Annotated in this window: 99 protein-coding genes, 1 pseudogene and 1 riboswitch (2 of these 101 running past the window's edge); of the genes and pseudogenes, 52 read left to right on the top strand and 48 right to left on the bottom strand. The window is 66.9% G+C overall.

What is annotated here, in order from left to right; genetic code table 11:
• The 4 genes from LQ564_RS20085 to LQ564_RS20100 all read left to right on the top strand — a co-directional run.
• Positions 1-502, top strand: the 3' portion of a protein-coding gene (locus LQ564_RS20085) for a DMT family transporter (protein ID WP_231059887.1). 401 nt of this gene lie to the left of the window's left edge; 502 of the gene's 903 nt are visible here — the last part of the coding sequence; its start codon lies beyond the left edge, outside the window; its stop codon occupies positions 500-502.
• Between the two features lie 64 nt (positions 503-566).
• The gene (locus LQ564_RS20090) at positions 567-1,028 is read left to right on the top strand and encodes a RidA family protein (RefSeq protein ID WP_231059888.1); all 462 of its coding nucleotides are present in this window, start codon (positions 567-569) and stop codon (positions 1,026-1,028) included.
• A gap of 147 nt (positions 1,029-1,175) precedes the next feature.
• Positions 1,176-2,369 carry an aminotransferase-like domain-containing protein gene (locus LQ564_RS20095; protein ID WP_231059889.1) on the top strand — a complete coding sequence of 398 codons (1,194 nt, stop codon included), beginning with the start codon at positions 1,176-1,178 and terminating at the stop codon, positions 2,367-2,369.
• A gap of 154 nt (positions 2,370-2,523) precedes the next feature.
• Positions 2,524-3,891, top strand: a complete 1,368-nt coding sequence (locus LQ564_RS20100) for a diguanylate cyclase (RefSeq protein WP_231059890.1) — start codon at positions 2,524-2,526, stop codon at positions 3,889-3,891.
• A 156-nt stretch (positions 3,892-4,047) separates the two neighbouring features.
• Here LQ564_RS20100 and LQ564_RS20105 read toward each other — a convergent pair whose 3' ends face one another.
• From LQ564_RS20105 to LQ564_RS20115, 3 genes are read right to left on the bottom strand one after another with little or no spacing between them, the layout of a single operon-like run.
• Positions 4,048-5,610 carry an FGGY-family carbohydrate kinase gene (locus LQ564_RS20105; RefSeq protein WP_231059891.1) on the bottom strand — a complete coding sequence of 521 codons (1,563 nt, stop codon included), beginning with the start codon at positions 5,608-5,610 and terminating at the stop codon, positions 4,048-4,050.
• A complete protein-coding gene (locus tag LQ564_RS20110; protein WP_231059892.1) occupies positions 5,607-7,139 on the bottom strand; it encodes a glycerol-3-phosphate dehydrogenase/oxidase in 1,533 nt (510 codons plus the stop codon). The genes LQ564_RS20105 and LQ564_RS20110 overlap by 4 nt, the downstream gene beginning before the upstream one ends.
• Positions 7,136-8,731, bottom strand: a complete 1,596-nt coding sequence (locus LQ564_RS20115; protein WP_231059893.1) for an FAD-binding oxidoreductase — start codon at positions 8,729-8,731, stop codon at positions 7,136-7,138. Before LQ564_RS20115 ends, LQ564_RS20110 begins: the two co-directional genes overlap by 4 nt.
• A 76-nt stretch (positions 8,732-8,807) precedes the next feature.
• Here LQ564_RS20115 and LQ564_RS20120 point away from each other — a divergent pair, with 76 nt between their 5' ends.
• From LQ564_RS20120 to gudD, 6 genes are all read left to right on the top strand, one after another.
• Positions 8,808-9,842, top strand: a complete 1,035-nt coding sequence (locus LQ564_RS20120) for an AraC family transcriptional regulator (protein WP_231059894.1) — start codon at positions 8,808-8,810, stop codon at positions 9,840-9,842.
• Positions 9,843-9,948: 106 nt separating this feature from the next.
• Positions 9,949-11,160 (top strand): succinyldiaminopimelate transaminase, encoded by a 1,212-nt coding sequence (gene dapC / locus LQ564_RS20125; protein ID WP_231060054.1) that lies wholly within the window; start codon positions 9,949-9,951, stop codon positions 11,158-11,160.
• 39 nt (positions 11,161-11,199) lie between these two features.
• Complete coding sequence (gene dapD / locus LQ564_RS20130) at positions 11,200-12,027, top strand: 2,3,4,5-tetrahydropyridine-2,6-dicarboxylate N-succinyltransferase (RefSeq protein ID WP_231059895.1); 828 nt, start codon at positions 11,200-11,202, stop codon at positions 12,025-12,027.
• A gap of 85 nt (positions 12,028-12,112) precedes the next feature.
• A complete protein-coding gene (locus LQ564_RS20135) occupies positions 12,113-13,258 on the top strand; it encodes a PilT/PilU family type 4a pilus ATPase (RefSeq protein WP_231059896.1) in 1,146 nt (381 codons plus the stop codon).
• The gene (locus LQ564_RS20140) at positions 13,258-14,142 is read left to right on the top strand and encodes a LysR substrate-binding domain-containing protein (RefSeq protein ID WP_231059897.1); all 885 of its coding nucleotides are present in this window, start codon (positions 13,258-13,260) and stop codon (positions 14,140-14,142) included. The genes LQ564_RS20135 and LQ564_RS20140 overlap by 1 nt, the downstream gene beginning before the upstream one ends.
• A gap of 91 nt (positions 14,143-14,233) precedes the next feature.
• Positions 14,234-15,577: a glucarate dehydratase gene (gene gudD / locus LQ564_RS20145; RefSeq protein WP_231059898.1), complete on the top strand. Its 1,344-nt coding sequence runs from the start codon at positions 14,234-14,236 to the stop codon at positions 15,575-15,577.
• 52 nt (positions 15,578-15,629) lie between these two features.
• Here gudD and LQ564_RS20150 read toward each other — a convergent pair whose 3' ends face one another.
• Entirely contained in the window at positions 15,630-16,220 is a 591-nt protein-coding gene (locus LQ564_RS20150) for a PEP-CTERM sorting domain-containing protein (protein ID WP_231059899.1), read from the bottom strand.
• A gap of 346 nt (positions 16,221-16,566) precedes the next feature.
• On the opposite strand from LQ564_RS20150, the gene LQ564_RS20155 reads away from it, so the two are divergent.
• The 6 genes from LQ564_RS20155 (at position 16,567) to LQ564_RS20180 (ending at position 23,251) form a co-directional block, all read left to right on the top strand.
• Positions 16,567-16,929, top strand: a complete 363-nt coding sequence (locus LQ564_RS20155) for an ArsC family reductase (RefSeq protein WP_231059900.1) — start codon at positions 16,567-16,569, stop codon at positions 16,927-16,929.
• Positions 16,926-18,065 (top strand): succinyl-diaminopimelate desuccinylase, encoded by a 1,140-nt coding sequence (gene dapE / locus LQ564_RS20160; RefSeq protein WP_231059901.1) that lies wholly within the window; start codon positions 16,926-16,928, stop codon positions 18,063-18,065. The genes LQ564_RS20155 and dapE overlap by 4 nt, the downstream gene beginning before the upstream one ends.
• Before the next feature lie 20 nt (positions 18,066-18,085).
• Positions 18,086-18,976 (top strand): 50S ribosomal protein L3 N(5)-glutamine methyltransferase, encoded by an 891-nt coding sequence (prmB, locus tag LQ564_RS20165; RefSeq protein ID WP_231059902.1) that lies wholly within the window; start codon positions 18,086-18,088, stop codon positions 18,974-18,976.
• Between the two features lie 47 nt (positions 18,977-19,023).
• Complete coding sequence (locus tag LQ564_RS20170) at positions 19,024-21,003, top strand: ATP-binding cassette domain-containing protein (RefSeq protein WP_231059903.1); 1,980 nt, start codon at positions 19,024-19,026, stop codon at positions 21,001-21,003.
• A gap of 19 nt (positions 21,004-21,022) precedes the next feature.
• Complete coding sequence (locus LQ564_RS20175) at positions 21,023-21,940, top strand: LysR family transcriptional regulator (RefSeq protein WP_231059904.1); 918 nt, start codon at positions 21,023-21,025, stop codon at positions 21,938-21,940.
• A gap of 114 nt (positions 21,941-22,054) precedes the next feature.
• On the top strand, positions 22,055-23,251 hold the full coding sequence (locus LQ564_RS20180; RefSeq protein ID WP_231059905.1) for a DUF418 domain-containing protein: 1,197 nt from the start codon (positions 22,055-22,057) through the stop codon (positions 23,249-23,251).
• Here the strand turns inward: LQ564_RS20180 and LQ564_RS20185 are convergent.
• From LQ564_RS20185 to LQ564_RS20205, 5 genes are all read right to left on the bottom strand, one after another.
• Complete coding sequence (locus LQ564_RS20185) at positions 23,248-23,709, bottom strand: chemotaxis protein CheW (RefSeq protein WP_231059906.1); 462 nt, start codon at positions 23,707-23,709, stop codon at positions 23,248-23,250. The two genes, LQ564_RS20180 and LQ564_RS20185, sit on opposite strands and share 4 nt — an antisense overlap.
• A 99-nt stretch (positions 23,710-23,808) precedes the next feature.
• Positions 23,809-24,252, bottom strand: a complete 444-nt coding sequence (locus LQ564_RS20190) for an SRPBCC family protein (protein ID WP_231059907.1) — start codon at positions 24,250-24,252, stop codon at positions 23,809-23,811.
• A gap of 85 nt (positions 24,253-24,337) precedes the next feature.
• Positions 24,338-24,718 (bottom strand): hypothetical protein, encoded by a 381-nt coding sequence (locus LQ564_RS20195; RefSeq protein ID WP_231059908.1) that lies wholly within the window; start codon positions 24,716-24,718, stop codon positions 24,338-24,340.
• Positions 24,715-25,368 (bottom strand): NUDIX hydrolase, encoded by a 654-nt coding sequence (locus tag LQ564_RS20200; protein ID WP_231059909.1) that lies wholly within the window; start codon positions 25,366-25,368, stop codon positions 24,715-24,717. Before LQ564_RS20200 ends, LQ564_RS20195 begins: the two co-directional genes overlap by 4 nt.
• 9 nt (positions 25,369-25,377) lie before the next feature.
• Positions 25,378-28,281, bottom strand: coding sequence for a hybrid sensor histidine kinase/response regulator (locus tag LQ564_RS20205; protein ID WP_231059910.1), 2,904 nt, complete (start codon positions 28,279-28,281; stop codon positions 25,378-25,380).
• A 182-nt stretch (positions 28,282-28,463) separates the two neighbouring features.
• Between LQ564_RS20205 and LQ564_RS20210 the strand changes: the two genes are divergently transcribed.
• Together LQ564_RS20210 and LQ564_RS20215 are read left to right on the top strand one after the other, a co-directional pair.
• Positions 28,464-29,306: a DUF817 domain-containing protein gene (locus LQ564_RS20210; RefSeq protein ID WP_231060055.1), complete on the top strand. Its 843-nt coding sequence runs from the start codon at positions 28,464-28,466 to the stop codon at positions 29,304-29,306.
• A gap of 25 nt (positions 29,307-29,331) precedes the next feature.
• Entirely contained in the window at positions 29,332-29,838 is a 507-nt protein-coding gene (locus LQ564_RS20215; RefSeq protein WP_231059911.1) for a nuclear transport factor 2 family protein, read from the top strand.
• Between the two features lie 9 nt (positions 29,839-29,847).
• Here LQ564_RS20215 and LQ564_RS25930 read toward each other — a convergent pair whose 3' ends face one another.
• The 3 genes from LQ564_RS25930 to LQ564_RS20230 form a co-directional block, all read right to left on the bottom strand.
• Complete coding sequence (locus tag LQ564_RS25930) at positions 29,848-30,321, bottom strand: type II secretion system protein (protein WP_272492138.1); 474 nt, start codon at positions 30,319-30,321, stop codon at positions 29,848-29,850.
• A gap of 167 nt (positions 30,322-30,488) precedes the next feature.
• Positions 30,489-32,369, bottom strand: a complete 1,881-nt coding sequence (locus LQ564_RS20225) for a flagellar assembly protein A (RefSeq protein ID WP_231059912.1) — start codon at positions 32,367-32,369, stop codon at positions 30,489-30,491.
• Between the two features lie 160 nt (positions 32,370-32,529).
• The gene (locus tag LQ564_RS20230) at positions 32,530-32,898 is read right to left on the bottom strand and encodes a hypothetical protein (protein WP_231059913.1); all 369 of its coding nucleotides are present in this window, start codon (positions 32,896-32,898) and stop codon (positions 32,530-32,532) included.
• 268 nt (positions 32,899-33,166) lie between these two features.
• Here LQ564_RS20230 and ompR point away from each other — a divergent pair, with 268 nt between their 5' ends.
• The 3 genes from ompR to LQ564_RS20245 all read left to right on the top strand — a co-directional run bounded on the left by ompR (position 33,167) and on the right by LQ564_RS20245 (position 36,125).
• Positions 33,167-33,868, top strand: coding sequence for an osmolarity response regulator transcription factor OmpR (gene ompR / locus LQ564_RS20235; protein WP_051306146.1), 702 nt, complete (start codon positions 33,167-33,169; stop codon positions 33,866-33,868).
• The gene (locus LQ564_RS20240) at positions 33,868-35,241 is read left to right on the top strand and encodes an ATP-binding protein (RefSeq protein WP_231059914.1); all 1,374 of its coding nucleotides are present in this window, start codon (positions 33,868-33,870) and stop codon (positions 35,239-35,241) included. Before ompR ends, LQ564_RS20240 begins: the two co-directional genes overlap by 1 nt.
• A gap of 236 nt (positions 35,242-35,477) precedes the next feature.
• The gene (locus LQ564_RS20245) at positions 35,478-36,125 is read left to right on the top strand and encodes an exopolysaccharide biosynthesis protein (protein ID WP_231059915.1); all 648 of its coding nucleotides are present in this window, start codon (positions 35,478-35,480) and stop codon (positions 36,123-36,125) included.
• Here LQ564_RS20245 and LQ564_RS20250 read toward each other — a convergent pair.
• Both LQ564_RS20250 and LQ564_RS20255 read right to left on the bottom strand, forming a co-directional pair.
• Positions 36,122-36,985: a hypothetical protein gene (locus LQ564_RS20250; protein WP_231059916.1), complete on the bottom strand. Its 864-nt coding sequence runs from the start codon at positions 36,983-36,985 to the stop codon at positions 36,122-36,124. The two genes, LQ564_RS20245 and LQ564_RS20250, sit on opposite strands and share 4 nt — an antisense overlap.
• Positions 36,975-37,325: a PadR family transcriptional regulator gene (locus LQ564_RS20255; protein WP_231059917.1), complete on the bottom strand. Its 351-nt coding sequence runs from the start codon at positions 37,323-37,325 to the stop codon at positions 36,975-36,977. Before LQ564_RS20255 ends, LQ564_RS20250 begins: the two co-directional genes overlap by 11 nt.
• A 95-nt stretch (positions 37,326-37,420) precedes the next feature.
• Between LQ564_RS20255 and LQ564_RS20260 the strand changes: the two genes are divergently transcribed.
• From LQ564_RS20260 to LQ564_RS20270, 3 genes are all read left to right on the top strand, one after another.
• Positions 37,421-38,407: a threo-3-hydroxy-L-aspartate ammonia-lyase gene (locus tag LQ564_RS20260; protein ID WP_231059918.1), complete on the top strand. Its 987-nt coding sequence runs from the start codon at positions 37,421-37,423 to the stop codon at positions 38,405-38,407.
• The gene (locus LQ564_RS20265) at positions 38,407-38,781 is read left to right on the top strand and encodes a RidA family protein (RefSeq protein WP_231059919.1); all 375 of its coding nucleotides are present in this window, start codon (positions 38,407-38,409) and stop codon (positions 38,779-38,781) included. Before LQ564_RS20260 ends, LQ564_RS20265 begins: the two co-directional genes overlap by 1 nt.
• A 95-nt stretch (positions 38,782-38,876) precedes the next feature.
• Complete coding sequence (locus LQ564_RS20270; RefSeq protein WP_231059920.1) at positions 38,877-39,248, top strand: DUF4124 domain-containing protein; 372 nt, start codon at positions 38,877-38,879, stop codon at positions 39,246-39,248.
• Between the two features lie 63 nt (positions 39,249-39,311).
• On the opposite strand, the gene LQ564_RS20275 is transcribed toward LQ564_RS20270, so the two are convergent.
• The 3 genes from LQ564_RS20275 to LQ564_RS20285 form a co-directional block, all read right to left on the bottom strand.
• Complete coding sequence (locus LQ564_RS20275; protein ID WP_231059921.1) at positions 39,312-42,194, bottom strand: putative bifunctional diguanylate cyclase/phosphodiesterase; 2,883 nt, start codon at positions 42,192-42,194, stop codon at positions 39,312-39,314.
• Positions 42,195-42,358: 164 nt separating this feature from the next.
• On the bottom strand, positions 42,359-43,156 hold the full coding sequence (locus LQ564_RS20280; RefSeq protein WP_231059922.1) for an N-acyl amino acid synthase FeeM domain-containing protein: 798 nt from the start codon (positions 43,154-43,156) through the stop codon (positions 42,359-42,361).
• A gap of 225 nt (positions 43,157-43,381) precedes the next feature.
• Positions 43,382-44,242 (bottom strand): PhzF family phenazine biosynthesis protein, encoded by an 861-nt coding sequence (locus LQ564_RS20285; RefSeq protein WP_231059923.1) that lies wholly within the window; start codon positions 44,240-44,242, stop codon positions 43,382-43,384.
• 124 nt (positions 44,243-44,366) lie between these two features.
• On the opposite strand from LQ564_RS20285, the gene LQ564_RS20290 reads away from it, so the two are divergent.
• Both LQ564_RS20290 and LQ564_RS20295 read left to right on the top strand, forming a co-directional pair.
• Positions 44,367-44,654 carry an autorepressor SdpR family transcription factor gene (locus tag LQ564_RS20290; protein ID WP_231059924.1) on the top strand — a complete coding sequence of 96 codons (288 nt, stop codon included), beginning with the start codon at positions 44,367-44,369 and terminating at the stop codon, positions 44,652-44,654.
• The gene (locus LQ564_RS20295) at positions 44,651-45,292 is read left to right on the top strand and encodes an SdpI family protein (protein ID WP_231059925.1); all 642 of its coding nucleotides are present in this window, start codon (positions 44,651-44,653) and stop codon (positions 45,290-45,292) included. Before LQ564_RS20290 ends, LQ564_RS20295 begins: the two co-directional genes overlap by 4 nt.
• A gap of 121 nt (positions 45,293-45,413) precedes the next feature.
• On the opposite strand, the gene LQ564_RS20300 is transcribed toward LQ564_RS20295, so the two are convergent.
• Positions 45,414-46,307, bottom strand: coding sequence for a LysR family transcriptional regulator (locus LQ564_RS20300; protein WP_231059926.1), 894 nt, complete (start codon positions 46,305-46,307; stop codon positions 45,414-45,416).
• A gap of 108 nt (positions 46,308-46,415) precedes the next feature.
• Here LQ564_RS20300 and LQ564_RS20305 point away from each other — a divergent pair, with 108 nt between their 5' ends.
• Positions 46,416-47,621: an MFS transporter gene (locus LQ564_RS20305; protein ID WP_231059927.1), complete on the top strand. Its 1,206-nt coding sequence runs from the start codon at positions 46,416-46,418 to the stop codon at positions 47,619-47,621.
• 21 nt (positions 47,622-47,642) lie between these two features.
• The gene (gene dkgB, locus LQ564_RS20310; RefSeq protein ID WP_231059928.1) at positions 47,643-48,443 is read left to right on the top strand and encodes a 2,5-didehydrogluconate reductase DkgB; all 801 of its coding nucleotides are present in this window, start codon (positions 47,643-47,645) and stop codon (positions 48,441-48,443) included.
• Positions 48,444-48,446: 3 nt separating this feature from the next.
• On the opposite strand, the gene LQ564_RS20315 is transcribed toward dkgB, so the two are convergent.
• Positions 48,447-49,154 carry a glutathione S-transferase gene (locus LQ564_RS20315; RefSeq protein ID WP_231059929.1) on the bottom strand — a complete coding sequence of 236 codons (708 nt, stop codon included), beginning with the start codon at positions 49,152-49,154 and terminating at the stop codon, positions 48,447-48,449.
• 329 nt (positions 49,155-49,483) lie between these two features.
• On the opposite strand from LQ564_RS20315, the gene LQ564_RS20320 reads away from it, so the two are divergent.
• Together LQ564_RS20320 and LQ564_RS20325 are read left to right on the top strand one after the other, a co-directional pair.
• A complete protein-coding gene (locus tag LQ564_RS20320; RefSeq protein WP_231059930.1) occupies positions 49,484-50,455 on the top strand; it encodes a DUF535 family protein in 972 nt (323 codons plus the stop codon).
• Between the two features lie 39 nt (positions 50,456-50,494).
• Positions 50,495-50,917: a GNAT family N-acetyltransferase gene (locus LQ564_RS20325; RefSeq protein WP_231059931.1), complete on the top strand. Its 423-nt coding sequence runs from the start codon at positions 50,495-50,497 to the stop codon at positions 50,915-50,917.
• A gap of 44 nt (positions 50,918-50,961) precedes the next feature.
• Here LQ564_RS20325 and LQ564_RS20330 read toward each other — a convergent pair whose 3' ends face one another.
• Positions 50,962-52,557 (bottom strand): methyl-accepting chemotaxis protein, encoded by a 1,596-nt coding sequence (locus tag LQ564_RS20330; protein WP_231059932.1) that lies wholly within the window; start codon positions 52,555-52,557, stop codon positions 50,962-50,964.
• Positions 52,558-52,764: 207 nt separating this feature from the next.
• A riboswitch (TPP riboswitch) is annotated at positions 52,765-52,873 on the top strand.
• A 103-nt stretch (positions 52,874-52,976) separates the two neighbouring features.
• Between LQ564_RS20330 and LQ564_RS20335 the strand changes: the two genes are divergently transcribed.
• Complete coding sequence (locus LQ564_RS20335) at positions 52,977-55,109, top strand: TonB-dependent siderophore receptor (RefSeq protein WP_231059933.1); 2,133 nt, start codon at positions 52,977-52,979, stop codon at positions 55,107-55,109.
• 40 nt (positions 55,110-55,149) lie between these two features.
• Here LQ564_RS20335 and LQ564_RS20340 read toward each other — a convergent pair whose 3' ends face one another.
• A complete protein-coding gene (locus LQ564_RS20340; RefSeq protein WP_231059934.1) occupies positions 55,150-56,112 on the bottom strand; it encodes an HDOD domain-containing protein in 963 nt (320 codons plus the stop codon).
• Positions 56,113-56,358: 246 nt separating this feature from the next.
• On the opposite strand from LQ564_RS20340, the gene LQ564_RS20345 reads away from it, so the two are divergent.
• Together LQ564_RS20345 and LQ564_RS20350 are read left to right on the top strand one after the other, a co-directional pair.
• Positions 56,359-58,632: a TonB-dependent receptor domain-containing protein gene (locus LQ564_RS20345; protein ID WP_231059935.1), complete on the top strand. Its 2,274-nt coding sequence runs from the start codon at positions 56,359-56,361 to the stop codon at positions 58,630-58,632.
• A 14-nt stretch (positions 58,633-58,646) separates the two neighbouring features.
• On the top strand, positions 58,647-59,792 hold the full coding sequence (locus LQ564_RS20350) for a hemin-degrading factor (RefSeq protein WP_231059936.1): 1,146 nt from the start codon (positions 58,647-58,649) through the stop codon (positions 59,790-59,792).
• Positions 59,793-59,851: 59 nt separating this feature from the next.
• Here the strand turns inward: LQ564_RS20350 and LQ564_RS20355 are convergent, their stop codons facing one another.
• Both LQ564_RS20355 and pnuC read right to left on the bottom strand, forming a co-directional pair.
• A complete protein-coding gene (locus tag LQ564_RS20355) occupies positions 59,852-60,367 on the bottom strand; it encodes an AAA family ATPase (protein ID WP_231059937.1) in 516 nt (171 codons plus the stop codon).
• Positions 60,364-60,957: a nicotinamide riboside transporter PnuC gene (pnuC, locus tag LQ564_RS20360; protein ID WP_231059938.1), complete on the bottom strand. Its 594-nt coding sequence runs from the start codon at positions 60,955-60,957 to the stop codon at positions 60,364-60,366. Before pnuC ends, LQ564_RS20355 begins: the two co-directional genes overlap by 4 nt.
• A 201-nt stretch (positions 60,958-61,158) precedes the next feature.
• Here pnuC and LQ564_RS20365 point away from each other — a divergent pair, with 201 nt between their 5' ends.
• The 6 genes from LQ564_RS20365 to LQ564_RS20390 all read left to right on the top strand — a co-directional run bounded on the left by LQ564_RS20365 (position 61,159) and on the right by LQ564_RS20390 (position 68,520).
• Positions 61,159-62,406, top strand: coding sequence for an efflux RND transporter periplasmic adaptor subunit (locus LQ564_RS20365; protein WP_231059939.1), 1,248 nt, complete (start codon positions 61,159-61,161; stop codon positions 62,404-62,406).
• 40 nt (positions 62,407-62,446) lie between these two features.
• Positions 62,447-63,109, top strand: a complete 663-nt coding sequence (locus LQ564_RS20370) for an ABC transporter ATP-binding protein (protein ID WP_231059940.1) — start codon at positions 62,447-62,449, stop codon at positions 63,107-63,109.
• 18 nt (positions 63,110-63,127) lie between these two features.
• On the top strand, positions 63,128-64,396 hold the full coding sequence (locus LQ564_RS20375) for an ABC transporter permease (protein WP_231059941.1): 1,269 nt from the start codon (positions 63,128-63,130) through the stop codon (positions 64,394-64,396).
• Positions 64,393-65,604 carry an ABC transporter permease gene (locus tag LQ564_RS20380; protein ID WP_231059942.1) on the top strand — a complete coding sequence of 404 codons (1,212 nt, stop codon included), beginning with the start codon at positions 64,393-64,395 and terminating at the stop codon, positions 65,602-65,604. Before LQ564_RS20375 ends, LQ564_RS20380 begins: the two co-directional genes overlap by 4 nt.
• Positions 65,605-65,782: 178 nt before the next feature.
• Entirely contained in the window at positions 65,783-67,171 is a 1,389-nt protein-coding gene (locus tag LQ564_RS20385; protein ID WP_231059943.1) for a sigma-54-dependent transcriptional regulator, read from the top strand.
• Positions 67,168-68,520: a sensor histidine kinase gene (locus LQ564_RS20390; protein ID WP_231059944.1), complete on the top strand. Its 1,353-nt coding sequence runs from the start codon at positions 67,168-67,170 to the stop codon at positions 68,518-68,520. Before LQ564_RS20385 ends, LQ564_RS20390 begins: the two co-directional genes overlap by 4 nt.
• A gap of 47 nt (positions 68,521-68,567) precedes the next feature.
• Here LQ564_RS20390 and LQ564_RS20395 read toward each other — a convergent pair whose 3' ends face one another.
• The 14 genes from LQ564_RS20395 to LQ564_RS20460 all read right to left on the bottom strand — a co-directional run bounded on the left by LQ564_RS20395 (position 68,568) and on the right by LQ564_RS20460 (position 93,375).
• Entirely contained in the window at positions 68,568-70,709 is a 2,142-nt protein-coding gene (locus tag LQ564_RS20395) for a S46 family peptidase (protein WP_371873521.1), read from the bottom strand.
• A 119-nt stretch (positions 70,710-70,828) separates the two neighbouring features.
• Positions 70,829-71,656: a PEP-CTERM sorting domain-containing protein gene (locus LQ564_RS20400; protein ID WP_231059945.1), complete on the bottom strand. Its 828-nt coding sequence runs from the start codon at positions 71,654-71,656 to the stop codon at positions 70,829-70,831.
• Between the two features lie 146 nt (positions 71,657-71,802).
• Positions 71,803-73,194: an efflux transporter outer membrane subunit gene (locus LQ564_RS20405; protein WP_231059946.1), complete on the bottom strand. Its 1,392-nt coding sequence runs from the start codon at positions 73,192-73,194 to the stop codon at positions 71,803-71,805.
• A gap of 8 nt (positions 73,195-73,202) precedes the next feature.
• Positions 73,203-76,526 carry an efflux RND transporter permease subunit gene (locus tag LQ564_RS20410; protein WP_231059947.1) on the bottom strand — a complete coding sequence of 1,108 codons (3,324 nt, stop codon included), beginning with the start codon at positions 76,524-76,526 and terminating at the stop codon, positions 73,203-73,205.
• Positions 76,523-79,621, bottom strand: a complete 3,099-nt coding sequence (locus LQ564_RS20415) for an efflux RND transporter permease subunit (RefSeq protein ID WP_231059948.1) — start codon at positions 79,619-79,621, stop codon at positions 76,523-76,525. The genes LQ564_RS20410 and LQ564_RS20415 overlap by 4 nt, the downstream gene beginning before the upstream one ends.
• A 112-nt stretch (positions 79,622-79,733) precedes the next feature.
• Positions 79,734-81,056, bottom strand: coding sequence for an efflux RND transporter periplasmic adaptor subunit (locus LQ564_RS20420; protein ID WP_231059949.1), 1,323 nt, complete (start codon positions 81,054-81,056; stop codon positions 79,734-79,736).
• A 267-nt stretch (positions 81,057-81,323) separates the two neighbouring features.
• Positions 81,324-83,180 (bottom strand): signal peptide peptidase SppA, encoded by a 1,857-nt coding sequence (gene sppA / locus LQ564_RS20425; RefSeq protein ID WP_231059950.1) that lies wholly within the window; start codon positions 83,178-83,180, stop codon positions 81,324-81,326.
• A gap of 30 nt (positions 83,181-83,210) precedes the next feature.
• Positions 83,211-84,680: a sodium:solute symporter gene (locus LQ564_RS20430; protein WP_231059951.1), complete on the bottom strand. Its 1,470-nt coding sequence runs from the start codon at positions 84,678-84,680 to the stop codon at positions 83,211-83,213.
• A gap of 127 nt (positions 84,681-84,807) precedes the next feature.
• Positions 84,808-85,074 (bottom strand): PAAR domain-containing protein, encoded by a 267-nt coding sequence (locus LQ564_RS20435; protein WP_231059952.1) that lies wholly within the window; start codon positions 85,072-85,074, stop codon positions 84,808-84,810.
• 3 nt (positions 85,075-85,077) lie between these two features.
• On the bottom strand, positions 85,078-86,574 hold the full coding sequence (locus tag LQ564_RS20440) for a T6SS immunity protein Tli4 family protein (protein WP_231059953.1): 1,497 nt from the start codon (positions 86,572-86,574) through the stop codon (positions 85,078-85,080).
• 5 nt (positions 86,575-86,579) lie between these two features.
• On the bottom strand, positions 86,580-88,331 hold the full coding sequence (locus LQ564_RS20445; protein WP_231059954.1) for an esterase/lipase family protein: 1,752 nt from the start codon (positions 88,329-88,331) through the stop codon (positions 86,580-86,582).
• 18 nt (positions 88,332-88,349) lie between these two features.
• On the bottom strand, positions 88,350-91,100 hold the full coding sequence (locus LQ564_RS20450) for a type VI secretion system Vgr family protein (RefSeq protein ID WP_231059955.1): 2,751 nt from the start codon (positions 91,098-91,100) through the stop codon (positions 88,350-88,352).
• A gap of 247 nt (positions 91,101-91,347) precedes the next feature.
• Positions 91,348-91,794, bottom strand: a complete 447-nt coding sequence (locus LQ564_RS20455; RefSeq protein ID WP_231059956.1) for a hypothetical protein — start codon at positions 91,792-91,794, stop codon at positions 91,348-91,350.
• Positions 91,795-91,932: 138 nt separating this feature from the next.
• Positions 91,933-93,375: an NYN domain-containing protein gene (locus LQ564_RS20460; RefSeq protein ID WP_231059957.1), complete on the bottom strand. Its 1,443-nt coding sequence runs from the start codon at positions 93,373-93,375 to the stop codon at positions 91,933-91,935.
• 163 nt (positions 93,376-93,538) lie between these two features.
• Between LQ564_RS20460 and LQ564_RS20465 the strand changes: the two genes are divergently transcribed.
• The 3 genes and pseudogenes from LQ564_RS20465 to LQ564_RS20475 all read left to right on the top strand — a co-directional run bounded on the left by LQ564_RS20465 (position 93,539) and on the right by LQ564_RS20475 (position 95,448).
• Complete coding sequence (locus tag LQ564_RS20465) at positions 93,539-94,189, top strand: PAS domain-containing protein (protein WP_231059958.1); 651 nt, start codon at positions 93,539-93,541, stop codon at positions 94,187-94,189.
• Positions 94,190-94,204: 15 nt separating this feature from the next.
• Positions 94,205-94,966 (top strand): annotated as a pseudogene (locus LQ564_RS20470) (sensor histidine kinase); the annotation flags it as partial.
• A gap of 176 nt (positions 94,967-95,142) precedes the next feature.
• Positions 95,143-95,448, top strand: a complete 306-nt coding sequence (locus LQ564_RS20475; protein ID WP_231060057.1) for a response regulator — start codon at positions 95,143-95,145, stop codon at positions 95,446-95,448.
• 109 nt (positions 95,449-95,557) lie between these two features.
• Here the strand turns inward: LQ564_RS20475 and LQ564_RS20480 are convergent, their stop codons facing one another.
• Positions 95,558-95,977, bottom strand: coding sequence for a DUF1810 domain-containing protein (locus tag LQ564_RS20480; RefSeq protein ID WP_231059959.1), 420 nt, complete (start codon positions 95,975-95,977; stop codon positions 95,558-95,560).
• A 63-nt stretch (positions 95,978-96,040) separates the two neighbouring features.
• Here LQ564_RS20480 and LQ564_RS20485 point away from each other — a divergent pair, with 63 nt between their 5' ends.
• The 4 genes from LQ564_RS20485 to LQ564_RS20500 all read left to right on the top strand — a co-directional run bounded on the left by LQ564_RS20485 (position 96,041) and on the right by LQ564_RS20500 (position 98,310).
• Positions 96,041-96,262 (top strand): DUF3820 family protein, encoded by a 222-nt coding sequence (locus tag LQ564_RS20485; RefSeq protein ID WP_231059960.1) that lies wholly within the window; start codon positions 96,041-96,043, stop codon positions 96,260-96,262.
• 82 nt (positions 96,263-96,344) lie between these two features.
• Positions 96,345-97,307, top strand: a complete 963-nt coding sequence (locus tag LQ564_RS20490) for an alpha/beta fold hydrolase (RefSeq protein ID WP_231059961.1) — start codon at positions 96,345-96,347, stop codon at positions 97,305-97,307.
• Positions 97,308-97,472: 165 nt separating this feature from the next.
• Positions 97,473-97,916 (top strand): GAF domain-containing protein, encoded by a 444-nt coding sequence (locus LQ564_RS20495; protein WP_307729996.1) that lies wholly within the window; start codon positions 97,473-97,475, stop codon positions 97,914-97,916.
• On the top strand, positions 97,909-98,310 hold the full coding sequence (locus tag LQ564_RS20500; RefSeq protein WP_231059962.1) for an ANTAR domain-containing protein: 402 nt from the start codon (positions 97,909-97,911) through the stop codon (positions 98,308-98,310). The genes LQ564_RS20495 and LQ564_RS20500 overlap by 8 nt, the downstream gene beginning before the upstream one ends.
• A gap of 4 nt (positions 98,311-98,314) precedes the next feature.
• On the opposite strand, the gene LQ564_RS20505 is transcribed toward LQ564_RS20500, so the two are convergent.
• Positions 98,315-100,387, bottom strand: coding sequence for an ATP-binding protein (locus LQ564_RS20505; protein ID WP_231059963.1), 2,073 nt, complete (start codon positions 100,385-100,387; stop codon positions 98,315-98,317).
• A 127-nt stretch (positions 100,388-100,514) separates the two neighbouring features.
• Between LQ564_RS20505 and ribA the strand changes: the two genes are divergently transcribed.
• The 5 genes from ribA to LQ564_RS20530 all read left to right on the top strand — a co-directional run bounded on the left by ribA (position 100,515) and on the right by LQ564_RS20530 (position 105,726).
• Positions 100,515-101,216, top strand: coding sequence for a GTP cyclohydrolase II (gene ribA / locus LQ564_RS20510; protein WP_231059964.1), 702 nt, complete (start codon positions 100,515-100,517; stop codon positions 101,214-101,216).
• Between the two features lie 252 nt (positions 101,217-101,468).
• Positions 101,469-102,923: a S1 family peptidase gene (locus LQ564_RS20515; RefSeq protein WP_231059965.1), complete on the top strand. Its 1,455-nt coding sequence runs from the start codon at positions 101,469-101,471 to the stop codon at positions 102,921-102,923.
• Positions 102,920-103,870, top strand: coding sequence for an FHA domain-containing protein (locus LQ564_RS20520; protein WP_231059966.1), 951 nt, complete (start codon positions 102,920-102,922; stop codon positions 103,868-103,870). Before LQ564_RS20515 ends, LQ564_RS20520 begins: the two co-directional genes overlap by 4 nt.
• A gap of 84 nt (positions 103,871-103,954) precedes the next feature.
• Positions 103,955-105,022, top strand: a complete 1,068-nt coding sequence (locus LQ564_RS20525; RefSeq protein WP_231059967.1) for a sensor histidine kinase — start codon at positions 103,955-103,957, stop codon at positions 105,020-105,022.
• Entirely contained in the window at positions 105,010-105,726 is a 717-nt protein-coding gene (locus tag LQ564_RS20530; protein WP_231059968.1) for a LytR/AlgR family response regulator transcription factor, read from the top strand. Before LQ564_RS20525 ends, LQ564_RS20530 begins: the two co-directional genes overlap by 13 nt.
• A gap of 36 nt (positions 105,727-105,762) precedes the next feature.
• Here LQ564_RS20530 and LQ564_RS20535 read toward each other — a convergent pair whose 3' ends face one another.
• Positions 105,763-106,104: a hypothetical protein gene (locus LQ564_RS20535; protein WP_231059969.1), complete on the bottom strand. Its 342-nt coding sequence runs from the start codon at positions 106,102-106,104 to the stop codon at positions 105,763-105,765.
• Between the two features lie 288 nt (positions 106,105-106,392).
• Here LQ564_RS20535 and LQ564_RS20540 point away from each other — a divergent pair, with 288 nt between their 5' ends.
• A complete protein-coding gene (locus tag LQ564_RS20540) occupies positions 106,393-107,595 on the top strand; it encodes an acyltransferase family protein (RefSeq protein ID WP_231059970.1) in 1,203 nt (400 codons plus the stop codon).
• Positions 107,596-107,665: 70 nt separating this feature from the next.
• Here the strand turns inward: LQ564_RS20540 and phaP are convergent, their stop codons facing one another.
• From phaP to ispD, 8 genes are all read right to left on the bottom strand, one after another.
• A complete protein-coding gene (phaP, locus tag LQ564_RS20545) occupies positions 107,666-108,196 on the bottom strand; it encodes a TIGR01841 family phasin (protein WP_231059971.1) in 531 nt (176 codons plus the stop codon).
• Between the two features lie 187 nt (positions 108,197-108,383).
• Positions 108,384-109,274 carry an ion transporter gene (locus LQ564_RS20550; protein WP_231059972.1) on the bottom strand — a complete coding sequence of 297 codons (891 nt, stop codon included), beginning with the start codon at positions 109,272-109,274 and terminating at the stop codon, positions 108,384-108,386.
• Positions 109,271-109,702, bottom strand: coding sequence for a VOC family protein (locus tag LQ564_RS20555; RefSeq protein ID WP_231059973.1), 432 nt, complete (start codon positions 109,700-109,702; stop codon positions 109,271-109,273). Before LQ564_RS20555 ends, LQ564_RS20550 begins: the two co-directional genes overlap by 4 nt.
• Positions 109,692-110,246 carry an NADPH-dependent FMN reductase gene (locus tag LQ564_RS20560; protein ID WP_231059974.1) on the bottom strand — a complete coding sequence of 185 codons (555 nt, stop codon included), beginning with the start codon at positions 110,244-110,246 and terminating at the stop codon, positions 109,692-109,694. Before LQ564_RS20560 ends, LQ564_RS20555 begins: the two co-directional genes overlap by 11 nt.
• 68 nt (positions 110,247-110,314) lie before the next feature.
• On the bottom strand, positions 110,315-110,623 hold the full coding sequence (locus tag LQ564_RS20565) for a hypothetical protein (protein ID WP_231059975.1): 309 nt from the start codon (positions 110,621-110,623) through the stop codon (positions 110,315-110,317).
• A gap of 4 nt (positions 110,624-110,627) precedes the next feature.
• Positions 110,628-111,890 (bottom strand): MFS transporter, encoded by a 1,263-nt coding sequence (locus tag LQ564_RS20570; RefSeq protein ID WP_231059976.1) that lies wholly within the window; start codon positions 111,888-111,890, stop codon positions 110,628-110,630.
• 180 nt (positions 111,891-112,070) lie between these two features.
• The gene (ispF, locus tag LQ564_RS20575) at positions 112,071-112,583 is read right to left on the bottom strand and encodes a 2-C-methyl-D-erythritol 2,4-cyclodiphosphate synthase (RefSeq protein ID WP_231059977.1); all 513 of its coding nucleotides are present in this window, start codon (positions 112,581-112,583) and stop codon (positions 112,071-112,073) included.
• Positions 112,584-112,587: 4 nt separating this feature from the next.
• Positions 112,588-113,058 carry the 3' portion of a 2-C-methyl-D-erythritol 4-phosphate cytidylyltransferase gene (gene ispD, locus LQ564_RS20580; protein WP_231059978.1) on the bottom strand. Its footprint extends 249 nt past the window's final position, so the window shows 471 of its 720 coding nt (coding positions 250-720); its start codon lies off the right edge, out of view; it ends in the stop codon at positions 112,588-112,590.

Below are 113,058 nucleotides of genomic sequence, written 5' to 3' on the forward strand. Positions count from 1 at the left end.
CTGGGCCATGGCCGCCGTGGGCTCCGGCCTGGTGGCGCTGTTTGCCCTGGTGGAGGGGGGCGGCGGACTGCACGCCGCCGACCTCCTGATGTTCGCCGCCGTCCTGCTGGCCGCCATGGGCTATGCCGAAGGAGGCCGCCTGTCGCGCACCCTCGGCGGGCCGCAGACGATCTGCTGGGCCCTGCTGCTGGCTGCGCCCGTGCTGCTCCCGATCCTGCTCTGGCAGGGGCTGCCGCCGGCCGACGTGAGCGCGCGTTCCTGGTTCGCCTTCGGCTATGTGACGGTGATGTCGACGATGGTGGGTTTTTTCCTGTGGTACCGCGCCCTGGCGCTGGGCGGCGTGGCGCGGGTCGGCCAGGTGCAGCTGTTGCAGCCCTTCCTCAGCCTGCTCGGCGCCGCCGTGTTGCTGGGAGAGGCGCTCACCCTCGGCAACTGCCTGTTCGCCCTGGCCGTGGCTGCCGTCGTGTTCGCGAGGCGCCAAATGGCGGTGCATCGACAGTAAAACGTGTCGCGAGAGGCTGGCTGGACTTACAATATCGGCTTCCATCAACACAAGGTCAACAATCATGTCCGTCTACGACAAACTCAAAGAACTCAACATCACCCTGGCCGCGCCGGCCACCCCGGCCGCCGCCTACGTCATGTACGTACAGACCGGCAACCTCGTGTTCATCTCCGGCCACATCGCCAAGAACGCCGACGGTTCGCCGAACGCCGGCATCCTGGGCCGTGACAAGACCACGCTAGAGGGCCAGGCCGCCGCGCGCTCGGTCGCCATCGACCTGATCGGCACCCTGCAGGAAGCCGTGGGCGGCGACCTGAACCGCGTGAAGCGCATCGTCAAGGTGATGAGCCTGGTCGCCTCGACCCCGGAATACAACGAGCAGCACCTGGTCACCAACGGCTGCTCCGAGCTGATCGGCGAAGTCTTCGGCGAGGCCGGCAAGCATGCGCGCTCGGCCTTCGGCGTGGCGTCGCTGCCGCGCGGCACCTGTGTCGAGATCGAAATGATCGCCGAAGTCGGCTGAACATTAGTTTATATTCACACGACATTTGTTTAGCCGCTTGCGGGCTGGGCCTACCCGGCCCGGTCCATCCCCGAAGCCGCTACCCGCGTGCTTTATAATGGCCCGGCACTACCCATGCGGTCCCTTCCTGTGAGAGTCTGAGAGACTATGAAAATCGAGAATCCAAACCCCATCCAGTGGCAGTTTTCAGAGCGCGCGCAGCAGCTGCAAAGCTCGTTCATCCGCGAAATCCTGAAGATCACCCAGCGTCCGGAGATCATCTCCTTCGCCGGCGGCCTGCCATCGCCAGCCACCTTCCCGGTCGACGTCATGAAGGCGGCCTACGACAAGGTGCTGTCGCAAACCGGCAAGGTAGCGCTGCAATACGGCCCGACCGACGGCTACGGCCCGCTGCGGGAATGGATCGCGAATTCGCTCTCCACCGAGGGTTCCCGCATCCTGCCGGAACAGATCCTGATGACCTCGGGCTCCCAGCAGGCGCTGGACCTGCTGGGTAAAGTCCTGATCGACGAAGGCAGCCGCGTACTGGTCGAGACCCCCAGCTACCTGGGCGCCCTGCAGGCCTTCTCGGTCTACCGCCCCGAATTCGCCTCGGTCGAGACCGACGAGCACGGCCTAGTGCCGTCCTCGATCGACGCCATCGCGCATGGAGCCCGCCTGCTGTACGCGCTGCCGAACTTCCAGAACCCGACCGGCCGCTCGCTGTCGCTCGAGCGCCGCCAGGAACTGGTGGAAACCTGCGCCCGCCTGGGCCTGCCGCTGATCGAAGACGATCCTTACGGCACCCTGTCCTACCGCGGCGAGCCGATGCCGAAGATGGTCGCGATGAACCCGGACGGCGTGATCTACATGGGTTCCTTCTCGAAGGTGCTGACCCCGGGCATCCGCCTCGGCTACGTCTGCGCCCCGCTGCCGCTGGTGCGCCGCCTCGAGCTGGCCAAGCAGGCCGCCGACCTGCACACCGCCCAGCTGACCCAGATGGTCGTGCACGAAGTGGTCAAGGACGGCTTCCTGGACCAGCACATCCCGACCATCCGCAAGCTCTACGGCGACCAGTGCCAGGTGATGCTGGACGCGATGACCGAACACTTCCCGTCCGGCGTGACCTGGACCAGGCCGGAGGGCGGCATGTTCATCTGGGTGACGCTGCCGAAGAGCGTCGACGCGATGAAACTGCTGGATCAGTCGCTGGCGGCACGCGTGGCCTTCGTGCCGGGCGCGCCGTTCTACGCCAACGAGCCGGAAACCAACACCCTGCGCCTGTCGTTCGTCACCGTGCCGCCGGAACGCATCCGCGAAGGCATTGCCATCCTCGGCAAGCTGATCAAGGACATGCTGTAACAGCAACATCGACCGCCGGCCCACGCCGGCGGTTTACCGTTCGTACCGGTAAAACATTTGCAGGTTTAGTGGATTTCTAGCAACATACGTTGCCGCAAGCGATCGTGAACGGAGTATGATCTTCGCGTCACACTCAGCCAACTCCAGCGACCGCATGAATTCCCCCACTTTCGCGATCCCGGCGCCCGCGCGCCAGGCCGCGATCCTCATCGTGGACGACGCACCCGCCAGCCTCGGGCTGCTGCACGACCTGCTCCGTGCCCAGGGTTACCGCACCTTCGTCGCCACCTCCGGCGAACGCGCATTGGACCTGGCCGAGCGCGTCCAGCCCGACCTGATCCTGCTCGACGTGATGCTGCCCGGCCTGGACGGCCTGGAGACCTGCCGCCGTTTGAAATCGGAGCCGGCCACCGCCGACATCCCCGTCATTTTCGTCAGCGCCTGCTCCAGCACCGAGGACATCGTCGCCGGCTTCGACTGCGGCGCCGCCGACTACATCGCCAAGCCGCTGCGCCCGCCCGAGGTCTGCGCCCGCGTGCGCGCCCAGCTGCGCTTCCGCTCCGCCAGCCAGGTCGACACCCACCAGGCGCGCCACCTGCGCATGATCGTCGAAGGCATGGACGAGGGCCTGATGCTGCTCGGCCTCGACGGCCGCATCCAGTACGCCAACCCGGCCAGCGAACGCTGCCTGGGCTACAGCGGCAGCGAACTCACCGGCCGCCAGCTGGCCGCCCTGCTGGCCGAGCCGGCCGCCAACGACTACGCCGCTTTCTTCGCGCTGCGCGCCAACGGCCGCGGCGAGGATGCGATCCAGGAGCGCTGCCGCGGCACCCGCGAAGTGCGCCTGCTGCGCCCCGACGGCAGCGTACGCGCGATGGACCTGAGCCTGTCGCCGATGGCTTCCGGCGAACACCTGTTCGTCGCCCTGCTGCACGACATCGCCCACCACAAGCGCTCCGAGGACGCGCTGCAGCGCGCCGCCCTGGCCGACCCGCTCACCGGCATCGCCAACCGCCGCCACCTCGACGCCTGCCTCGAACGCGAATGGCAGCGCGCGATGCGCAACGGCCAGCCGATCTCGCTGGTGGTGCTCGACGTCGACCACTTCAAGCGCTACAACGATTTACTCGGACACGCCGCCGGCGACCAGTGCCTGCAGGCGGTGGCCAGCACCGTGCGTTCTCAGGCCCTGCGCGCGGCCGATCTCGCCGCCCGCTACGGCGGCGAGGAGTTCGTGCTGCTGCTGCCCGAGACCCCCTACGAAGGCGCATCCCGCCTGGCCGACGCCCTGCGCGCCGACATCGAACGCCTGCGCGTGCCGCATCCGGGGGCCGAGGGCGGCTACGTCACCGCCAGCGTGGGGGCGGCGACCATCGTGCCGACGCAGTTCGATGATTTGGGGTCGCTGTTCGTGGCGGCGGATCGGGCGATGTATGAGGCGAAGGCGGATGGGCGGAATCGGGCGCGGGCAGTGCGGGCAGGCTATGCCTGGGAGTCGGTACAGCACGCACTGGCCCGATGATTGATTTGTTAGCCTGAAGACCGTCATGCGCGCCACTGGCGCCCATGACTCCCGGCGCAGGCCGGAATCCAAGTTTGCACGCATATCGACTGCACATGCAAAATTGGGCACCGGCCTGCGCCGGTGCGACGGTCTTGGGGTCAGCGGTACTAAAATTTAAAACTGCTTCGGATAGCCCGTAATCCGCGCAATATCGCAATACATCGGCTGCAGGCGCCGATACATCTTCACATACACCTCGCGATACAAGCGCTCGTAGATACGCCGGTTGCCGGCATTCGGCACGAACATTCTCCCCACCCGCGTCATCCCCCCAATCGCCGTCTCAAACGTCGGATACAACCCCAACCCAACAGCCGCATCGATCGCCGCCCCCAGCCCCGACGTCTCATACACATGCGGCCGCGCCGTCGGCAGCCCGAAGATGTCCGCCGTGAGCTGCATCGCCGCATCGCTCTGCGAGCCGCCGCCCGACACGCGCAGTTCCGTGATCCGCACGCCGCCGCGCCGCTCGATGCGCTCCTTCCCCTCGCGCAGCGCGTACGCCAGCCCTTCCAGGATCGCCCGGTACACGTGGGCCCGCGTGTGCACGTCGCCGAAGCCGATGATCGCCCCCTTCGCCTCCCTCCCCGGCACCCGGATGCCCGGCGTCCAGTACGGCTGCAGCATCAGCCCCATCGCCCCCGGCGGCACCGCATTGGCCAGTTCGTCGAACAGCCGCTCCGGCGCCACGTCTTCCAGCAGCGCGCGCGATTGTTCGTGGTGGCCGAACTGCTCCTTGAACCAGTTGACCATCCAGTAGCCGCGGAACACCTGGACCTCGGTGCTGTAGGCGCCGGGGATCGCGGCCGGATACGGCGGCACGAAGGGCGTCACCTCGACGTAGCGCGTGGTCGTCGTGTTGATGGTGGCGGTGGTGCCGTAGCTCAGGCAGCCGACGTGCGGCGCGCTGCAGCCGGCGCCGATCACCTCGCAGGCTTTATCGGCAGCCGCCGCCAGCAGCGGCAGGCCCTGCGGAATGCCGGTCTGGCGTGCGGCCTCCTCGCTGATCTCGCCCAGGCGCGCGCCCGGCTCGACCAGCTCCGGCAGCATGCGCGGCAGCACGGCCAGCGCCTGCCACTTCCAGTCGCGCTTCCCGGCCCATCTGCGGCGCCGGTAATCGAAGGGCAGATACGCCACCTGCGAGCCGGAGGAATCGGCGAAACGTCCGCACAGCCGGTAGTTCAGCCAACCCGATAGCAGGAGCAGCTTGTGCGTCGCCTCCCACACCTGCGGCTGGTGCGCGCGGATCCAGTTGATCTCGGCCTCGCCGCGGAAGTAATCGATGGTGCCGCTCACCCGCGCCAGCCTGAACGCGCTGCGCCACAGCGGCCCGATCGGCGGCACGGTGTCGGTGCGGCGCTGGTCGAGCCAGGTGATGGCCGGGCGCAGCGGCTGGCCTTGCGCATCGACGTTGATGACGGTGCCGCGCTGGGTAGTCACCGCCACGCCCGCGGTGCGCGCCCGGTCGGCGCCCGGCCTGGTCCACAATTCCCGGCAAGCCGCGCACAGCGCCTGCCAGAAGCCTTCGGCGTCGTGCTCGGCCCAGCCGGGCTCCGGGCTGCGGTAATCCAGCAGCGGCACTTGGGACTTGGCGACGATCTCCCCGCGCAGGTCGAACAACAGCGCGCGCACGCTTTGGGTGCCGTTGTCGATGGCGAGGATCAGCGGGTCGTTCATGGCAGGCCGTAATGCGAGCGCCACAGGGCGAGATAGGCCGCCTGCTCGGCTTCCCAGTGCGCGTCGCTCCAGCCCAGCTCCGGCTGGCAGATGGCGCGGATGCGCTCCAGGTGTTCGGCGCCGCCCGCGCGCAGCAGGATGCCGAGCCGCGTGCGGCGCAGCAGCAGGTCTTCCAGCCGGTGGACGTCTTCCGCACGCGCAGCCCAGCGCAGCTCGGCCCAGGGCGTCAGGGTGCCCGGGACGAATTCCAGTTCCCCTTCCTGCGCGCCGTCGACCAGGTCCTGGGCGTGACGGCCATGGCGGCCGGCGAGGCGCAGCAAGAGCGCGGCCGGCACGCCACGCGGCCCACGCGGCAGGAAGCCGGGCGCGAACACCGGCTGCGGCGACAAGTCCGGCCGCCACGCCGGCATCTGGCGCGCCACGTGGGCCAGCACGTCGAGGGCGATGGCGCGGAAGGTGGTCAGCTTGCCGCCGGTGACGCCCACCAGGCCCGGCTCGTCCCACACCAGATGCTCGCGCGTCTCCTTCGACGGCGCGCCGTGGCTGCCGCTGTCGAGCACGGGACGCACGCCGGCGTAGGTCGCCAGCACGTCGGCATCCTCCAGGTGCAGCTGCGGGAACTGCGCGCGCAGGGCGTTCAACAGGTAGTCGAATTCGGCGCGGGTCACGCGCGCCTCGCCGGCCAGGTCGTCGGCATGGTCGACGTCGGTGGTGCCGACCAGGGTCGCGCCCTCCCAGGGGAAGGCGAACACCGGACGGCCATCCTCGGGATGCATCAGGCTCACCGCCTGCGCCAGCGGCAGGCGCCAGGCCGGCAGGACCAGGTGGCTGCCGCGCAGGGGCCGCAGTCTCGGTGCGCTGCCCTGCCCGGCCAGTGCGCCGGCCCAGGCGCCGGTGGCGTTCACCACGAGCGGGGCACGTACCTCGTGAATGCTGCCGGTACGCGCATCGCGCAGCCGCGCCCCGATCACGCGTCCGTCGCTGCGCAAGAGCGAATCGACCGCCACGTAATTGCGCGCCTGGGCGCCGTGCTCGCGCGCCTCGTCCAGCACCCGCAATACCAGCCGCGCGTCATCGGTCTTGGCGTCCATGTAGCGGATGCCGCCCTGCAGGCCGGCCTGCTCGATGTTCGGCGCCAGCATCGCGAATCCGCCGGCGTCGACCCAGTGGCGCTCGCGCCGCCCGGCCAGGAAATCGTAGATCGCCAGGCCCGCCAGGAAGCTGCGCCGCTTGCGCCGGCTGGCGCCGTAGTCGGCAAAGGCGAAGCCCTGCGGCTCGACCAGGCCGGGCGCATCGCGCAGCAGGGCTTCGCGCTCGCGCACCGATTCGCGCGTCAGGCGCAGCCGGCCTTCGGCCAGGTAGCGCAGGCCGCCGTGCACCAGCTTCGACGAGCGGCTCGACGTCCCCCAGGCGAAGTCGCGCTGCTCGACCAGCAGGGCTTTCAGGCCGCGCCGCGACGCCTCCAGCAGCACGCCGGCGCCGGTGATGCCGCCGCCGATCACGAGCAGGTCCCAGTCGCCGTCCGTCATGGCGCCAGCAGCTTGCCCGGATTCATGCGGCCATCCGGATCGAACTGGCGGAACAGCGCCGCCATCGCCTTCATCCCGAGTTCCCCCTTCTCCTCCGCGAGCCAGGGCGCGTGGTCGACGCCGACGCCGTGCTGGTGGCTGATGGTGCCGCCGGCCGCCACGATGGCTTCCGACACCCTGTCCTTCAACTGGCGCCAGCGCAGCATGTCGGCCTCGAACTCGCCCGTCAGGCGGAACACGAAGGTCGAATACACGCTGGCCCCCTGCGGGTACAGGTGCGACAGGTGGGTGTAGGCGTGCACCTTTTCGCCCTGCGCCTGCAGCGCCTGCGCGGCGGCGCGCTCGATCCCTTCCATCGCATGGGTCACGCGCGGCCAGTCGACCGCCGTCTCGACGGTGTCGATCGCATAACCGTGCGCCCACGCCGCGTTGCGCAGGTAGACGCTGCGGAAGCGGTTGCGGCGCCAGCGCTCGCCGAGACCCCGGCCCACGTGCACGCCCCTATGGCGGCGCGCCAGCGCCAGGGCGGCCTTTATCGCCGGCACCGCCTGCGCTTTTTCTCCGCTGGCGCCGATCATCAGCATGCACTTGCCGTTGCCGCTGCCGCGCAAGGCGAGCCAGCCTTCCAGCAGCCGCACCACCCGCGGGTGGCCGGCCAGCGTCAGCATGGTGGTCGTCTCGACCGCGTTCGACAGGCGCAGCATCGACAGCGCCAGCTTCGCCTGCGCCAGTTCGCGCACCGCGGCCACCGCCCGTTCCCAGTCGGGGAAGAACACCGCATGGAAGGCTTCGTGCTGCGGCAGGCGGCTGATGCGCACCGTCGCGTGGGTCAGGATGCCGAGGCGTCCTTCGGAGCCGAGCACCATCTCGCGCACGTCCACGCCGGCGCTCGAGGCCGGAAAGGTCGGGATCTCGAGCGTGCCCGCCGGCGTCTCGACCCGTCCGCCCGCGAACAGCCCCTCGATGCGCCCGTAGCGCAGCGACTGCTGGCCGGACGAACGCGTCACCACCCAGCCGCCCAGGGTCGAGTATTCGAAGGATTGCGGGAAGTGGCCGAGGGTGTAGCCGTGGGCGCGCAGCTGGGCTTCCAGGTCGGGGCCGGCCACGCCCGCGCAGAAGGTGGCCAGCTGCGCTTCGCGGTCGAGCGAGATCATGGCGCGCATGCGGCGCATGTCGATGCTCAGGGTCGGCCGGGATGGGTCATGCACGCCGAGGTGGCCGGCCACGCTGGTGCCGCCGCCGTAGGGGATGACGTCGGCGCCGTTGGCGGCGGCGTAGGCGAGCAGCGTGCGCACCTGCTCGGAACACTCCGGATAGCCGACGCCGTCCGGCGCCGCATGCACGCGGCCGTGGCGCAGGCGCAGCCAGTCGGGCAGGCTCTGGCCGAGGGCGTGCAGCAGCCGCGTCGGCGCGCTGGCGTCGACCAGCGGGTGCGGCGGCAGGCGGCCGGGCGGCAGCGCGGCGCAGGCGGCGTCGAAAGTGGCGTCGCGCGGCGCCGTGCCCGGTCCGATCCGCTCGCCCAGGAAGCCAAGCGCCTCCGGCCCCAGGGGCACATCGATCGTATCGTCACCCCAGCCGTTCCACCGCCGCATGCCATCCCTCTTATATACTATTGACGATCTATCACGGCAGAGTAAGCATTCGTACCTTCAACCGTCTTGCGCTTTCATGACACAGCCTTGCTCCATTGCGTCATCCCCGGATGGCGGCCGGGTCACCGGCGCCTACCTGCAGCCGCTCATCGAGACGGCGGCGGCGCGCGGCGTCTCTGCTCCCCGCCTCGCCGCGGCGGCCGGCCTGCCGGCGCACGCCTTGAGTCCCCTGCCCGATTCGCTCGCGGCGCGCGACTACATCGCCCTGCTGGAGGCCGGCGCCAGGCGGTGCGAAGACCCGCACTTCGGCCTGCACGTGGGCGAACGGGTGCGGCCCGGCACCTTCACGGTCTACGGCCTGGTCCTGATGGCCTGCCGCGACTTCGGCCATGCGCTGGAACAGACGCAGCGCTACGAAGTGCTGGCCCATGACCTGGGACGCACGCGGCTCGACGTCGAGGGCGCGGACGCGCTGTACGCCTGGATCAGCCACTACCCCGCCGCCTCGCGGCATCTGGTGGAAAGCGTGTTCGCCGGCATTCGCGTGTTCGGCAGCTGGCTGGCCGGCCGCCCGCTCGGCCCGCGCCAGGTCGCATTCGTCCATCACAGCGACGCCGCGCTCGACGAGTACGAACGCGTGCTCGGCGTGCGCCCGCAATTCGGCGCTGCTGGAAACGTGGCGCGCTTCGACGCCGCCATCCTCGCCATGCCGGTGCCGGACGCCGACCCGAGCCTCTACCCGGTGCTGCGCCAGCACGCCGAGCGCGTCCTCGGCGCGCGCAATGCCGCCGGCGACGGCATCCTGGCCCAGGTCCGTTCGCTGCTCGTCCAGCAGCTCGCCCACGGCGGCGCGCGCCTGCCGGCGATCGCCGCGGCGCTCGGGATGTCGCCGCGCACCCTGCAGCGCAAGCTGGCCGACGCCGGCGCCAGCTTCCAGGAACTGCTCGACGGCGCCCGCTACGAACTGGCGCGCGACTACCTGCGCCAGCGCGAGCTCGGCCTGGTCGATATCGCCTTCCTGCTCGGCTACCAGGAACAGAGCGCGTTCACCCATGCGTTCCGCGAGTGGTCGGGGATGAATCCCGGCGCCTGGCGCGAGCGTGGCCGCTGACACCGGTTTTGCGGCTTATGGCGCGGCCTGAGCAGCCGTCCATCGCCACGTCGTGCAAGGGCTATAATTGACGGAATAGCGAATGCGCCCCTTACCGGTTACCGACGTGAATCCCCATCTCGACCAGCTCCACCCTTACCCCTTCGAACAGCTGCGCCAGCTCTTCAGCGGTGTGACCCCGAACGCCGCCTACAGCCCGATCAGCCTGGGCATCGGCGAACCCAAGCACCCGACCCCGGCCTTCATCGAGAAAGCGCTGATGCATGCGATGTCCGGCCTGTCGAGCTACCCGAGCACCCACGGCAACGACCCGTTGCGCGCGGCGATCGCGGGCTGGCTGGAGAGGCGCTACGGCATCCCGGCGATCGACCCGGCCACCATGGTGCTGCCGGTGAACGGTTCGCGCGAGGCGCTGTTCGCGTTTGCCCAGTGCGTCGTCGACTCTTCAAAGGGCGACGCGCTGGTGATGAGCCCGAACCCGTTTTATCAGATCTACGAGGGCGCGGCGCTGTTGTGCGGCGCCCGGCCGTATTACGTGAATTCGGAACCGGGCCGCAACTTCGCGCCCGACTTCGGCAGCGTGCCGGATGAGGTCTGGTCGCGCGTGCAGCTGCTGTACGTCTGCTCGCCCGGCAATCCGACCGGCGCCGTGCTGACCCAGGACGACTGGCAGCAGCTGTTCGCGCTGTCCGACCGCCACGGTTTCGTGATCGCCTCGGACGAGTGCTATTCCGAGATCTACTTCGGTACCACGCCGCCGCTGGGCGCGCTGGAAGCGGCGCACGGGCTGGGCCGCAGCGGCGGCGAGCGTCCATATAAGAACCTGGTGGTGTTCTCGAGCCTGTCGAAGCGTTCCAACGTGCCGGGCATGCGCTCGGGTTTCGTCGCGGGCGACCCGCAGCTCATGAAGAAATTCCTGCTCTACCGTACCTACAGCGGCGGCGCCATGCCGCCGCCGGTGCAGGCGGCGTCCGTCGCGGCCTGGAACGATGAGCACCACGTGCAGGACAACCGCGCGCTCTACCGCGAGAAGTTCAACCTCATCACGCCGCTGTTGAAAGGGGTGATGGACGTCGAGCTGCCCGACGCCGGCTTCTACCTGTGGGCCGACGTGCGCCGTAGCGGCCTGTCGGACACCGAGTTCGCACGCCGCCTGTACGCCGAATATAATGTGACGGTTTTGCCGGGCTCTTACCTCGCGCGCGAAGCGCACGGCGTGAATCCGGGCCGCAACCGGATCCGCATGGCGCTGGTCGCCGGCGTGGACGAGGGACTCGAGGCGGCCAACCGCATCAATGAGTTCTGCAAGGGCCTGTAAGCGGCAGCACAACGAATCAACCCAACCATAGAAGCAATCATGACCCAACAACTCCAGAACATCATCGACACCGCGTGGGAACAGCGCGCGGAGATCAGCCCGACCAGCGCCAGCGCCGAGGTGCGCGACGCGGTCGCCCACGTGCTCGCCGGCCTGGATGCCGGCACCCTGCGCGTGGCGCAAAAGGACACCGGCAGCTGGGTCGTGAACCAGTGGATCAAGAAGGCGGTCCTGCTGTCGTTCCGCCTCGAGAACAACGTGCCGGTGCCTGCGGGCGGCGGCATGCAGTTCTACGACAAGGTGCCGACCAAGTTCGCCGACTACAGCGCCGAGGACTTCGCCAAGGGGGGCTTTCGCGTGGTGCCGCCGGCCGTCGCGCGCCGCGGCAGCTTCATCGGCAAGAACGTGGTCTTGATGCCGTCCTACGTCAACATCGGCGCCTACGTCGATGAAGGCGCGATGGTCGACACCTGGGCCACCGTCGGCTCCTGCGCCCAGATCGGCAAGAACGTCCACCTGTCCGGCGGCGTCGGCATCGGCGGCGTGCTGGAACCGATGCAGGCGAATCCGACCATCATCGAAGACAACTGTTTCATCGGCGCGCGTTCGGAGATCGTCGAAGGCGTGATCGTGGAAGAGAACTCGGTGATTTCGATGGGCGTGTACATCGGGCAGTCGACCAAGATTTATAACCGTGAAACCGGCGAAGTGACGTATGGCCGTGTGCCGTCGGGCTCCGTGGTGGTGTCGGGTTCGCTGCCGTCAGCCGATGGCAAGTACAGCCTGTATTGTGCGGTGATCGTCAAGCGGGTGGATGCGCAGACGCGTTCCAAGACCGGCATCAACGAGCTGCTGCGCGGCGACTAAGCTGCTGCTTGAACGCGCGGTCGGGGGACCCGACCACCCTGCGACTGCGTGTTCGACACGATTCGATATTACCGGGGAGACGACGATGGCCATGGACCGCCTGTTCCAGCTGATGAAGGAGAAGAACGCTTCCGACATGTTCTTCGCCGTGAATTCGCCGGTGCACATCAAGATCAACGGGAACCTCATCCCGATCAACCAGCATCGTCTCGAACCGGAAAACATCCTCTCGCTCCTGTCCGAGATCGCCACGCCGGAGCAGATGCAGGAACTCGAGCGCGAGAACGAGCTGAATATGGGCGTCTCGGTCCCGAACCTGGGGCGCTACCGTCTGTCGGCCTTCCGCCAGCGCGGCACCATCTCCGCCGTGTTCCGCTTCGTGCCGGCGAATATCCCGCCGCTCGGCGAACTCGGCCTGCCGCCGGTGCTGTCCGAACTGATCATGGAAAAGCGCGGCCTGCTTCTCATCGTCGGCGCCACCGGTTCCGGCAAGTCGACCACCATCGCCTCGATGCTGGACCATCGCAACGAACAGCGCACCGGCCACATCCTGACCCTGGAAGACCCGATCGAATACCTCTTCAAGAACAAGAAATCGATCGTCAACCAGCGCGAGATCGGCAGTGATGCCACGAGCTTCGGCACGGCCCTGCGCAACTCGATGCGCCAGGCGCCGGACTGCATCCTGATCGGCGAGATCCGCGACAAGGAAACCATGGCGGCGGCGCTGGCCTATGCGCAGTCGGGCCACCTGGTGCTGGCCACGCTCCACGCCAACAACAGCTACAACGCGCTGAACCGCATCATCAGCTTCTACCCGATCGAGAACCGCGCCGCCCTGCTGCAGGACCTGTCGTCCGCGGTGAAGGCGATCGTCTCGCAGCGCCTGGTGAAATCCGCCGCCGGCGGCCAGCGCCAGGCCGCTGTCGAGGTCATGCTCAATACCCGCTATATCGCCGACCTGATCGAAAAAGGAGAGATCGGCCAGATCAAGGAAGCGATGGACAAGAGCCTGTCGCCGGGTTCGCAGTCCTTCGAGACGGCCCTGCTCAAGCTGGTCAAGGACGGTCTCGTCACGCAGGAAGAAGCGCTGGCGAATGCCGACTCCGCCACCAACCTGCTCTGGCTGCTCAACAACGGCCCCGAAAGCCAGGTGCAGCCGGAAGAAGAGAAGAAGCCCGCCGAGCCGCAGCAGGGCGCGTCCTTTACGGAGTTCACCCTCAACTCCTGATGTTCGAACTGAGCCAGCTGCGCTGCTTCGTCGCGGTCGCCGAGGAACTGCACTTCAGCCGCGCCGCCGAGCGCCTGAACATGACCCAGCCGCCGCTCAGCCGCCAGATCCGGCTGCTCGAACACCACGTGGGCGTCCAGCTTTTGGAGCGCAACAGCCGCACCGTCAGCCTGACGGCAGCCGGCAAGGCCTTCTTCCCCGAAGCCGCGCGCATCCTGCGCATCGCCGAGGAAGCGACTTTTGCTGCGCGCCGCGCCGCCAAGGGCGAACAGGGCAACCTCGCCATCGGTTTTACCTCCGCCTCGGGCTACAGCCTGCTGCCCGAAGTCGTGCGCCGCCTGCGCGACTGTGCGCCCGGCGTGTCGCTGACGCTCAAGGAACTGGTCAGCACCTCGCAGGTCGAGGCCCTGAACGCCGGTGAACTCGACCTCGGCCTGCTGCGTCCCCACCCGATGAAAGGCGAACTCGAAAGCCGCCTCATCGCGCGCGAATCGCTGATGCTCGCCATTCCCGAGAGCGAGGCCGAGGCTTGGCCGCTCGAACCGACCCTGAACGACCTGCACGGCAGGCCCTTCGTCATGTACTCGCCCTACGAGGCGCGACCCTTCTACCTGATGCTGACCGAACGCTTCGCCCGCGCCGGCGTGGTGCCCGACATCGTCGAGCACATCGGCCAGGTCCACACCATGCTGGCGCTGGTCCGTGCGGGCGTCGGCGCGGCCCTGATCGCGGAAGGCGCCTCGCGCCTGAAATTCGACGGCACCGTCATGCGCCGGATGGCGACCGAGCCGGTCGAGATGGTCTGCGCCTGGCGCCGCGACAACGACAATCCGGTCCTGACGCTCTTCAGGAACGTCGTCTTGCCCGACTGCGCCATCGATTGATACACATTCTGAATCGGACGCATCAATCTTTGGTTTGCTGGTGAATCGACCCGGGAATATCATCCATACAACTCATCCTGGATTGCTCCCCATGCCAACACATTCCGTCAAAGGCGCTCCCATCGTCACGGACCTGCGCGTCGTTCCCGTCGCAGGCCAGGACAGCATGCTGCTCAATCTGAGTGGCGCGCACGGCCCCTGGTTCACCCGCAACATCGTCATCCTTACCGACAGCGCCGGCAACACCGGCCTGGGCGAAGTCCCGGGCGGCGAGAAGATCCGCCAGACCATCGGGGACGCGCGCGAACTCGTCGTCGGCAAGCCGCTGGGCGACTACAACGCCGTGCTCAATACGATGCGCAAGGCGTTTGCCGACCGCGACGCCGGTGGCCGCGGCCTGCAGACCTTCGACCTGCGCACGACCATCCACGCGGTCACCGCGGTGGAATCGGCGCTGCTCGACCTGCTCGGCCAGTTCATGGACGTGCCGGTCGCCGCCCTGCTCGGCGAAGGCCAGCAGCGCGCTGCGGTCGAGATGCTCGGTTACCTGTTCTACGTCGGCGACCGTCGCAAAACGGATCTGGCTTACCGCAACGAGCTTGACGCGGGCGACGCCTGGTTCCGCCTGCGGAATGAAGAAGCGCTGACGCCCGAATCGATCGTGCGCCTGGCTGAAGCGACCCGCGAACGCTATGGCTTCAACGACTTCAAACTGAAAGGCGGCGTACTGAGTGCGGATGAGGAGATGGAAGCCATCGTCGCCCTGCACGAGCGCTTCCCCGAGGCGCGCGTCACGCTCGATCCGAACGGCGGCTGGCTGCTGAAGGATGCGATCCGCGTCTGCCGCGACAAGCACGGCATCCTCGCCTATGCCGAAGACCCCTGCGGCGCCGAAGGCGGCTTTTCGGGCCGCGAAGTGATGGCGGAGTTCCGCCGCGCCACCGGCCTGCCAACGGCAACCAACATGATCGCCACCGACTGGCGGCAGATGGCTCACTCGATCCAGCTGCAGTCGGTCGACATCCCGCTGGCCGACCCGCACTTCTGGACCATGCAGGGCTCGGTGCGCGTGGCGCAGCTGTGCGAGATGTTCGGCCTGACCTGGGGCTCGCACTCGAACAACCACTTCGACATCTCGCTGGCCATGTTCACCCACGTGGGCGCGGCGGCGCCGGGCAAGATGACGGCGATCGACACCCACTGGATCTGGCAGGATGGGCAGCGCGTCACCAAGGAGCCTTTGAAGATCGAAGGCGGCATGATCCACGTGCCGCAGAAGCCGGGCCTCGGGATCGAGCTCGACGAGGCCGAGCTGGAGAAAGCGCACCAGGCCTACAAGAACATGGGCCTCGGCGCGCGCGATGACGCGGTAGCGATGCAGTACCTCGTCCCCGGCTGGCAGTTCGACAACAAGCGCCCCTGCCTCGTGCGTTGATTGTAGGGTGGGCGGGTAATTTCGGGCAGTGCCCGGAATTACGCCCACGCGTTCAACCCACGTGTACGTCGCGGCGGCGGCGCAGCAGCAAACCAGCGCCACCCAGTCCCATCAACAGGAAAGTCGAAGGCTCGGGCACATCCGCCGCATCCAGGTCCTGGAAGCTGACACTGTCGACGATATAGTGCGAATTGTAGGCCGGGTCATTGGTCGCATCGCCCCAGACCAGGTGGCCCATGCTGGTGATAACGTCGGGCGCCGAGACCGCGCGGCTGAGCGCCGCGGTCGCCGCACCAGATGCGATATCGGCGAACGTCGCGTCGATATACAAGCTCAGTTGACTGCCGTCGTAGCGGATCTGGTAGTCATGGAAGGCGCTGGTATCGAGCGACACCGAGCTTGCCTCATCTCCCCACAGCACCTTGCCGTTCGCGATCATGAAGGTATTCGCTCGGGTATAACTCGACAGCACTCTGTCGCCGAACGGGCTGAAGGTGAGCGCCGCATCGAGGTTGTTGTAGCTCGACGAGAGCACCTGGAGCCGCAGCGAGGCGATGTAGTTCGTCGCCTTGGTATCGTACTTGAACAGATACATCTGGCTGGTCCGCCCACCGGGGTCATTGACCGTGCTGAATTCGGTCATACCCTCATGCGCGACTTGCGTGCCGCTTCCCTCGACGGACCACCCCTGCCTGGACGGATCCCCGTTGCCATCGTATAAAGTCTGGATCGGTCCTGCAAAGGCGGCGCTTGTTGCGAAAGTCAGTGCAATTGCGGAAGCGAATCGTGAGAAAAGCATGGAATCCCTAGCTATAGAATGATTAATTTGTGGTAGTAGCATCACTTTAAGAAATTTTGCATTACTCAACTAATAATGTCAAAAAGAAAATAGTCCGACTCTTCGTACAGGCTGAGCGCGTGGTATCCTCTCGCGCTCGGCAATGCGGCCGAACTGCAAGTCCGCGGCAAGGCAACAAGAAACCAATGCAATGAACATTATTTCTCTCTACGGCATCCCCAACTGTGACACCGTCAAGAAAGCCCGCACCTGGCTGCTTGATCACGGCCACGACTTCACCTTCCACGACTTCAAGAAACAGGGCCTGACGCGCGAGATGGTCGCCGGCTGGCTCGAGCAGCTCGACTGGGAAACGCTGGTCAACCGCAAGGGCACGACCTGGCGCAACCTGCCGGACGAGCGCAAGGCGCAGATCCTCGATAAGGACAGCGCTTTGGATCTGATGCTGGAAAACCCATCCGTCATCAAGCGCCCTGTCTTGCAGGGCGTCGGGCCGACCTCGGTCGGCTTCTCGCCCGACATGTACGCGGCCAAGTTCAAGGACGCCCGGTGAAACCTTCGCGCACCCTCTTGCTGACCGAAGAGCTGATCGCCCTCGATTCCGTCACCCCGCACGACAAGGGTTGCCAGGAGCGCCTGAAGGAGCTGCTGGCGCCGCTCGGCTTCAGCTGCGAGACCATCGAATCGAACGGCGTGACGAACCTGTGGGCGCGCAAGGGCACGACCTCGCCGGTGTTCGTCTTCGCCGGCCACACCGACGTGGTGCCGTCCGGCCCCGAACAGCAGTGGCAATCCGCCCCCTTCGTCCCCACCCGCCGCGACGGCAAGCTGTACGGCCGCGGCGCCTCCGACATGAAGACCTCGATCGCGGCCATGGTCGTGGCCTGCGAGGAGTTCATCGCGGCGCAGCCCGACCACAAGGGCTCGATCGCTTTTCTCATCACCAGCGACGAGGAAGGCCCCGCCGTGGACGGCACCGCGGTGGTTTGCGAGCGCCTGGAAGAGCGCGGCGAGACGCTGGATTACTGCTTGGTCGGCGAACCGACGTCGAACCACGTGCTGGGCGACACCATCAAGAACGGCCGCCGCGGCTCCCTGTCCGGCCACCTGGTCATCAAGGGCATCCAGGGACATATCGCCTATCCGCACCTGGCGCGCAACCCGATCCACCAGGCCGCGCCGGCGCTGGCGGAACTCGCTGCCGAGGTCTGGGACGAAGGCAATGAGTACTACGCGCCGACCAGCTGGCAGGTCTCGAACATCGCGGCCGGCACCGGCGCGACCAACGTGATCCCGGGCCACATGTCGCTCGACTTCAACTTCCGCTTCTCGACCGCCAGCACCGCCGACGGCCTGGAAGCGCGGGTGCACGCCATCCTCGACCGCCACGGCCTGGACTACGACCTGCAGTGGACGCTGTCGGGACAGCCCTTCCTGACGCCGAAGGGGAGGCTGTCGGACACGCTGTGCAATGCGATCCGCGACGAGCTGGGCGTGGCGACCGAACTGTCGACTACCGGCGGCACCTCGGACGGCCGCTTCATCGCCCGCATCTGCCCGCAGGTGATAGAATTCGGGCCGCCGAACGCCAGCATCCACAAGATCGACGAACACATCGAGCTGCGCTACATCGATCCCCTCAAGAACATCTACCGCCGCACGCTGGAGCAGCTGCTGGCGCCGCACTAAACCACCAGGAGTACAGTGCCATGACCACCACCACCTTCAGCACGCCGCGCGACCTGCTGCGCTATGCCATCACCCGCTTCAACGGCGCCAAGCTGTTCTTCGGCCATGGCAGCGCCGAGGCCTTCGACGAAGCCGCCTACCTGATCCTGCACACGCTCAAGCTGCCGCTGGACCGGCTCGATCCCTTCCTGGACGCGCGCCTGCTGCCGGAAGAAGTCATCCAGGTGATGGAGGTGATCGAGCGCCGCGTCGGCGAGCGCGTCCCGGCCGCCTACATCACCAAGGAAGCCTGGCTGGGCGAGTACCGCTTCTATGTCGACGAGCGCGTGCTGGTGCCGCGTTCCTTCATCGCCGAGCTGATCCCGCAGACCTTCAGCCCCTGGGTGCAGGATCCGGACGGCGTGGAAAACGTGCTGGAACTGTGCACGGGCAGCGGCTGCCTGGCGATCATGATGGCCGAGGCCTTCCCGAACGCCGTCGTCGATGCGGTCGACATCTCGAAGGATGCGCTGGCCGTGGCCGAGCACAACATCCGCGAATACAAGCTCGAGGGCCGCGTGAACCCGATCGAGTCGGACCTGTACGAGCACGTGCCATTCAAGAAGTACGACCTGATCGTCACCAACCCGCCGTACGTGAACAGCAGCTCGATGAAGAAGCTGCCGCCGGAATACCTGCGCGAGCCGCAGATCGCCCTGGCCGGCGGCGAGGACGGCATGGACCTGGTGCGCAAGATCGTTGCCGGCGCCGCCGAGCGCCTGTCGCCGGAAGGCGTGCTGGTGGTCGAGATCGGGAATGAAGTGGAATACGCGGAAGCGGCTTTCGGTCATCTCGGGCTGACGTGGCTGAGCACCAGCGCTGGTGACGAAGCCGTGTTCCTGCTGACCGCCGAGCAACTCCAATCGCAATAATCCATAGGGTGGACAGCCGTCCGCCCTACATGACCTAGACTTACGCAATGATCCGCTTCCAGAACGTCAGCCTGATGCGCGGCACCAAGCCGCTGTTAGAAGACGCCGACCTCACCCTCAACCCGGGCGACAAGATCGGCCTGATCGGCGCTAACGGCGCCGGCAAATCGAGCCTGTTCGCCATGCTGCGTAACGAACTGCACCCGGACCAGGGCGCGATCGACTTCCCTGCCAAGTGGCGGATGGCCTACGTGGCCCAGGAGACGCCGGCGCTGGACCGCCCCGCGCTGGACTACGCGATCGACGGCGACGCCAACCTGCGCAAGCTCCAGGCCGAACTCGACGAACTCGAAGCGCACCCGGACGCGAACGACCACGGCATGCGCCTGGGCGAACTCCACAGCCTGCTGGCCGACGCCGACGCCTACACGGTGCAATCGCGCGCCGAGCAGCTGCTGCTGGGCCTGGGCTTCTCGCTGGAGCAGATGAAGCAGCCGGTGGCCAGCTTCTCGGGCGGCTGGCGCATGCGCCTGAACCTGGCGCAGGCGCTGATGTGCCCTTCCGACCTGCTGCTGCTCGACGAACCGACCAACCACCTGGACCTCGATGCGATCATCTGGCTGGAAGACTGGCTGAAACGCTACCCCGGCACCCTGATCATCATCTCGCACGACCGCGACTTCCTCGACGAGATCGTGGGCGTCATCGTGCACATCGACGAGCGCAAGCTGAAACGCTACTCGGGCAACTACTCGGGCTTCGAGCGCCAGCGCGCCGCCAGCCTGGTGCTGGCCGCCGCGGCGTTCGAGAAGCAGCAGCGCCAGCGCGCCCACCTGCAATCCTTCGTCGACCGATTCAAGGCCAAGGCCACCAAGGCGCGCCAGGCCCAGAGCCGCATGAAGGCGCTGGCCAAGATGGAAGAACTGGCGCCGCTGCGCGCCGCCGCCGAATTCTCCTTCGAGTTCCGCGAGCCGCTCTCGGCCCCGAACCCGCTGCTGGTGCTGGAAGACGTCGACGCCGGCTACCCGATCCTCGACGGCCATGGCGACAAGGTCGGCGGCAAGGCGATCGTCAAGCGCGTCAACTTCTCGCTGCAGATCGGCCAGCGCATCGGCCTCTTGGGTGTGAACGGCGCCGGCAAATCCACCCTCATCAAGACCGTGGCCGGCGAGCTGATGCCGCTGGAAGGCAAGGCCACGCTGGGCAAAGGCCTGTCGATCGGCTATTTTGCGCAGCACCAGGTCGAGATGCTGCGCCACGACGAGTCGCCGCTGTGGCACCTGATGAAGATCGCGCCGAACGTGCGCGAGCAGGAGCTGCGCAACTTCCTCGGCAGCTTCAACTTCCCGGGCGATATGGTGACCAGCAAGATCGCGCCCTTCTCCGGCGGCGAAAAGGCGCGCCTGGCGCTGGCCCTGATCGTGTGGCAGCGCCCGAACCTGCTGCTGCTCGATGAACCGACCAACCACCTGGACCTCGAAACCCGCGAAGCGCTGACCATGGCGCTGGCGCAGTTCGAAGGCACGCTGGTCCTGGTCTCCCACGACCGCCACCTGCTGCGCGCCACCACCGACCAGTTCATCATCGTCGCCGACGGCAAGCTGCAGCCCTTCGACGGCGACCTGGACGACTACAAGGAATGGCTGTTCCAGACCAAGCTCGGAAAAGGCACCGACACCCTGCCCGCGCCGACAAGGCCGGCCGACAGCAAGGCCGCGGCGCCGGCCGCCGCCCCGGTCGACCGCAAGGAACAGAAGCGCCAGGAAGCCGAGGAACGCCAGCGCCTTGCCGCCCTGCGCAAACCCATCGAGAACCGCGTCAAGCGCCTGGAGGAGCAGATGGCCAAGCTGAACGCGAAGAAGGCCGAGATCGACGCCCAGCTGCTCGAACCCGCCATCTACGAGGCCGAGAACAAGGACAAGCTCAAGACCCTGGTGGCCGACCAGGCCTTCGCCTCGCGCGACCTGGAGGCGCTCGAAATGGAATGGCTGGAGCTGCAGGAACAGCTCGAAGGCCTGGCGGCCTGACACCGCGGACGCGCAGCGCATGGAACCGGTCGACCATTTCAACCTGCGCACCTTCGACCTGAACCTGCTGCTGGCCTTCGACGCCCTGATGCAGGAGCTGAGCGTCACCCGGGCGGCCGGGCGCCTGAAGATCCAGCAGCCGGCCATGAGCCATGCGCTGGCCAACCTGCGCCTGGTGTTCGACGACCCGCTGTTCGTGCGCAGCGGCCACGCGATGGAAGCGACGCCGCGCGCCCGGGCCCTGCACGAGGTCATCCATCCGCTGCTGGTGCAGGCGCAGCAGGCCCTGGTCGCCAACACCGGCTTCGACCCGGGGCGCGAACAGCGCACCTTCCGTCTCGGGATCAACGGCCAGCAGGAGGCGATTTTGCTGCCCGCCGTGATCGCCCACGTCGCCCGCCACGCGCCGAACGTGCGCATCCAGTCGGTATCGGTGGGCGACCAGCCTCTGCAGGCCGTGCTGGACGAGGACCGGCTCGACGTCGTCATCGCCCACTGCAGCGACTCGGTGCCGCGCCTGCGGCGCGAGAAGCTCTATCGGGAACAGTACGTGTGCTGCTTCCATCCGCTGCTGCTCGGCTGCGCGGCGCCGATCGGCCAGGCCGAGTACCTGGCCGCCATGCACGGCATCGTCGCATCCGGGATCGACGTCTCGGGCTTTCTCGGCTACCTGTTCCAGCATGCGCCAGGCCGGCCGCAGATCGCCCTGTCCGCGCACAACGTGACCACCCTGCTCGCCGCGGCCTCCAGCACCCCGCTGGTCGCGTCCTTGCATGGGCGCCTGGCGGCGCGCTACGCCTCGCTGTTCGGCCTCGCCGTCAGCCCGATTCCCTTTCCGGTCGACGAGCTCGAGATCGACATGTTCTGGCATCCGCGCAGCGACAAGGACGCGGCGCTGAACTGGTTCCGCCAGCTGCTCAGGTCCTGCCTGCCCTGACTTGAATGCGCATCGACGCGGTCGATCCCGGCCATTGGCCGGATCGATTGGCCAAGGCCGGGGGCGCATGGTTACCATTGCCGGATCAGATCGCACAAGGACGAGGTCCGCCGCATGCATACGACGACAGCCACCGACACCACCCTCCCCACCGCCGCCGCCAAGGTGCGCATCCAGGCCCTCGACCTGATCCGCGGCATGGCCATCCTCGGCATCCTCGCCGTCAACGTCGACGGCTTCGCCGCGCCGACCGCCGCCTCGCTCAATCCACGTAACTGGGTGTTCCCGAACGAGGGCTGGACCGCCCTGTCCTACTGGCTGATGGACACCCTGTTCCACGTAAAATTCGTGGCCGTGTTCTCGATGCTGTTCGGGGTGTCGCTGTTCCTGGTCGGCGGCGAGCGCGGCGACCGGGCGCGCGGCCGGCTGCTGGCGCGCCGGCTCGGCATCCTGTTCGGGTTCGGACTGCTGCACGGCTTCGCGATCTGGTGGGGCGACATCCTGTCGCTGTACGCGATGGCGGGCGCGATCCTGTTCTTCTGCCGCTCGTGGTCCGCCAGGACCCTGTTCATTGCCGGCATCACGCTGTTCCTGGCCATGGCGCTCTACCACCAGCCACCTCGCGCTACTCCGCCGCCGCAGCCGGACCCCGCAGCCGTCGCCAAGCGCCAGGCCGCGATCGCCGCAACCATCGCCGAGGCGACATCGTCCTGGCAAGGCGCCGCCGCCGTGAACGCGCGCCAGTACACGCGCCTGCTGACCAACTATCCGATGGCGATTCCGTCTACGCTCGGTCTCATGATGATCGGACTGTCGCTGTTCAAGTCCGGCTTCCTGCAAGGCCGTTCGGAGCGCGGGCGCTATCTGGCCGTGCTCGCGGCCGGCGCCGCGGCCCTCGTTCCGATCGGCTGGCTGTGCTGGCAGCGGGACATCGCGATGACGTCGGTGGCGAGCGACAAGCTGGTGCTGGACTTGCTGGCGCCGCTGGTGGGGCTGGCCTATGCCTCCGGCCTGATCCTGCTGCTGCGGCGCGGCGCGGGGCGCGTGCTGGCGCCGCTGGCGGCGGCCGGACGCATGGCCTTCACCAACTACCTGACCCAGTCGATCATCATGACCTCGATCTTCTACGGCGGCCGCGGCGCGCTGATGGGACAGGTCGACCGTCCGGTCCTGTGGCTGCTGGTGGCGCTGGTGTGGCTGCTGCAGCTGGCCTGGTCGCCGCTGTGGCTGTCCAGGTTCGAGATGGGGCCCTTCGAATGGGTATGGCGCTGCCTGACGGTGGGCTACCGGGTGCCGCTTCACAAGCGCTAGGCAACGCGCGCGTTTTCGCCCGGCGCCAGCGACATCAGGCGGTCGATGTCGATCAGGATCATGCGCCGTTCCTGCATGACGCCCAGGCCGATCAGGTAGTCGGCATCCTGTCCGGCGCCGGGCAGCGGCAGCACCTGCTCCGGGCGCAGCCGCACCACGCCCGTCACCCGCTCCACCACCACCCCGACCACGCCGGCCGACACCCGCACCACGATCACGTCCAGGCCCGGCCGGGGCGCGCCGCGTTCGTCGGCGAAGGCCGCGCGCAGGTCCACCACCGGCATGATCACCCCGCGCGAGAGCGCCACGCCGCCGATGATCTCGCCGTCGCTGGAAAAGCGCTCCAGCGCGCTGTAAGCCTTCAGCTCCTGCACGGCGGCATAGTCGAGCCCGTACTCGAGCCCGCCCAGGTTGAAACCGAGGAACTGCTGGGGTGCGGCGAGGATATGTCGGTGCATGGCGTTTCCCTTTGAAAGGCAAGGTCCATGCTACGAGCCGCGGGCGATTGAAATGTTGACTATGGTCAACTACGCACCGTTGCCGTGCGCGCCGCCGCCCTATTCCTTGATCTCGGGCTCGACCAGCCTGGCCAGCTGGGCAAGCGACTCTTGCCAGCCGAGGTAGCAGCTCTCGACGGCAATGACCTCGGGGATGCCTTCCTGCGTGATCCGGATTTCGACCCCGCACGCCACCTCGCGCAGCGTCACGCTGGTCTGCATCCGGCCCGGCATGCCCGGATCCTCGAACTCGGCCGAGTAGCGCACGCGCCGGCCCGGCTCCAGCTCCAGATACTCGCCGCCGAAGCCATGGCTGCCGCCGGTGGTCAGGTTGGTGAAGGACATGCGGTAGCGGCCGCCGACCCGGGCGTCCATCTCGAAGACGGTGGCGAAGAAGCCGTAGGGCGGCAGCCATTTGGCGAAGGCGCCGGCGGTGGTGAAGGCGCGGTAGATGCGGTCGGGCGTCGATTTCAGGACGCGGTGCAGTTCGACGGTGCTGGACATGACGGTCTCCTTGTTTGGGTGCAGAGGACATCCTCTGCCACCACGACGAACGGGCGTTCCCGGAATCGACATCCGCCGCGCTGTTTCAGGCGGTATGCGGCGGCGCGACGTACTTCTTGCCCAGCGCAGCCTGGGCGGCAGCCTGCGAGATGTGCCGGAACAGCGGATTGCCCTTCCCTTCCGACATGAAGTAGAAATACTCGCCATGCGGGTTACGCGCGTAGCGGGTGATGCGGATCAGTTCGGTCTGGTACCTGTCCGCATACTCGCGCCACTCATGCACGACCCGCGCAGTGCGGCCGTCGAAGGCGAGCCGCGGGTCGCTGGCGTCGAATCGGACCTGGCGGAATTCCTCGTCCACCCGCGGCACGATGCCGGGACCACGATTCTTCTTCAGGTTGCGGTACTGCAGGTAGCCGGCGATACCGGAGAACAGGAGGCCGATCAGGAGCGCGTCGCCTTTCATGGCATGGCTCCAGCAGCCTGCGTCTGCAGCAGCGCCACCAGCGGCGCATCGTTCGGATTGACCAGCAAGGCGCCGAGCTGCGTGCGCGGCGCCAGCGACACCGCCTGGCTCTCCCAGCCCATGTCGGCCGGACAGCCGCCGACGCGCCGCCCCAGGTAGTAGCGGGTCTTGCTGCGGCTGCGCACCAGGTCGCACAGGAAGCCGTCCAGCACCACGCGCAGGCCGCTCTCCTCCCAGGCTTCGCGGACCGCGGTGGCGCGCAAGGACATGTCGGGGTCGCGCGTGCCTTTCGGGAAGGTGGCCGGATAACCGCCGAAGGCGTTCGACGGATGCACCACCCACACCCGCCCGTCCGGCTCTTCGATCACGACGCCGGCCGCCACCCGCTTGCCCGGCGCCGGCTCGAAGTGCGGCTCGTCGAAGGGCGCATCATGCCCCGCCACCGCGCTCCAGCCGGCATCATCGACCGGCGCGGAAGCCCACGGCGTGAATGCGATGCCATGCAAGGAAGCCGGCATGGCACCACCGGGAACCACGGTGGCGATGTGCAGCGGGTCGTGCCAGCTGTCCGGGTGCGTGGCCGCACTCGGCGCCTTCAGGCTGACCGGCCGGCCGTATTCGTCCCGCTTGGGATGGATGGCGAAGCTCATGCGGCGATTCTAGCCCAGCAGCGCCAGCAACTGCCGGATGTCGACCGGCTTGACCAGGTGGTGGTCGAAGCCGGCCGCCAGCGAGGCTTCCATGTCTTGCGGCCGGCCGTAGCCGGTGACCGCGACCAGCAGCGCATTCTCCATGCCGGGCAGCGCGCGCAGGCGGCGCGCCAGCTCGTTGCCGTCCATCCCGGGCAGGCCGATGTCGAGGATGCAGGCCTGCGGCCGCGCCTCCACGCCCAGCCCCTCCACGTAGCCGAGGGCGCTGCTGGAGAGGTGCTCGATGTGCGCCCGGTGTCCGGCGCCATCGAGCATCATGCCGAGCAGTTCGGCCGCGTCGACGTTGTCGTCCACCACCAGCACGCTGCGGCCGGCGCCAGCGGGCTGCGGCGCAGCCGCGCCGGCCGGGCCGTCGGCGTCCGGCGCCGCGGCCGCGGCGATGCGCGGCAGGCGCACCGAGAAACAGCTGCCCTGCCCCGGCCCCGCGCTGCGCACCGCCACGGTTCCGCCGTGCAGCTCGACCAGGCTCTTGACCAGCGCCAGGCCGATGCCGAGACCACCCTGCGAGCGGTCGGAGCTGCGCTGGGCCTGGGTGAACAGGCCGAACACGCTGTCCTGCACTTCGGGCGCCATGCCGATGCCGTTGTCGCTGACCGACAGCAGCACCTGCTGCGCCTGCGCCTCCATCTCCAGCACGATGCGCCCGCCGTCCGGCGTGTACTTGGCGGCGTTGCCGAGCAGGTTGGCCAGCACCTGCACCAGGCGCTTGCGGTCGCCCGCGACCAGTGCATGCGCCGGCGCCAGGTGCACCTCCAGCCGGTGGCGCCGGCCCTCGACCAGCGGCCGCACCTGCTCGACCGCGTCGGCCACCGCGTCCTTGACGTCGACCGGGCTGTTCTCCAACGTCACCAGGCCGCGCGTGACGCGCGAGACGTCCAGCAGGTCGTTGATCAGGCTCGTCATGTGGCCGACCTGGCGCGTCACGATGGCGCTGGTGCGGCGCACGCCTTCCGCGTCCAGGCGCCCCAGCGCCAGCAGCTCGGCCGCCGCGCCGATCGGCGCCAGCGGGTTCCTCAGCTCGTGCGCCAGCATCGCCAGGAACTCGTCCTTGCGCTGGGCCTCGATGCGCAGCTGCTCCTGGGCCTGGCGGCGCTTGGTGATGTCGCGGAAGAACACGGCCAGGCCGCCGTCCATGGCCGGATAGGCCCGCACTTCCATCCAGCGCTGCTCGCCGTTCTGAAGCGGGTACAAATATTCCACGACGCCCGGTGTGCCGGTCGCCATGGCGCGGCGCAGGATCGGGTCGACCTCGCTGCCCACCGAGTCCGGAAAGGCTTCCCAGTGATCGCGGCCGACGACCTCGTGTTCGGCGCGCGCGATCAGCTGCAGGCCGGTGGCGTTCATGCGCGTGATGTTCCAGTCGCGGCCGACCAGGGCGAAGCCCTCGGCCATGGTGTCGAAGATGTACTGCGACTGGTCGCGCTCGGCGCGCAGCTCGGCCTGGGCGCTGGCCGCCACCACCGCGGCCCAGGTGCGCTCGGCGGTCTCGCGCGCCATGCGCACGTCGTCTTCCAGCCAGTCGCGCGCGACGTCGCTGTGCAGGCTGAGCACGATGCGCAGCGCGCCGGTGCTGACCTGGGGCAGGGTCAGGTGGGCGCGCACGCCGACCGCCTCGTAGGCCGCGAGATGGCCGCTGCTGCGCGGATCGGCCGCGACGTCGGCGACCACCAGGTCTTCACCAGCACGCAAGGCACGCGCAACCCCGGGGCCATATGCGTCGATGCCGATCTCGGTGCCGGCGACGCTGGCCACGCCCGGCCGGCACCAGTCGCGCCGCGCCAGCAGCACGCCACCCGGCTCGCGCAGCTGCGCGAACAGCACCCGCGCCACGCCCAGCCACTCGCCCAGCAGCGCGCTGGCGGCGCCGACGATGTCCTCGACCGCCATCTCGGGCCGCAGCCGGTCGGCCAGCGCCAGCGCGAAGGCCTGCTCGCGCTCGACCTGGCGCAGCCGGGCCACCTGCTCGTCGACCAGCCGGCGCGCCCAATGCTGTTCGGTGACGTCGGTGCCGAGGGCGAAGATGCCGGCGACCGCGCCGTCCTCGACGATCGGCTGGTAGATCACGTTGATGTAGACCTGCTCCAGCGCGCCCTGCGGTCCGCGCCGCACCCGGACCGGCACGTCGTAGCCCAGGTATTCCTTGCCCGTGGCGTAGACCTGGTCGAGCACCTCGAACAGGCGCTGCTCGGCCAGCTCGGCCAGCGCCTCGCGCACCGGCCGGCCGGCGTAGTCGCGCGACCCGAGCAGCGCGACCATGGCCTCGTTGACGAACTCGAACACGTGCTTCGGCCCGCGCAGCACCGCCATGAAGCTGGGCGCCTTGCGAAACAGCGTCTGCAGGCGGTCGATGTCGGCGCGCAGGTGCAGGTTGGCGCGGGTGACGTCGCGCGCGCGTTCCAGCAGGCCGCGCCGCTCGACCAGCATGGCCGGCCCCTGGCCTTCGGCCGCGCCGCTTTCCTGGCGGCGGCGTTCGACCTCGGTGACGTCGATCGGATGCTGCAGCACCAGCTCGACCACGCCGTCCGCGTCCGCCACCGGCGTATGGGTGATGGTCCAGTAGCGCGTTTCGAAGCCGCCGCCCTGGCGCGGCATGTCGTAGCGCAGCAGGGCCAGGGTGTCCGGCCGGCCGCTGTCGATCACGCGCTCGATCGAGGCCGCCATCTGGCGCTCGGTGTCGGGGTCGGTCGGGAAGGCCTGCAGCGCCGGGCGGCCGGCGATGTCTTCCAGGCGGCGGCCGGTCGACGCCAGGTAGGCGCGGTTGGCGTCGACGATGACGAGCCGGCGGTCCATGACCAGGTAGGGGTTGGGCGACGCATCGAACAGTGCGCGGTAGCGGTGGTCAAGACTGGCCATGGCCGGAGCGGGAAATGAATGATTGCAGCCATTCTACCGGTGTCCACCCGCAGCAAGTTCCATTGTTTCATCGGAAAATCGCTGCCCGGCCTGAACATTGATTCCGCGCGCCATCTGTGACAACATCGGCCCACGCATCGCTACAGGCCAGAATAATGAACAAGACGCCCGGCTCCTCGCCCATGACCCTCGCGCTCGACAACGTCCTGCTCGACGACCGCCCGCGCCAGCTGGCGGGCTGGCGCCGCGGCGGCGTCGAGTTCCTGTATTTCGGCTTCAAGGAAGCGCGCGCCTGCCTGTTCGTCGGCCTGTTCTTCGCCGCGATGATGCTCACCCCGCGCGCCGGCCTGTTCGGCATTCCGCGCTACGACCTGCTGCTGCTGGTGGCCCTCGCGATCCAGCTGTGGATGGTGAGGTCGGGCCTGGAGACGATGGACGAACTGAAGGCGATCGGCCTGTTCCACGCAATCGGCTTCGCGCTCGAAGCCTTCAAGGTCTCGAGCGCGATCCAGTCCTGGGCCTATCCCGACTTCGCTTACACCAAGGTGCTCGGCGTGCCGCTGTTCTCGGGCTTCATGTACGCGGCGATCGGCAGCTACATCGTGCAGGCCTGGCGCCTGTTCGACCTGCGCATCCGCCACCATCCGCCGCACTGGATGGCGTGGACCATCGCGATCCTGATCTACCTGAACTTCTTCACCCACCACTACATCGGCGACTACCGCTGGTACCTGGCCGCCTGCGCGCTCGGCCTGTATTCGCGCACCACGGTCGTGTTCCGGCCGCTCGACCGCGACCGCAAGATGCCGCTGCTGCTCGCCTTCGTGCTGATCGGCTTCTTCATCTGGATGGCCGAGAACATCGGCACCTTCTGGGGCGTGTGGCGCTACCCGAACCAGCTGGGCGCCTGGTCGGTCGTCCATGTCAGCAAGTGGAGTTCGTGGTCGCTGCTGGTGATCATGACTTTCACCATCGTCGCCAACCTCAAGCACATCAAGCAGAAGATACACGTTGCGCGGGCTTGAGATGCCGCGCATGGAAGGAAGCATCATGAAGTCCCTGACCGGCATCGCCCTGTGCCTGGCGATGCAGTTGCTGCCGGCGCCCGGCCGGGCCGCCGTGCAAAACGACCGCCCCGCCGCCGCGACCGAGACGCCCGCCCACGTCCAGAGCGTGCTGCAAGCGCTCGAACGCCAGCGCGCCACCGCCATCCTGCAGCGCGACATCCCGACCCTGCGCTCGCTGATGGACCGCCAGTATGCACACATCGAAAGCCGCGGGCGGGCGCGCAGCAAGACCGAGCTGCTGACCGCGCTGGAGCGCGGCGACTTCCGGTTCCGGGTGTACGAGAACGAATCGATCGAAGTGCAGTTGCTGGACAATGGCGGTGCGGCGCTGGTGACGGGGATTTTCCGCAGCCTGCTGGCGGAGGGGAGTGCCAAGCCGTTTCGCGGGCGCTTCGTGCGGATCTGGGTCAGGCAGGGGGATGGGTGGAAGAATACCTATCACCAGACGACGGAGATCCGGCCGGCGCAGAGCAGCTGTCCCTGCGAATAAAGGCTGCGCTCAGCAGGCGCTATCGACGATCGCCACTCTCGCCGGCGTGTATTCTGTCCCGCTCTGGACCGCTTCCGAATAGACCGCCTTGCAGGTGGCGACTGCCTTGGCGCCTTTCGGCGAGACAATCAGGTCGCGGCCATTGACGGTGATGGTCCAGTCGTCAGAGCTCAGGCCGGCGGCGGCGGCGGTCGTGGCGGCGGACGAGGGGTACCACTGCACCATCGCGACGCTGCTGCCCTCGAGGTCGACGGCTGCATTCCTGGAGCCGGCCAGCAGTGCTTTTGCATGCGCCATCGTCATGGTGGAGGCGAGCGCGCCTTGTGCCGCCTTCAGGGAAGCCCTGCGCGCGTCGGCGGCCAGGTCGGAAAACTTGGGCAAGGCGGTGGCTGCCAGGATGCCGAGGATGACGATGACGACGATCAGCTCGATCAGGGTGAAGCCGCCTTCGGCAGCGGAAGTGCGCAGTGGGGAGTGGCTCATCGTTTTCGTGAATGCGGGAATCGGACGAGATTCTACCGGCTAAAGGGCACGGGAAGTATGCATGTGGGGTTTTCGATTGGGTCAACGATACCCGCGCACTGTTACGTCGGCTCGAGAGCTGGTTGGACGCGCGGACGGCGGCGCCGCCTTTCGTGGCCCGGTCCACCCTACGAGGCGGCCGGGGTGCTCCAGGTGAAGCTGCCGCTGCTGCCTGCGAACAGCACCTCTGCCCCACTCGCTTCGCGCAGCTTGGCCTTGATGGTCCGCGCCGGCTGGTCGTAGGGCTTGGTCTCGACGCCGGAGGTATCGGGCTCGATGTCGAGCGCCCGCACCGTGACGTCGCCGGCCACCGACTGAATCGCGACGCTGACCGCGCCATCGTGCGCCGCGCGCTGGCGTTCCAGCCGGCCCAGCACCTCGGCGCCGGCCGCCTGCTCGGTCTCGATGTCCTTGATCTCCTGGCTCAGGGTCGCCATCTGCTTGAGCGCCGGCGCCACCGCGGCCGCCATCTTCTTGAATGCCGGCTGCTGTTCCGGCGTGAGCACCAGTTCGCCCTTGCGCACGCGGCCGGCCAGCTTGACGTAGCTCGCCACGTCGGGCTGCGCCGTCAGGTTCCCGATCGCGGCGCGGCGCTGCGCGGCCAGCTGGCCGAACTGGCCCACGCGTTCGCGGATCATGCCGATCGCCTTGTCGATGCGCGCGCAGTCCGGGCGCAGCACGAAGACGCGCATCTCGCTGTGCCCGCGCGGCAGGGCGCGTTCGACCCTGACGATGCGGGCGGCGATGGCGCAGCCTTCGGCCTGGGCAATCTCGACCTCGTCGGCCATGATGTCGCAGTTGACCGCTTCCAGCACCGTCACCTTGGCGCCCGAGATGATGCAGTTCTCGGCGCGCTGCAGCTGGACGTTGCCCTTGGCGCTCTGGATGATCGCGCCGGAGGCCACGCCCTGCACGATCACCGGGCCGTCGGCGTTCTTCGCGCTGCCGCCCATCAGGTTGCGGTTCAGGAGCACGGTGCCGCCGCGCGAGGCGATGTGGCCGTAGACGTCGGCGTGCACGGTGATGCTCTCGCCTTCGACCACGCGGTTTTCCTGGACTTCGCCGAACTCCTCGAAGTCGCCGCTCAGGTCCAGGTTGCCCGTGGTGCGCACGCTGACGCCGTCGTGGCTGACGATCTTGTCGCCGACCGACACCCGGCTGCTGCCGCGCTCCACGTTGATGAAGCCGTCCTGCAGCGCGACCAGGAACTCGCCTTCGGCCAGGCGGTCGATGACGGTGCCCGGGCCGCACCAGGCGTTGAAGTCGAGGTCTTCGGGCACGTCCGGCGCCAGCACGATGCCGTTCAGGTCGAAGCCCGATTCGCCGGCGACGCGCGGCAGCTTTTGCAGCAGGCGCTTGCCGCGCAGGACTTGCGGGAAGCGGTTCTGGAAGCTCAGCAGGTCGAGCTTGCCGTTGGCGAGCTGGCGCGGGGCGTCGCTGCGGTGCATGTCGCCGGTGACTTCGACCACGCGCGCATCCTCGCCCGCCTTTGCCGGCAGGCGGCGCGCCACCACGATGCGTCCCGCCGTGCCGCTGGAGATGGCGCCGCGCACCGCATCGACGTCGAGGCCGAAGCGGATGCCCTTGGTCCACATGTCGGCGACGAATTCGTCGGCATCCAGGCTGGCCGGCTGCTCGACTCCCTCGTCATCGCGCAGGAACACCGGCTCGAAATAGTATTCGGCTTCGCCGTCGGCGATCTTGGCGGCGCGGTACAGCGGGCGGCGGGCGGCGGGGAAAGGCAGGATGTCGTCGGCCAGGCGCACCAGGCCCGCGCCGCGCGGGTGGGGCGGCAGCTCGGGTCCGTGCCCGAACAGGGCCTTGACCAGGGCGCGATAATCGAGGCCGGCGAGGTACTGGTTCTTCAGGAAGATGGCGTCGACCGCGGCGACCAGGGCGGGGCCGAGCGCGCCCAGGTCGGCGTAGACGCCGTCGTCCTCGCGGATGATGCAGTGGGCCGGCTTCGCATCGCGGGCGGCCGGCGTGGGGCTTGCTGCGGAGTTGGACACGGTCGCGCCCTCCAGTAAGTCTAGTGGGCGTTACGATAGCATGTTGCGCAATGCAAATAACATATGGCAATAAGATTTCTTTCAAGAAACCGCCGAAGAAGGCGGCAGCGCCAGAACAAACGGCGCCCGCAGGCGCCGTCGATCGAACCAGGCCGCGTGTTCAGCGGCGGCGGGCGTTGGGATACAGGTCGACGTTGGCCTCGTTGATCTGGCGTTTCAGCTCGCGCCGCTCGTCCGGCGTCAGGCGGCCGCGGCGGCCTTCCGACTCGCGCCGCATGTCTTCGATCTGTTCCTGGCGGCGCGCGTTATCGCGCATCTCGTTGGCACGGTTGTCGAAGCGATCCTGGGCGCGGGACTCGTAGCGGTCGCGCATTTGCTGCTGCTGCATCTCGTCGCGGCGCGGACCACGGTCCTGCGCCATGGCGCCGGCGGTGGCGCACACCAGCATGCAAGCGACGACGCCATTGCGCACCAGGCGGGCCAATCCGCCGTCCTTTGCTGCCTGAATTGTATTGAGCGCGTTGTTCATGGTGTCCCTCTTCCGCGATGCCATATAAACAGATAAGCTGTGATGACCACTTGCCGCCAGTGTAGGTGCATACGGTTCGGGGAGTAAGACTGATTGGGTAAAGTTTGTAACACAATGTAATGGCTGAGCCATTCGAGCGGGCTGTTAAAGCGATAAGACGTTACCATAGCGACATGCTTCTGACAATTCTGGAATTCATATGAACGCATCGACCAACGCGAACAATACTGCGACCCCTGGCGCCGCGGGCGGCCACTCCGCCAAGATCATGGTGGTGGACGACGACGTGCGCCTGCGCGACCTGCTGCGCCGCTACCTCACCGAGCAGGGCTTCCAGGTCGTCACCGCGGAAAGCGCGCCGGCCATGAACAAGCTGTGGCTGCGCGAGCGCTACGACCTGCTGGTGCTGGACCTGATGCTGCCCGGCGAAGACGGCCTGTCGATCTGCCGCCGCCTGCGCGGCGCCGGCGACCAGACCCCGATCATCATGCTGACCGCGAAAGGCGAGGACGTCGACCGCATCGTCGGCCTCGAGATGGGCGCCGACGACTACCTGCCGAAACCCTTCAACCCGCGCGAGCTGGTGGCGCGCATCGGCGCGGTCCTGCGCCGCAAGGGCCCGGACGAGATCCCGGGCGCGCCGAGCGAAACCCCGCAGACCTTCGAGTTCGGCGACTTCGTGCTCGATCTCGGCACGCGCACCCTCAAGAAGAACGGCGAGACCGTGCCCCTGACCACCGGCGAATTCTCGGTGCTGAAGGTGTTCGCGCGCCATGCGCGCCAGCCGCTGTCGCGCGAGAAGCTGATGGAACTGGCGCGCGGCCGCGAATACGAGGTGTTCGACCGCTCGCTCGACGTGCAGATCTCGCGCCTGCGCAAGCTGATCGAGCCGGACCCGTCGAGCCCCCTGTACATCCAGACCGTCTGGGGCCTGGGCTACGTGTTCATCCCTGAAGGACAGCCGCGCTAGTGTTTGCCCCGTTCTCCGCGGCGCGCCGCGCCGCGCGTTTCGCCTGGTATCGCAGCGGCCTGTTCTGGCGGACCTTCCTCCTGATGTCCTTGCTGACCGCGGCCTCGATGGGCTCGTGGATCGGCATGCTCAACATGTTCCAGCGCGGGCCGCAGGTGCAGCAGACGGCCGAGCTGGTAGGCTCGGTGGTGACGCTCACCCGCGCCGCCCTCACCCATTCGGCGCCGGACCTGCGGCGCGAACTGCTGCTCGAACTGGTGTCGAACGAGGGCATCCGCATCCTCACGATGAACGACTACGACGTGGTCGAACCGCCGCCGAACACCGCGCTGATGGCGGACATCGCCCACGCGGTGCGCGACCGTCTCGGCAAGCACACCCGCTTTTCCAGCAGCGTGAACGGGGTGCCGGGCTTCTACATCAGCTTCAACATCCAGGAAGACGAATACTGGCTGATGCTCGAACGCGAGCGCCTGGCCGGCCTGACGCGGGTGCAGTGGCTCGGCTGGGCCACGCTGGTGGGCCTGCTGTCGCTGGTCGGCGCGGCCTTCGTCTCGTCGCTGGTGAACCGTCCGCTGGCGCGCCTGACGGCGGCCGCGCGCGCGATCGCCAAGGGCGAGCGTCCGACCGCGCTGCCCGAGAAGGGCTCGCAGGAGATCATCGAGGCCAACCGCAGCTTCAACCAGATGGTCGACGACCTGGCCCAGGTCGAGAAGGACCGCGCCGTGATCCTGGCCGGCATCTCGCACGACCTGCGCACGCCGCTCGCGCGCATGCAGCTGGAAATCGAGATGGCCAGCCTGCCGCAGGATGCGCGCGAAGGCATGCAGTCGGACATCAACCAGATGGACGCGATCATCGGCCAGTTCCTCGACTTCGCCAAGCCGACCGACGCCGCGACGTTTGTCGCCGTGAACCTGTCGGAGATGCTGTCCGAGGTCGGACGCGAAGCGGGCCGCATGCGCGACCTGAAAGTCGCGGTCGACCTGATGCCGGGCATCCACGTGATGGGCAATGCGACCGACCTGCGGCGCGTGGTCAACAACATCATCGAGAACGCGCGCAAGTACGGCAAGACGCCGGGGTCGGACCTCACCGAGATCAACATCCTGTTGCGGGTCAAGGCCACCGGCCATGGACGCCGCGCCGTCATCGAAATCTGCGATCATGGCGTGGGGGTGCCGCAGGACCAGATCACGCAGTTGCTGAAACCCTTCACGCGGCTGGACAGCGCACGCGGCCAGGCCAATGGGGCCGGGCTCGGGCTGGCGATCGTGGAACGGGTGCTGTCGCGCCACAATGCGGAGCTGATGGTGAGCAACCGCGAAGGCGGCGGACTGGTGCTGCAGATCGCGTTGCCGCTGGCTGGGTAGGGTGGGCGATCCTTCGCCCACGCGTTCAAATCACGGCTCCCGGCCCGCTCCTTGGCAATTCACTGTTCGTTGAACGCGTGGGCGGGGGACCGGCCACCCTACGAGTGTGTGAAAAATGCGTCTATGGCTGCGTCGCCTCGTCTCGCCGTACGAGTGCACTGTCTTCGACTCGGCGCCTTGCCATAGCCGTTTTTTCACACCCTCTACGAACCCGGCGATACCATCCAGGAACTCCGATGAATCACGAACAAGAGCAGGTCCTCGACACGATCCCCCTGTCCCGGAAAATCCGCGCCATGGTCCGCTCGCTGCCGCGCACCGGCATCACCCTCAGCGAACTGATCCTGCTGGTCGGCAAAGACGGCCTCCTGATCCTGGCGGGCCTGCTCACGCTGGTATTCCTGATCCCCGTCTCGATCCCCGGCGTCAGCACGGTGTTCGGCGCCGCCATCCTCCTGATCGGCCTCTCGCGCCTGCTGGGCCGCGAACTGTGGGTCCCGCGCCGCCTGCAGCACCGCGTGATCGGCACCCGCAAACTGCGCCCCTTGCTGCGCAAGGCCCTGCCCTGGATGGTGAGGATCGAAAAGATCAGCCGCCCCAACCGCATCCGCTGGCTGGTGGCGAACGGCCCGGTGCACTACCTGAACAACGCCGCCCTGGTGCTGGGCGCGGTGCTCCTGATGATGCCGTTCGGGCTGATCCCGTTCAGCAATACCTTCCCGGCCGTGGCCCTGCTCCTCCTGGCGATCGGCCTGCTGCAGCGCGACGGCGTGTGCGTGCTGCTGGGTCACCTCGGCAACCTGCTTACCATCCTGTATTTCAGCGTCCTGATCGGCGGCGGCGGGCTGGCGGCGCGCGAAATCCTCAACCGTGCAAGCTCTTAGGATGCCGCCGCACCGGCGGCCAGGTGTTCGGCGCCGGCGCGGATCCGCTCACGATACAGTTTCAGGGCGACGTCGAGCGCCATCACCGCACTGGCCGCGCGCAGCAGCCACTGTGCGCCCGCATTCATCTGCGCATCGACGAATACCGGTCCGGCCAGCAGGAAGAACAGCAGCAGGCCGAGCGTCGCGAGGCTGAATCCCAGCTGCATCCTGCGATACGCCGGGGTTTCCAGCGGATGCCGCGCACTCCAGGCAAGCAGTACGGACTGGGCCGCCCATAGCAACAGCAGCATCGGCAGGCGGTAGGCCGCGAACGCCGGATCGTAGTCGAAGACCGGCGCCAATACCCCTCCACCGCTGAGCCGGGCGAACAGCCAGCCCGGCGCGCCGTAGGCGACGATCGCCACCCAGATCAGCGCGGCCAGGGCCAGGTTGCCGGCGCGGCTGGCTTGCCGCGGGCGCCACGTGTCCGCGTCTTCTCGTCCTCGCCGCACCCAGCTGCGCGCCGCGAAATATAGCAGCAGCACGCCGAGCCAGGCCAGCCCGAGCCCCTCGCGTCCGAACAGCGCCAGGAAGGATGCGCCGGCCACGGCGGACATCACGAAGGCACGGGTATCGGCAGGGTCGACGATGGCCCAGGGCCGGTGGTAGCGGGCCGCGACCTGGGCGGGATGCCCGAAGGCCGCCAGCAAGTCCAGCGCCATGGCGCGGTCGGGCGCGCGGCCCGCCCCTTCGGCGCGCGCCGCCAGTTCCTCGCCGAGCAGCGCGCCCAGTTCGCGCGCCACGTCTCGGCGCATGCGGGTAGGCAGGCGTTCGGCCACATCGGCCACATAGCTGGTCAGGATTGCGTCAGTCTGCATGATTGCCTCTTTCGTCGAGCAGGCGGGCCATCACGTCGTTCAGGCCTTGCCAGGTGGTGGTGAGCCGGTCGAACAGCGTCTTTCCTTGCGGGCTCAGGGTGTAATAGCGGCGTGCCGGGCCGGCTTCCGAACGCCACTCGCTGGCGAGCACGCCCTGCGCTTCCAGCCGGCGCAACAAGGGGTACAAGGTGCCTTCTTCGATCGGCATGCCCTTCTCCGCCAGTGCCTGGCGTACCTCGTAGCCGTAGCGTGGCTGGTGCAACTGGGAGAGCGTGGCGAGGACCACGACGCCGCGGCGCAGCTCGAGTTCCAGATTGGGAGAGGGGCGTTCATTAACCATGTGCCACACAGTACTGTGCGCCACATCGTAGGTCAAGTTTTTTTTCGCACAGGGTCTTCGTTATACTGTGGTCTTTCGACCCAGCCGAAACCACCATGACCGCCACTGCCCCAGTCTCCGCTCCGACTTACCACGACATCGAATCGGCCGCCGAGCGCCTGAAGGGAGCGGCGCACCGCACGCCGGTCCTGACCTCGACCACCGCCAACCGCATGACGGGCGGCGAATTGTTCTTCAAGTGCGAGAACTACCAGCGCATGGGCGCTTTTAAATTCCGCGGCGCCTACAATGCGATCGCGAAGTTCGACGACGCCCAGCGCGCCGCCGGCGTGCTGACCTTTTCATCGGGCAACCACGCGCAGGCGATCGCGCTGTCGGCGAAGCTGGCCGGCATCAAGTCGACCATCATCATGCCGAGCGACGCACCGGCCCTGAAAGTGAAAGCGACCAAGGAATACGGCGGTGAAGTCATCACCTACGACCGCTACACCGAAGACCGCGAAGCGATCGGCCGCCGTCTGTCGGAAGAACGCGGCATGACCCTGATTCCGCCCTACGACCATCCGGACGTCATCGCCGGCCAGGGCACGGCGGCCAAGGAGCTGTTCGAGGAAACCGGCCCGCTCGACATCCTGCTGGTGTGCCTGGGCGGCGGCGGCCTGCTGGCCGGCTGCGCGCTGGCGGCGCGCGCGCTGTCGCCCGATTGCAAGGTGATCGGCGTCGAGCCGGAAGCCGGCAACGACGGCCAGCAGTCGCTGCGCAAGGGAGAAATCGTGCACATCGCGGTGCCCAAGACCATCGCCGACGGCGCCATGGTGACCCACGTCGGCGAGCACAATTTCGAGGTGATCCGCCGCAACGTCGACGACATCGTCACCGTCAGCGACGCCCAGTTGGTGCAGACCATGGCCTTCTTCGCCGAGCGCATGAAGATGATCGTCGAGCCGACCGGCTGCCTGGGCGCGGCCGCGGCGCTGCACGGCGTGGTGGATGTGAAGGGCAAGCGGGTCGGCATCCTGATTTCGGGCGGCAACGTGGATCTGTCGCGCTTCGCCGATCTGGTGTCGCAGGCGAACTTCTGATGGAGTTCATCCAGGCGCCAGGGCTGCCCGCGCCCGCCGGGCATTATTCGCAGGCCGTCGTCACGCGCGGCGGCCTGGTGTTCGTGTCGGGCGTGCTGCCGGCGCGCGATCTTGGCGAGCTGTCGTTCGAGGCCCAGTGCGCGTCGGTGTTCGACCAGTGCGCGCAGATCCTGGCGGCGGCCGGCTGCACGCTGGCCGACGTGGTGCAGTGCACGGCCTATCTTGCCGGCGTCGAGCACTGGCCAGCCTTTAACGCCGCGTATGCGGGCGTGTTCGGCGAGCATCGCCCGGCGCGGGCGGTGGTACCGGTGCCTGCGCTGCACTATGATTTCCTGGTGGAAGTGCAGCTGGTGGCGGAGCGGCCGAACGGCTGAGTGATTCCGGCGCGCCTGCCGCGCACACGTGAAGCAGCGAACAGAACATTGTAAGACAGACACCGACACTGGAGGCTCAATCACAGGAGCCGACCATGAAGCGTCATCTCTGTCTCAGCATTCTCTGCGCGGCGCTGGCCGCGCCCGCCGCCAACGCCGGGGCCGACATCGTCAAGTGCATCGACGGCGCCGGCCGCGTGACCCTGACCGACCAGCCCTGCGAGGGCGGCGCCGCCACCGTGCGCCTGGCCAGCATGCCGGCCGACGAAGGCGTGACCCGCGTGCAGCCCTATCCCCTCGTCGTGGAGCACGCCGTGCTGCCGCCGCCGCCGCAACGGCGCGTGATGGCGCCGCGGGTCAAGGCCAAGCCGTTGACGCAGGATGTGGCGACGCTCAAGGCGGCGCGGGCGAATTTTCTGTTGATGGATGCGGGTGGGAAGCAGCAGACGTTGGCGACGCTGGATTGAGTTTGCGGCTGAGCGGCGAAAGTCACATTGGGTTGGCCTGCGCCGGAACCCAAGTTTGCACGCTCAGTGCAGATCCCGAATCTTCTGCACACTCGCCAGATGCGGCGTCATCGGCGTCCCCAGCACCTTGAGCAGCTCCAGCACCGCCGGGTCGGTAATGAAATCCGCCGCCGAGCGCGCGCCCAGGATGCGTTCCGGCGGCTGCGAGCGCGCCACTGCCCAGCCCTGCACGTAGTCGACGCCGATCTCCGCCAGCGTCTGCACGGTGGCCGCGTCTTCCGCCCATTCCGCGATGGTCTTCATGCCCAGGTTGCCGGCCAGGCTGACGATCGCTTCGACGATCGCGACGTTGGCCGGGTGGGCGTTGATGTTGACGATGAAGTTGCCGTCGATTTTCAGGACGTCGGCCGGCAGTTCCTTCAGGTAGGAGAAGGAGGTGTAGCCGGCGCCGAAGTCGTCCAGCGCGACCTTGACGCCGAAGCTCCTCACCTGGTCGATGAAGCGGCGCGTGTTGTCGAGGTCGTGCAGCGCCACGCTCTCGGTGATCTCGAGGCACAGGCGGCTCGCCACGTGCACGTAGCGGCCCAGGATGTCGAAGGTGTCCTGCACGAAGCGCTCGTCGTTCAGCGACGCGCCGGACAGGTTCATGCACACGAAGCGGGTATTGCCCAGCTGTTCGGCATGGTCGGCGATCCAGGCCAGGGTCGTGTTCAGCACCCAGCGGTCGATGATGCTGGCGCGGCCGCTCTTCTCGGCGGCCGAGATCACGGCGCCGGCCGGCACCACGCGGCCGTCCGGCTCGCGCATGCGCAGCAGCACCTCGAAGTTGTGCGACTCGCGCGGGTGCGACAGCGACATGATCGGCTGCATTTCCAGCAGCAGGCTGTCGAGCGCATTCGGGCTGGAGAGGCGCGCCACCATGTCGAGTTCCGCCGCGCGCTGGCGGAAGGCTTCGGCGCCGCGCTCGTACACCACCAGGCCCTCGCCCTGCCCCGTCTTGGCTTCGCGGCAGGCGCGGTCGGCGGTCGACACCGCGTCCTTCATGGCGATGCCCGGCGTGACTTCGATCAGGCCGACCGAGCCGCGCACGTGGAAGGCCTTGTCGCCCACCCGGTAGGGCGTGCTCCCCAAGCGGTCGACGATGCCGCGGCAGATGATCGAGGCCAGCGGGATCGCCGTTTCCGGCATCAGGATCACGAATTCGTCGCCGCCCACGCGGCCGATCTGCTGGCCGCCGGCCAGCATGGTGGCCATGCGCTCGCAGACCTGCTTCAGGACCTCGTCGCCGGCCGCGTGGCCGAACAGGTCGTTGATCAGCTTGAAGCGATCCAGGTCGACGTAGGCCAGCGCCATCGGGCGCCCGGCGGCCAGGCCGCTGGCGGCGAGCGCGAATTCCTGCTCGATGCCGCGGCGGTTGTAGACCTTGGTCAGCGGGTCGTTGTTGGCCATGAACTGCAGCTGCTCGGTGGCCTTGTGCTTCTCGGTGGTGTCCTGCAGCACGCCTTCGATGCGCGAGCGCGCCAGCGTGGCCGAGACCAGGAAGCGCTGGCTGCCGTCGCGGCTGGTCAGCTCCATCTCGGCTTCGGCTTTCGCATGGACCTGCTCGTGCAGCTCGGTCCAGGTGCTCTCGGTGAAGAACTGGCGCCAGGCGGTGCGGCCGGCGTTGAAGCTCGAGATGCCGAGCATCTTCTGCAGCGCCGGATTCACGCTCAGGAAGTGGCCGTACATGTCGAGCGTGAACAGGCCGACCGGCATCGCCTGGTAGGCGTGCTCGAGTTCCTGCTGGGCCGCTTCGCGCTGCTCGGTTTCGACCCGCATCTGCTCGGCCACGGCCAGCGCGGCCAGCAGGCTCGAGGCCAGCGCGGCGGTGACGCTGTTGATGATGCCCAGCAGTTCGCGCATGCCGAGCGCCGCCGAGGCGACTTCGGCGATGACCGACAGGAAGCTGACCACGAAGGAAGCCGCGAACCACGAGGCGACCCGGTTGCGCGACTCGGCGATGATCTTGAACAGGCCCACCGTCATGACCGAGAAGCAGCACACCGTGATCACCCACAGCAGCGGCAGGTAGACGCCGTAGGGCAGCAGGATGGCGGCTGCCAGCATCGGCATGCACAGCCACTGCATGATCCGGAACGGCAGCACGTAGCGCAGCGCAGCGATATTGTCCTTCAGCAGCGCCTGGTACAGGGTGAGCGTCGCGATGCCGTACAGCGTGATGCCGACCGAGCGGCTGCGCAGCAGCCAGTCGGCGGGGATGGTCTGGCCGAGCCACTGGATGTCCCAGCCGGCCGACAGCGCCGCCACGCGCAGGTTCAGCACCAGCCAGCCGGCGAACAGCACGTACAGCGGCTGCCGGTTGATCAGGGCGGTGATCAGGATGAACAGGGCCAGCACCACCATGCCGCCGTCGAGCAGGCCCGACTTGCGGTGGTACTGCTCGACCGACAGCGCGTACTGGTCGTCCGGCCATTGCAGCAAGGTCAGGCGCGCCGGGCCGGAGAAGCGGGCGCGGCACAGCAGCTCGGCCGGCATCGGCGCCATGCGCAGCGCGAAGCCGGCCTTGGAGCCTTCGATGAAGCCGCTGCCGGCGCCGCGCACGGCGTTGCCGAGCGGAGCCAGGCTGCCGGCGTCCCAGCAGGCCACGTCGAGCGCGTGGCGCGACGGGAATTCGATCACCTGGGCGCCGCTGCGCGGCATCGGCTCGAAGGCGAACCAGACCGGGGCTTCGGATAAATGGGTTTCATGGCCGCTCAGCAGCGGCGCCGCGCGCACGCGTTCGAGCGCGGCGCGCGGGTCGAGCGCGCCTTCCGACTGGACGGCGACGTGCATCGACAGCGGCACGTCGCCGCTGGTGCGGTACTGGTCTTGCCAGAACACCAGTGCAATCAGGGAAACAAGGCCGATCCCGAGCGGGATCAGGTAGTAGGAAAACAACTTCAACACCCGCTCCACGGCCGCGTGCGCGGTGGCCGGGAACGAAGAACGACGTTGCGGTGTCGGTATGGGCATAAGCGGTATCGATGCGGACGAGCGCCGCTGCCGTTGCCGGCGGCGGCGCTAAAGCGCAAGGATACAGCCTTAACGTGATGCCGTCATGCAATAACTGCTCAAGCGGCGGCGAATTCGCGCGCCAACAACGGTGAGGGATGCTCGATTTTGGTTCGAGGTAGTACCAGTGCCGGCGGCGGCACGGCCGGGCCGATGTCGATGTCCGGGTGGTGCGTGTTGAAGAAGAAGTTCAGCAGCGGGTGGCGGGCCTCGGTGTAGCGCTGTTCGAAGGTCGCAATCTCGAAAGCCATCACGCGGTGCGGGATGTTGCCGACGTGGCGCAGCGGCACCGGGCCCTGATCCGGGAACACGTCGGTGAACAGCATCTGCTCGTACTGGCGGTCGACCGGCGGACGGCCGGTGGCCACCGAGTAATCGATCGCATTGTCTTCGCAGTACATGAAGCAGGCCTTGATCAGCGCCGCCTTGACCATGCGGCCCACGCGGCCCTCGTCGATGCCGAGGCGGGTCGCCTCGACCAGGCGGCGGCCCTGCAGCCAGTCCGGCAACTCGATCGATTCCTCGACGCCGAGCGGGCGGAAGAAATTGGTGCGGATACGGGTGCTGCCCAGCGGCGAGCCGTCCAGCTTGGATTCGGCCAGCAACACGATGGTGTCCATCTCGTAGTCGGCCGCTTCCGGCTGGGCCAGGGTGCGCGCGAATTCCGGCACGTGGCGGGCGTAGGCGGCGTGGCGGATGTGCACGGCTTTCAGCAGGTCGGATTCGGTCTCGACACGGCGGATGGTGAAGGGCAGCCGCTCGACGCTGCGGCCGCCGGCGCGGGCCTCGCGCTCCTTGCGTGCAGTGCGCGCCGCAGCGCTGGCGGGGGTGGTGGCGACCGGATCGAAGAGCGACATGACGTTATTCCTAAGGAGAGAGAATGTGAAACAGGTTTTGCTTGATTCAAATTATCAATCCACTCATAAACATTCTAACTGCTGAGCAGGAACACTTTTCCCCCTCAATTTATCCTACATACTTTTAGGAATCCTCCTACAAAAAAAATAACGGTCGTTCGCATAGCTGTCTTGACAACTTTGTGTCGCCTGCGGTCTGGCCGCATGTCGAGCGGCCAGGTCGGCTTACATGGTGCGCGCGCTGCCCGAGACCCGGATCGAGCTGCCCGCTTCCTCGCCGATCTCGGCTGTCAGGCGCGAGCGCATGCCCATGTCCTCCCCCTGCACCACCTCGATCCGTCCACCATGTGGCCAGCCAATGTCGCGCAGGTAGCCGCCAAACGCCGCGGTGCCGGCGCCGGTGGCCGGATCCTCCAGCACGCCACCGGAAGCGAAGGGATTGCGGGTATGGAAGCGCTGCGCCGTCTCGGCCCAGGCCAGCACGATGGTGACCAGGCCGTGTTCATTCATCAGGCGGCGCCCGGCATTGAGCTCGTAGTGCATGCGCGCGAGGAGTTCGCGGCTGTTCAGCGCCAGCACCAGGTGGTCGGCGCCGCCGTGGGCCAGCGCCGGCGGGATGCGCGGGTCGAGGTCGGCGCGGGTGTAGCCGAACAGGGCCAGCGCGGCGTCCACCAGTTCGCCCGGCGCCGGGGCGCTGCGGGTCGGCGGCGACTGCAAGCTGGCGGCGACCCGTTCGCCATCCTTGCGGCCCTCGACCGAGATGCGCGCCGCGTTCAGCGCCAGCGCGTAGCGGCCGTCGCCGAAGCGGCGCGCCAGCGCGGCGCCGAGGGCGATGGTGGCGTGGCCGCAGAACGGCACCTCGGATTCGGGCGAAAAGTAGCGCACCCGCCAGCCATCCGCTTCGCGGGCGGCGAAGGCGGTCTCGGAGAAGCCGACCAGCTGCGCCAGGCGCGCCATCTCTTCCTGCGGCGGCAGCGCCTCGCCGATCCAGACGCCGGCGGGGTTGCCGCCCACGTCGCCGTCGGAGAAGGCGGCAATGCGCTCGATGTCGTCGAGCGAGGCGTGCACAGGCTGGGGTTGGTTCATGGCGTCCTCGTTGTGGATGAAAAGAAGACCATGATAATCCGCGCCGCGCAGCCTCGCCGGCTTGACCATTATTTGAAGCCGGACTAGTATTTAGACATTCATCTAATTAGAAAGCGATCGAACCATGGCTGGACCGTTGAACGAGGTGTTCAAGGCCATCGCCGATCCGACGCGGCGCGAGATCCTGCGCCTGCTGCGTCACGAGGAACTGAGGGCGGGCGAGGTGGCGGCGCATTTCGACATGACGAAGCCCACCATGTCGCACCACTTCGCGGTGCTCAGGGAGGCCGGCCTGGTCACCAGCCGGCGCGAGGGGCAGACCATCTGGTACTCGCTCGACACCACGGTGCTCGAAGACGTGCTGGCCTGGTCGATGGAGATGGCGCGCGGCGCCGGGAGGAAAAAGCGATGAAGCGTTACCTGATGGTGTTCGCGGCGGTGCTGCTGGTGGTGCTGGGACTGGCGGCCGTTCTTTATCCGGAGCTGCCGGCGCAGGTGCCGGTGCACTGGAATGCGGCCGGCAATGTCGATGGCTGGGGAGCGCGCATCGAGGTCTTGATGCACCTGCCTTTTCTGCTCGTGATCGGGCTGGTGTGGATCGTGCTGCCGAAGGTGTCGCCGCAGCGTTTTACGGTGGAAGGTTTTGAAGCGACGTGGTGGTTCGGCGGGATGGCGCTGGTGGTCCTGCTGGGCTATTTGCAGTGCGTGCACCTGTGGGCCGCCTACGAGGGCGGCTTCGCGATGGACCGCGCGATCGTGGGCGGGCTGGGGGTGTTCTTCGTCTTGGCCGGGAATGTGATGGGCAAGGTGCGGCGCAATTTCTGGCTGGGGGTGAGGACGCCGTGGACGCTGGCGAATGAACGGGTGTGGTATGCGACGCATCGGCTGGCGGCGCGGACCATGGTGGTGGGTGGGGTGCTGGCGGTTGCGGTGGCCCTGCTTGGCTGGCCTGGGCCGCTGGCGGTGGCGGCATTGGCAGTCGCGGCGCTGGTGCCTGTCGTGTTCTCGCTCGTGTACTACAAGCGGCTGGAAAAGGCCGGGACCTTGTAGGGTGGGCGGTCCTCCGCCCACGCGTCCAACTACACGGTGAATAATCGCGCCTCGTCCATTTATCCGCTGGTTGAACGCGTGGGCGGGGAACCGTGATCTGGTCCACTGGACCAGATCACCCCTACGAAAGGCGGTCCTGCAGGCGTTTCGCCAAAAACTCAACCAGGGCTGACACGCGCGGCGCCAAGGCGCCTTGTTTGTAGAAGACCGCCCACACCGGCTGTGTCCAGTACAGCGTCTCGCTTTCCAGCACCGGCGCCAGCCGCCCCGCCTCCACGTCCGCACGCGTCAGCCAATCCGACAGCGACGCGATTCCCGTCCCGCACAAGGCGAGGTGGCGCACCGTCTCGCCGCTAGATGCCGCCACCGTCGGCGCCACCGTCCACCCTTCCCCGCCGGCGTGCCGCAGCGGCCAGGTATTGAGCGACGCGGGCGCCGTGAAGCCCAGCGTGCGGTGCGCCTTCAGGTCTTCCACCGTGGCCGGCGCCCCGTGCTTCTCGAGATACGCCGGCGCGGCCAGCACGCGCAGGTGGGAGGCGCCGAGGCGGCGTGCGTTCAGGGTGGAGTCGGGCAGCGCGCCGATGCGGATCGCCAGGTCGGCGCGTTCCTCGATCAGGTCGACATAGGTCTCGCCGCTCACCAGTTCCAGCTGCACCAGCGGATACGCCTCGAGAAAATCCGGCAGCAGCGGGGCCAGCAGATGGTCGAGCGCCGGCGTGGCGGCGTTTACGCGCACCAGGCCCGAGGGCTGGGAGCGGCGCGCGGCGGCTTCCAGTTCGGTGTTGGCCAGGTCCGCCAGCAGGCTGCGCGCGCGGCCCAGCAGCCACGCACCCTCTTCGGTCAGCTGCAAACGCCGCGTCGTGCGGTGCATCAGCGTCATGCCGAGGTGGTCTTCCAGGCGCGAGATGGTGCGCGAGACGCCCGACGGCGTCTGCCCCAGGCGCTCGGCGGCGGCCGAGAACGACCCCGTATCTATGACGGCGGCGAAGGCAATCAGGGCGTCGACATCGATCATTTGTGACTCCACGTCAAAAGTCAATTGTATGCCGGGGCATGTTTCTTGGCCGTCCCCGCAGGCACACTGCACGCCTTGCTTCACATCCGGCATTACAAGGAGAACACCATGCCACTCGCACTCTGGGCGCTCACATTGAGCGCCTTCGCCATCGGGACCACGGAATTCGTCATCGTCGGCCTGATCCCCACCATCGCGGCCAGCCTCGGCGTGTCGGTGCCATCGGCCGGCCTCCTGGTCAGCCTGTATGCGCTCGGCGTCGCGGTCGGCGCGCCGGTGCTCACGGCCCTCACCGGCCGCGTGCCGCGCAAGCGGCTGCTCATCGGCCTGATGATGCTGTTCACGCTGGGTAACCTGGTGGCCTGGATGGCGCCCGGCTACGCGGCCCTGATGGCCGCCCGCGTCCTCACCGGCCTCGCGCACGGCGTCTTCTTCTCGATCGGCTCAACCATCGCCACCAGCCTGGTGCCGAAGGAAAAGGCGGCCAGCGCGATCGCCCTGATGTTCACCGGCCTCACCGTCGCCCTGGTCACCGGCGTGCCGCTCGGGACCTTCATCGGCCAGCACTTCGGCTGGCAGGCCACCTTCCTGGCCGTCTCGCTGCTCGGCGTGCTCGCCATGGTCGGCAGCTGGATCCTGGTGCCGAACGACATCGCCAGTCCCAAACCCGCGAGCCTGCCCACGCAGCTGGCGGTCCTGCGCAAACCCCGCCTGCTGCTGGTGTACGCCATGACCACGCTGGGCTATGGCGGCTCCTTCGTCGCCTTCACCTACCTGGCGCCGATCCTGCAGGAAGTCTCGGGCTTCGCGGCTTCCAGCGTGAGCCTGGTGATGCTGGTCTACGGCGTCTCGGTCGCGGCCGGGAACATCTGGGGCGGCAAGCTGGCCGACCGCAAGGGTCCGCTCGCCGCCTTGCAGATCGTGTTCGCGCTGCTGGCCGCGGTGCTGCTGGTGATGGCCTGCACGGCGCCCAACAAATGGCTGGTGCTCGCCACCGTGCTGGCCTGGGGCGCGGTCGCCTTCGGCAATGTGCCGGGCCTGCAGGTGTATGTCGTGCAGCGCGCCGAACGCGATGCGCCGGGGGCGGTGGACGTGGCGTCCGGCCTGAACATCGCCGCCTTCAACGTCGGCATCGCGCTGGGCGCCTGGGGCGGCGGCCTGGTGGTCGCGCACTTCGGCCTGATGGCCACGCCGCCTGTCGGCGCCCTGATCGTGGCCGGCGCCTTCGCCCTGACCACCCTGGCCGCCTGGCTCGACCGCCGCGACGGCCCCACTGCGACGAAGGCCGTGAAGGCCGCCGTCGCGACCCATTGATCACTTCTTGAAAGGACTACCATGAACATGCCCCAACTCGGCCTCGGCACCTTCCGCCTGCAGGGCCGGCAAGCCGTCGACTCGGTCGCGACCGGCCTCGAACTCGGCTACCGCCACATCGACACCGCCCAGATCTACGGCAACGAGGAAGACGTCGGCGCCGCCCTCGCGGCCTCGCACGTGGCGCGCGCAGACGTCTTCGTGACCACCAAGATCTGGACCGCCAACCTGGCCGGCGACCTGGTCGCACCGAGCCTGGAGGAGAGCCTGCGCAAGCTGGGTCTCGAGCAGGTCGACCTGACGCTGGTGCACTGGCCCTCGCCCGGCCACGCGGTGCCGGTGCGCGAAACGATGGAAGCGCTGCTGGCGGCGCGCGAAGCGGGCCTCACGGCCGCGATCGGCATCTCGAACTTCCCGGTCAGCCTGATGGTGGAGGCGATCGATGCGGTGGGAAGCCACAACATCGCCACCAACCAGGTCGAGCTGCATCCCTACCTGCAGAACCGCCGCGTGGCCGCCTTTGCGCGCGAGACGGGCATCCACGTGACGGCCTACATGCCGCTCGCCTACGGCAAGGTGATGGACGACCCGGTGATCAAGTCCATCGCCGCGCGCCATGGCGCCACCGCGGCCCAGGTCACGCTGGCCTGGCTGCTGGCCAAGGACTACGCCGTGATCCCCTCGTCCACCAAGCGCGCCAACCTGGCGAGCAACCTGGCTGCGTCGCGCCTGCAATTGAACGCGGACGACATCGCGGCGCTCGATGCGCTCGACCGGGGCGAACGCCTGGTCAGCCCCGAGTTCGCGCCGCAGTGGGACTGACGCTCATTCGTCCAGCTCAGGATAGTGGCGGAAGATGCCGTTCTCGTTGAAGGCAATGCGCCGGTCCGACGCCAGGTAGGCGGCGATATTGGGCCGCGCCGCCACACGGTCGCGTAAGGCGCCGAGCGCCGGATACTCGCCTTCGAGCCGCTTCATGGCGTTCGGGAAGGCATGGCGCAGGCCCTCGATCAGCTGGAACAGCGACAGGTCGGCATAGGTCGGCTTGTCCCCCACCAGCCAGTCGCGCTGTTCGGGGTTGCTGAGGATGCGCGAGAAGTAGCCGAAGAACTTCGGCAGGCGCGTCTCGATCAGGTCGGCGGCGCGCCGCTGCGCCTCCGGCTTCTGGTCTTCGTAGTAGAGCGAGGTGGCGATCGGGTGGTGGCTGTCGTGGATCTCGGCCACCAGGTCGGCGATGGTCAGCTGCAGCTGGTGGGTCCACAGGCGGCCCGGATCGCTGCGCGGCGCCAGCGCGTGCTGCTCGCCCAGGTAGAGCAGGATATTGGCCACCTGGCCAATGGTCATCTCGCCCGCCTTCAGGAAGGGCGGCGCGAACGAGGGATGGGCCTCGGTCTCGAGGGCCGACATCAAGAGGTCCATGCCGCCGTCGCGGCGCGCCACGTCCACGTAATCGGCGCCCGCTTCCTCCAGGGCAAGCCGGACGAACTCGCCGCGGCCCTGGATGCTCGGCCAGTAAAAAAGTTCATACACCATCTGATGTCTCCCGGGGTGGTTCGGTCTGGCGCAATTATTGACGATGAAACCAAAGCGTGTCGCCGCACAAACATGGTAATCTTGGGGTGCCTGTCAGGCGAAAACAAAAAGTCGCAAAAGCCGATCCTTACAGAGAGAGACATGATGAACGCAAGCCTCGCCGCTGCTTCTTTCCCCACCCTCCATACCTACCCTGGCGGCAGTTAGCCGTTCGGCCTCCATGGCAGAGTGTCGTTTCTGCCATGTAAGCCCGCCCTTGCGCGGGCAATCAAGATAAAGACAGTGGCGCCGCCCCGGCGCCCGCAACTTTACGCCGAATGGAGCGCGCCATGATTTTCGCTCACCTGACCCGTCACTGGCTGGCCCACCGCGGCCGCTACACGCCCGCTTCGTGGATGCTCAGCATCGTGCGGAGCCTGCGCGTGCTGCGCTACTGGCGCGAGCACCAGGCCCTGTGCCGCCTCGACCTCGTGCGCCGCTTCGTGGCGCGCGCGCCGGGCGACGACCTGTTCCACCACCTCAGCCACCGCAGCTACCTGGCGAAAGATCTGGATGCACGCCAGCGCGTGCAGTGCGTGCTGTCGCACTACCGCTTCGAGGATGCCGCGTTCAGCAACGCCTACCACCAGGCGGTGTATGGCGGCGGCGGGCTCACGCTGTGGCAGCATCTGTCGCAGGACGAGCACGGCGAGCACAGCTTCCTGCTGCGCCTCGAGATGGCGCCGCGCCACGACGCCGAGGGCGACCTCACCATCTCGCTGGTCGCCGACGGCAAGTACCTGCACCGCCTGTCCTATACCTGGGTCGATGGCCAGCTGGCCGGGGTCGCGCTGCCGACGGTGCCCTTCGTCACCCGCAACCAGGGCCGCTGGACCGATTCCGGCGACGCCTTCGCCGCCTTCGAAGAAGCCTTCCCCAACAACTCGCCCAGCTTCTTCTGCTTCGCCGCCATGCAGGGCCTGGCCCAGGCCCTCGGCATCGACCAGGTGGCGGCCATCAAGTGCACCTCGCACATCGCCTACGACCCGCGGGACGTCAAGCACTTCGAGAATGCCTACGACGGCTTCTGGAAGGTCCTCGGCGGCGTCGAGATGCCGGGCCGCAGCTACCTGATCAAGCTGCCCTTCTACCTCAAGCCGCTGGCCGACATGCCGTCCAAGCACCGCAAGCGCGCCGCCCAGCGCCGCGAGTTCTGGCGCGCCATCGGCGACGCGAGCCGCAGCACGGTGCTGCGCCACATGGCGCCGGCCGCCGCCAGCCAGGCACGCACGGTGGCCGCGCCGGCCGTCGCCGAAGCCTGAGGCGCGGCGCATGCTGTTCGCAGTGTGGGATTGCACGGCGTGATCGAACTCGGCATCGCGATGCCGCGGGATGCCGCCGCGCTTGCGCGGCTTTATCGCGATGCGGGCTACGGCGCGGCGGTGGGCGCCGAGGACACGGTGCTCGTGGCGAAGACGGCCGCGTCATTGGTTGGGGCGGTGAGGCTGTGTCGTGAAGAAGGGGTGCTGGTCCTGCGTGGGATGCAGGTCAGGCGGGATGTCCAGCGCCAGGGCATCGGGTCGCGCCTGCTCGCCACCTGTCTGCCGTATCTGGCGCGGGCCGAGGCCTTCTGCCTGCCGTATGCGCATCTCGAAGGCTTCTACGCCACTGCTGGCTTTATGCCAGCTGACAGCGCCGCGCTTCCCGCCTTTCTCGCAGATCGCCTGGCGACCTATCGCGCTCGCGGACAGGGCGTCATCGCCATGCGCCGTCCAGCCGGCTGAGCCACAGCTGCGGCGTTCTTGCTTTTCGTAGGGTGGACGGCTCATCACCCGCGATACTCGAGCGCCAGGCCACGCGCACGCTGCGGCGCCCCATCCTCCAACTGAAACACATTCACCACCGCATTCAGCTCCGCCGCCTGCACCCGCAGCGACTCGGCCGCCGCGGCCGCCTCTTCGACCAGGGCCGCGTTCTGCCCCGTCATCTCGTCCAGGCGCGCGATCGCCCCGTCCACGCGCTCGATGTCGGCGCGCTGCGAAACGGTGGCGCTGCCGATGCGGTCGATGATGTCGTTCACGCGCTGCACGCCGTCGACCACCTTGCGGATGGTCTCGCCGGCGTGGCCGACCAGCGTCGCGCCGCTATCGACCTTCGACACCGAATCCTCGATCAGCGCCTTGATCTCCTTGGCCGCGGCGGCGGAGCGGTGCGCCAGGTTGCGCACCTCGCCGGCGACGACCGCGAAGCCGCGCCCCTGCTCTCCCGCGCGCGCCGCCTCCACCGCGGCGTTCAGCGCCAGGATGTTGGTCTGGAAGGCGATGCCGTCGATCACCGAGATGATGTCGACGATCTTGCTGGACGAGTCGTGGATCAGCGCCATCGTCGCCACCACCTGCTCGACCGCCGCGCCGCCCTGCTGCGACACCGCCGCCGCGTCGCCCGCCAGGGTGCGCGCCTGCTGCGCATAGTCGGCGTTCTGCTGCACGGTCTCGACCAGGCGGCCCATCGACTGCGCCACCTGCGCCAGCGCCGCCGACTGGGTCTCGGTGCGCGCCGACAGGTCGACGTTGCCCGAGGCGATCTCGGACGAGGCCGCGGCGATGGTCTCGGTCCCGCTGCGCACCTTGCTGACGATCGCCGACAGTTCGCGGCGCATGGTCGCCATCGCGTGGATCATGCTGGCCGGGCCGGCGCGGCGCGCATCGATCGGGTGATACAGGCGGCCGTCGGCGATGGCGCGCGCCACGCTGGTGGCCTGGGCCGGCTCGCCGCCCAGCTGGTCGAGCAGGCTGCGTACGATCACCACGCCCACCGTCGCGCACAGCAGCACCGAGATGCCGCTCAGGGCGATGATCCAGTAGCGCGCCTGCGCCGCTTCATGACTGGCGTCCGCGCTGCCGGCGGCGTTGCGCTGCTGGAGCGCCTGCACCAGCACGTCGATGTCGGCGACGATTTGGCGCCGCAGCGGGCTGCACTCATCCACCAGGAAGCGTCCATAGCCTTCCAGGTCGTTGCTGGCGCGGTAGCCGCGCGGGCGCTCGAGTTCCTTCGCCATCGCCACCAGGCCCTCCTTCACCTTGCGATACTGCGGATCGGCGCCCAGCGAAGCGTCGAGCGTCGGCAGCACGGCGAGATAGTCGGCTTTGAACGAATCGACAAGGTCCAGTTCGCGCCTGCTCGACTCCGGGTCGTGGAAGATGAATGCGTTGCGCGCCGCGATGCCGGTCTGGGCCAACGCTTCGCGCGCCGTGTACAGCGGTTCGAGCTGGGCATTGCGCACGCCGTTGGCGGCGTTGAGCGCACCCTGGATGCTGTCGACCCGCGAGACCGCGAACACGGCCAGGATCAGCGTGACGGCCAGCACCAGGCCGAAGGCCACATACAGCTGTCGGGCAATGCCGACACGTTGAAGAGATTTCATAAATGAGGAAAGGGTTGATCAAAGAGCCGGCAATTTAATCACATTTATAAATTTTATTGCCACACGATAACAAAGCTGTCCCGTATTTATCGAATTTGCGTTGTTTTTTTGTATTGTCTGTTGGTCGTCCTGCAAACATTGCAGTGCCGACGGGTAGGCAAAGGCGTTGCCAGCTTCACCACGCTGTCCCTGCGCCGTGTTACACTGCCGCCTCGCTAGGGGTCCTGGTGCGCGCCAACAACGTGCTGCCGGGTGAGAGATACCCTTCGTACCTGATCTGGATAATGCCAGCGAAGGAAAGCGCAACGCAGTTCCCATCCTCCTTGCCCTTCCCCCACGTTGGCTCCGGCTTTTTTGAAAAAGCAGCGCGCCGCATGCATGTGCATGCACATCGCGTGGCGCGCGAAGACGAGCAAACCATGACATCCACGCTGAAACACACCGCCCTCGCCTGCGCGATCCTGCAGGCCTTTTCCCTCGACGCCTTCGCGCAGCAGGCCGGCTCCGACCCGGTCGCTTCGGTGGTCGTCACCGGCAGCCGCTGGATCGCCAGCGACCGCGCCAGCATCGGCGGCTTTACCGACGCGCCGCTGCTCGACACCCCGGCCTCGATCACTGCGATCAGCAGCACCCAGATGCTGGACCTGTCGATTCGCAACGTGACCGACGCCGCCAGGTTCGACGCCTCGGTCGGCGACGCCTACAACGCGGTCGGCTACGCCGAACAGTTCTCGATCCGCGGCTTCGCCCTAGACAACGCGACCAGCTACCGCAAGGACGGCATCGCGATTTCGGCGGACACCCAGATTCCGCTGGAGAACAAGGAACGCATCGAAGTGCTGCGCGGCCTGGCCGGCCTGCAGGCGGGCGTCGCGGCGCCGGGCGGCATGGTCAACTTCGTCACCAAACGTCCGACCAATGCGCCACTGCGCTCGGCCGTCGTCGAGGTCAGCGAACGCGGCACCCTGCACGGTTCCGTCGACCTGGGCGGGCGCTTCGAGGACCGCCGCTTCGGCTATCGCATCAATGCCGCCGCGGAAGACCTGAAATCCTATGTGCGCGGCGCCGACGGCGAGCGCCAGTTCGTGTCCGGCGCCTTCGACTGGCAGATCACGCCGAGCGCCCTGCTGCAGCTCGACCTCGACCACCAGCACCGCTCCCAGATCACCGCGCCGGGCTACCAGCTGCTGCGCAACGAGGCGCTGCCCACCGGCGTCTCGCCCAAGACCTTGCTGAACGACCAGCCCTGGACCAAGCCGGTGGAAACCGACAGCAGCAACCTCGGCCTGCGCTTCCAGTACCGCCTGAATGAAGACTGGACCGCCAGCGTCAACGCCAACAAGCACTGGTTCAAGCGCGACGACTACACCGCCTTCCCCTACGGCTGCAGCAACGAGGGCGATGGCTTCTATCCGGGCTACTGCTCGAACGGCGACTACGACGTCTACGACTACCAGAGCGTCGGCGAACGCAAGACCCCGTGGGGCGCGCAAGCCATGCTGCAGGGCCGCCTCGATACCGGCGCGGTGCGCCACCAGTTGACGATCGGCGCCGCGCTGTCCGAGCGCCACGACAGCTTCGGCGAATACGTCTACGACTACGCCGGCTCCAGCAACATCTACCACAACCAGATCGTCGACCCGGCGCCGGGCAACCCGACGACCGGCCCGGTGATGGAGCGCCGCAACGACCGCGAGAGCGCGCTGTTCGTGCAGGACGTCGCCACCTTGTCGGAACAGTTCACGCTGCACACCGGCCTGCGCTGGGTGAAACTCAAGCGCAACGAGAAGGCCGAGGTCGAGCTGCCGTGGGCGTATGCCGACGATTCCTTCGTGCTGCCGAGCGTGGCCCTGGTCTACAAGCCTGCGCGCGACTGGAGCGTCTACGGCTCGCTCAGCCACGGCCTGCAGCACGGCGGCATCGCCGAGATGGGCACCACCAACGAGAACACCGTGCTCGATCCGAGCCGCTCGAAGCAGGTCGAGCTGGGCGTGAAGGGCGTGGTCGGCAATGCGATGCTGTCGGCCGCGCTGTTCAACATCGAACAGGGCCTGGAGTATGTGAATGCGGATGGCGCCTTCGTGCGCGCCGGCCGGCAGCGCCACCGCGGGCTGGAACTGGCGGCCCAGGGCAAGCTGAACGCCGACCTGAACTACAGCCTGTCGGTGATGGCGCTCGACGCCAAGCAGACCGGCACTGGCGACGCCGGCGTGGAAGGCAAGCGCGTGACCAACGTACCCGAGCTGCGCTCGACCGCCTTGGTCGAATACGCGCTGCCGATGGTCCAGGGAATGAAGGTCGACGCGACCTGGCAGTACTCGGGCAGCAAGGCCTTCGACCCGGCCAACCGCGCCATCGTGCCGGGCTACCACGTGGCCGGCCTGGGCGCCTCGTACGCGCTACGCGCCGGCGGCATGCACACCATCCTGCGCGCGCGGGTGGACAATGTGTTCGACAAGTTCTACTGGCGCGACGTGACGCAGTCGCTGGGCGGCTACCTGCTGCCGGGCGCGCCGCGGACGTTCCGGGTGTCGGCGCAGTTCGACTTCTGATGGTCGATGTCGGGTGGACGGCTTCACCGCCCACCCGACGTCAGTCGCCTAGATCGGCGAGTTTGCCCAGGCAGCGCCGCTGAAAGCCATTCAGTCCGCCGGCCACGAAGCTGTCATCCTCATCGATCACCTCCGCATCCAGCAGCAGCCGCAGCTTGGCGATCCGGTCCCCCTGCGCCAGCGTCTGGGCCAGGTTCGACGCGTCCGGGTCACCCGCGCGGGCGATCGCATCGACCACCTCCACCGGGAAGTCCCAGTGCGACGCGATCACCGAGGACAGCAAACGGCTCGCCGCGATCAGCTCGACACCAAAAGCCCCGGAGCCCGGCACCTTCCCTTCGCACACCCGGTCCGCCACCTGGAACGCCACCTGCAGCCCGACGTTCTGCATCAGCCCCGCCAGGTAGGATTCGAACACGCCGGCCGACAGGCCCGGCGCCATCACGCTGGCGGCAAAGGCGCAGCGTTCGGAATGCTTCCACACCTTAGGGGCCACCTGGCGCGCCACGCCCTGCACCTTGGTGCGGATCAGCGGACGCATCGCGATCTTCGCCAGCAGCATGCGCAGGCCGTTCAGGCCGAGCATGGTGACCGCGCCCTCGAGCGTTTCGATCGGCTTGGCCGGGCGGTAATAGGCGCTGTTGGCTTCGCGGATCACTTCGGCGACCAGCACCAGGTCGCGCCCCACTTCGGCCGATAGCGCGCCGGTCGAGATGTTCTCGTCCGACAGGGCGCCGAGCAGCTGGCCGACCAGGTCGGGCAGGCGCGGCACCAGCCCCGCCGCGCCTTCCGGGTCGCCGGCCAGTGCGCGCACCTGCGCCAGCACCCGCTCTTCCAGCTCGCGGCTGACGTTGCTGCCGGTCGAGGCGGTCAGCCAGCGGTACCAGGCCGCGTCGATCTCGGCCGCCAGTTCTTCCTCATCCACCGCCGCCGCCGTTCCCGCGCCGGCTGCGGACCCTGTCTCCTTGTCGCCGCCCAGTAGGCGCCCGATCCATTTTTTCACAGTACACCGCCCAAATCGATGTCAGTACAGCCAATTATTTTAATACCACAAGGCAACAATTGATATCTAAAAAAAGTCTCTGCGCACTCGCGTCACGATGCAGCGCAAACCCAACGCAAATAAAGTTTGCAGATGCGAATGATTATCATTTAGTATACGTCGCGTTATTGATGAGAATGATTCTCATTACAATACCAGGACCCGCCCACGACGGCGGCACCACAACAACAATTCGACTGGACCACCATGGCAGCATCCCCTCCCGCCCTCCGCCTCCTCCCCGCGCTGATCGCCGGCGCCTGCGCCCTGGCCCCCGCCGGGCCGGCCCTGGCAGACACTCCCGCCGAGACCGCCCCGACCGCCACCAGCCCCGGCACCGTGGTCGTGACCGGCCAGCGCCTCGACCAGCCCGGCAGCGTCACCGTGCTCGACGCCGACGCTATTTCCCGCCAGGGCGCCAACGACATGCAGAACATGGCGCGCTATTCGCCGCTCGTGAGCGTGCCCGGCGCGGCCAGCGGCAGCGGCAATGTGTGGGACGGCGCCGGCAACACCGGCTTCAATGTGCGCGGCGTCGAGGGCAACCGGGTGAGCCTGGACCTGGACGGCATCGAGCTGCCCGACGCCGCGCCGAAGCCGGATGCATCGACCACCAACAGCTTCGGCGTCGGCCGCGACTACTTCGACCCCGAGACCTTCCGCAGCGTGACGATCGCCTCCGGCACCTCGGCCGCCGGCCCCGGCGCTCAGGGCCTGGGCGGCGCGGTCTCCTTCGTCACCAAGTCGGCGGACGACTACGTGAGTGCGCAGCGCCCCGGCTACGCCGAATACAAGTTCGGCATCGACCGCTCGACCGGCATGCGCATGCACGCCGTCACCGGCGCCGCCCAGCACGGCGTGCTGCGCGCACTGGCCGTGCTGGTGCACCGCGACGGTCGCGAACTGGAAAGCGCCGGCGCCGTGCGCGTGAATCCCGACGACTGGGATTCGGACGCCCTGCTGGCCAAGCTGGCCTGGTCTCCCTGGGCCGGTCACGACTTCACCGCCACGCTCGACGGCTTCCGCGCCCGCCACGACCGCGCCTACGACAACAAGCAGGGCGCCTCCTATCCTGACGGCGCGAAGCAGGCATCAAGAACCCGCCGCGACCGCGCCAGCATCGACCACGTCTACACCGGCAATGCTCCCTGGTTCTCGCGCCTGGAAAGCCGCCTGTACGTGCAGGATGCCGAGATCGCGGACGTGACCAATGCGCGCTACGTCACCGGCGGCCAGCAGACCCTGCGCGACATCGCCACCAGCTACAAGACCCGCAGCGTCGGCGTGGCCAGCAACGCCGTTGCAACCATCGGCGTCCATTCGCTCGACTACGGCTTCAGTGTCGAGAACACCGAGACCAGCCGCCCCTGGCGCGAGGACCGCACGGTGGTCGCCACCGGCGCCCACCAGGTGACGGTCAAGCACCGCATGGCCGACATGGACTCGCTCAAGCTGGCCGCCTTCGCGCGCGGCACGGTGCGGCTGTCGAACACCTTCAGCGCCATCCCCGGCCTGCGCTACACCTGGCGCGAGATGAAGCCGGACAGCACCGCCGGCTATGCGGTTTCGATCCCGAACGCGGCGCGCGAACTGGGCAAGGAGACCGACAGCTACGCCACCCCGAGCCTGACCCTCAACGCCCAGCTCACGCGCGACATGCTGGCCTACGCCCAGTACAGCCGCGGCACCCGCCTGCCGACCAGCGCCGAACGCACCGGCACCTACGATTCCTTCAGCTACACCGGCGCCGGCAACGGCTACGCGGTGATCGGCAACCCGGACCTCGAGAAGGAAACCAGCAACGCCTTCGAGATCGGCCTGAAGGGCTATGCGGCGCGGGGCCTGAAACTGCATGCGGCCGTGTTCCAGACCCGCTACAAGAACTTCATCGAGTACGCGGCGCAGCCGGCCGACCCGGTGAATTACCCGACCATCACCTTCGGCCTGTACCGCCCCGACAACGTGGGCGACGCCCGCACCTGGGGCGGCGAAGCCTCGCTGGAAGCGGAACTGGGCGCCTGGAACGCCGCGCTGCGCGGCGCGCGCCTGACGCTTGCCAGCGGCGTCCAGAAAAGCAAGGCGCGGAACATCCTGACCGACCAGGAAGGCCCGCTGGCCTCGACCCTGCCGCGCAAGAGCAGCTTCATCGCGTCCTGGGACGACACCGCGGGCCGCGGCGGCGTCTCGTTCGCCGCCGTCTACGTGGCCGCCAAGCAGGCCAACCCGGACGTGATCTCGGGCGTGACCACCGCGCGCTTCGCCGTCCCGTCCAGCACCGTGCTCGACCTGACCGCTTACTGGAACATCAACCGCCACGCATCGCTCACCGCCGGCATCTACAACCTGGCCGACCGCAAGTACTGGGACTACGCCTCCTCGCGCGGCCTGCCGGCGGGCACCACCGCGGCCGCCCTGGCCGACATCGAACGCCAGGCGCGCCCGGGCCGCTACGCCGCCATGAGCCTGAAGATCAGCTACTGAAAAAGGAGAACAGCATGACAACCACCCGTCACATCCTCGCCGCCGCGGCGATCGCCATCGCCACCATCGGCAGCGCACATGCCGCCACCCTGCTGGAACGCTATACCGCGCTGCGCGCCGAGAAGCCGCAGCTGCGCGCCCGCGACGCCGCCCGCTACCTGGGCGTATCCGAAGCCGAACTGGTCGCCGCCGGCGCCCAAGGCGCCGTGGTGCGCCTGAACGAGGCCAACCACGGCCCGCGCGAAATCATGCGCCGCGCCCTCGACCTCGGCCAGGTGATGGCCCTGACCCGCAACGACAACTGCGTCATCGAAGTCACCGGCACCGCCATGCGCCTGAAACCCCGGCAGGACACCGCGGAACTGAAGGCCGACCCCGAACGCGAGGCGCGCCAGCTGAACATCGCCGGCGGCTATCTGGGCGGCCCGATCGACCTGCGCTTCCAGTTCCCGCAATGGAAATACGTGTTCGCCGTCACCCAGCCGGGCCGCGAGGGCGCGGTGAACCGCAGCCTGCAGTTCTTCGACGCCAACGGCGTGGCCGTGCACAAGCTGTACGTGCGCAGCGAGGCCGGGGTGCCGGTGTTCGAGAAGCTGATCGCGGACTTCCGCCATCCGCGCCAGGACGGGCAACTGGACGTCGCGCCGGCCACGCCGAAGGTGGCGGAGAAACCGGACAGCGCGATCGACGTGAAGGAGTTCCAGCAAGCGTGGCGCGACATGAGCGACGTCCACCAGTTCAACCGCATCGTGTCCGAGTTCGGCCTCACGCGCGAACAGGCAATGCGCTTAGGGCCGGACGGCGTGGTGCAGAAGCTGGACCCGACCTCCGTGCGCGGCCTGCTGCAGGGCGCGGCGAAGAACGGCGTGGCCATCATGGCCTTCGTAGGCAATGGCGGCGTGACCCAGATCTACAGCGGCAAGATCAACAAGGTGGCGGATGCCGAGGGCTGGCTCAACGTGCTGGACCCGACCTTCAACCTGCACCTGAACGACGACGCCCTGCGCAGCGGCTACCTGGTGCGCCGCGCCGGCGTGACTTCGGTGGAGTTCTACGACACCAGCGGTGAGCTAGTCGTGACCTTCTTCGGCGTCCGTCAGCCGGGCAAGCCGCAGCCGCAGGAGTGGCTGGATCTGGCGGCTTCGCTCAAGAAGGCATGATACGCAAATAGAAATCGGGTACCGGCCTGCGCCGGTACCCAATTTCGCACCGCAGCCCGTTACTTCAACAATTCCCCAACCCGCGCAACCCGCTCCTCCAGCCCCCCCTCCAGCAGCACATACGAAATACCACGCGCCTCGAGCGTCGCAATCAGCATCCCATGCACCTTCTGCCGCACCTCTTCCGATTCCCGCTGCAACCCATCCGGCTCCCACGGACTATCCGGCGCCGTCACAAAGGTCCGGGCATAGTCGTGCACCCGGTCCAGCCGCGCCAGCTGCGGATCGACCCGCCCCCAGTACTGGCGGCTGTACAGCGCCGTCATCAGCGGCGTGGTGTCGCAGAACAGAAAACCGCATGCCCGCGCCGCCGCCTCCTTTTCTCGTTCCAGCTGCATGCACGCGATCGGATACTGGTCGCTCTCGAACGGCACGCGGCCGCGCGTATCGACGAACTCGCGCAGATATTCGGGCACCCAGACGGTCCCATAGCGTAGCGCCAGCGCCTCGGCCAGCGTCGACTTGCCCGACGACTCGGCGCCGAGGATCGCGATTCTTTGCACGGGCACGTTCATGCATCCTTCCGCGCGATGTTCGACCAGGCGCGCCAGCCGGTCCAGGCCAGCAGCACGAACACCGCATACAGCACCGCGGTCAACATCAAGCCCTTGTACACGTAGAGTCCGACGTAGAGCACGTCCACCACGATCCAGACCAGCCAGTTCTCGACTTTCTTGCGGCCGAGCAGGAGCTGGCCCACCAGGCTGCCGGCGGTGAGAAAGCCGTCCGCGTGCGGCACGTCGGTGTCGGTGAAGCGGTCGAGGAAGAAGGAGAGCAGGAAGAAGCCGAGCGCCCAGCCGGCCAGCGCCCACGTCCACCCGCTGCGCTTCAGGCGCGTGACCACGAGTTGCTGGTCGCCCGCGCCATGCAGCCACTGGTACCAGCCCCATACCGAGGCGCCGATGAACACGAATTGCAGGCCCATGTCGCCGTACAGCTTCGCTTCGAAGAACACCGCGGCGTAGGTCGCCGACGAGACGATCGAGAACAGCCAGGCCCAGTGCTTCTGGCGGATGTTCAGCGCCACGGTGGTCACCGCGAGCAGGAAGGAGATCAGTTCCAGCGGCGTGGTGAAGAAGCCCAGGAAGGCCAGCTGTTCGTTCATGGGCAGTGAAATGGATGAGGTGGTCAGGTCAACAGTGGATTATGGAAGCTGGCGGGGGAATCCGCAAGCCGCACCGTCCGGATCCGGACGCCCTTGCCCGCTTGCGGGCGTCTGGCCAAGCGTGAAACCGCCTCCTTCATGGGGAAGCCAGGCTGGCACGGTGCTTGCAATAGAGACGGCAAGACCAATGACACCCGCACCATGGACCGCGCCCTCGACCCCGCCCTCGTTCACCGCCGCCGCCGCATCCGCGTCGCCGTCGCCATCGTATCGCTCGCCCTCGCCGTGCTGGCCTGCTGGCAGCTCAACCGCCTGCTGCGTCCGAGCGTCGCGGCCAGCGACATCGTCATCTCGACCGTGCGCCGCGGCGACGTCGCCAACACCGTCAGCGCCGCCGGCGTCGTGATCCCGGTGCACGAGGAGGTCGTGGCCAGCCCGGCGGCCAGCCGCGTCGCGCGGGTGCTGGCGCGGCCCGGCCAGCAGGTCAAGGCCGGCGACGTGCTGCTGGAGCTGGACGACCGCGAGATCGTGCTGGCCGTGGACACGCTGCGCGAGCAGCTGGCGCAGCAGGAGAGCCGCGTCGCCACCTCGAAACTGGAACTCGAGCAGAAGCACAAGCAGCTTGCCAGCGCCATCGAGCTGCTCGAACTCGATCTGCTCTCAAGCCGCGCGCTCAACGAGCGCAACCAGAAGCTGCGCCTGAACGGCCTGGTCTCGGGCGAGAACCTGCTGGCCGGCGAACTGGCCGTCAAGCGCGCCGAGATCCAGCTGCGCCAGCAGCGCGAACTGATCGCCGACAGCCGCCGCGCCACCGCCGCCAGCATCGCCGCCGCCACCCTGCAGCAGGACATCCTCAAGAAGCAGCTCGCCCAGCAGGAGCGCAAGCTGGCCCAGGCGAAGGTCGCCGCCCCCTTCTCCGGCATGCTGACCACCCTGGTGCAGGAAGAAGGCGCGAGCGTGGCCGCCGGCCAGCTGCTGGCTCGCGTGTCGGAGCTGAACAACTACCGGGTCGAGGCCACGCTGTCGGACTTCCACGCGCGCCTGCTGGCGCCGGGCCAGGCGGTCCGGGTCGAGCAGAACGGCGAGGTGCTGCCCGGGCGCGTGCATACCGTGCTGCCCGAGATCCAGAACGGCACGGTCAAGCTGCTGGTCGACCTGGACAAGCCGGACAACCCGCTGCTGCGCAACAAGATGCGGGTCGACGTCAACATCGTCACCGCGCAGAAGCAGGACGTGCTGGTGCTCGACAGCGGCATGGCCTTCAACGGCAGCGGCGCGCAGGCGGCCTTCGCGGTGGTCGATGGCGTCGCGCGGCGCACCACCCTGCAGCTGGGCGGCGGCGACGGCAAGCTGGTCGAAGTCGTCCGGGGCGCCAGGCCGGGCGAGCGCTACATCGTCTCCGATACCAAGGCCTTCGCCAACCTGGACAGCATCCGCATCACAAATTAACGAACGACCAACCACGAACAACGAACGACGAGGGAAAGTCATGATCAAACTGAACAAGGTCAGCAAGACCTACCGCACCGACAAGGTGGAGACGCTGGCGCTGAAGGACGTCGACCTGCACGTGCAGAAGGGCGAGTTCCTCGCCATGATGGGCCCGAGCGGCTGCGGCAAGAGCACCCTGCTCAACCTCATCGGACTGCTCGACCGTCCCGGCCAGGGCAGCATCGAGGTCGAAGGCCTGCCGGTCACCCGCTACAAGGACAGCCAGGTGGCGCGCCTGCGCAACCAGACCTTCGGCTTCATCTTCCAGAGCTTCCACCTAATTCCCGACCTGCGCGTGATCGATAACGTCGAGCTGCCCCTGCTCTACCGCAGCATGAGCGCAGGCGAACGGCGTCGCCTGGCGCGCGAGGCACTGGAAAAGGTCGGCCTGGGGGCGCGCATGGACCACTACCCGAACCAGCTCTCGGGCGGCCAGCAGCAGCGCGTGGCGATCGCGCGCGCCATCGTCGGCCGACCGCAGGTGCTGCTGGCCGACGAGCCGACGGGTAACCTCGACAGCAAGATGGGCGAAGAGGTGATGGACATCCTGCTCAGGCTGAATGCCGAGGGCACGACGGTGGTGATGGTGACCCACGACGAGCGCGAGGCGCGCCGCACCAACCGCATCGTGCGGGTGTTCGACGGCCAGCTGGTCGCGTAAGCGCAGGAGGACACAGGCATGCTCCGCAACTATCTCCTGACGGCGTGGAAGGTCTTCATGCGCCGCAAGCTGTTCACCCTGATTAACCTGCTGTGCATCGTGCTGACGCTGGTGGTGCTGATGGTGGCGGTCTCGCTGCTCGAGACCGCGTTCCGGCCATCCGGCGTCGAAGGCAGGAGCGAGCGCTTCCTCGAGGTGCGCATGGTGCGCATGGACAGCCCGAAGCACGACCGGATCAGCACCTCGGGCCTCGGCTACAAGCTGATCGACAAGTACCTCAAGCCGATGCCCGGCATCGAGCGCGTGGCCATGGTCGGCTCGAACCAGCCGGTCTCGGTCTACCAGGGCGACGTGGTGAGCGAGCTGCAGATGCGCCGCGTCGATGCCGACTACTGGAAGGTGCTCGACTTCCGACTGCTGGCCGGCCGCCTGCCGACGCTCGAGGACGACGCGGCGGGGCGCCACATCGCCATCCTGAACGCCTCCACCGCCGCGCGCCTGTTCCCCGGCTCCGCCCAGGTGGCGATCGGGCAGCGCTTCGACGTCGGCGGCCAGGTCTACGAGGTCGCCGGCGTGGTCGCCGACGCCATGCACCTGAATGCCTACGCCGACATCTGGGCGCCGGTGTCGACCTTCCCCTCCTCGGACTACCGCAGCCAGTTCACCGGCCCGTTCGCGGCCCTGATCCTGGCGAAAAGCGCCGCCGACCTGCCGCGCATTCGCCAGCAGGTCCAGGCGATCTCCAAATCCGTGGTGCACGACGACCCGGCCAGCTGGGGGCACATCTACTTCTGGGCCGACAGCAAGCTCGATTTCACCGCCCGCCAGCTGTTCGGCGGAGGGGGCCAGCCGAGCGAGAACCAGACCGTGGCCGACTCCGGCGCCGCCAGGCTGATGGCGGGGATCGCGGCGGCGATCGTGCTGTTCATGCTGCTGCCGGCGCTGAACCTGGTCAACCTGAACACCGGCCGCATCCTCGAACGCCGCGCCGAGATCGGCGTGCGCAAGGCCTTCGGCGCGACCAGCCGCCAGCTGGCGCTCCAGTTCGTCGTCGAGAACGTGCTGCTCTGCCTGTGCGGCGGCGTGCTCGCCCTGGGCGCCACCGCGCTGGCGCTGCACTGGCTGGAAAGCGCGCGCCTGATCCCCTATCTCGAGGTCGGCCTGAATCTCGCCGTGTTCGGCTGGGGCATGCTGATCGCGACCGTCTTCGGCCTGGTCTCCGGCGTGCTGCCGGCCTGGAAGATGTCGCGCCTCGACCCTGTCCATGCCTTGAAAGGAGGCGCATGATGTTCCGTCATCTCTTGAAACTGACCTGGAAGCGCAAGTCCAGGAACCTGATGCTCAGCCTCGAAATCCTGATCGCCTTCGCCATCGTGTTCGGCGTCGCGGCCTTCGGGCTGCGCTACTGGCAGCTCTACAGCATGCCGCTCGGCTTCGACGGCCGCGACCTGTGGGCTGTCAGGCTGCAGGTTGGCGACGAGGAGAAGACCCGGATTCCCCACGAGGTCTACGACAGCCTGCGGCGCGGCCTGCTGGAACTGCCGGAAGTGCGGGACGTCGCCTTCATCAGCTTCGAACCCTATGCCGGCGCGACCATCGGAACCCAATTGCAGGGCAAGACGGGTGCGGGCGAGCGCGCGCCGCTGGTGAACGCGGAGCTGCTGGAAGCGGACGACCGGACCGCCGGCGTGCTGGGCTTGAAGCTCACCGAAGGCCGCTGGTTCTCGGAACTCGACAATGGCAGCGCCCAGCGCAGCGCGGTGATCAACCGGCGCCTGGCCGAGGCCATGTTCCCGGGCCGCAGCGCGGTGGGCCAGGTGTTCATCGACGGCCCCGGCTATGCGAACACGCCGGTGCGCGTGGTGGGCGTGGTCGACGGCTACCGCGCCAAGGGCGAGCTGGCCGCGCCGGTCAACTTCGCCTTCACCCGTTTCGAAGCCGGCAAGCACAGCTGGGATGCCCGCACCGTCCTGCTCAAGGTGGCGCCGGGCACCGAACGCGGCTTCGAGAAGCGCCTGAACGCGCGCCTGAAAGCGATCCAGAACACCTGGACCTACCAGATCACGCCGACGTCGGCGCTGCGCGCCACCGCGCTCCGTGAGCAGACGGTGCCGCTGATCGTAGTGGCCGTGATCGCCGTCTTCATGCTGGTGATGGTCGCCTTCGGCCTGTTCGGCGCGCTGTGGCAGAACACCACCCAGCGCATCCCGGAGATCGGCCTGCGCCGCGCCATCGGCGCCAGCGCGGGCCAGATCTACCGTCAGGTCGTGGCCGAACAATTCCTGCTCAGTTCCGTCGCCATCGTGCTGGGCCTGGCGCTGCTGGTGCAGCTGCCGCTGACCCGGGTGCTGGGCGAACACCTGGACTGGGTGGTCTTCGGCGAGGCGGCGCTGCTGTCGATGGCGGTGATCTATCTGCTATCCTTGCTGTGCGCCCTCTATCCGGGCTGGCGCGCCAGCCGCCTGAGCCCGACCGAAGCGCTGCATCATGAATAAGAACCTGTCCCAGTAGGGAGAGGGAAGTTGATGACGATGACTGGCAAGCGCGGGCAAGGCGCGAGGACGCCGCATGGCGAGCCATGCAAGGACGAGCAACGCAGCCCCCGCTTGTCAGGCGCGTCAGCAACGACCGGTTCCCTCCTGGGATAGGTTCTAAGAACGAGAGATAGCCACAATGGAAGCATCACGCCCGCCGCGCATCCTGGTCGTCGACGACGACGGCGCGGTCCAGGTCTCGCTGGCCCTGCTGCTCAAGCAGTCCGGCTTCGACGCGGTTTGCTGCGACGGCCCGGCCGCGGCGCTGGCGCAACTGGGAAGCCGGCCCTTCGACCTGGTCCTGCAGGACATGAATTTCTCCCTGCAGACCAGCGGCGCCGAAGGCCTGGCGCTGCTGGAGGAAATTCGCAAGCGCTACCCCACCCTGCCGGTGCTCCTGATGACGGCCTGGGGCTCGATTGCCCTCGCCGTTGCCGGCATCAAGGCCGGCGCCGCCAACTTCTTCACCAAGCCCTGGGACAACGCCCAGCTGATGGACCTGATCGCGGCTACGCTCGAACTCAAGGGGCCGGATGCCGGAGGCCCCGGCCGCAAGGCGCTCGATGGCCAGTTCGATTTCGCCGGCATCGTCGGCGAGCATCCGAAGCTGCTGCGGGTGCTGGCCACCATCGGCCAGGTGGCGAAGACGCGCGCGCCGGTGCTGATCCTGGGCGAAAGCGGCACCGGCAAGGAGCTGGTGGCGGACGCCATCCACCGCAACAGCCCGCGCGCCGATAGCCCGATCGTCAAGATCAATATGGGCGCGATCCAGCCGACGCTGTTCGAGAGCGAGATGTTCGGCCACGTGCGCGGCGCCTTCACCGACGCGCGCGCCGACCGCAAGGGCCACGTCGCCAGCGCCGACGGCGGCACCCTGTTCCTCGACGAGATCGGCGAACTCAATCGCGGCGACCAGGTGAAACTCCTGCGCGTGCTGCAGGACCAGCGCTACCAGCCGGTCGGCGCCAGCCGCAGCGAACAGGCCGACGTGCGCGTGGTCTCGGCCACCAACCGCGAACCGGCCGAACTGGTGGCGAGCGGCGAGTTCAGGGAAGACCTGTTCTACCGCCTGAACCTGATCACGATCCGCCTGCCGGCGCTGCGCGAGCGGCGCAGCGACATCCCCCTGCTGGCGCGCCACATCGCCGCCACGGTGGCCGACAGCTATGGCCTGGGCCAGGTCACGCTCACCCAGGGCGCCCTCGATTGGCTGGGCGCCCAGCCCTGGCCGGGCAACATCCGCCAGCTGCGCCAGACCATGGAACGCACCCTGCTCCTGTCCGGCACCTCCCAGCTGGGCCAGGCCGACTTCGCCGCCGCCGGACGCCTCGACGACGGCGCCGCTTCCTCGTCCCAGCGCCTCGGGGTGGACGGCATGACGCTGGAACAGGTCGAACGCCGCATGATCGAAGCGGCGCTCGACCAGCATGGCGGCAACATCACCCGCGTGGCCAAGGTGCTGGGCCTGTCGCGCACCGCGCTGTACCGGCGGCTGGAGCGCCACGGCCTGGCCGAGCCGGACGAATGAGCTTGCGCCGGCGCCTCGGCGCTTACCTGCTCGCGCTGCACGTGCTGCTGTTCGCGGCCGCCGCGCTGCTGTTCAAGGACGAGCCGCTGTCCTTCATCGCGGCCGAGACGGCGCTGCTGCTCAGCCTCGGCCTCGGCTTCGCCCTGCTGCGCCAGGCCCTCGAACCGCTCGGCTATACCCGCCGCTTCCACGACCTGCTGCAGGACCAGAACTACGCGAACCAGCTGGCCGCCCCCGCCTCGCGCGAGCTGGACGAACTGGTCGGGCTGTTCAACACCATGCTGGCCGCCCTGCACCGCGAACGGCTGGCAGCCGGCGAACAGCAGGGCTTCCTCGACCGCCTGCTGGAGGCCACGCCGAGCGCGGTCGTGGTGTTCGATTTCGACGGCGCCATCAGCCTGGTCAACGCCAGCGCCGTGTCCCTGCTCGGCTTGCGCGAGGCGCAGGGCAAGCGCCTGGCCGCCGCGGTCTTCGCCTCCGGCCTCGATGCGCGCGCGCTGGCGCGTGCACGCGACCTGGTGGCACAGCTCGACGCGCTGCCCGCGGGCGAGACCCGCCTGCTCACCGACACCGAGGGCCGCCGCTACCGCGCCCAGCGCGGCCACTTCTTCGACCGCGGCTTCGCGCGCCACTTCCTGATGGTCGAGGAACTGACTGCCGAACTGGAAGACTCCGAGCGCGCCACCTACGCCCGGCTGGTGCGGGTGCTGGCGCACGAGGTCAACAACACGGTCGCCGCCACCCGCTCGGTGCTCGACTCGCTGCTGTTCTACCGCAGCCAGCTGGGCGAATCCGACGCCGCCGACTTCACCACCGCGATCGAGGCGGTCAAGCGGCGCAACGTCAGCCTCGGGGAATTCATCGACCGCTTCACGCGCGTGGTCAAGATGCCGGCGCCGGAGCGCAGGCCGGCCAGCCTGAAGGCGATGGTGGACGATATCCTGTGGCTCAGTCGCGAGCAGTGCGCGCGCGCCGGCATCCGGCTCGGCTGGCGGCGCTGCGACGAGGTCGGAACCGTCATGCTCGACGCCGGCCTGGTGGAAGGCGCGCTGCTGAACATCGTGAAGAACGCGATCGAGGCGGTGACGGAAAAAGGGGCGCCTGGCGGGTATGTGGAGCTGGCGCTCGAAAGAACCCAGGCCGGCATCGTGCTGGCCGTGATCGACTCGGCCGACCTGCTGGGCGCGGTGGCGCCGCGCCAGCTGTTCACGCCCTTTTTCAGCACCAAGCCGGGTGGCCAGGGGATCGGCCTGATGTTCGTGCGCGAGGTGCTCACGCGCCACGGCCTGGCGTACTCGCTGGCCTCCACCGGCGAGGGCGAGACGCGCTTCGAGATTCGCTTTTCTTAGGATGGGCGGAGGACCGCCCATCCTGCAAATTCAATCCCGATCCGAGCTTACTTCTTCGGATACTTGATCGTCATTTCCTTCAGCAGGTTGTCGGCATGGTCGACTTCCTTCATCAGCCACAGCATGTAGCGGATGTCGACGTGGATCGCGCGCGTGATCTCGCTGTCGAAGTACCAGTCCTTGGTGATCGATTCATAGGTCGAATCGAAGTTCAGGCCCACCAGTTCGCCGCGCTTGTTCATGATCGCCGAACCGGAATTGCCGCCGGTGGTGTCGGCGCTCGACAGGAAGTTCACCGGCACGGTGTTCAGCACCGGGTCCTTGAACACGCCGTAGCGCTTGGCCTTGATCGCTTCGCTCAATGCGGCCGGCACGATGAACGGATCCTTGTTGGTCGCCTTCTCCAGGATGCCTTCGACGGTGGTGAACGGGCCCTTGGTCAGGCCGTCGCGCGGCGCGTACGGCGCCACGGTGCCGTAGGTCACGCGCAGGGTCGAGTTGGCGTCCGGGTAGACCGGCTTGCCCTGCGACTTCTTCCAGGCGATGACGGCCGCCATGTACTGCGGGATCACGCGTTCCAGGTTGCCGTCGATCTCGTTGCGGCGGTTTTCCAGGCTAAGTCCCGTCTCGTGCAGGCGCACGGCGAGCTGGATGAAGGGGTCGCTGGACTTGCGGAAGGCGTCCGGATCCTTGCCGATCCAGGCCAGGCGCTTGGCGGTGTCGGCCAGTTCGGTCGACTTGTACATCGCATTGAGCGCGGTGGGCGCCGGCAGCAGCGCATCCAGGCCCTGCGGGCGCAGCTTGGCGTCGATGCGGGCGTAGCGCGCCAGCGCGGCGCCGTAGCGCGCTTCATCCACTTGCGGCACGAAGGACTGTTCGAGGCGGGTCAGGCGCGCCTTGATGAAGGACAGGTCGCGTTCCTGGTAGCCGGCTTCGCGCTGGGCGTCCGGCTTCTGGCGTTCCAGCGCCAGGCGGTACAGGGTGCGCGCGCTTTTCAGCAGGTCGCTGTGGGTGGCGTCAAGCCAGGCGCCTTCCTGGCGCGAAGCGGCCATGTCCTGGGCGATCACGCCGTCCAGGTCCGCCAGCAGGTTCTTCGAACCGTTGCCGCCGTTCTGGCGGTGCCAGGCGCGGAACTCGGCGTCCTGCACGTCCTTGATCGCGGCGATGTCCTTGCGCGCGAAGCCGTCGATCAGGCCCTGCGTCTTTTTCAGCACGTTGTTCAGGCTCTTGGCGACGCTGGCGTAGCGCACGTCCCAGGCGGCGTTGCCCATGGTGGCGGCCGAGATCACCGACAGGTCGGCGGTGATGCCGGCGGCGCGGCCGGGGAGCTCGACGTCGCGCGCGAAGCGGATCTCGCTCGGCAGCTTGTAGCGGCTGGTGCGGCCCGGATAGCCGGCCAGCAGGATCGGATCGCCCTTCTTCAGGCCTTCGGCGGAAACCACCAGGAAGTCCTTCGACTTGTACGGCACGTTGTTCGGCGACGGGTCGGCCGGGCGGCCGTCGGGGCCGACGTAGGCACGCAGGAAGGAATAGTCGCCGGTCTGGCGCGGCCACTCGTAGTTGTCGATGTCGCCGCCGAAGTTGCCGATGCGGTCGGACGGCGCGTACACCAGGCGCACGTCGCGGATCATCAGCTGCTTGATGCGGTAGTACTCGAGGCCGCGGTGGAAGGCCGGCACCGAGCAGCGCGCCGTCTTGTCGGTCTCGCACTCGGCGATCAGCGACTTGATGCGCGACTCGACCAGCTCGTGGCGCTCGCGGCCGGACATCGACGGCGACAGGCCCTTGAGCACGCGGTCGGTCACGTTCTCGACTTTTTCGGTCACGTAGACCAAGGTGTTCGGGCCGCCCGGCAGTTCCTCGGCGCGATTCTTCGCCAGGAAGCCGCCCACGATGTAATTCTTCTCCGGGGTCGAATTACGCTGGATGGCGCCGTAGGCGCAGTGGTGGTTGGTGACGATCAGGCCGTTCGGCGACACGAAGGAGGCGGAGCAGCCGCCCAGCGACACCATGGCGCTCATCGGGTGCTTGCTCAGGTCGGCCAGCTTCTCGGCCGGGATGGTGATGCCGATGCGTTTGAGTTCGGATTTCAGTTGCGGCAGCTGGTGCGGCTGCCACTGGCCTTCGTCGGCGCTGACGAAGGCCGAGGCGCCCATCAAGGCGACGGGCAGGACAAACGATTTGAACAAGGTTGACCCCAGGTGAATAAAAAGCAGCCCGGAGTATAACTTTGTTACGTCTGCATGCGGTCGTTTTTCAGCGTAATGACGGGCTGCTTTGGTCCTGAAAAGCAGCCCTCAGGCGCGGATTACTTCTGCTTGCGGCGCCGGGCGGCGCCCAGGCCCAGGGCGCCCAGACCCAGCAGTATCATGCTGGCCGGTTCCGGCACGTCGGCCTGCGCCAGTTCAAAGTTGAACGTCGTCGCCTGTGCGCCGCCGAAGCCGAAGCGCACGTTGTCGACGTAGCCGCTGAAGCTGCCGTTCCAGCCGGAGCCGATGCCGAATTCGATGCCCAGGATGGCCGTCGATGCGCTCAGCACGTCGTACACGGCGCCATTCGGCACCGTGCCTGCGGCCCAGCCGTCCAGCGTGATATCGAAGTCCTCGACCGTGGTACCCGGCGAGAACTTGCGCTGCCAGAAGTAGCCGTCCAGGATGTCGCTCGAGACCCAGGTGTCGGTTGGCGTGGCCACGCCCTGGTAATGCTGTTCCCAGATCAGGTAACCACGATCGTTGGTGGTCGCGGCGTTGCCGTCGGCGTCGTACAACAGGCGCATCGCCGGTTGCAGGTGCGCTGCCGCGCTGCCGCCGCCGGCGCGCATCCAGTCGAAGCCAAGGGTGCTGAGATTGCCCAGCGTGCGGCCGCCCATATAGCCCCAGGTGTAGACATAGTCGGCCTTGCCGCTGCTGTTGGTCAGTGACATCGCCACCGAGCCGTTGCCGCTGCGCGCCTGGGCGCCGGTAATGTCGGCGGAGGTTTGCGAGCTGTAGCCGGTCGAGACGTCGCGCAGATTGGCCCGATACCAGGTGTTCAGCGCCGGGTCGGTGGACACACTGGTGACGGTGACGGCGCTGGCTTGGGCGGCGCTGGCGGATAGCAGGCACAGGGCCAGCGAGGCGTGGAGCAACTTAGTCATGGCATTTCTTTCAGGAAAATGGTTATGCCAGCAGTTACGCAAGATTAATGCCAGCCGTACAAAATACTGACGGATCAATGGCTTGCGAGATCTTCCATTGAGTTACCACAAGCATATGTAAAATTTCCTGACAGATATTCTCCTGACTATTCCGTCACACTCTCCACCCGCCAACCGCCTCCCAGGGCCTGGATCAGGGTCACGGCCGCAGCCTGGCGGTCCGCCTGCACCTGCACCAGCGAGCGGCGCGCATTGAGCGCCGTGTTCTGCGCCTGCACCACTTCCGAATAGCTCACCTGCCCCGCGCGGTAGCGGTTCAGGATCTGCTGTTCGACCTTGTCGGCCGCCTCGGACGCCACGCGCGTGAACTCCTGCTGCTGTTCCAGCACGCGCACGGCGCTGAGCTGGTCCTCGACGTCGGCAAAGGCGTTCAGCACCGTCTGGCGGTAGCGCGCGACGGCCGCCTGGTGGCGCGCCTCGGCCGCCGCCACGCTGGCGCGGGTGGCGCCGGCGTTGAAGATCGACTGCGCCGCCGACAGCCCGAAGGACCAGGCCGCGTTCGAGGCCGAGATCAGGTCGGAGAAGCGCGCGCCGCCGCTGCCCGCCGATGCGCTCAGGCCGATGTTCGGGAAGTAGGCGGAGCGCGCGATGCCGATCTCCGCGTTGGCGGCGGCGACGTCGCGCTCGGCGGCCGCGATGTCCGGGCGGCGCTGCAGCAGGGTCGCCGGCACGCCGACCGGCACCGCCGGCACGGCCACGCGCCATTCCTGCGCCGGCGCCAGCGCGAATTCGCTCGGCGCCTTGCCGACCAGGACCGCGATCGCATGCTCGAACTGGGCGCGCTGGCGCTGCAGGCTCAAGGCGTCGCTCTGCGCGTTCGCCAGCTGGGTCTGGGCCTGCAGCACGTCGGTGCGGGCGACGATGCCGACGTCGTAGCGGTTCTGGGTGATGCGCAGCTCGCGCTCGTAGCCGGCGATGCTGGACGCCAGCAAGGTGCGCTGGGCGTCGAGCGCGCGGATGGTGAAGTAGTTGGCCGCCACCTCGCCCTGAGCCGACAGGCGCGCGCTGGCCAGGTCGGCGGCGGTCGCTTCCGCGCTGGCCTGGGCGCTGGTGACGCCGGCGCGCAGGCGCCCCCACACGTCGGGCTCCCAGGCGCCGCCCAGGTTCAGGCGGTAACCGGTGCTGGCGCCGCCATTGCGCACGCCGGAGCGCTCGGCGCTCAGGCCCAAGGACAAGTTCGGGAACAGCGCCGCGCGCTGCTGGGCGACGATGGCGCGCGCCTGCGCATAGTTGGCGACGGCTGCCGCCACGTTCTGGTTCGAGACCTCGACGCTGGCGGCGAGTTCATTGAGCACCGGGTCGCCGAACAGCTGCCACCACGGTCCGCGCTCGAGCGCGTCGGCGGGCGCCGCCGGCACCCAGCCCTGCGCCTCCTTGAAGGCGGCCGGTTCCGGCGTCGTGGGCCGCTCGTAGGTCGGCGCGACGGAACAGCCGGCCAATGCGGCGGATACAAACAAGACGATGGGTAGGATACGCATATTCTTCATTATTTTGCGGGGACGGGTTCGCCTGCGTCGGCATGCCGGGTCAGCTCGTGTTCGTCGGGCTTGCGGGTACGCAGCTTGTCGAGCAGGACGTAGACCACCGGGGTGGTGAGCAGGGTCAGGAGCTGGCTGGCGACCAGGCCGCCGATGATGGCGATGCCCAGTGGACGGCGCAGCTCCGAGCCTTCGCCGAATCCGATCGCCAGCGGCAGCGCGCCCAAAGCCGCGGCCAGGGTCGTCATCAGGATCGGACGGAAGCGCAGCAGGCAGGCTTCGCGCACTGCAGCAACGGCCGTCAGCCCCCGCGCCCGCTCCGCTTCCAGCGCGAAGTCGATGATCAGGATCGCGTTCTTCTTGACGATGCCGATCAGGAGGAACACCCCGATCAGCGCGATGATCGAGAACTCCATCTTGAACATCAACAGGGCCAGCACCGCGCCCACGCCGGCCGAGGGCAGGGTCGACAGCACCGTCACCGGATGTACCAGGCTCTCGTACAGGATGCCGAGCACGATGTAGATGACGATGATGGCGGCCGCGATCAGGAAGGGCTGCTCCTTGTTCGATTCCTCGGCCGCGCGCGCCGTGCCCTGGAAGCTGCCGCGGACGTTGGTCGGCATCCCGATCTCGGCCTCGGCCGCCTTGACCGCATCCTGGCCGTCTTCCAGGTTGTAGCCCTGGGCCAGGTTGAAGGAGACCGTGGTCGCCAGCTCGCCATCCTGGTGGTTGACCGAGGTCGGCGTCGAGCTTTCGGCGAAGTTCGCGATCGCCATCAGCGGCACCATGCGGGTGGCGCTGGTGGACAGGGCCGAGCCGCTGGACGGGTCGCGCGCGGCGGTGAGGTTGCTCGGCGAGGACGGCGTGCCGGCGGACGAGCCGGTGCTGGAAGCGACGCTGCCGCTGCCGGTGCCGCTGGTCCCCGCTCCGCTGACGCCCGTCGCCGCGCCGCTGCTGGCGGCGGTGCCCGCCGTGGTGCCGGAACCCGTCCCGCGCGCCGGCACATACACGTCGCGCAGCGCTTCCGGCGACTGGGCGTAGCGCTGGGCCACGCCCATGATCACGTGGTACTGGTTCAGCTCATCGTAGATGTTGGCGACCTGGCGCTGGCCGAAGTTGTTGTACAGGGCGTTGTCGACTTCGCGCGTGGTGATGCCCAGGCGCGAGGCGGTTTCCTTGTCGATGGTGACGTAGGTTTCCACGCCGTTCTCGGCCTGGTCGGTGTCGACGTCGGTCAGCGCCGGCTGGCGCTTCATGCCCTCGGCCAGGCGCGTGGCCCACTGTTTCAGGTCGTTCGCGTTGTCGCTCTTGAGCGTGTACTGGTAGGTCGAGTTGCTCGAACGGCCGCCCATGCGCAGGTCCTGCACCGGGTTCAGGAAGATCGACACGCCGGTCACCTTGGCCAGCTGGGGGCGCAGGCGCGCGATCACGGCCTGGCCGGCCTCGCCCTTGCCGCGCTCGCTGACCGGCTTCAGGTTGATGAACATGAAGCCGCCGCCGGCGCGTCCGCCGCCGGTAAAGGCGACCACCGTGTCCACCGCCGGGTCCTTGCGGATGATGTTGACCAGCTGGCGCAGCTTGCCCTGCATGGCCTGGAAGGAGATGCTCTGGTCGGCGCGGATGCCGCCGTTGAGCTGCCCCGTATCCTGCTGCGGGAAGAAGCCCTTGGGCGCCGCGGAAAACAGGAACACGTTCAGGCCGACCACGAACACCAGGATGATCATCACCAGCAGCTTGCTGTCGAGCGCCCAGTCGAGCGCGTGCTCGTAGCTGCGCAGCACGCCGCCGAAGCCCTTCTCGGACCAGCGCGCCAGCATGCCCGGCTTCTTGTCCTTCTTCTCGCGGCGCAGCAGCCAGGCGCACATCATCGGCGTGGTGGTCAGCGAAATCACCAGCGAGATCATCACGGCCACCGACAGGGTGACGGCGAATTCGCGGAACAGGCGCCCCACCTGGCCGCCCATGAACAGCAACGGAATGAACACCGCCACCAGCGACAGCGAAATCGAGAGGACAGTGAAACCGACTTCGCGCGCGCCCAGCAGGGCCGCCTTCATGCGGTCCATGCCGGATTCGATGTGACGCGCCGTGTTTTCCAGCACCACGATGGCGTCGTCGACCACGAAGCCGGTGGCGACCGTCAGCGCCATCAGCGACAGGTTGTTCAGGCTGAAGCCGAGCAGGTACATGACCCCGAAGGTGCCGAGCAGCGAGACGATGGTCGCCACCGCCGGCACCACGGTCGCCCGGATGCTGCGCAGGAACACGCTCACCACCAGCACCACCAGGATGATCGACAGGATCAGGGTGAACTCGATCTCGTGCAGCGAGGCGCGGATGGAGTTGGTGCGGTCGGACGCCACCTGCAGGGTCACGTCGCCCGGCAGCTGCGCCTGCAGCGAGGGCAGCAATGCGCGCACGCCGTCCACGGTCTCGATGACGTTGGCGTCCGGCTGGCGCGTCACCAGGACGATGACCGCCGGCTGGCCGTTGAACAGGCCCAGGGTATTGATGTTCTCGACGCCGTCGATGACCTGCGCCACGTCCTGCAGGCGGATCGCGGCGCCGTCGCGCCAGGCCACGACCAGGTCGCGGTACTCGGCCGCGGTGCGTCCGCCCTTGCTGCCGGCCGGCTGCGAATAGATCTGGAAGCGGTTGCCCGCCCCTTCGATCGCGCCCTTGGGCCGGTTCGCATTGGTCGACTGGATCGCGGCGCGCACGTCCTCGCTCGAGACGCCGTACTTGTTCAGCGCATACGGCAGCAGCTCGACCCGCACCGCCGGCAGCGAGCCGCCGCCGATCTCGACTTCGCCCACGCCTTTCACTTGCGCCAGGCGCTGCTGCACCAGGTTCGACACGGACTCGTAGATCTGGCCGGGCGAACGTGTTTTGGAGGTCAGCGCCAGGATGATGACCGGCGCGTCGGACGGATTGGCCTTGCGGTAGGTCGGGTTGCTGCGCAGGGTGGCCGGCAGGTCTGCCCTCGCCGCGTTGATCGCGGCCTGCACCTCACGCGCGGCCGAGTCGATCTTGCGGTTCAGGTCGAACTGCAGGCTGACCCGGGTCGAGCCGTTGCTGCTGCTCGAGGTCATTTCGTTGACGCCGGCGATCACGCCCAGCCGGCGTTCGAGCGGCGTGGCCACGCTCGACGCCATGGTCTCGGGCGAGGCGCCAGGCAGCGAGGCCGACACCGAGATGGTCGGGTAGTCGACCTGCGGCAGCGGCGAGACCGGCAGCACGAAGAAGGCCGCGATGCCGGCGAGCGCGATCCCGAGCGTCAGCAGGACGGTCGCGATCGGGCGCTCGACGAAGGGGCGCGACAGGTTCATGCGCCGACCTCGTCAAGCTTGTGCGGCGCTTTGCCGGTGCGGCGTCGCGCCAGGCGATCAAAGGCGAGATAAATCACCGGGGTGGTGAACAGGGTCAAGAGCTGGCTGACGATCAGGCCACCGAAGATGGCCAGGCCCAGCGGCCGGCGCAGCTCGGCGCCCTCGCCGGTGCCCAGCATCAGCGGCACCGCGGCGAACAGCGCGGCCAGGGTCGTCATCAGGATCGGGCGGAAGCGCAGCAGCGCGGCCTGGCGGATCGCATCCAGCGGCGACTTGCCGCCGTCGCGCTCGGCCTCGATCGCGAAGTCGATCATCATGATCGCGTTCTTCTTGACGATGCCGATCAGGAGGATGATGCCGATGATGCCGATCACCCCCAGCCCCTGCCCCGTCACCCACAGCGCCAGCAGGGCGCCGACGCCGGCCGACGGCAGGGTCGACAGGATGGTCAGCGGGTGCACATAGCTTTCGTACAGCACGCCCAGCACGATGTAGACGCAGACCACGGCCGCCAGGATCAGCCACAGCTGGTTCGACAGCGAAGCCTGGTAGGCGCCGGACGCGCCGAGGAAGGTCATCGACACCGAGCCCGGCATCTTGATCTCTTCGGCCGCCTCGTGGATCGCGTCGACCGCGGTGCCCAGCTTGACGCCGTCGGCGGTGTCGAAGCCGACGGTGGCCGCCGGATACTGCGCCACGTGGACGATCTGCAGCGGCGCCTCGGCTTCGCGGATGGTCGCCACGGCCGACAGCGGCGTCGGCTGGCCGGACCCGGTGCGCAGCTGCAGGCGCGACAGGCTGGCGAGCGACATCGCCTCGTCCTGCTGCGCTTCCAGGATCACGCGGTACTGGTTGGTCTCGGTGAAGATGGTCGAGACGATCCGCTGGCCATAGGCGCTGTACAGCGCGTCGTCGATCGAGGCGGCCGTGATCGACAGGCGCGAGGCCGTGTCGCGGTCGATGTCGATGTAGGCGGCGGCGCCGACCGCGCCGGCGTCCGTCGTCACGTTGCGCAGCTGCTTTTTGGTCGCCATCTGCGCCACCAGCTTGCGCGCCCACTCGTTGACGGTGGCGCTGTCGGCGCCCTCGATCGACAGGCGGTACTGGGTCGGGCCGCTCTCGGCGTCGATGGTCAGGTCCTGGGTCGGCTGCAGGTACAGGGTCAGGCCGGCCACGTTGGCGACGCGGCTGCGCAGGCGCGCCATGATGCCTTCCTGGTCGCCGCGCTCGTCTTCCTTGATGTTGATGAGCATGGTGCCGGTGTGGAGCATGGTGTTGTTGGCCGCGTCCACGCCGACGTAGGAGCTGATCGACTGCACCGCCGGGTCCTTCAGCACTTCGGCGATCGCCTGCTGCTGCAGCTTCGCCATCTCCGCATACGAGATCGACTGGCGCGCCTGCAGGCGGCCCTGCAGCTGGCCGGTGTCCTGGGTCGGGAACAGGCCTTTCGGGATCACCATCCACAGCAGCGCGGTCAGCACCAGGGTGCCGAGCGCCACGATCAGGGTCAGGCCCTGGCGCGCCAGCACCCAGCCCAGCGCGACGTCGTATTTGTCGATCACGCGATCGAAGAAGGCCTGGGTCTTCTGGGCGAAGCGGCCGGGCTTTTCTTCTTCATGCGGCTTGAGCCAGCGCGCCGCCATCATCGGCACCAGGGTCAGGGAAACCACCGCCGAGATCAGGATGGTCACGGCCAGCGTCACCGCGAACTCGCGGAACAGGCGCCCCACCACGTCGCCCATGAACAGCAGCGGAATCAGGACCGCGATCAGCGACACGGTCAGCGAGATGATGGTGAAACCGATCTGGGTCGCGCCCTTGAGAGCCGCCGCCATCGGCTTCTCGCCCTCTTCGATGTAGCGCGCGATGTTCTCGATCATGACGATCGCATCGTCGACCACGAAGCCGGTGGCGATGGTCAGCGCCATCAGCGAGAGGTTGTTCAGGCTGTAGCCCATCAGGTACATGATGCCGAAGGTGCCGATCAGGGAAATCGGCACCGCCAGGCTGGCGATCACGGTGGCGCGCATGCTGTGCAGGAAGGCGAAGATCACCAGCACCACCAGCACCACGGCCAGGATCAGTTCGATCTGCACGTGCTCGACCGAGGCGCGGATGCCGGCGGTGCGGTCGCTCAGCACGTCCATGCGCACGGACGCCGGCAGGCCGGCCTGCAGCTCCGGCAGGCGTTCCTTGATGGCGTCGACGGTGGCGATCACGTTGGCGCCCGGCTGGCGTTGCACGTTCAGGATGATGGCGGGCTTCAGGTTGGCCCAGGCGCCGATGCGCACGTTCTCGGCGCTGTCGACCACCTTCGCCACCGCGCCCAGGCGCACCGGCGCGCCGTTGCGGTAGGCGACGATCAGGTTCGAATAGTCGTCGACGGTAACCAGCTGGTCGTTGGCGTTGATCGCATACGAGCGCGAAGGGCCGTCGAAGTTGCCCTTGGCGCTGTTGGCGTTGGCGGCGGTGATCGCGGTGCGCAGGCTGTCCAGGCCCAGGCCATAGGAGGCCAGCGCCTCGGTGTCGGCCTGGATGCGCACGGCGGGACGCTGGCCGCCCGAGAGCGAGACCAGGCCCACGCCCGAGACCTGGCTGATCTTCAGGGCCAAGCGCGTGTTGACCAGGTTCTGGACCTCGGTCAGGGGCAGCGAATCGGAGGTGATGGCCAGGGTCAGCACCGGCGCGTCGGCCGGATTGACCTTGGCGTAGACCGGCGGCGCCGGCAGGTCGGTCGGCAGCAGCGAGCCGCCGGCGTTGATCGCGGCCTGCACTTCCTGCTCGGCCACGTCCAGGGTCTGGCCGAGGCCGAACTGCAGGGTGACCACCGAGACGCCGGCGGCGCTGGTGGAACTCATGCGCGTCAGGCCCGACATCTGGCCGAACTGGCGCTCCAGCGGCGCGGTGACGGTGCGCGCCATCACCTCGGGGCTGGCGCCCGGGTACAGGGTCTGGACCTGGATGGTCGGGAAGTCGACCTGCGGCAGCGCGGACAGCGGCAGGAAGCGGTAGCCGACCAGGCCGGCCAGCACGATGGCCAGCATCAAGAGGGCCGTCGCGACCGGGCGTTTGATGAATGGTGCAGAAGGGCTCATGGCGCGGTACCAGCAGCGTGGTTTGAACGCGTGGGCGGAGGACCGCCCACCCTACGACCACCAACCCCAAGACCGTCGTTCCGGCGCAGGCCGGAACCCAAGTTTGCCAATGTCATTGCTGCGTTCCTTGCTGACGACGGCGTTCGCCCTGCCCTTGCTGACCACCACGCGCACCCTGCGGACGATCACCCGGCAAGGTCACTTTGGCCCCATCACGCAAACGATCCGCGCCTTCCGTAATCACCTGCTCGCCCACCTTCAGCCCGGTCATGATCTGCACCTTGTCCACCGTCGCCTGACCGCGCGTCACCGCACGTTGCGACACCGTCTTGTCCGCCGCATTCAGCACATACACGAAGTCGCCGTTCGAACCATGGCGCAGCGCCGTCACCGGCACCACCACCGCATTCTCGATCGTGTTCAGCTGCAGGCGCAGGTTCACGAACTGGCTCGGGAACAGCTTGTTGTCGTTGTTGGCAAAGCGGGCCTTGGCGCGCACGGTGCCGGTCTGGACGTCGACCTGGTTGTCCAGGGCGATGAAGGAACCGGACGCCAGGCTGTCGGTGCGGGTGCGGTCCAGCGCGATGGCCGGCAGCTTCGCGTTCTGCGCGATGCGCTGCTGCAGCGCCGGCACCTGGTCTTGCGGCACCGTGAACTCGACGTCGATCGGCGACAGCTGGGTGATCACGGCCACGCCGTTGGCATCATTGCTGCCCACCAGGTTGCCGATGTCGACGGTGCGCAGGCCGAGGCGCCCCGAGATCGGCGCCTTCACTTGCGTGTAGCTGAGGTTCAGCTGCGCCACGCCTTCCGAGGCGCGGTCGGTCATCACGGTGCCTTCCAGCTGCTTGACCAGCGCAGCTTGCGTGTCGACTTCCTGGCGTGCGATGGAATCCTGTTCCAGCAGGGTGCGGTAGCGGGTCAAGGTCAGGCGCGCGCTTTCCAGCTGGGCTTCGTCGCGCTGGCGCTGGCCGCGCGCCTGTAGCAGCGCCATCTCGAAGGGACGCGGGTCGATGGTGGCCAGCACCTGGCCGGCCTTGACCAGCTGGCCTTCGGTAAACTGGATCTTCTGCAGCACGCCCGAGACCTGCGGCCGCACGGTGGCGGTCGCCGCGGCCACCACGGTGCCGAGCGCGTCGATGTTGACCGGGATGTCGGCCTGCTGGGCCTTGGCCACGCCGACCGTGGTGGCGGGCGCGCCGCGGCGGCCGCCGCCGGGTCCCCCCGGCCCTCCCCTGCCGCCCGGCCCGCCCGCGCCCGGCCCGCCGGCGCCGCCACCCGCGCTCTGGTGGGTCAGGCGCCACGCCAGCACGCCGAGGGCGACCATGGCCAGCACCGCGATCACGGCGCCGATGATGCGCCGGCGCCGTAGCGCCCGGGGCGATGGCGGCGGCGGGCTGGTGAGGGCGGATTTGGGGGAAGAATTCTGCTCCATGCTGATCCTTGTTATTTTCGCTAACGTGCTATTCGTACAAGAGGGACCCCGAGAGCCTAGCATGCCACCCTCCATCGATATGTTTCGTAACGTACATTGCGCAGCCCCTCTTGTTACAAACCCAGGGTCAGGTTTACACGGATTTACACCGTTGGCCCCACGATGGCCGCTGTAAACGGAAAACGGGCGCGGAACTGTGTCCGCGCCCGTTTTTGCAAGCCAGTATGTCGTTACAAACTGGCTACAATTTTCTTCATGCCGCGCCCGTCATGGCATCTCGCACAGGCAGTGCGTGATGGCGGCGAAGGGCTTGCGGCCGTCCGCCACTTCGTTCAGCCAGGCCATGTCTTGCGCCACCTTTGCGACCGGCCCGGCCGGCAGAGCGTTCTCCAGCAGGCCGAGCTTGACCTGGATGTTGATCGCCTGGGCGGTCGAGGCGCCCATCATGTTCAGGAAGCGTTCCAGCTTGCCGACCGGACGCTCGATGTAGGCGACACGGTAATCCGCGCCCAGCTTGGCGGCCTTGGCGGCCGTGTTCAGGGCATCGCGGTAGCTGCCCAGGCGGTCGACCAGTCCGCGCTCCCTGGCCTGGGCGCCGGTCCAGACCCGGCCCTGCCCCACTTCGTCGATCTTCGCTGGCGTGGTCTTGCGGGCCGCGGCGGCGCGGCTGGTGAACTCGCCATAGACGTTGTTGATGCTGCTCTGAATCAATTGGCTGAAGCGCGGGTCGAGCGGGCGCAGTGGGTTGTAGGCGTCGGCCAGCCAGGTGGTGGTGTAGCCCTCGGTGTGGATGCCCAGCTTGTCGCCCACCTTCTCGGCGGTCGGCAGGATGGTGAACACGCCGATCGAACCGGTGATGGTGGCCGGGTCGGCGATGACCTCGTCGGCCGCCATCGAGATCCAGTAGCCGCCGGAGGCCGCGACGTCGCCCATCGAGACGATCACCGGCTTGCCGGCCGCGCGCGTCAGTTCCAGCTCGCGCCGGATCAGTTCAGAACCATAGGCGCTGCCGCCGGGCGAATCGACGCGCAGCACCACGGCCTTGACTGCCTCGTCCTCGCGCGCCTGGCGGATCAGGTTGGCGGTGGTGATGCCGCCGACCACGCCCGGGCCGCTCGAACCCTCGGTGATGTTGCCCGACGCGACCACCACGCCGACCGCATCACCGAAGGGCTTGGGCTGGTGGCGCTGCAGGTAGTCGCCGTAGGCGACCTGGCGGAAGGACTTGATGCTCTCGTCCCAGGCGCCGCGCTTGACCAGCATGTCGCGCAGCTCGTCGCGGGTCTTGAGGCCGTCGACCAGCTTGGCCTGCAGGGCCACCTTGGCCGCGCTGCCGCCCTGCGCTTGCATCTGCTGTGGCAGGGTCTCGATCCAGGACGCCAGCGTGCCCTTGGCCAGCTTGCGGTTCTTCTCGACCTGGCCGGTATAGTCCTGCCACAGGGCGTTGTACAGGTAGCTGTCGGCTTCCTGGGCCGCCTGCGAGGGACCGTTGGCGATATAGGGTTCGGCGAAGCTTTTATACGTGCCGACCTTGATCAGGTTGACGGTCACGCCCAGCTTGTCGAGCGCGTCGCGATAGTAGTTGCGGCGCCCGCCGAAGCCTTCGATCAGCACCATGCCCATCGGGTGCACATAGACTTCGTCGGCGTGCGAGGCCAGCAGGTAGCGTTTCTGGTCGTAGGTCCCGCCCCAGGCCACCACCTTCTTGCCGGATGCGCGCACGCGGTCGATCGCCGCGCCGACGTCGCGCAGCATGGCCAGGCCGCCGCCGTTCATCTGGTCCAGCAGCAGCACCACGGTGTCGATGCTCTTGTCCTTGGCGGCCGCATCGAGCACCGTGAGCAGGTCGCGCAGGCGCACCGCGCGCTTGCTGTCGCCGGCCACGCTGTCGAGCAGGGTGTCTTCCAGGCTCGACTGGTAGGTTTCGACCAGGTCGCCCTTCAGTTCCAGCACCAGCGCGCTCTTGGCCGCGATCGGCTTGACGCCGCCGCCGGAAAAGAGCATCACGATCAGGATCACGAACAGCAGGAACAGCAGGTTCATGAAGGTGCGGCGGGACACGTCGACCGCATGCCACAGCATGCCGAAGGCGCGCCGCAGTGCGCTCAAGGGTTTGAAAGCCATCGAAACTCCGTATCAGTGATTGATGTCGGCTCAGGCTGATGCCAACGCCGGGCCGGTCTTTTCCTTGCGGGAGATTGCAAACAAACCGGCAAACACCAGTATGCCATTTACTATCAGCAATTCCAGCCCAAGGCGGTAAGAACCGAGCAGATGTTCCTGATTGTACTCAAGGAGCGCGCAGAGAATCGGTGCGCCGATCGTAATGAACGGCACCAGGCGGTCGTTCGGAATGCGGCGCGTCATCATGCCGAAGCCGAACAGGCCCAGCAACGGACCGTAGGTATAGGCCGCCAGCTTGAGGATGACCACGATCATGCTCGGGTTGTCGGCGGCCTTGAAGCCCAGCACCAGGAACAGGAACAGCGCGGCAAAACCCAGGTGCACGTGGCGGCGCAGCCTTTCCTTGGCCGCTTCCGTGAGGTCGGTGCGGCGCTTGATGCCGAGGATATCGATGCAGAACGAGGACGTCAATGCCGTGATGGCCCCGTCCGCGCTCGGGAACAGGGCCGAGATCAGAGCGATCAGGAAAATGATCTGCACCGTGGCGGGCAGATGGCCCATCACCACGGCCGGGAAGATCTTATCGCCGGTGGCGGTCACGCCCACGCTTGGCGCATACAGATACAGCAGGCCGCCCAGGAACAGGAAGCTCAGCAACACCACGACCAGCACCGCGGTCAGCGTCAAGAGGTTCTTCTGCGAATCCTTCAGGGTTTTCACCGAGATGGTCTTCTGCATCATCTCCTGGTCCATGCCGGTCATGGTCAGCACGATGAAGATGCCGGCCACGATCTGCTTGAGGAAGAAGTTGGGGCTGTCGAAATCCGTGGTGAAGACGCGCGCCAGGCCCTGCGACTGCATCGCGTTCAGGCTTTCGGGAATCGACATGCCGAGCTCGCCCAGCAGGAACCAGACGCAGGCGAACAGGCCGAACAGCATGCAGGTGGTCTGCAGGGTGTCGGTCCAGACGATGGTTTTGACGCCGCCCTGGTAGGTGTACATCAGGATCATGCCGAGGATGACCAGGGTCGTGATCCAGAACGGGATGCCGAGGCTGTCGAGGATGATGGCCTGCAGGATGTTCACCACCAGATACAGGCGCGCGGTGGCGCCCAGCAGGCGCGAGATGATGAAGAAGCCCGCCCCGCTCTGGTAGGAACGGCGTCCGAGGCGCACGTCGAGGTAGTGGTAGATCGAGGTCAGCTGCAGGCGGTAATATAGCGGCAGCAGCAGGTAGACCACGGCGACGTAGCCGATCACGTAGCCGATCAGGATCTGGGCGTAGCCGAAGGCATCCGCGCCGACGGCGCCGGGCACGCTGACGAACGTGGCGCCGGACAGCGTGGTGCCGACCATGCCGAAGGCGACCAGCATCCAGTTGCTGCTCTTGTTACCGATGAAGAAGCTGTCGTTGTTGGCGTTGCGCGAGGTGGCCCAGGCGACGCCGAGCAGGAGGGCGAAGTAGCCGATGAGGATTGCAAAAAGTAGTGCCGGGGACATGGAATTCCAATGCGGGTTATCGTTTCGCCCAGCAATATACACTGAAGCGATAGCACCGGGAATGCAGCAAGCTTGCACTGTCATGCCTGCCGGTTATGCCCCTCCTGCCCTTTCTGCCGCCATATCCTTACTGTTCGCAAAAGGTTCCGATCGTTGCGATCAAGGTAGCACCGCACGTCGTTTTGTGACCCTCATAGGCAACTTCCTTATCATCGATAACGTGACCTGGACTGCCTTCGGCAATCTTGCAGTTGTCATGTCCCTTGATAGGGCAACTGCAGAGATCGCCGACACGAGCAACCGCTTTGCCATCGACAGTAAAATAGTCTGCGCTCGCGCTGACAACCTTGCCGCCGTGAGACGTCGGGTCGCCGAGGCGAATTACATTCGGCATGGCTCACCCTTTCTCATCTGGAGGGGATGCCGGCCCGTGGCTGTCATCGCGGCTATCGATTTTATCCTTATTTGTAGCGCTTGAATCCGAACGTACTTGTGCAGTGGATGGCGTTTGTGCCGCGATATTGGGAGGACTCGTCTCGTCGTCATAGCCGACCAGTTTCCAGATTGTCGCCAGCTGGTGTGAAGGCGCCTGTCCTCTCATCTTTTGCCATAACGACGGCTCGCCACGGATGAGAACGCGTGGCATGACGTTGCCAGCCTTGATGTATTGGCGTTGGATACCTCCCATGCTGGATGCTTCGCTGGACTCCCACATGCCGGTCTGCGGACAAGTGCGCCCGGTCGAAGCGAGTTCTCCCAGTGGGAACAGTGGCTGATGATCTGTCCCGACTGCCTTTGTCGCTGCAACACCTGTCGGACGCACACGGATCGTGCTAGTGATTTTGTCCCATACCGCGATAGCTTCTGCATCACTGAGAAGAGGCTTGGCCGATCCGGCTTCATTCTCTGCGATGCCGGTCTGCATCTGAACATTGATGAACGGTTTCAGCGGGTCGCCCCCTACACCTTGAAAATCCATCCCGAAATCATGGATTGAATGGATTTCAGGTTGTTCTGGTGAGCGCCCCAATACTTCGAAGCCTTCGCCCCAGTTCTGGATTGTCCGCTTCCCCCTACGAAAATACTTGGTTTTGAGGCGTATATGACTGGGATTCTCTGCCTTCAGGTCTCGTTCGAGACGTGAAAGCTGCCACTCCAGGGTATTACTTTCATCCAATTTTCGGTGTGCCGGCCTGATTGCAATCGACAAGTGTGTATCCGGAAATTCCTTTAAACGAAAACCTATTTCCATCAGCTCGCCTGGATTTTCCATGGGTGTTCCTGACTCATCAGGTAGAAAGCCAAATTCTATGCAGTTGCCAGGTTCGGTTGGAACGTCAGTTTCGTTGCGCTGACGCACTCGGCTAGCCATACTCTTTATCGTAGCCACTGCTCTAGTTTTGTCTTCGCTCAGCGGTCGAGCTTTAATAACGATCCCAGCGTCATGCAGGCTAAAGTACCCCGTAATCCTGAGCCCGCTGATTGCAGTAGAATCTTCGTAACCCGTAACGATCTGCCCTTCAGGCTTATTTACCTCCTCTATCGAAATTAGCAGCTGGGCATTATCATGATAGACGGCCTGCTCACTTTTGAGTTCTTTAATAAATTGTCGAGCTTCGGCCTGCACCTCGTCGATTCCTTTAGGGTAAACTAGCAAAGTTAACGGGATGCTCGAACGACCCCATGCAGTTGTAGCTGATTCAGGCACATCGACCATAAACCTTCCAAAGCAAACTGTTTTGGTTTTTTCAAACATAGATTGTAATCGAAGGGTAAGCGTCGCCACTTTCGTATCCTTCCGTTCTTCAGCATTGGAATCGAATGAAGCTGAAATCACAATCCCAGCAACAAACAGTAGATGGAAAAGGTTTCTTTTAAGAATTAAATGCATCATTATCCTCACTCGCAATTCCAACGTACCTGCTGAGCGATCCGGACAATTCCGTATAGGGTCGATGCAATCGCTCTCGGATCTTTATAACTGGACTGGTGTTCGTAACCAGTCTGGCGAAATATCCCTTTAAATTGGCCGCTTTTTAACTGGTGGTCGGAGGATTTAGCTGGCACGGTTTGATCTCCCGCCGCGGATGGGGAACGAATGGTTGCATATATTGGTTTAGGAACGCGATCAATAAAAGGTTGAAGTGCTTTATTGGAAACCGATGGGTCATAGCGAACGAGTTCTATCTTGCCTTGTCTCGTATCGCTGAGAATGGGCCAGTCTTGCCAGCCTTCGGGATCAGCACAATGCCGATCAACCTCCCAAACGACTTCACCAAAGCTTTGACGCCCCCTATCTGCACCATAATGCGCATAGCTGTTGGGATGGTACGTATCCGCAATTGCTTGATGAAATTTTTTTGCCCTGTCGAGATAATCACAGGTTCGCTCGAAAGACCCGCCTCCTTCTTGTGCCGTAAAATTGGAGGGATTGATCCACCTTTCAACAAAAAGTGAATACCATTTGTCTCTCACTTTATAGATTTCGTTATACGGGTCACCCTGCTTTGGCCAGCTTTCCAGATCGCGTCCATTGTGTTGCACGCGCAACCAGCTATTGCCATAGGACTCAGATGGGAGTAATTGCAGCCCTCCTGGTGCGTTTGCCAGCACCGCAGTAACTTCGTCGCCAAAATTGCCTGCTACTTTTGCGCCGATGCTTTCGGTCGCGCCGTTCATCATTCCAGGATCCTCGAACCCTGCCCGCATGCGCTTATAGGCGGCTGGCGCGCCGATTGCCGGCATGACGCCATGGACAATACCGGCAACTTTGTCTCGCAGATTTCCATACATCGGGTGTATCAAGGCCCTGCCGACTAGGCCGCCCATCGAGTGGGTAACCACGATAACCTGATTGCATTCGTATCCGGAACTATTTAGATCGTCGATCACCCGATTGATCCGCCTTGCAATGACCTTTGCGTTCTCGCCATTGCACTGCAGCCAGTTATAGCCGAAGGCATAAACTGCAAACCAACAGCCACTGGCGACCTTCATTAGTTCCACCTCCGTCAAAGCCTGCATCGGGTAATTTGGATCGGCCATCCACGCACGGGGCTCGACACCGACGACGTCGCGCCATGTCTGTCGAAGTTTGCCTTCGAAGAATGTGTCGTTGAGGCGCGACTCAAGATGCTGCAGTATCTCACCGTAGCTGTTGAAAAAAACCTCGCCCCATCCCCGTGCCCGTGCTTTCTGTGTAGCCGTACGCCTGTTTCTGACTGTAGGTGGGTCGTCCTTTAGCAAGGGCGATGCGAAATCCTGTTGGAGTTTGACATTGGCGTGCCTGCCATCACCACTGACAAACGAACGGCCAGACGGGTCATAAATATCAACGGTAGTCTGGTCCGGGTCCAGCATCAGTTGACGATCGCGCGGCGTCAAATTGCTCGCGCCGTGGATGTTAGTCGGCCCAAGGACGTCCGGGCGCCACGCTATATTGTCGCTTTTGCGCAGTTGCTGTTGGCGCCCTGCACTCATCCTCAAGTTCGACCCCATAATCCCCGGAAGGAATATCACTGGCAGGACGCGCTTGGGAAGAATCCGCGCGCATTGCGGCTTATCGTCCTGCACTGGCGTTGCGAATCCTTCAGCCTTCCGCGCAGCGCCCGCATTCTGCTGTGCTGGCAAGGGATGTTCCACGCGTGTCATGATTTACTTTCCTCCGCATCAATCGTCAAGGGCTTCAACGGTGTAGTTGCCAAAAGGAATGGCACTGGTAAACCTCTCGGTCATTCCGGTAGCGTCGGTACGTCCCTCAAAAACGCGGCCGTCTTCGGTCGTAATGCGATAACGCTGGTTCGTCATAGGCTCGTCAGTCCCGATCCACCGCAAAACGGTTTGCTGGTCATGCAGCATGTCGCTGGTCGGTAGTTTCACGTCCTCCAAGCTGCTGTCACCTGGCTTGACATGGGCGAATTTCGCCGACTTGATGGTATGGTCGCCGCTGCATTGCTGTGTGATGATGCCGCCGCCAATCTCGACCTGAGCGCTCTTCGAGACGAAGCGCAGCTTGGGAGCCTGCAGTACGATTTCCTCTGCGGCGGTCAGGACAATTCGCTTCGCCGATGTCAGCTCGATATCGTCCGCATGGGTCTGCATGTCGAGTTTGCCGCTAGCAGAGATAAGCTTGATACCGAGCCGATGTGCGAACAGACTGATATTCTCCGACGCCCGTGCCAGCAGTTTCTTACCAGCGGAAAGCTGGATATTGCCCATGCTGACCATATCGAGATGCGTCTGTGCGCCGATGGCGATATTGTCCTGGCTGGTCATTGCCACACCCGCTGGCGCGGTCAGCGCCAGCACCGGCTGGCCGCCGTCGCCTACACTCTCGGTTTCGGTATTGCTTCCGGCCTCCCACTGCTTCAAATAACCGATGAGCTGCGCGAGTTCTTTGTCGTCGGTACCGTCGGCATGGTGTGTAACAGACAGTCGGGCCAGTTGTTGCTGCACGCCTTGCAAGGCTTGCGTCAGACTGACCAGTTCCGCGCGGTCCAGCATTTTGCCATTCGCCTTCTGGCGGCCGGCAGCGCTGATGAGCACACCTTGCGCACCGCGCACTGCGACAGCCTGGTCGCTTCGCAGTTCCGCTCCTTCACCACGCGCCTCGCCTTTACCATCCATGCGAGGATGGGTAAGCCAGCCCAAGTTCAATTCGCTATGTCCGTGCTGGGACGACAACTGGGCATTGATTTGTCCCGGCGTATCATCCAGCCGTAGCTGGTTGTAGCGCGATCCCTGAACTTCTTTGCTCTTGATTCCAGCAAGATATCGGTTTCCCGGCAATGTGCCGGAATGGCTGAATGCAGTCGGTCGCGCCAGTCCGCCAAACACCTGGGCTACGACAATCGGCTTGTCCGGATCCCCGCCCAGAAAATCCACGATTACCTCGTCGCCTACCCGGGGCAGTGTCAGTGTCCCCCATTGATTGCTGGCCCAGGTGCTGGCGACACGCACCCAGGCCGAGTCGCGGTCGCTCTGGCTGGCGCCTGCACCTTGGGCATGATTGTGGTCTTCTGCTCTGGTGCCTGGAAAACGCAGCTTGACTCGGCCATATTGATCGCAATGTACTTCTTCTCCCTCAGGACCGACTACAAATGCACTTTGCAATCGCGGGCATGGCACATCCGCGCGCGGGTCGAAGGCAGGGACGATCGGAATCCCGCGACGAACGCAGGAGAACTGATTTGTATAACGCATGCCCCTCTCATCACTGGCTTGTTTCAGAGCGCCACTAGATGAGGTGTCATTCCATTGGCTCAGCGCAAACAGGCGCTGGATCTGCTCATCGACTGTCTTCGGCAGGTTATTTTCCGCATCGACCTCCAGCCGCGTGATGACGAACTCTCGTTCCCTCTCAGGATGCGTATCGATTTCAGGATGCCCTGACATGGAGATCCACTGCCCGACACACATGGCGCGTACGCTGCCTTCGCCATGAAAGCACTTGGATTCGTACTCATGCCGTTTCATGCGCAATTCACCAAGCTTGCGATAATCCTCTCCGTTGTCACCCGCATGGGGCACGTCGACAAGATAATCTTCGAGCGTGAAGGCAAACTCCCCGCCCGTGCCACCTTGGTCGACGCAGGAGTGCGCATTGCTGAACATTGGCCGGACCTGCAAATAATCCAGGCTCTGCCGTCCCACACTGCCCGGCCTGAGCTCACGTACCGCGCTCCAGGCAATCACGCTGTCACGTTGCTCGGTGCTGCCATCACGGTGATAACGCACGGTGCCCGCGGCATTCTGCGACAGCGCGAAGACATCGTCGAATAACACCAGGATATGCAATGGTGTGTCCCGGGAAGGCGCTCCACTGGCTTGGCCCGCCTGCACGAACCATGCGATACCGCGACGCTTCCACAAGCGACGAATGAACGCGGCGTCCGATTCGTTATGCTGCATGGTGAATTCGCGCGCCGGATACGCACCGGTGACACGGGACCAATCGACGTCAAAAGCGCTGGCCAATACCGGATTATTCTGGCGCCACTCGTCGAGAATGATCTTGGTAATCTCCAGCTCATTCTGATTGCGGAACACCCGGGTATTGGTCCGGTGCTCCATCAATGCCAACGCGTCGCGCAGCACCAACTGATATGTCGCAAGACCTCCATCGCTTTGCCCGGCAGAGGCCTGCGACACAATGCCGCATACAGCACGGACATCACCTCTATCGGTGACGAACTGCAGTTCGACCGGCAAGGCGATAAATTCCTTCAGGGGCAAGTCGGCGCGGATCGAAACGCATAAAAGGCGGTACTCAAGACCGCCGCACAAAGCCTCGCTTCCCGAAACGCGCTTCACCAGGAGTACGTTGTCGAGAGCGCCCCGCCCCTGTAACAGACGCAAACGTATCGGGCGATTTGCTTCGGACAGCCAAGCAAACGTGTCAGTCAGATCGTTCAGATTCACATACGCTCCCTTCTTGATTGTCCTTACTTCGGCTCTACGGCATCCGAAAGTATTGCGCCCTTACACTTCAAGTAATTGACCTGAAGCAAATAAGGCACTCGAACGACCGCGCACGCCGAATCGGCGCGTCAAAAAGGGGAGAGGTGGACTGTGGGAAAGCCTATTCGTCCGGCGCAATGATTAGTGCGGACATGTGTGAAGAGGCTGCAAACTGCAGCCGATTACCTTTGCTCGGGTTCTTTTTATCTCAGGCTTCCTCGCCCTGCACGCGCTCGAACGGCCCGATGCACGCCTGCATGCTCTCGTCCGCGCACATCAGGAAGATCGCCTTGGACGGGTGGAAGCGGATGAAATTGGTGGCCGTGGCGCCCGGCTTCATGATGGTGCCGGCGCAGTCCTTCTTGCCGTTGTCCTTGACCACGCGGTCGTCGAGCCGGTAGAAGCCCTTGGCGCTGGGCTTGTCGGGGATGCGGTATTCGCTTTCCGAGACCTCTTCGGCGCTGGTGACGAGCGTGGTGCCGTCGCCGCGGAAACGGTAGGTTTCGGAGCAGCCGAGGTCGGGGATGCTCAGCTTCCAGATGCCGAGGATGGGATGGTCGGCGGGCGGCGCCGCCGCCGTGGCATGGGCGCCGGCCAGCGCCGCGCACAGCAGCGCGGAGCGGACGACGATGGCGGAAACGACGGACACACGCATGGCAGGCTCCTCGCGGCAAGCGCTTCGCGCGGAGCGGACGCCCCGCCGGTCCGCCCGGCGGACGATGCCATTATGGCATCGGGAACGCGCCACCGGCGCACGCGCCGCAAGCCGCGCGCGGTCCGCCGATATGCTGCGTCAGCCCTGCTCGGGCGGCGTCTTCGGCTTGGCCGGACGGCGGCTGCGCGGCGCGGCTTTGCGGGCCGGCGCCTTGTGGGCCGGACGGGCCGCCTTCTTGCGCGCCGGCTTGGCCTCGTCCTCGCCTTCGCCGCCCTCGAGCGGCGTTGCCTTAACGGGCGCCGCCTCAACGACCGGCTCGGCAGCTGGAGGCGAGGCTTCGACTGGCGCCTCAAGCGGCGTCTCGGCCGGCGCTTCAGCGACCTTCTTCGCCGCCGGCTTGCGCGGCGTGCGGCGGCGCTCCTTCACCGGCGCCGGCGCCGGCTCTTCCGCCGCCGCTTCCTGCTCGGCCGGCACAGGCGCCTCCAGCACCTGCGGCTCGGCCGCCGGCACCGGCGGCTCCGCCTCGATCAGTTCCGTCAGGCCCTGCACCGGCTCGGCTGCACTTGGCGCCGCCTCGCCGCGCCCGCCACCCTTGCGCCCGCCACGGCCGCGGCGGCCGCGTTCCGCACGCGCATCCTGCGCCGGCGCCTCGCCGTTCGCCTCAGCCGTCTCAAGCTGCAGTGCGGCGGCCACTTCCTCGGCCGGGCTTTCCGGCACCACCACCAGTTCCGGCGCCGGCATCGACACCGGCGCATTGGCGCTGCGGTAGACGTAGGTGCCGGATTTCTCGTCGCGCCCGAACTCGAACAGGCCGCGCGCCTGCGCTTCTTCCAGCAGGTTGCCGAAGGTACGGAAGCCGAAATAGGTTTCGTTGAAGTCCGGACGGCGGCGCTTCAGGGTGTCCTTCAGCAGCGAGGCCCAGATCTTGCCGGTGTCGCCGCGCTCCAGCACCAGCGCGTCGAAAGTCTCGACCACCATCTCGAGGGCCTGCACCTTGCGCGCTTCCAGCTCTTCCTTGCGCTTGTCGTCGCCGGCCGGACGGCGTCCGCCACCCTGCCCCTTGCGCGCTTCGGATTCTTCCTTGCGCTTGGCGGCGGCGCGGTTCTTTTCGCGCACCAGGTCGTCATAGAAGATGAATTCGTCACAATTGGCGACCAGCAGGTCCGAAGTCGACTGCTTGACGCCGACGCCGATCACCTTCTTGGCGTTTTCGCGCAATTTGGAGACCAGCGGGGAAAAGTCGGAATCGCCCGAGACGATCACGAAGGTGTCGACGTGGGACTTGGTGTAGCACAGGTCGAGCGCATCGACCACCAGGCGGATGTCCGCCGAATTCTTGCCGGACTGGCGCACGTGGGGGATCTCGATCATCTCGAAATTGGCCTCGTGCATGGGCGCCTTGAAACCCTTGTAGCGGTCCCAGTCGCAGTACGCCTTCTTGACCACGATGCTGCCCTTGAGCAGCAGGCGCTCCAGCACCGGGCGGATGTCGAATTTTTCGTAGTTGGCGTCACGCACGCCCAGCGCGACGTTTTCGAAGTCGCAGAACACCGCCATGCTGATGTTGTCGGAAGAAGCCATGAATATGTTGTTTCTGTTAGTGAAGGGACAAACTGCACGGGATTATACGCAACACTTCGCCGACCGCCCGCACCGCCGCCCGCACAATTTACAAACTTGCAGTTACGTTATCGAACCGGACAAATTTATAATGCAACGAATCGTCCTGTCCCGGAATTGACCCATGCTTTCGCCCGCCATGTTCGAAGCCGTGTTCAACAGTTCGCCGATCGGCACCTACCTGTTGTCACCGACGCCGGATGCCATCGTCCTGGCAGTCAACGACACGTTTCTGAAGGCTTCCGGCCGGCGCCGCGACGAGCTGGTGGGCGTCAGCCTGTTCGTCTGCTTCCCTTCCGACCCCGGCGACCCGCACGACACCGGCGAATCCGACCTGCGCAGCTCACTCGCACGGGTGCTGGCAAGCGGCCGGGTCGACCGCCTGCCGGCCCAGCGCTACCCGATTCCGGTCGAACAGCCCGATGGCAGCATCGCCTTCGAGGAACGCTTCTGGAGCGCGGTCAGCACCCCGATTTTTGAAAACGACGGCAGCATCGACTGCATCCTGCACACCACCAACGACGTCACCGAGCAGGTGCGTTTCGAGCTGGCGCTGAAGGAAAGCGAGCGGCGCTACCGGGCCCTGAGCTCGGCCGGCCAGGTGGTCTACCGCATGAACGCCGACTGGAGCGAGCTGCACCAGCTGGACGGGCGCGGCTTCCTGAAGGACAGCCCGGGCTCGGACCAGTTATGGCTGAGCGACTACATCCCCGCCGACGAGCAGGACAAGGTGAGAACGGCGATCGCCACCGCGATCCGCACCGCCACGCCGTAAGAACTGGAGCACCGCGTGCGCAGCCTCGACGGCGGCGAAGGCTGGGCCCTGTCGCGCGCGGTCCCGCTGTTCGATGCCGGCGGCCGGGTGGTGGAATGGATCGGCGCCGCCAGCGACATCACCGAGCGCAAGTTGGCCGAGGAAAAGCTGCGCGAGTCGGACCGCCGCAAGGACGAGTTCCTCGCCATGCTGGCGCACGAGCTGAGGAATCCCCTGGCGCCGATCAGCGCCGCGGCCGAGCTGCTGCAGCGCGTGAAGGCTGACGAGGCGCTGGTGCGCCGCAGCAGCCAGGTCATCGGACGCCAGGCCGCCCACATGAGCGGCCTGATCGACGACCTGCTGGACGTGTCGCGCGTAACCCGCGGCCTGGTGGAGCTGGCCTGGGCGCCGGTCGCGCTGCGCGAGATCCTCGACGATGCGGTCGAGCAGGCCACCCCACTGGCGCAGGCGCGCCGCCACCAGCTGGACGTGCAGGGGCCGCCGGACGCCGTGCAGGTGCGCGGCGACCGCAAGCGCCTGGTGCAGGTGCTGGCCAACCTGCTCAACAACGCGGCCAAGTACACGCCCGAGGGCGGCCGCCTGTCGCTGCAGGCGCGCGTCGACGGCGGACGCGCCTGCATCGAGGTGGGCGACAACGGCATCGGCATGGCGCCCGAGCTGGTGGCGCGCGCCTTCGACCTGTTCGCCCAGGCCGACCGCAGCCCCGACCGCGCACTCGGCGGGTTGGGACTGGGGCTGGCCCTGGTCCGCAGCCTGGTCGAGCTGCATGGCGGCAGCGTCGAATGCGAGAGCGCCGGGCCCGGCCAGGGCAGCCGCTTCCGGGTCTGGCTGCCCTGCGAGGCCGGCGCCCGGCCGGCTGCACCGGCGGGCGAGCCTGGCCAGGACAACCGGCGCGAAGGGCCGATCCGGGTGCTGGTGGTGGACGACAACGTCGACGCCGCCGAACCCTGTCGATGCTGCTCGACGCCTACGGCTACCAGCCGCTGGTCGAGTTCGCGCCGCTGGCCGCGCTCGAACGCGCCCGGCGCGAACGGCCGCGCGCCTGCGTGCTCGACATCGGCCTGCCGGAGATGGACGGCCGCGAACTGGCGCGCCGGCTGCGCGCCGACCCCGCCACCGCCGGCGCGATGCTGGTCGCCGTCACCGGCTACGGCCAGGACAGCGACCGCCAGCAGATCATGGCGGCAGGCTTCGACCATCACCTGGTCAAGCCGGTGGACCTGGGGCAGCTCGAACGAATCCTGGCCACCGTCGCGTAGGGTGGTCGGCCATACCCAGCAATGGGATGAGCATGCGGCGCGAACGCCGGCCGCGCGTTCAAAGAGTACCTGAACCGCACACGCGCCATCCGTCATCACGGGTCCGACCTCACAGGCGCGCCAGGGTCGCGTCGTCCGGCTCGCCGTCGAAGAACTTGTCGATGCAGTCCTGGAACACCGCCTCGTCCGGCGCCACGTCGGCGAACAAGGTCATCGACGAACGGAACTTCAGGTCGTCGGGGTGGCCGAAGATGTCCGCCACCGTGCGGTCGTCGAAGGTGTCGACGATGGTGGCGCATTCGCGCAGGCGCGCCCCCAGCACCGGATGGGCCAAGTAGGCGGCCGCCTCGTCTCCCGAGCGGATCGCGTAGCGCTGCGCCATCTCGCTGTGCCCCAGGCCGGCCAGTTGCGGAAAGATGAACCACATCCAGTGCGTCCGCTTGTGCCCGGCGCGCAGCTCCTTGAGCACCGTGGCGTACACCGGCGCCTGTGCCTGGACGAAGCGGTCCAGGTCGAATTCCTTGTCCATCACACGCCCTCCCCTTTATCACGATGCTACAACGCTCTTCCTGTCTGTTAAAGTGCGCTACGAATGGATACCCCGACCGAACACCTCTCCCTGCTTCTCATCCGTGACATGCCGTACGGGAAATACAAGGGACACAAGATCGCCGACCTGCCCGGCCACTACCTGGCCTGGTTCGCGCGCGAAGGCTTTCCCCATGGCGAGCTGGGGCAGCTGCTGGCCCTCATGGTCGAGCTCGATCACAACGCCCTGCGCGGCCTGCTCGACCCGTTGCGCCGGGGGCGCTGAGGGCGGACGTTTATGCAGGGCGGATGGATATTTACGTCCTTCCCGTTCTATCATCGCTCACCGCAACCAACTCTCGTGCCCCATGCGTCCACACCTGCTTCGCGCCGCCCTCGTGCTCTGCTTCGCCTGCACGCCCGCCTTCGCCCAGTCGCCCGCAGCGGCGCCGGCCGCCCCCGCGGCCGCCCAGCGGGCAAGCGGTTTCACCACGAGCGACGGCGTCGCCCTGGCCTACACCGTCTCGGGCCAGGGCCTGCCCTGCCTGTTCGTGCACGGCGGCCCGGGCTCGGGGAGCGAAGCCGTGGAGGCGCTGTCGGGCGACCTGCTCGGCAAGCACTTCCGCATGATCTACCTCGACCAGCGCGGCAGCGGGCGTTCGGCCAGCGACCAGAAGAAGGACTATTCGCTGGACCGGGTGGTGCAGGACCTGGAAGAGCTGCGCGCCAGCCTGAAGATCGACAAATGGGTGCTGATGCCGCACTCCTTCGGCGGCATCATCGCCACCGCCTATGCGCGCAAGTACCCGCAGCGCGTGAGCGGCATGGTGCTGATGAACAGCATCCTGAGCCTGCCCGCCTCGATGGAAAGCACCGCGAGCTACGGCTACACGCTGCTGCCCGCGAACGGCCGTCCGCCGCTCGACCCGGCGGCGCCGCTGCCGCAGCGCTTCGGCATGGTGATGGCGCTGCTCGGGCAGACGAAACAGACCGGGAAGCTGATGTACGGCGACCCGGCGTCGGAGGCGCGCGTGGACGCGACAAGGCGCGGCCTGGCCGCCAACCGCGACTTCGCCGCCGCCCTGTTCTCCAGCGGCGCGATCGCCGCCTACCTGGAAGACCTGGCGCCCGCCACCGCGGCCCTCGGCATGCCGGTGCTGGTCGTTGGCGGCAAGGAAGACTACGTGGTGGGGCCGGAGCATTACAAGACCTTCCGCTTCCCGAAACAGCAGGTGCTCCTGGTGCCGGGGCGGCATTTTTCGATGATCGAGCAGCCGGCGGAAGTGGACAAGGCGCTGGCGGGGTTCGCCGCTTCCCTGCCGCGGCCGTAGGCCTGCGCCGGTTCACCGTACGAACGCGGTCATCGTTCGCGTGGCGGGGGCATGGAAAATCGGCTATCGTTCAGCCATCCACGTGCCTTGCCGACGCCGCAGATGATCAAGCCTCCCATGCCAGAAAACGAGCAGTAGCGTCTCGCCCTGCTCCACGAGCTGCTGCTGCTCGATACCCCGCCCGAACAGCGCCTCGACAAAATCGTCGAGTTCGCGTCCACCGAATTCGAGGTGCCGATCTGCCTGATCAGCCTCGTCGACACCAACCGCCAGTGGTTCAAAGCGCGCGTCGGGGTTGACGTCTGCGAGACTTCGCGCGACGTCTCCTTCTGCGCCCATGCGCTGGGCGGAGACGCGGTGCTGGTGATCCCGGACGCCCTGCTCGACCCGCGCTTCCACGACAACCCGATGGTCACCGGCGAGCCGCACATCCGCTTCTACGCCGGCGCCCCGCTGATCATGCGCGACGGGCTGGCGATCGGCACGCTGTGCCTGATCGACACCCGCCCGCGCACCATCGACGCGGTCGGCCTGGCCATCCTGTCCAGCCTGCGCGACCTGGTCGTGCTCGAACTGAAGTCGCCCGACGGCGAGGCCCTCGATGGCTAGCGCGGCGCCGTTCAATCTCCTGCTGGTCGAGCCGGTGGACCTGCTGCGGCGCACCGTGTCGATGACCCTGCGCAGCCTCGGCATCGCCGAGGTGACCGAAGCGCCGACCTACCCGACCGCCCAGCAGATGTGCAACCGGCGCCGCTTCGACGGCGTCGTCGTCGCACTCGACGGCGAGGCGTCCGGCGCGCCCGACAAGGGCTTGAGCCTGGTCCAGCAGATCCGCGCCGGCGACTGCGCCATCCCGGCGACGACCCCGGTCGCCGTCCTGGTCGACTCCTGCAACACCGAGCAACTGCACGTGCTGCGCTCCTGCGGCATCAGCCGCATCCTGATCAAGCCCTTCCGCGTGCGCGATGTGATCGACACGGTCGACGCCATGCGCGCAACGTGAGGCCCTAGGCCAGGGCGGCGGCCGGCAGTTCGATCAGGAAGCGCGTGCCCTTGCCCGCCGCCGTCGTATAGCTGATCGTGCCGCCGTGTTCCTCGATGATGGTCTTGCTGAGCGCCAGCCCCAGGCCGCTGCTGCTGGTCTCCTCCGAGCGCGCAAAGATGCGGTCCTGGAGGTCGGGCGCGATGCCCGGACCCTCGTCCTGCACATGGAGGCTCACCTTGCCGCCTGCCCGGGCCAGATCGACGGTGACCGCCCGGTACCTGGGCGTGAACTTGATCGCGTTCGACACCAGGTTGCACAGCACCTGCTCCATCCGGTCCGGGTCGATCGCGGCGGCGATGTGCCGCGCGTCCGGATGCCAGACCCGGCGCAGGATCACGTCGCCTTCGCGCGCCTTGCCCTCCATCGCAGTGAGGGCCCGTTCCAGCACCGGCAGCAGCGGCTGCGCCGTGCGCACGACCGCCGTCGCGCCCGCTTCGCGCCGCTTGCGTTCGGCGATGTCGTGCATGAAGACGCTGAAGAAGGCGTCGTCGCCGGCGCCGGCCAGGGTCGCCGTCATCTCGACCGTGATCTCGCGTCCCTGGCGGTCGATCACGGTGCGTTCCAGGCGCCGGCCGAGCAGGTCGAGGTGGCCGCTGTGGTTGAAGGCATGCAGGGCCTGGGCGAAGCTGGCGCGGTAGCGCTCGGGCAGCACCAGTTCGGACAGCGGCCAGCCGACCGCGTCCTGGCGGCGCCAGCCCAGCATGCGCTCGGCGGCGCCGTTCCAGTCGAGGACCAGGCCGCGCCGGTCGACCGCGACAAAGGCATCCTGCGCCGCCTCGACGATGGCGTTGATGCGCTGTTCGCTGGCCTGCACCGCGGCCAGGGCCCGCTCCAGGTCGCGGGTGCGTTCCTCCACGCGGCGCTCGAGGCTGGCATTCAGGTCGCGCAGCGCGGCGCGCTCGGCCAGCAGGTCGGTCATCAGCCGGTTCAGGCTGCCGGACAATGCCTGCACCTCGTGGTAATCCCTGGCAGCGGGCACCAGCGCCACCGTCTCCCCACGCCCCATCCGCTCGGCCGATTCGGCCAGCGCGCCGAGCGGCCGGGTGATGCGGCGCGCCAGCACCAGCCCGGCCACCGAGAACAGCACCGCCAGCGCGGCTCCGCTCCACAGCGCCTGTTCGCGCAGGCGCCGCACCGGCCGGTAGGCGTCCTCGATGTTCTGGCGCACCAGCACGGTCCAGCCCAGGCCGGGATAGGCGCCGCGCCCTGCCGTGGCGGCATAGCCGACCAGGTAGGTCGCGCCGTCGTCCCATCTCTCCACCACGTAGCCGGTGTGCTTGCCCTGCGCCAGGCGCAGGCTGTCGGGCGCGATCGTGTCGCCCTGCAGCGCCCTTGGCCCGAGCAGGACCTCGCCGTCGCGCCCGACGATCAGCGCCTGCACCCGGCCGCGCGACTCGACCGGGGCGATGATCGAGCGCTCCACGTCCTGCGCCCATTGCCAGGACAGGTGGGCGCCGAGCACCCCGGCTCTCTTGCCCGCAAGGTCGGTGTAGGGAAAGGCGACGTCGACGAAGCGGCGCGGCTCGCCGTTCAGGCCGGGCAGCAGCTTGGCCAGCTTGACCGCTTCGTGCACGTCGCCGACGTGGACATTGTCGAGGGCCTTGCTGAACCAGGGGCGCGCCGAGACGTCGGCACCTTCCAGCAGGCCGCGCGCCTCGACGATGACGCGGCCGTCCAGGCCCGCGAGCCCGATCCAGTCATAGTAGCCGTAGGTGCGCTGCATGTCGGCCAGCATCCGGCGCCGCTCGTCCTTCGGCACGGCGGGGTCGCGCAGGTCGCGCCGCCCCGCCATCAGGCCGACTTCGCGGTAGCGCTCGGCCATGCCGCTGTCGAGCTTGTCGGCGGTCTGGAGCGCCAGTTCGGCCAGACCGTGGCCGATGCTGTCCTTGACCTGCTCGGTCGACGCGCGTTCGACCACCGCGACCAGCAGCAGGGTCAGGACCACGGTCATCGACGAAAAGGCCAGCGCCAGCCAGGCGCCGAGGCCGCGCCGGCGGCGCCGCATGGCTGGCGAAGAAACGGGGCGGATATCCATGCTTGGTCTTGGGGAAATTTTTTTTTGCCAGCCTAACACAGCCGCGCCAGGGCCGGGGCCGCCGCACGGCCACCGCGGATTTCCTGTAAACTAGGCGGTTACTGCGATACGCAACAAGAGACACGACATGCCCGCTACTTCCGCTACGCCAGCCACCGCGGCCACCCCGGCTGCCAACGACCAGCTGCTCGACTACGTCACCTCCTGCGCCCTGCCGACCCCGTGGGCGCAGTTCACGCTGCACGCCTTCGTCGAGCACACGACCGGCAAGGAGCACCTGGCGATGGTGCTGGGAGATATCGGCGACGGCGAGCCGGTGCTGGCGCGCGTGCATTCGGAATGCCTGACCGGCGACGTGCTGTTCTCGCAGCGCTGCGATTGCGGCGCCCAGCTCGAAGGCGCGCTGCAGCGCATCGCCCAGGAAGGCCGCGGCATCCTGCTCTACCTGCGCCAGGAAGGACGCGGCATCGGCCTGCTGAACAAGATCCGCGCCTACCGCCTGCAGGAAGCCGGCGCCGACACGGTCGAGGCCAACCTGCAGCTGGGCTTCCACGCCGACGCCCGCAACTACGAGCTGTGCCTGCCGATGCTGGCCCAGTTCGGCGTCAGGAAGCTGCGCCTGATGACCAACAACCCGCGCAAGATCGACGCCCTGACCCGCCTCGGCATCGAGGTGACCGACCGCGTGCCGCTGCTGGTCAACCGCAACGCCTACAACAACAGCTACCTGAATACCAAGCAGGCCAAGCTGGGGCACATGATGACGCCGCCCGCCGCGGTGCCGGCGGACCAGGCGCCGGCGCCTGCAGCGACTCCCGACGTGATCTGATTCGCGCTGGGGCGTAGAGGGTGTGAAAAAACGGCGATGGCAAGGCGCCGAGTCGAAGACAGTACACTCGTACGGCGAGACGAGGCAACGCAGCCTTAGACGAATTTTGCACACCCTCGTAGGGTGGACTGACCCGCATCGTCCATTCTCCCGCTGGTTGAACGCGTGGGCGGAGGACCGCCCACCCTACCGCGCGCACCAAGCGTGCTTCCGGTGGCAAGATAGCCATTCTTCTTGCCTGAATCGGAATGCATGAAACGGATCGCCGCCGCCCTCCTGCTGTCCTGCCTCGCCGCCGCCGCGCTCACGGCGCCGCAGGCCGAACAGGCCCGGGACAAGCGCGCGGCGGCCCGCCCCGCCGCCCCGGTTCCTCCCCCGCACCTGCCGCCGCAAGCAGCTCCTGGCGCCACCCCGCCCGCGCCGGCGCCCGGCGAAGTCGACACCCAGGACGCCCTGCCGCCGCCTTCTTCGGCCGCCCAGGACCTGTACTCGTCCGCGCGCGGCGACCTGCTGCAGATCCGCATGCTGCTCAAGAACGGCCGCACCCAGTCGACGGTCGGTTCCGGCTTTTTGGTGGGCGAAGGCGACCTGGTGGTCACCAACTACCACGTGGTGTCGCAGATGGCGCTCGACCCGGATGTCTATACCGCCGAATACGTCGACACCGACGGCAACAGCGGCCCGGTCGAATTGATGGCGGTCGACGTGCTGCACGACCTGGCGGTGGTGCGCGTCAACCGCCAGGGCAGCGGATTCTTCAAGATGCCCGAGCGGCCCCTGAAGCTCGGCCAGGGCCAGCGCCTGTACTCGCTCGGCAACCCGCTCGACCTGGGCTTCGCGATCTCGGAAGGCGCGTACAACGGCGTGGTCACGCGCAGCTTCTACGACCAGCTGATGTTCGGCGGCCCGATCAACTCGGGCATGAGCGGCGGCCCGAGCGTGACCGACAACGGCACGGTCGCCGGCATCAACGTCTCCAAGCGGCGCGACGGCGAATCGGTCAGCTTCCTGGTGCCGGTCAAGTATGCCCAGGGGCTGCTGCGCAAGGTGGAAAGCCAGCCGGCGCCGCCGAAGGACTTCAATCCCCTGATCGCCGAGCAGCTGCTGGCGCACCAGCGCGCCATGGTCGACCGCCTGCTGGAAGAACCGCTCAGCATCAAGAGCATGGGGCCGTATCTGGTACCGGTGCGCGAGTCCGGCCAGCTGCGCTGCTGGGGGCGCTCCAACGTCAAGGCGGAGACGGCCTACACCTCGGATTCGATGAGCTGCGCGATGGAGTCGGCCATCTACGTCTCCTCGCGCCAGCAGACCGGCCACGTGTCGATGACCCACCAGTACATCCGCTCGGACAATCTGCATCCGCTGCCCTTCGCGGCCCTGGCCAGCCGCCTGTTCGGCAGCGCGAAGCTGGGATCGAGCAGCGACGAACGCATGACCAAGCCGGTCTGCACCGAAGGCTTCGTCCACACCCGCACCCTGCCGCTGCGCGTGGTCACCTGCGTGCGCGCCTACCGCAAGTTCGAGGGCCTGTACAACTTCACCCTGCTGACGGCCAGCACCAACGCCGCCGAGTCTAGCCTGCAGAGCCGTCTGGACGTGGCCGGGGTTTCGTATGAAAACGGGGTGCGGGTGACGCGCGCCTTCCTCGGCTCCTTCGGGCGCAACGTGCGGCGCGCCCCCGCGCCCCCGGCCGGGGGCAACCCGTGAGCGCGCCCTGGACCATCGAGATGCTGGCCCGGAACGGCGAGGTGCTGCACCGGCATCGCACGCCCGGCCTGCCGATCCGGATCGGACGGGCCTACGATAACGACGTCATCCTCGACGACGAATACGCCGCCGCCCACCATGCGGTGATCGAGGCCGCACCGGGCGGCGGCCTCGTGATGCGCGACCTCGGCAGCCGCAACGGCGTCGTCTGCGGCCGCAAGCGGGTGCAGCAGCTGCCCCTGTCCGGCGACACCGTGGTGCGCCTCGGCCACACCTCGCTGCGGGTGCGTCCGGCCGACTTCCCGGTGCCGCCCGAGCTGCGCGACCGCACCATGCACGGCTGGGAGGGCCTGCTGCCCGGCGCCGTCGGCGTGCTGCTGGCCGGGCTGGTGGCCCTGCTCGTGACCTGGCTGTTCGACGCCCAGCCGTTCCAGCTGCTGAACTACGTGCTGGCCCCGGCCATCGGCATCGGCGTCGGCCTGCTGTGGAGCAGCCTGTGGGCGTTCCTGAACCGCCTGTTCGGGCGCTATACGCGCCTCGGGCGCCACCTGTTCATCTTCGGCTGCGGCATGGCGGCGCTGGTGGGCTTTCGCCTGCTGGCGGCGACCGTGGCCTACGCCTTCTCCTGGGAGTGGCTGACCCGCTACGGCTCGCACGTGGCGGTGGCGACGGTGGCCGGCATCATCTACTTCCACCTGGCGACCATCAAGCCGCCGCTGCGCAAACGCCTGCGCGCCGTGTGCGCGGGTGCGGCGGTGGTGGCATCGAGCCTGGTCCTGATCGTCAACGAACAGCGCCACGGCCGCGTGGCCGACGAACTGTACATGTCGGTGCTGCTGCCGCCGCAGCTGCGCGCCAGTCCCGACGCCACTGTAGCCGGCCACATGGCGCAGGTGGAGGCCATGCGCAAGGAACTGGACGCCGAACGCGGGCAAGGCCAGCGCTGACTGGCGACAGTCCATCTACGCATGGTGCTTTGACAAGCCGGGCCGGATGCCGGAAGATCGGGCATCCCAACAGTCATCGCGCCGATGAACTCCACCCGCAGCAAGATCGCCGCCGGCATCGCCTGGCTCCTGTTCTGGACCCTGATGGCCCTGGTCGCCGTCGAGGACTACCGGCGCGACGGCGGCCACGAATACTGGAAGCCGCTGCTGTGGGAAGCCTCGTCGGCGCTGGTGGCCACGCTGCTGCTGTCGATCCAGCTGCGTCTCGGCCGGCGCTACAACCACCTGATCGCCACGCCCTGGCGCTGGTTCGCGATCCAGGCGTCCATCATGCCGCTGTACTGGATCAGCTTCGTGCCGCTCGCCTTTGGCATCCGCCACGCCGTGTATGCGCTCGCCGGCGACACCTACACACACGACCCGTGGGGCAACGTGTTCGTCTACGAGTCGCTGAAGATCACCGTGTTCGCGGGCCTGTTCACCGTGATCGCCTTCGGCTTGCTTTCATGGCGCGCGCTGCTGGACGCCAAGGTGCGCGCCGAACAGGCCAACGCCCTGCTGCGCGAAGCCCAGCTGCAGTCGCTGGCGCGCCAGATGCAGCCGCACTTCCTGTTCAATGCGCTCAATACCATCTCGTCGCTGATGCATACCGACGTCGAGCGCGCCGACGCGGTGCTGGTGCAGCTCTCGGACATGCTGCGCGCCGCGCTCGCGCTGGGCCAGCGGCCACAGGCGACGCTCGAGGGAGAGCTGCGGCTGGCGCGCGCTTACGCGGGCGTGATGGCGGGGCGTTTCGATGGACGTGCGCAAGTCGACTGGCGGATCGACGACGCCTTGCTGGACGCGCCGCTGCCGGCCATGAGCGTGCAGCCGCTGCTGGAAAACGTGTTCAAGCATACGGTCGAACGGCGCCGGGCGCCGACCCGCATCGTCGTCAGCGCAGAGCGTGAGGAGGATGCGCTGGTGCTGCGGGTCGAGGACGATGCGGGCCGGTTAGACGCGGTCAAGGACAAGGCGGGCGAGTCGGGCATCGGGCTGGCCAACCTGCGTGCGCGCCTCGCGTCGCTGCATGGGGAGCGCGCCAGCCTGGCCTTGCTGCAGCTGGAACCGCTTGGAGTGCGCACCGAACTGAGGCTGCCATGCGCATCCTGATCGTCGACGACGAGCGCCCGGCGCGCGATCGGCTGCGCCGCATGCTGGCGCTGGAGCCGGGCATCGACGCCATCCATGAAGCCGCCGACGCCCATGAAGCGCTGCGCTGCCTGCCGGAGGTCCAGCCGGATGCGCTGCTGCTCGATATCGAGATGCCGGAGCTGTCGGGGATCGAACTGGCGGCGTCCTTGCCCGAGCCGGCGCCGCTGGTGGTGTTCGTGACCGCCTACGACGAGTATGCGCTGCGGGCGTTCGATGCGAATGCGATCGACTACCTGCTCAAGCCCTTCGACCAGGCGCGCCTGCGGCGGGCGCTCGATCGGCTGCGCGAGCGTCTGGCGTCGCGCACGCTCGGAAAGACCGCCGCCGCGGCCGGCCTGCCGCCGCGCCAGCTGCTGGTGACGGAACGTGGCGCCACCCGCGTGGTGCAGGTGGAGGACATCGAATGGCTGGAGACGGCGGACAACTACGTCGTGCTGCACACGGCGCAGGGTGCGCCGCTGCTGCGCCAGACCTTGTCAGGACTGCTGGAGCAGCTGGGGGGCAGCTTCGTGCGCTGTCACCGGCGGGCGGCGGTGCGGGTGAAGGCGGTGGCGCGGATCGTGCCGCTCGAGAAAGGCGACTGCGAGCTTGTGTTGCGAAGTGGAGCAATCACCCCGTGCAGTCGCCAATATCGAACAGTCCTGATGGCGGCACTTGACTGAGCGCCGCGGAAGACGACGACTTTCCGGTGCTGGTCGTCAGTCCTCGAACAACTTGAACAAACCGTAGCCGATAGCAGCAACCGCCGCAATTGGTGCCGCCGCCGTGATAACTGCGCCAGCAGCCATTCCGCCACCGACAACGCTTCCGATGGAAGCCATCCCGGACGCAATTGCTGCGCCGCCCGCCGTGCCTGCGGCGCCCGCGGTTGCCGCAAGGGCGGCACCGGTACTGCCTGCAGTTGCAGACATAATGGTTGCTGCTGATGCGCCAACAACACTTGACGCAGTAGTTGCAGCCGATACGGCAGTCGCGGCCCCGCCGGCAATGCCAACTACAGTAGATTTTTTCGTTTCAGTACTCATTTTTTTATCGGGCATGTGCCATAGGAAGAGCTACCAGCATGCCATCAATAGTTCTATGTGGCAATATTGCCTGAAAAATTATGCATGGCTGATAGCAGTGGCACGCTCGCGTTAAAAAAAATGAGGAATATTCCGTGGATGAGGCACGTGGCAGCAGACGACATGCAAAGATGCTCGCTAGCTTGACGCTGGCCGGAGCCGTTTCACCCCGCCGCAGGTCCGCTTCGCCCCAAATCGCTCGGCGCGAATGCGCGCCTGCGTCATGCTGGCCGCTTTCGACAACTACGATAACGAGAGCGAGCCATGAACCGCGACCATCTTCCCGACAGCTGCCGGCTGTACTTCCTCGACTGGGTGCGCATCCTTGCCTTCTTCCTGCTGATCGTCTACCACGTCGGCATGTATTACGTGACCTGGGGCTGGCACGTGAAGAGCCCTTTCGCCAGTACCGCGCCCGAGCCCTTCATGATGATGTCTTCGCCCTGGCGGCTGGGGCTGCTGTTCTTCATCGGCGGCGTGGCCGCCAGCATCATGCTGCGCAAGAGCGGCACGGCAAACTTCCTGAAGCGGCGCAGCGTGCGCCTGCTGGGGCCGCTGATATTCGGGATGTTCGTGATCGTGCCGCCGCAAGCTTATTTCGAGGTGGTCGAGAAGCTCGGCTACGACGGCGGCTATCGCGCCTTCATGGGATTGTACGTGCAGGGCTACAAGGGTTTCTGCCAGGATGGCTGCCTGAAGCTGCCGACCTGGAACCACCTGTGGTTCGTCGCCTACCTGTGGATCTATACGATGCTGCTGGGCGGACTGGTAGCAGTATCAGGCCCACGCATGGACCGGATCGCAGCGCAGCTCGGCAAGCTGCTGCATGGCTGGAAGCTGATCGTGCTGCCGGCCGCCGTGCTCGCCGTGGCGCGCATCGCGCTGGTCGAACGCTTCCCGACCAACCACGCGGTGGTGAACGACTGGTGCAATCACGCGATGTCCTTCCTGCCCTTCCTGCTCGGCGCGCTGGTGGCAAGGGTCCCGGGCTTCTGGAGCCGCCCGGCGCAGGTGCGCTGGCAGGCGCTGGCCATCGCGGCGACCTGCTGGACCTGCTGGGTGATGTGGGCCCACGTAACCTGGGACAACGCGACGCCGGCAGCCGTGGCGGTGCTGCGCCCCATCATGTCCAGCGTGTACGCCCTGATGGCCTGGAGCGCGACGGTGGCTGCCTGCGGCTTCGCGGTGCGCCACCTGGACCATGACAGCCCTGCCCGGCGCTACCTGAACGAGGCCATCTTCCCGGTCTACATCCTCCACCAGACCCTGATCGTGGTGCTGGCGCATGCGATGAAGCCGCTGCGCATCGCAGCGGGACCGGAAGCCATCATGCTGGTGGTGCTGACGGCGAGCTTGAGCTTCGGCATCTTCGAGCTGGTACGCCGGGTACGCCTCCTGCGCCCGCTGTTCGGGCTGGCGCAAGAAAGCGTAGCTCCGGCAAAATCGGCGCCGTTGCCGGCGCAGTGATCGACAAACGCCGCCGCAAGCACCGCCACACAAGCCGCCGCCTGACACTGGCGGCGTGCCAAGACGCTACTCAGTGCGTCGCGGTGCCGGCCGGCCGCGACTGGACTGCAGCCTGCTGGGCGCCCTGCCCTGCTTCCATTTGCGCGCGCTGCAGGTCGCCGCTGCCCTCCATGCCGCGGGCATCGCCGTCCGGGCGCACGAAGGGATCGGTGGCGTTGCGCATCGCTTCCTGCTGGTTGCGGATGTTGCGCTCGGTTTCCTCGGTGGCGGTGCGCGCGACTTCGTCGACCAGGGCGCGCGCCGTGCGCGTGGTGTTTTGCACGTGCTGCTCGGTGACGCGCGCCAGCTCGACCTGGGAATCGGCCGCCAGGCGCGCGATGTGCTGCTGGTAGGCGCGCAGCTTCTCGGTGGCGGGCTGGGCGCGGCTCGATGCGGCGGTGAACAGCTCGGTCTGGCGATCGGCGCTCAGGACGTGGTGGCTGGCCAGGGTGCTTTCTTCGAGCATGGTCTGGACCAGCTGGATGTTCAGGTCGCAGATCTGCTGGAAAGAGCGGAACATCGACTTGGACATGTCGTTCAGGAAGGCAGTCTGCGCTTCCATATGGGTGCGGACTGCCGGGCTTACGGATTGCGGAAAGGGATACATGCATCGACCTCGTCTTGGTGTGATTGCTTCGAATGGGTACGTCGCGGCCTGACGGCTGGGCCGTCGGCCGCCACACGAAGCTAGTAGGCTAAAGGGACGAGGAGACGCGCGTTTGACATGGACCAAACGTGCGCCCTTGGCCTCATTCGCGTGCGAACGAGGCCGGCAGTGCGGCGCCGCAATCCTTGCAAAAGCGGGCTCGGGCCTCGTGGCCGGTCGCGCCGCACTCCCCGCAGGCGCGCTCGGTACGCGCCGGGCCGTGGCGGCGGTCGGTGCGGCGCGCCGTCATCTCGGCGGTGACGATCCCGGTCGGCACCGCCAGGATGCCCCAGCCGAGCAGCATCATGAAGGACGCGATCCCCTTGCCCAGATGGGTGTGCGGGGTGATGTCGCCGTAGCCGACCGTGGTCATGGTCACGATCGCCCAGTACATCGCGGTCGGAATGCTGGTGTAGCCGTGCTCCGGCCCTTCGACCACGTACATGAGGGTGCCGAGCACCAGCACCAGCATCAGCACCACCGACAGGAACACCATGATCTTGCGCCGGCTCGCGCTCAGGGCCTCGCCCAGGCGCGTGTATTCCTCGATGTAGAGCGTCAGCTTGAAGATGCGGAACACGCGCAGCAGGCGCAGGATGCGGATGTCGAGGAGGGCCTGGCTGCCCGGCACCAGCAGCGAGAAATAGGTCGGCAGCACGGACAGCAGGTCGACAATGCCGAAGAAACTGGTAGCGTATCTGAGCGGCCGGCGCACGCACAGCAGGCGCGCGAGATACTCAAGCGTGAACAGCAGGGTAAAGCTCCACTCCAGCACGCGCATGACGCCCGCGTGGCGGCCCCCGATCGCCGGCACGCTCTCCAGCACCACCACCAGAATGCTGAGCAGGATCGCCGCGATCAGGACGATGTCGAAGCGCTTGCCGGCCTTCGTATCGCTATTGAAGATGATGTCGTACATGCGGGCGCGCCAGCCGCCCTCCGGCCTGCCATAGCGGGCCGCCTGCTTCGCCTGCGCTGCGCTGGCCGCCTTCATGCGGACGTGGCGGCGGACGGACCCTTCAGCTCGACGGTATTGCCCTCGGGGTCGCTCAGATAGATCGACGGCCCTTCGCCTTCGGCGCCGTAGCGCGACTCGACCGGCCCCGCCGCCACGCCGTGCGCGTCCAGGTGACGGCGGATCGCGGCTTCGTCGAACGGCTCCACGCGCAGGCACAGGTGGTCGAGGTTGCGGCCCTCGGCGCCCGGCGCCGCCCCGCCTGCGCGGCCCAGCTTGCCGTCGACCGGCACCAGGTCGATCATGGCCGCGCCGGCGCGCAGCTGCACCAGGCCGATCTCGTCCTGGCGCCGCTCGACCGGGCAGCCGAGCACGTCGCCGTAGAAGGCGATCATGGCGTCGAGGTCGACCACACGCAGGACGATGTGGTCGAGCCCGCGCACCGGGATCGCTGGATCACTTGGCATGTTGCTCGACCCAGGCCGCGAAGGTGTTCACGAAGGTCTGGAAGAAGTCGCGGCTGGAGTCGTCGACCAGGCGTTCGCCGTCGTACTTGGCGGCGACGTTGCCGACATAGGCTTCCGGCGCCGGCATGCAGGGCATGTTCAGGAACGGCAGCATCTGGCGCAGGTGGTGGTTGGCGCCGAAGCCGCCCAGGGCGCCCGGCGAAACGCTGACCACGGCGCAGGGCTTGTCGGCATAGGCCGCCTTGCCGTAGGGACGGGAGCCGACGTCGATCGCGTTCTTCAGCGCACCCGGCACCGAGCGGTTGTATTCCGGCGTGCAGAACAGGATGCCGTCGGCCTGCCCGATGCGCTCGCGGAAGGCGGTGAAGGCGGCAGGCGGGTTGCCGGTTTCGTCGTCCTGATTGTAGAGCGGCAGGTCGCGGATCTCGACGATTTCCATCTTGAGGCCGGCAGGGGCCAGCTCGATCATCGATTGCGCCACCTTGCGGGTGAACGAGTCCTTGCGCAGGCTGCCGACGATGACGGCGATGTTCCGAGTGGTCATGGTTTCCTTTCAGGTGAGATCGGTGACGTGAACCTGATGGTAACCATTTTCACAAGATTGCGCTGGCCTCAGATGCGCAGGCGCCGCCGTTCTTCCACGAAGCGCTTCACCGCCGCCTTCTTCATGACGACCACCGGGTCGCCGTGCCAGGCGTACAGATAGGGTTCCCCGCCCTGGCGGTCGGTCAGCCTGGCCGACAGCAGGAAGCGCGTGCCGACCGGATAGCGTTCGGGGTCGCTCAGCGCGCGCGAGCAGTGCACCCGCAGCGAGGTCGCGTAAGCTTGCCCCGACACCGGCCGGACGACCACCCGTCCGCTGCGCGGGTCGACGGCCGACTCGACCGCCACTTCCCGATACATCCAGCTCTCGCGCGCCATCCTCTTATCCCTTCGCGGCCGCCAGCACGGCACTGCGCGCGACCTTCTGCTCGCGGATCGGCAGGTTGACCAGGGCGGCCGCCAGGGCCAGCACGATGTCGGCGTACCACATCCAGGTATAGTCGCCGAAGCGCACGAAGGAGAGGCCGCCCAGCCAGGCGCCGAAGAAGCCGCCGATCTGGTGCGACAGCAGGGTCAGGCCGAACAGGGTGGCAAGATAGCGCATGCCGAACAGTTTGCCGACCAGTCCGGCGGTAGGCGGAACGGTTGCCAGCCAGGTGACGCCGAGCGCACCGGCGAACAGGTAGAAGGTCAGCGCGGTCTTGGGCGCCAGCAGGTAGAGGACGATCAGCAGCGCGCGGCTCGCGTAGATGATGGCGAGCAGCGACTTCATGCGGTAGCGGTTGGCCAGCGCGCCGGCGGCCAGGCTGCCGAGGATGTTGAACAGCCCGATCAGGGCCAGCGCCGTGGCCGACACGCCCGCGCTCAGGCCGCACAGCGCGACTTCCTGCGGCAGGTGGGTGACCAGGAAGGCAATGTGGAAGCCGCAGGTCAGGAAGCCCAGGTGCAGGCACAGGTAGCTGCGGTCGCGCATGGCCTGGCGCAGCTGTTCGGTGAGGGTCATGCCGGGCGCGCTGGGCGCCGCGTGCGCCGCCGGCGTGCCTGGGGCGGCCGGCGGCGGGGCTTTCTGGCCACGCATGCCGAGCGCCAGCGGAATGGTGAGCAAGGTGGTCGCCGCCATGGTCAGCATCGCGATCACCCAGCCGGCGCCGGCGATGATCGCCTGCATCAGCGGCGCGAACACGAACTGGCCGAAGGAGCCGCCGGCATTGATGAAGCCGGATGCGAAGGCGCGCCGCTCGGCGGGCAAGCGCTGGGCGGTGGCGCCGATCAGGATCGAGAAGCTGCCCGCCCCCGCGCCGGCGGCCGACAGCACGCCCATGGTCAGGATCAACCCCCATTCGGAGCTGACGAAGGGCGTGGCCGCGGTGCCGGCGGCCAGCATCAGGCCGCCGATGACGATGACCCGCGCCGGGCCGTATTTGTCGGCGATGGCGCCGAAGACCGGCTGCGAGGCGCCCCACATCAATTGGGCGACGGCCATGGCGAAGCTGATGGTGGCCACGCCCAGCCCGGTCGAGGTATTGATGGGCGACAGGAACAGCCCCGTCGTCAGGCGCGCCCCCATCGTGATCATCAGGATGGCGCTGGCGGCCAGGATCAACATCCAGGCCGCGCGTGGGGTCATCGGTGCGGGAGAATTCATGTTGTCTGCGTAGGGTGGACGGGGCAATTTCGGGCAATGCCCGGAATTGCAGACGCTCCGCGCGTTCAAACAGTGTTCAAACGTGCGGTAACAAAAATCGAAGGGGAGCTGGACGCGCACACGGCAAAGCCGTGCACCCTACAAATTATAGTGCATATGCACCCACATGCCACTAAGACATCAATCCGGCAACTTGACGAGAAGGGCGACCGCCTCCGCCGCCATCCCCTCTTCCCGCCCGAGAAAGCCCAGCTTCTCGTTGGTCTTGGCCTTGATGTTCACCTGCTGCGTCGACACGCCCAGGTCTTCCGCGATGCGCGACACCATCAGCGGAATGTGCGGCGCCATCTTCGGCTGCTGCGCGATGATGGTCGCATCGATATTCCCGATCGTGTAGCCGGTCGCGACCACGCGGTGCGCGACTTCCCTCAGCAGGGTGCGCGAGTCGGCGCCGGCGAACATCGGATCCGTGTCCGGGAAATGCTTGCCGATGTCGCCCAAAGCAGCAGCGCCCAGTAGCGAATCGATGATCGCGTGCAGCAGCACGTCGGCGTCCGAGTGGCCGAGCAGGCCGAGGCGGTGCGGGATGGTCAAGCCGCCGACGATGAGCTTGCGCCCCTCGACCAGCGCGTGGCAGTCGTAGCCGGTCCCGATGCGGAACGGCGGGGTAGGATTCCAGGATGCTTGTGCCATGGTTTTATTTCTGTTCAGGTTGATGGGCGGCCAGGTACATCTCGGCGATCCGGATGTCCGCAGGCAGCGTGACTTTGAGGTTGCGTGGATGTCCTTCCACCAATTTAGGGGCCAGTCCCAGCGCTTCAACCGCGCTGGCGTCGTCCGTGATCGCCGACGGATCGGTGGCGGCGTCGAGCGCGCGCGTCAGCAATTGGTAGCGGAACATCTGCGGCGTCTGCGCCAGCCACAGGCCGTCGCGCGACACGGTCGCGACCTCGCCGGCGACGTGGCGCTTGACGGTGTCGACCACCGGCAGCGCCAGCAGTCCGCCGGCCGGGTGTTCACCAGTTTCGACGATCAGGCGCGCGATCAGTTCCGCATCCAGCCCGGGGCGCGCGGCGTCGTGCACCAGCACCCAGTCATCGGGCGCGATGCCGCCGTGCAGCGCGCGCAGGCCGTTGCGGATCGACTCCATGCGGGTGGCGCCGCCGCA

Origin of the sequence: Massilia phyllostachyos (genome assembly GCF_021044825.1) — a bacterium.
In the GTDB taxonomy this organism is placed as follows: domain Bacteria; phylum Pseudomonadota; class Gammaproteobacteria; order Burkholderiales; family Burkholderiaceae_D; genus Telluria; species Telluria phyllostachyos.

Excerpts from the sequence above, each read along its gene's own strand:
- LQ564_RS20090 (WP_231059888.1), top strand. The coding sequence starts at position 567 with ATGTCCGTCTACGACAAACTCAAAGAACTCAACATCACCCTGGCCGCG.
- LQ564_RS20095 (WP_231059889.1), top strand. The coding sequence starts at position 1,176 with ATGAAAATCGAGAATCCAAACCCCATCCAGTGGCAGTTTTCAGAGCGC.
- LQ564_RS20100 (WP_231059890.1), top strand. The coding sequence starts at position 2,524 with ATGAATTCCCCCACTTTCGCGATCCCGGCGCCCGCGCGCCAGGCCGCG.
- LQ564_RS20105 (WP_231059891.1), bottom strand. The coding sequence starts at position 5,610 with ATGAACGACCCGCTGATCCTCGCCATCGACAACGGCACCCAAAGCGTG.
- LQ564_RS20110 (WP_231059892.1), bottom strand. The coding sequence starts at position 7,139 with ATGACGGACGGCGACTGGGACCTGCTCGTGATCGGCGGCGGCATCACC.
- LQ564_RS20115 (WP_231059893.1), bottom strand. The coding sequence starts at position 8,731 with ATGCGGCGGTGGAACGGCTGGGGTGACGATACGATCGATGTGCCCCTG.
- LQ564_RS20120 (WP_231059894.1), top strand. The coding sequence starts at position 8,808 with ATGACACAGCCTTGCTCCATTGCGTCATCCCCGGATGGCGGCCGGGTC.
- dapD (WP_231059895.1), top strand. The coding sequence starts at position 11,200 with ATGACCCAACAACTCCAGAACATCATCGACACCGCGTGGGAACAGCGC.
- LQ564_RS20135 (WP_231059896.1), top strand. The coding sequence starts at position 12,113 with ATGGCCATGGACCGCCTGTTCCAGCTGATGAAGGAGAAGAACGCTTCC.
- LQ564_RS20140 (WP_231059897.1), top strand. The coding sequence starts at position 13,258 with ATGTTCGAACTGAGCCAGCTGCGCTGCTTCGTCGCGGTCGCCGAGGAA.
- gudD (WP_231059898.1), top strand. The coding sequence starts at position 14,234 with ATGCCAACACATTCCGTCAAAGGCGCTCCCATCGTCACGGACCTGCGC.
- LQ564_RS20150 (WP_231059899.1), bottom strand. The coding sequence starts at position 16,220 with ATGACCGAATTCAGCACGGTCAATGACCCCGGTGGGCGGACCAGCCAG.
- LQ564_RS20155 (WP_231059900.1), top strand. The coding sequence starts at position 16,567 with ATGAACATTATTTCTCTCTACGGCATCCCCAACTGTGACACCGTCAAG.
- prmB (WP_231059902.1), top strand. The coding sequence starts at position 18,086 with ATGACCACCACCACCTTCAGCACGCCGCGCGACCTGCTGCGCTATGCC.
- LQ564_RS20170 (WP_231059903.1), top strand. The coding sequence starts at position 19,024 with ATGATCCGCTTCCAGAACGTCAGCCTGATGCGCGGCACCAAGCCGCTG.
- LQ564_RS20175 (WP_231059904.1), top strand. The coding sequence starts at position 21,023 with ATGGAACCGGTCGACCATTTCAACCTGCGCACCTTCGACCTGAACCTG.
- LQ564_RS20180 (WP_231059905.1), top strand. The coding sequence starts at position 22,055 with ATGCATACGACGACAGCCACCGACACCACCCTCCCCACCGCCGCCGCC.
- LQ564_RS20185 (WP_231059906.1), bottom strand. The coding sequence starts at position 23,709 with ATGCACCGACATATCCTCGCCGCACCCCAGCAGTTCCTCGGTTTCAAC.
- LQ564_RS20190 (WP_231059907.1), bottom strand. The coding sequence starts at position 24,252 with ATGTCCAGCACCGTCGAACTGCACCGCGTCCTGAAATCGACGCCCGAC.
- LQ564_RS20195 (WP_231059908.1), bottom strand. The coding sequence starts at position 24,718 with ATGAAAGGCGACGCGCTCCTGATCGGCCTCCTGTTCTCCGGTATCGCC.
- LQ564_RS20200 (WP_231059909.1), bottom strand. The coding sequence starts at position 25,368 with ATGAGCTTCGCCATCCATCCCAAGCGGGACGAATACGGCCGGCCGGTC.
- LQ564_RS20205 (WP_231059910.1), bottom strand. The coding sequence starts at position 28,281 with ATGGCCAGTCTTGACCACCGCTACCGCGCACTGTTCGATGCGTCGCCC.
- LQ564_RS20210 (WP_231060055.1), top strand. The coding sequence starts at position 28,464 with ATGACCCTCGCGCTCGACAACGTCCTGCTCGACGACCGCCCGCGCCAG.
- LQ564_RS20215 (WP_231059911.1), top strand. The coding sequence starts at position 29,332 with ATGAAGTCCCTGACCGGCATCGCCCTGTGCCTGGCGATGCAGTTGCTG.
- LQ564_RS25930 (WP_272492138.1), bottom strand. The coding sequence starts at position 30,321 with ATGAGCCACTCCCCACTGCGCACTTCCGCTGCCGAAGGCGGCTTCACC.
- LQ564_RS20230 (WP_231059913.1), bottom strand. The coding sequence starts at position 32,898 with ATGAACAACGCGCTCAATACAATTCAGGCAGCAAAGGACGGCGGATTG.
- ompR (WP_051306146.1), top strand. The coding sequence starts at position 33,167 with ATGGTGGTGGACGACGACGTGCGCCTGCGCGACCTGCTGCGCCGCTAC.
- LQ564_RS20245 (WP_231059915.1), top strand. The coding sequence starts at position 35,478 with ATGAATCACGAACAAGAGCAGGTCCTCGACACGATCCCCCTGTCCCGG.
- LQ564_RS20250 (WP_231059916.1), bottom strand. The coding sequence starts at position 36,985 with ATGCAGACTGACGCAATCCTGACCAGCTATGTGGCCGATGTGGCCGAA.
- LQ564_RS20255 (WP_231059917.1), bottom strand. The coding sequence starts at position 37,325 with ATGGTTAATGAACGCCCCTCTCCCAATCTGGAACTCGAGCTGCGCCGC.
- LQ564_RS20260 (WP_231059918.1), top strand. The coding sequence starts at position 37,421 with ATGACCGCCACTGCCCCAGTCTCCGCTCCGACTTACCACGACATCGAA.
- LQ564_RS20265 (WP_231059919.1), top strand. The coding sequence starts at position 38,407 with ATGGAGTTCATCCAGGCGCCAGGGCTGCCCGCGCCCGCCGGGCATTAT.
- LQ564_RS20270 (WP_231059920.1), top strand. The coding sequence starts at position 38,877 with ATGAAGCGTCATCTCTGTCTCAGCATTCTCTGCGCGGCGCTGGCCGCG.
- LQ564_RS20280 (WP_231059922.1), bottom strand. The coding sequence starts at position 43,156 with ATGTCGCTCTTCGATCCGGTCGCCACCACCCCCGCCAGCGCTGCGGCG.
- LQ564_RS20285 (WP_231059923.1), bottom strand. The coding sequence starts at position 44,242 with ATGAACCAACCCCAGCCTGTGCACGCCTCGCTCGACGACATCGAGCGC.
- LQ564_RS20290 (WP_231059924.1), top strand. The coding sequence starts at position 44,367 with ATGGCTGGACCGTTGAACGAGGTGTTCAAGGCCATCGCCGATCCGACG.
- LQ564_RS20295 (WP_231059925.1), top strand. The coding sequence starts at position 44,651 with ATGAAGCGTTACCTGATGGTGTTCGCGGCGGTGCTGCTGGTGGTGCTG.
- LQ564_RS20300 (WP_231059926.1), bottom strand. The coding sequence starts at position 46,307 with ATGATCGATGTCGACGCCCTGATTGCCTTCGCCGCCGTCATAGATACG.
- LQ564_RS20305 (WP_231059927.1), top strand. The coding sequence starts at position 46,416 with ATGCCACTCGCACTCTGGGCGCTCACATTGAGCGCCTTCGCCATCGGG.
- dkgB (WP_231059928.1), top strand. The coding sequence starts at position 47,643 with ATGAACATGCCCCAACTCGGCCTCGGCACCTTCCGCCTGCAGGGCCGG.
- LQ564_RS20315 (WP_231059929.1), bottom strand. The coding sequence starts at position 49,154 with ATGGTGTATGAACTTTTTTACTGGCCGAGCATCCAGGGCCGCGGCGAG.
- LQ564_RS20320 (WP_231059930.1), top strand. The coding sequence starts at position 49,484 with ATGATTTTCGCTCACCTGACCCGTCACTGGCTGGCCCACCGCGGCCGC.
- LQ564_RS20330 (WP_231059932.1), bottom strand. The coding sequence starts at position 52,557 with ATGAAATCTCTTCAACGTGTCGGCATTGCCCGACAGCTGTATGTGGCC.
- LQ564_RS20335 (WP_231059933.1), top strand. The coding sequence starts at position 52,977 with ATGACATCCACGCTGAAACACACCGCCCTCGCCTGCGCGATCCTGCAG.
- LQ564_RS20345 (WP_231059935.1), top strand. The coding sequence starts at position 56,359 with ATGGCAGCATCCCCTCCCGCCCTCCGCCTCCTCCCCGCGCTGATCGCC.
- LQ564_RS20350 (WP_231059936.1), top strand. The coding sequence starts at position 58,647 with ATGACAACCACCCGTCACATCCTCGCCGCCGCGGCGATCGCCATCGCC.
- LQ564_RS20355 (WP_231059937.1), bottom strand. The coding sequence starts at position 60,367 with ATGAACGTGCCCGTGCAAAGAATCGCGATCCTCGGCGCCGAGTCGTCG.
- pnuC (WP_231059938.1), bottom strand. The coding sequence starts at position 60,957 with ATGAACGAACAGCTGGCCTTCCTGGGCTTCTTCACCACGCCGCTGGAA.
- LQ564_RS20365 (WP_231059939.1), top strand. The coding sequence starts at position 61,159 with ATGGACCGCGCCCTCGACCCCGCCCTCGTTCACCGCCGCCGCCGCATC.
- LQ564_RS20370 (WP_231059940.1), top strand. The coding sequence starts at position 62,447 with ATGATCAAACTGAACAAGGTCAGCAAGACCTACCGCACCGACAAGGTG.
- LQ564_RS20375 (WP_231059941.1), top strand. The coding sequence starts at position 63,128 with ATGCTCCGCAACTATCTCCTGACGGCGTGGAAGGTCTTCATGCGCCGC.
- LQ564_RS20380 (WP_231059942.1), top strand. The coding sequence starts at position 64,393 with ATGATGTTCCGTCATCTCTTGAAACTGACCTGGAAGCGCAAGTCCAGG.
- LQ564_RS20385 (WP_231059943.1), top strand. The coding sequence starts at position 65,783 with ATGGAAGCATCACGCCCGCCGCGCATCCTGGTCGTCGACGACGACGGC.
- LQ564_RS20390 (WP_231059944.1), top strand. The coding sequence starts at position 67,168 with ATGAGCTTGCGCCGGCGCCTCGGCGCTTACCTGCTCGCGCTGCACGTG.
- LQ564_RS20400 (WP_231059945.1), bottom strand. The coding sequence starts at position 71,656 with ATGACTAAGTTGCTCCACGCCTCGCTGGCCCTGTGCCTGCTATCCGCC.
- LQ564_RS20405 (WP_231059946.1), bottom strand. The coding sequence starts at position 73,194 with ATGCGTATCCTACCCATCGTCTTGTTTGTATCCGCCGCATTGGCCGGC.
- LQ564_RS20410 (WP_231059947.1), bottom strand. The coding sequence starts at position 76,526 with ATGAACCTGTCGCGCCCCTTCGTCGAGCGCCCGATCGCGACCGTCCTG.
- LQ564_RS20415 (WP_231059948.1), bottom strand. The coding sequence starts at position 79,621 with ATGAGCCCTTCTGCACCATTCATCAAACGCCCGGTCGCGACGGCCCTC.
- LQ564_RS20420 (WP_231059949.1), bottom strand. The coding sequence starts at position 81,056 with ATGGAGCAGAATTCTTCCCCCAAATCCGCCCTCACCAGCCCGCCGCCG.
- sppA (WP_231059950.1), bottom strand. The coding sequence starts at position 83,180 with ATGGCTTTCAAACCCTTGAGCGCACTGCGGCGCGCCTTCGGCATGCTG.
- LQ564_RS20430 (WP_231059951.1), bottom strand. The coding sequence starts at position 84,680 with ATGTCCCCGGCACTACTTTTTGCAATCCTCATCGGCTACTTCGCCCTC.
- LQ564_RS20435 (WP_231059952.1), bottom strand. The coding sequence starts at position 85,074 with ATGCCGAATGTAATTCGCCTCGGCGACCCGACGTCTCACGGCGGCAAG.
- LQ564_RS20440 (WP_231059953.1), bottom strand. The coding sequence starts at position 86,574 with ATGATGCATTTAATTCTTAAAAGAAACCTTTTCCATCTACTGTTTGTT.
- LQ564_RS20445 (WP_231059954.1), bottom strand. The coding sequence starts at position 88,331 with ATGACACGCGTGGAACATCCCTTGCCAGCACAGCAGAATGCGGGCGCT.
- LQ564_RS20455 (WP_231059956.1), bottom strand. The coding sequence starts at position 91,794 with ATGCGTGTGTCCGTCGTTTCCGCCATCGTCGTCCGCTCCGCGCTGCTG.
- LQ564_RS20460 (WP_231059957.1), bottom strand. The coding sequence starts at position 93,375 with ATGGCTTCTTCCGACAACATCAGCATGGCGGTGTTCTGCGACTTCGAA.
- LQ564_RS20465 (WP_231059958.1), top strand. The coding sequence starts at position 93,539 with ATGCTTTCGCCCGCCATGTTCGAAGCCGTGTTCAACAGTTCGCCGATC.
- LQ564_RS20475 (WP_231060057.1), top strand. The coding sequence starts at position 95,143 with ATGCTGCTCGACGCCTACGGCTACCAGCCGCTGGTCGAGTTCGCGCCG.
- LQ564_RS20480 (WP_231059959.1), bottom strand. The coding sequence starts at position 95,977 with ATGGACAAGGAATTCGACCTGGACCGCTTCGTCCAGGCACAGGCGCCG.
- LQ564_RS20485 (WP_231059960.1), top strand. The coding sequence starts at position 96,041 with ATGGATACCCCGACCGAACACCTCTCCCTGCTTCTCATCCGTGACATG.
- LQ564_RS20490 (WP_231059961.1), top strand. The coding sequence starts at position 96,345 with ATGCGTCCACACCTGCTTCGCGCCGCCCTCGTGCTCTGCTTCGCCTGC.
- LQ564_RS20500 (WP_231059962.1), top strand. The coding sequence starts at position 97,909 with ATGGCTAGCGCGGCGCCGTTCAATCTCCTGCTGGTCGAGCCGGTGGAC.
- LQ564_RS20505 (WP_231059963.1), bottom strand. The coding sequence starts at position 100,387 with ATGGATATCCGCCCCGTTTCTTCGCCAGCCATGCGGCGCCGCCGGCGC.
- ribA (WP_231059964.1), top strand. The coding sequence starts at position 100,515 with ATGCCCGCTACTTCCGCTACGCCAGCCACCGCGGCCACCCCGGCTGCC.
- LQ564_RS20515 (WP_231059965.1), top strand. The coding sequence starts at position 101,469 with ATGAAACGGATCGCCGCCGCCCTCCTGCTGTCCTGCCTCGCCGCCGCC.
- LQ564_RS20525 (WP_231059967.1), top strand. The coding sequence starts at position 103,955 with ATGAACTCCACCCGCAGCAAGATCGCCGCCGGCATCGCCTGGCTCCTG.
- LQ564_RS20530 (WP_231059968.1), top strand. The coding sequence starts at position 105,010 with ATGCGCATCCTGATCGTCGACGACGAGCGCCCGGCGCGCGATCGGCTG.
- LQ564_RS20535 (WP_231059969.1), bottom strand. The coding sequence starts at position 106,104 with ATGCCCGATAAAAAAATGAGTACTGAAACGAAAAAATCTACTGTAGTT.
- LQ564_RS20540 (WP_231059970.1), top strand. The coding sequence starts at position 106,393 with ATGAACCGCGACCATCTTCCCGACAGCTGCCGGCTGTACTTCCTCGAC.
- phaP (WP_231059971.1), bottom strand. The coding sequence starts at position 108,196 with ATGGAAGCGCAGACTGCCTTCCTGAACGACATGTCCAAGTCGATGTTC.
- LQ564_RS20550 (WP_231059972.1), bottom strand. The coding sequence starts at position 109,274 with ATGAAGGCGGCCAGCGCAGCGCAGGCGAAGCAGGCGGCCCGCTATGGC.
- LQ564_RS20555 (WP_231059973.1), bottom strand. The coding sequence starts at position 109,702 with ATGCCAAGTGATCCAGCGATCCCGGTGCGCGGGCTCGACCACATCGTC.
- LQ564_RS20560 (WP_231059974.1), bottom strand. The coding sequence starts at position 110,246 with ATGACCACTCGGAACATCGCCGTCATCGTCGGCAGCCTGCGCAAGGAC.
- LQ564_RS20565 (WP_231059975.1), bottom strand. The coding sequence starts at position 110,623 with ATGGCGCGCGAGAGCTGGATGTATCGGGAAGTGGCGGTCGAGTCGGCC.
- LQ564_RS20570 (WP_231059976.1), bottom strand. The coding sequence starts at position 111,890 with ATGAATTCTCCCGCACCGATGACCCCACGCGCGGCCTGGATGTTGATC.
- ispF (WP_231059977.1), bottom strand. The coding sequence starts at position 112,583 with ATGGCACAAGCATCCTGGAATCCTACCCCGCCGTTCCGCATCGGGACC.